At 72.4% G+C, this 115343-nt stretch carries 107 protein-coding genes and 2 tRNA genes (2 of these 109 only partly in view); 76 read left to right on the top strand and 33 right to left on the bottom strand.

What is annotated here, in order from left to right:
* Window positions 1-1138, top strand: the 3' portion of a protein-coding gene (locus K415_RS0120495; protein ID WP_155859539.1) for a PP2C family protein-serine/threonine phosphatase. Its footprint begins 8 nt before the window's first position; the window shows 1138 of its 1146 coding nt (coding positions 9-1146); its start codon lies off the left edge, out of view; its stop codon occupies window positions 1136-1138.
* A 10-nt stretch (window positions 1139-1148) separates the two neighbouring features.
* The gene (locus K415_RS0120490; RefSeq protein WP_024288893.1) at window positions 1149-1478 is read left to right on the top strand and encodes an MGMT family protein; all 330 of its coding nucleotides are present in this window, start codon (window positions 1149-1151) and stop codon (window positions 1476-1478) included.
* A gap of 43 nt (window positions 1479-1521) precedes the next feature.
* On the opposite strand, the gene epsC is transcribed toward K415_RS0120490, so the two are convergent.
* Together epsC and cysK are read right to left on the bottom strand one after the other, a co-directional pair.
* Window positions 1522-2106, bottom strand: coding sequence for a serine O-acetyltransferase EpsC (epsC, locus tag K415_RS0120485; RefSeq protein ID WP_024288892.1), 585 nt, complete (start codon window positions 2104-2106; stop codon window positions 1522-1524).
* Between the two features lie 3 nt (window positions 2107-2109).
* The gene (cysK, locus tag K415_RS0120480) at window positions 2110-3045 is read right to left on the bottom strand and encodes a cysteine synthase A (protein WP_024288891.1); all 936 of its coding nucleotides are present in this window, start codon (window positions 3043-3045) and stop codon (window positions 2110-2112) included.
* Window positions 3046-3515: 470 nt separating this feature from the next.
* Between cysK and K415_RS0120470 the strand changes: the two genes are divergently transcribed.
* Window positions 3516-3869, top strand: coding sequence for a hypothetical protein (locus K415_RS0120470; RefSeq protein ID WP_024288890.1), 354 nt, complete (start codon window positions 3516-3518; stop codon window positions 3867-3869).
* On the opposite strand, the gene K415_RS23670 is transcribed toward K415_RS0120470, so the two are convergent.
* A complete protein-coding gene (locus tag K415_RS23670) occupies window positions 3848-4552 on the bottom strand; it encodes a hypothetical protein (protein WP_024288889.1) in 705 nt (234 codons plus the stop codon). The genes K415_RS0120470 and K415_RS23670 overlap by 22 nt on opposite strands.
* Before the next feature lie 54 nt (window positions 4553-4606).
* Window positions 4607-4677 (bottom strand) — tRNA-Gly (locus K415_RS0120460).
* A gap of 132 nt (window positions 4678-4809) precedes the next feature.
* Between K415_RS0120460 and K415_RS0120455 the strand changes: the two genes are divergently transcribed.
* The 6 genes from K415_RS0120455 to K415_RS0120430 all read left to right on the top strand — a co-directional run bounded on the left by K415_RS0120455 (window position 4810) and on the right by K415_RS0120430 (window position 10987).
* A tRNA-Pro gene (locus K415_RS0120455) sits at window positions 4810-4883 on the top strand.
* Between the two features lie 201 nt (window positions 4884-5084).
* Window positions 5085-6518: a trigger factor gene (gene tig / locus K415_RS0120450; RefSeq protein WP_024288888.1), complete on the top strand. Its 1434-nt coding sequence runs from the start codon at window positions 5085-5087 to the stop codon at window positions 6516-6518.
* 244 nt (window positions 6519-6762) lie between these two features.
* Window positions 6763-7389 (top strand): ATP-dependent Clp protease proteolytic subunit, encoded by a 627-nt coding sequence (locus K415_RS0120445; RefSeq protein ID WP_029664271.1) that lies wholly within the window; start codon window positions 6763-6765, stop codon window positions 7387-7389.
* A 55-nt stretch (window positions 7390-7444) separates the two neighbouring features.
* Window positions 7445-8146, top strand: a complete 702-nt coding sequence (locus K415_RS0120440) for an ATP-dependent Clp protease proteolytic subunit (RefSeq protein ID WP_024288886.1) — start codon at window positions 7445-7447, stop codon at window positions 8144-8146.
* 157 nt (window positions 8147-8303) lie between these two features.
* Entirely contained in the window at window positions 8304-9578 is a 1275-nt protein-coding gene (gene clpX / locus K415_RS0120435; RefSeq protein WP_024288885.1) for an ATP-dependent Clp protease ATP-binding subunit ClpX, read from the top strand.
* A gap of 203 nt (window positions 9579-9781) precedes the next feature.
* Window positions 9782-10987 (top strand): Vms1/Ankzf1 family peptidyl-tRNA hydrolase, encoded by a 1206-nt coding sequence (locus tag K415_RS0120430; RefSeq protein WP_024288884.1) that lies wholly within the window; start codon window positions 9782-9784, stop codon window positions 10985-10987.
* Between the two features lie 70 nt (window positions 10988-11057).
* On the opposite strand, the gene K415_RS0120425 is transcribed toward K415_RS0120430, so the two are convergent.
* From K415_RS0120425 to valS, 5 genes are all read right to left on the bottom strand, one after another.
* Window positions 11058-12857, bottom strand: a complete 1800-nt coding sequence (locus tag K415_RS0120425; RefSeq protein ID WP_024288883.1) for a long-chain fatty acid--CoA ligase — start codon at window positions 12855-12857, stop codon at window positions 11058-11060.
* 81 nt (window positions 12858-12938) lie between these two features.
* On the bottom strand, window positions 12939-13736 hold the full coding sequence (locus K415_RS0120420; RefSeq protein ID WP_024288882.1) for an amino acid ABC transporter ATP-binding protein: 798 nt from the start codon (window positions 13734-13736) through the stop codon (window positions 12939-12941).
* Window positions 13733-14572 carry an amino acid ABC transporter permease gene (locus K415_RS0120415; protein WP_024288881.1) on the bottom strand — a complete coding sequence of 280 codons (840 nt, stop codon included), beginning with the start codon at window positions 14570-14572 and terminating at the stop codon, window positions 13733-13735. The genes K415_RS0120420 and K415_RS0120415 overlap by 4 nt, the downstream gene beginning before the upstream one ends.
* Window positions 14572-15363 carry an ABC transporter substrate-binding protein gene (locus K415_RS0120410; protein WP_029664269.1) on the bottom strand — a complete coding sequence of 264 codons (792 nt, stop codon included), beginning with the start codon at window positions 15361-15363 and terminating at the stop codon, window positions 14572-14574. Before K415_RS0120410 ends, K415_RS0120415 begins: the two co-directional genes overlap by 1 nt.
* A 109-nt stretch (window positions 15364-15472) precedes the next feature.
* Window positions 15473-18148, bottom strand: coding sequence for a valine--tRNA ligase (valS, locus tag K415_RS0120405; RefSeq protein WP_024288879.1), 2676 nt, complete (start codon window positions 18146-18148; stop codon window positions 15473-15475).
* A gap of 266 nt (window positions 18149-18414) precedes the next feature.
* Between valS and K415_RS0120400 the strand changes: the two genes are divergently transcribed.
* The 4 genes from K415_RS0120400 (at window position 18415) to cofE (ending at window position 23730) form a co-directional block, all read left to right on the top strand.
* Window positions 18415-19230 (top strand): ABC transporter ATP-binding protein, encoded by an 816-nt coding sequence (locus K415_RS0120400; protein WP_051480686.1) that lies wholly within the window; start codon window positions 18415-18417, stop codon window positions 19228-19230.
* Window positions 19230-21806, top strand: coding sequence for an ABC transporter permease (locus tag K415_RS0120395; protein WP_024288877.1), 2577 nt, complete (start codon window positions 19230-19232; stop codon window positions 21804-21806). The genes K415_RS0120400 and K415_RS0120395 overlap by 1 nt, the downstream gene beginning before the upstream one ends.
* Window positions 21807-21881: 75 nt before the next feature.
* Window positions 21882-22886, top strand: coding sequence for a TIGR03557 family F420-dependent LLM class oxidoreductase (locus K415_RS0120390; protein ID WP_024288876.1), 1005 nt, complete (start codon window positions 21882-21884; stop codon window positions 22884-22886).
* Window positions 22887-22899: 13 nt separating this feature from the next.
* On the top strand, window positions 22900-23730 hold the full coding sequence (gene cofE / locus K415_RS0120385) for a coenzyme F420-0:L-glutamate ligase (RefSeq protein ID WP_024288875.1): 831 nt from the start codon (window positions 22900-22902) through the stop codon (window positions 23728-23730).
* On the opposite strand, the gene K415_RS0120380 is transcribed toward cofE, so the two are convergent.
* The 6 genes from K415_RS0120380 to K415_RS0120355 all read right to left on the bottom strand — a co-directional run bounded on the left by K415_RS0120380 (window position 23702) and on the right by K415_RS0120355 (window position 29703).
* The gene (locus tag K415_RS0120380) at window positions 23702-24280 is read right to left on the bottom strand and encodes an HhH-GPD-type base excision DNA repair protein (protein ID WP_024288874.1); all 579 of its coding nucleotides are present in this window, start codon (window positions 24278-24280) and stop codon (window positions 23702-23704) included. The genes cofE and K415_RS0120380 overlap by 29 nt on opposite strands.
* Window positions 24281-24367: 87 nt before the next feature.
* Window positions 24368-25144, bottom strand: a complete 777-nt coding sequence (locus K415_RS0120375) for a putative F420-0 ABC transporter ATP-binding protein (RefSeq protein ID WP_024288873.1) — start codon at window positions 25142-25144, stop codon at window positions 24368-24370.
* The gene (locus tag K415_RS0120370; protein WP_024288872.1) at window positions 25141-26223 is read right to left on the bottom strand and encodes a putative F420-0 ABC transporter permease subunit; all 1083 of its coding nucleotides are present in this window, start codon (window positions 26221-26223) and stop codon (window positions 25141-25143) included. The genes K415_RS0120375 and K415_RS0120370 overlap by 4 nt, the downstream gene beginning before the upstream one ends.
* Window positions 26220-27284 (bottom strand): putative F420-0 ABC transporter substrate-binding protein, encoded by a 1065-nt coding sequence (locus K415_RS0120365; RefSeq protein WP_029664266.1) that lies wholly within the window; start codon window positions 27282-27284, stop codon window positions 26220-26222. Before K415_RS0120365 ends, K415_RS0120370 begins: the two co-directional genes overlap by 4 nt.
* A 208-nt stretch (window positions 27285-27492) precedes the next feature.
* Window positions 27493-27984, bottom strand: a complete 492-nt coding sequence (locus K415_RS0120360) for a YbjQ family protein (protein WP_024288870.1) — start codon at window positions 27982-27984, stop codon at window positions 27493-27495.
* A 69-nt stretch (window positions 27985-28053) separates the two neighbouring features.
* A complete protein-coding gene (locus tag K415_RS0120355) occupies window positions 28054-29703 on the bottom strand; it encodes a tetratricopeptide repeat-containing diguanylate cyclase (protein WP_024288869.1) in 1650 nt (549 codons plus the stop codon).
* A 179-nt stretch (window positions 29704-29882) separates the two neighbouring features.
* Here K415_RS0120355 and K415_RS0120350 point away from each other — a divergent pair, with 179 nt between their 5' ends.
* Window positions 29883-31211 (top strand): aspartate aminotransferase family protein, encoded by a 1329-nt coding sequence (locus K415_RS0120350; protein ID WP_024288868.1) that lies wholly within the window; start codon window positions 29883-29885, stop codon window positions 31209-31211.
* Window positions 31208-31957 carry an SDR family oxidoreductase gene (locus K415_RS0120345; RefSeq protein ID WP_024288867.1) on the top strand — a complete coding sequence of 250 codons (750 nt, stop codon included), beginning with the start codon at window positions 31208-31210 and terminating at the stop codon, window positions 31955-31957. The genes K415_RS0120350 and K415_RS0120345 overlap by 4 nt, the downstream gene beginning before the upstream one ends.
* Window positions 31958-32026: 69 nt before the next feature.
* Here the strand turns inward: K415_RS0120345 and K415_RS0120340 are convergent, their stop codons facing one another.
* Entirely contained in the window at window positions 32027-32740 is a 714-nt protein-coding gene (locus tag K415_RS0120340) for a TetR/AcrR family transcriptional regulator (RefSeq protein WP_081785128.1), read from the bottom strand.
* Between the two features lie 84 nt (window positions 32741-32824).
* Between K415_RS0120340 and K415_RS0120335 the strand changes: the two genes are divergently transcribed.
* From K415_RS0120335 to K415_RS0120310, 6 genes are all read left to right on the top strand, one after another.
* Window positions 32825-35323, top strand: coding sequence for a beta-glucosidase (locus tag K415_RS0120335; RefSeq protein WP_024288865.1), 2499 nt, complete (start codon window positions 32825-32827; stop codon window positions 35321-35323).
* 52 nt (window positions 35324-35375) lie between these two features.
* Window positions 35376-37052 carry an ABC transporter substrate-binding protein gene (locus K415_RS0120330; RefSeq protein WP_024288864.1) on the top strand — a complete coding sequence of 559 codons (1677 nt, stop codon included), beginning with the start codon at window positions 35376-35378 and terminating at the stop codon, window positions 37050-37052.
* Window positions 37053-37162: 110 nt separating this feature from the next.
* The gene (locus K415_RS0120325) at window positions 37163-38308 is read left to right on the top strand and encodes an ABC transporter ATP-binding protein (RefSeq protein WP_024288863.1); all 1146 of its coding nucleotides are present in this window, start codon (window positions 37163-37165) and stop codon (window positions 38306-38308) included.
* Window positions 38305-39285: an ABC transporter permease gene (locus K415_RS0120320; RefSeq protein ID WP_024288862.1), complete on the top strand. Its 981-nt coding sequence runs from the start codon at window positions 38305-38307 to the stop codon at window positions 39283-39285. The genes K415_RS0120325 and K415_RS0120320 overlap by 4 nt, the downstream gene beginning before the upstream one ends.
* A gap of 3 nt (window positions 39286-39288) precedes the next feature.
* Window positions 39289-40284 carry an ABC transporter permease gene (locus K415_RS0120315; RefSeq protein WP_024288861.1) on the top strand — a complete coding sequence of 332 codons (996 nt, stop codon included), beginning with the start codon at window positions 39289-39291 and terminating at the stop codon, window positions 40282-40284.
* Window positions 40281-41357: an ABC transporter ATP-binding protein gene (locus K415_RS0120310; RefSeq protein ID WP_024288860.1), complete on the top strand. Its 1077-nt coding sequence runs from the start codon at window positions 40281-40283 to the stop codon at window positions 41355-41357. Before K415_RS0120315 ends, K415_RS0120310 begins: the two co-directional genes overlap by 4 nt.
* A 34-nt stretch (window positions 41358-41391) precedes the next feature.
* Here K415_RS0120310 and K415_RS0120305 read toward each other — a convergent pair whose 3' ends face one another.
* The 4 genes from K415_RS0120305 to K415_RS0120295 are packed head-to-tail and all read right to left on the bottom strand — an operon-like array spanning window position 41392 to window position 43176.
* Window positions 41392-41631 (bottom strand): hypothetical protein, encoded by a 240-nt coding sequence (locus K415_RS0120305; protein WP_024288859.1) that lies wholly within the window; start codon window positions 41629-41631, stop codon window positions 41392-41394.
* On the bottom strand, window positions 41628-42446 hold the full coding sequence (locus tag K415_RS24125; RefSeq protein ID WP_024288858.1) for a hypothetical protein: 819 nt from the start codon (window positions 42444-42446) through the stop codon (window positions 41628-41630). The genes K415_RS0120305 and K415_RS24125 overlap by 4 nt, the downstream gene beginning before the upstream one ends.
* On the bottom strand, window positions 42439-42552 hold the full coding sequence (locus K415_RS25205) for a hypothetical protein (protein ID WP_369795284.1): 114 nt from the start codon (window positions 42550-42552) through the stop codon (window positions 42439-42441). The genes K415_RS24125 and K415_RS25205 overlap by 8 nt, the downstream gene beginning before the upstream one ends.
* A 24-nt stretch (window positions 42553-42576) precedes the next feature.
* Window positions 42577-43176 (bottom strand): sigma factor, encoded by a 600-nt coding sequence (locus K415_RS0120295; protein ID WP_024288857.1) that lies wholly within the window; start codon window positions 43174-43176, stop codon window positions 42577-42579.
* 240 nt (window positions 43177-43416) lie between these two features.
* Between K415_RS0120295 and K415_RS0120290 the strand changes: the two genes are divergently transcribed.
* Window positions 43417-44070, top strand: coding sequence for a phosphatase PAP2 family protein (locus K415_RS0120290; protein WP_024288856.1), 654 nt, complete (start codon window positions 43417-43419; stop codon window positions 44068-44070).
* The gene (locus K415_RS0120285) at window positions 44070-44765 is read left to right on the top strand and encodes a phosphatase PAP2 family protein (protein ID WP_029664260.1); all 696 of its coding nucleotides are present in this window, start codon (window positions 44070-44072) and stop codon (window positions 44763-44765) included. Before K415_RS0120290 ends, K415_RS0120285 begins: the two co-directional genes overlap by 1 nt.
* Here the strand turns inward: K415_RS0120285 and K415_RS0120280 are convergent.
* Window positions 44750-45520 (bottom strand): DUF1206 domain-containing protein, encoded by a 771-nt coding sequence (locus tag K415_RS0120280; RefSeq protein ID WP_029664259.1) that lies wholly within the window; start codon window positions 45518-45520, stop codon window positions 44750-44752. The genes K415_RS0120285 and K415_RS0120280 overlap by 16 nt on opposite strands.
* Before the next feature lie 420 nt (window positions 45521-45940).
* On the opposite strand from K415_RS0120280, the gene ileS reads away from it, so the two are divergent.
* From ileS to whiG, 29 genes are all read left to right on the top strand, one after another.
* Window positions 45941-49243 carry an isoleucine--tRNA ligase gene (ileS, locus tag K415_RS0120275; RefSeq protein WP_024288853.1) on the top strand — a complete coding sequence of 1101 codons (3303 nt, stop codon included), beginning with the start codon at window positions 45941-45943 and terminating at the stop codon, window positions 49241-49243.
* Window positions 49240-50625, top strand: coding sequence for a folylpolyglutamate synthase/dihydrofolate synthase family protein (locus K415_RS0120270; protein WP_024288852.1), 1386 nt, complete (start codon window positions 49240-49242; stop codon window positions 50623-50625). Before ileS ends, K415_RS0120270 begins: the two co-directional genes overlap by 4 nt.
* A 123-nt stretch (window positions 50626-50748) precedes the next feature.
* A complete protein-coding gene (gene dhaK / locus K415_RS0120265) occupies window positions 50749-51744 on the top strand; it encodes a dihydroxyacetone kinase subunit DhaK (protein ID WP_024288851.1) in 996 nt (331 codons plus the stop codon).
* Window positions 51745-51755: 11 nt separating this feature from the next.
* Complete coding sequence (dhaL, locus tag K415_RS0120260) at window positions 51756-52418, top strand: dihydroxyacetone kinase subunit DhaL (protein WP_024288850.1); 663 nt, start codon at window positions 51756-51758, stop codon at window positions 52416-52418.
* Window positions 52418-53182 (top strand): HPr family phosphocarrier protein, encoded by a 765-nt coding sequence (locus K415_RS0120255; RefSeq protein ID WP_024288849.1) that lies wholly within the window; start codon window positions 52418-52420, stop codon window positions 53180-53182. The genes dhaL and K415_RS0120255 overlap by 1 nt, the downstream gene beginning before the upstream one ends.
* A gap of 53 nt (window positions 53183-53235) precedes the next feature.
* Window positions 53236-53853, top strand: a complete 618-nt coding sequence (locus K415_RS0120250) for a TetR/AcrR family transcriptional regulator (protein ID WP_155859538.1) — start codon at window positions 53236-53238, stop codon at window positions 53851-53853.
* 82 nt (window positions 53854-53935) lie between these two features.
* Window positions 53936-55627, top strand: a complete 1692-nt coding sequence (locus tag K415_RS0120245) for an MDR family MFS transporter (protein ID WP_024288847.1) — start codon at window positions 53936-53938, stop codon at window positions 55625-55627.
* A 19-nt stretch (window positions 55628-55646) separates the two neighbouring features.
* Window positions 55647-56021, top strand: coding sequence for a DUF4233 domain-containing protein (locus tag K415_RS0120240; protein WP_034663749.1), 375 nt, complete (start codon window positions 55647-55649; stop codon window positions 56019-56021).
* Between the two features lie 20 nt (window positions 56022-56041).
* Entirely contained in the window at window positions 56042-56473 is a 432-nt protein-coding gene (gene ndk / locus K415_RS0120235) for a nucleoside-diphosphate kinase (protein ID WP_024288845.1), read from the top strand.
* Between the two features lie 46 nt (window positions 56474-56519).
* Window positions 56520-60089, top strand: coding sequence for a chromosome segregation protein SMC (gene smc / locus K415_RS0120230; protein ID WP_024288844.1), 3570 nt, complete (start codon window positions 56520-56522; stop codon window positions 60087-60089).
* Window positions 60090-60171: 82 nt separating this feature from the next.
* The gene (locus K415_RS0120225; RefSeq protein ID WP_024288843.1) at window positions 60172-60522 is read left to right on the top strand and encodes a hypothetical protein; all 351 of its coding nucleotides are present in this window, start codon (window positions 60172-60174) and stop codon (window positions 60520-60522) included.
* A gap of 44 nt (window positions 60523-60566) precedes the next feature.
* Window positions 60567-61757 (top strand): signal recognition particle-docking protein FtsY, encoded by a 1191-nt coding sequence (gene ftsY / locus K415_RS0120220; RefSeq protein ID WP_024288842.1) that lies wholly within the window; start codon window positions 60567-60569, stop codon window positions 61755-61757.
* Window positions 61758-61901: 144 nt separating this feature from the next.
* Window positions 61902-63218, top strand: a complete 1317-nt coding sequence (locus K415_RS0120215) for an ammonium transporter (protein ID WP_024288841.1) — start codon at window positions 61902-61904, stop codon at window positions 63216-63218.
* Window positions 63215-63553: a P-II family nitrogen regulator gene (locus K415_RS0120210; RefSeq protein ID WP_024288840.1), complete on the top strand. Its 339-nt coding sequence runs from the start codon at window positions 63215-63217 to the stop codon at window positions 63551-63553. Before K415_RS0120215 ends, K415_RS0120210 begins: the two co-directional genes overlap by 4 nt.
* A gap of 16 nt (window positions 63554-63569) precedes the next feature.
* Complete coding sequence (locus K415_RS0120205; RefSeq protein ID WP_024288839.1) at window positions 63570-65354, top strand: [protein-PII] uridylyltransferase; 1785 nt, start codon at window positions 63570-63572, stop codon at window positions 65352-65354.
* A 102-nt stretch (window positions 65355-65456) separates the two neighbouring features.
* Complete coding sequence (gene ffh / locus K415_RS0120200) at window positions 65457-67070, top strand: signal recognition particle protein (RefSeq protein WP_024288838.1); 1614 nt, start codon at window positions 65457-65459, stop codon at window positions 67068-67070.
* A 252-nt stretch (window positions 67071-67322) separates the two neighbouring features.
* Complete coding sequence (gene rpsP / locus K415_RS0120195; protein ID WP_024288837.1) at window positions 67323-67835, top strand: 30S ribosomal protein S16; 513 nt, start codon at window positions 67323-67325, stop codon at window positions 67833-67835.
* The gene (locus tag K415_RS0120190) at window positions 67835-68074 is read left to right on the top strand and encodes an RNA-binding protein (protein WP_024288836.1); all 240 of its coding nucleotides are present in this window, start codon (window positions 67835-67837) and stop codon (window positions 68072-68074) included. The genes rpsP and K415_RS0120190 overlap by 1 nt, the downstream gene beginning before the upstream one ends.
* A 109-nt stretch (window positions 68075-68183) precedes the next feature.
* Window positions 68184-68726: a ribosome maturation factor RimM gene (gene rimM / locus K415_RS0120185; protein WP_024288835.1), complete on the top strand. Its 543-nt coding sequence runs from the start codon at window positions 68184-68186 to the stop codon at window positions 68724-68726.
* 1 nt (window position 68727) lies between these two features.
* The gene (trmD, locus tag K415_RS0120180) at window positions 68728-69531 is read left to right on the top strand and encodes a tRNA (guanosine(37)-N1)-methyltransferase TrmD (RefSeq protein ID WP_024288834.1); all 804 of its coding nucleotides are present in this window, start codon (window positions 68728-68730) and stop codon (window positions 69529-69531) included.
* A gap of 165 nt (window positions 69532-69696) precedes the next feature.
* Window positions 69697-70056, top strand: coding sequence for a 50S ribosomal protein L19 (gene rplS / locus K415_RS0120175; protein WP_024288833.1), 360 nt, complete (start codon window positions 69697-69699; stop codon window positions 70054-70056).
* A gap of 140 nt (window positions 70057-70196) precedes the next feature.
* Window positions 70197-71078, top strand: coding sequence for a signal peptidase I (gene lepB, locus K415_RS0120170; protein WP_231494945.1), 882 nt, complete (start codon window positions 70197-70199; stop codon window positions 71076-71078).
* Window positions 71075-71818 (top strand): ribonuclease HII, encoded by a 744-nt coding sequence (locus K415_RS0120165; protein ID WP_024288831.1) that lies wholly within the window; start codon window positions 71075-71077, stop codon window positions 71816-71818. The genes lepB and K415_RS0120165 overlap by 4 nt, the downstream gene beginning before the upstream one ends.
* 7 nt (window positions 71819-71825) lie before the next feature.
* Complete coding sequence (locus K415_RS0120160; protein ID WP_024288830.1) at window positions 71826-72149, top strand: DUF2469 domain-containing protein; 324 nt, start codon at window positions 71826-71828, stop codon at window positions 72147-72149.
* A gap of 201 nt (window positions 72150-72350) precedes the next feature.
* On the top strand, window positions 72351-72707 hold the full coding sequence (locus tag K415_RS0120155; RefSeq protein ID WP_024288829.1) for a YraN family protein: 357 nt from the start codon (window positions 72351-72353) through the stop codon (window positions 72705-72707).
* Window positions 72707-74242 (top strand): YifB family Mg chelatase-like AAA ATPase, encoded by a 1536-nt coding sequence (locus K415_RS0120150; RefSeq protein WP_024288828.1) that lies wholly within the window; start codon window positions 72707-72709, stop codon window positions 74240-74242. Before K415_RS0120155 ends, K415_RS0120150 begins: the two co-directional genes overlap by 1 nt.
* Entirely contained in the window at window positions 74239-75510 is a 1272-nt protein-coding gene (gene dprA / locus K415_RS0120145) for a DNA-processing protein DprA (RefSeq protein ID WP_024288827.1), read from the top strand. The genes K415_RS0120150 and dprA overlap by 4 nt, the downstream gene beginning before the upstream one ends.
* A gap of 52 nt (window positions 75511-75562) precedes the next feature.
* On the top strand, window positions 75563-76492 hold the full coding sequence (locus K415_RS0120140) for a tyrosine recombinase XerC (protein WP_231494944.1): 930 nt from the start codon (window positions 75563-75565) through the stop codon (window positions 76490-76492).
* 10 nt (window positions 76493-76502) lie between these two features.
* Entirely contained in the window at window positions 76503-77366 is an 864-nt protein-coding gene (gene whiG / locus K415_RS0120135; protein WP_024288825.1) for an RNA polymerase sigma factor WhiG, read from the top strand.
* Between the two features lie 93 nt (window positions 77367-77459).
* On the opposite strand, the gene K415_RS0120130 is transcribed toward whiG, so the two are convergent.
* Complete coding sequence (locus tag K415_RS0120130; protein ID WP_024288824.1) at window positions 77460-78020, bottom strand: murein hydrolase activator EnvC; 561 nt, start codon at window positions 78018-78020, stop codon at window positions 77460-77462.
* 383 nt (window positions 78021-78403) lie between these two features.
* Between K415_RS0120130 and rpsB the strand changes: the two genes are divergently transcribed.
* The 7 genes from rpsB to K415_RS0120095 all read left to right on the top strand — a co-directional run bounded on the left by rpsB (window position 78404) and on the right by K415_RS0120095 (window position 84577).
* Window positions 78404-79444, top strand: a complete 1041-nt coding sequence (gene rpsB / locus K415_RS0120125; RefSeq protein WP_024288823.1) for a 30S ribosomal protein S2 — start codon at window positions 78404-78406, stop codon at window positions 79442-79444.
* Between the two features lie 72 nt (window positions 79445-79516).
* Complete coding sequence (tsf, locus tag K415_RS0120120) at window positions 79517-80356, top strand: translation elongation factor Ts (RefSeq protein ID WP_024288822.1); 840 nt, start codon at window positions 79517-79519, stop codon at window positions 80354-80356.
* Window positions 80357-80665: 309 nt separating this feature from the next.
* Window positions 80666-81358, top strand: coding sequence for a UMP kinase (gene pyrH / locus K415_RS0120115; RefSeq protein WP_034663735.1), 693 nt, complete (start codon window positions 80666-80668; stop codon window positions 81356-81358).
* 79 nt (window positions 81359-81437) lie between these two features.
* Window positions 81438-81995, top strand: a complete 558-nt coding sequence (frr, locus tag K415_RS0120110) for a ribosome recycling factor (protein WP_024288820.1) — start codon at window positions 81438-81440, stop codon at window positions 81993-81995.
* Entirely contained in the window at window positions 81996-82865 is an 870-nt protein-coding gene (locus tag K415_RS0120105) for a phosphatidate cytidylyltransferase (protein WP_024288819.1), read from the top strand.
* A 21-nt stretch (window positions 82866-82886) separates the two neighbouring features.
* A complete protein-coding gene (rlmN, locus tag K415_RS0120100; RefSeq protein ID WP_029664248.1) occupies window positions 82887-84029 on the top strand; it encodes a 23S rRNA (adenine(2503)-C(2))-methyltransferase RlmN in 1143 nt (380 codons plus the stop codon).
* Window positions 84026-84577 (top strand): DivIVA domain-containing protein, encoded by a 552-nt coding sequence (locus tag K415_RS0120095; protein WP_024288817.1) that lies wholly within the window; start codon window positions 84026-84028, stop codon window positions 84575-84577. The genes rlmN and K415_RS0120095 overlap by 4 nt, the downstream gene beginning before the upstream one ends.
* Window positions 84578-84589: 12 nt before the next feature.
* Here the strand turns inward: K415_RS0120095 and K415_RS0120090 are convergent, their stop codons facing one another.
* From K415_RS0120090 to K415_RS0120075, 4 genes are all read right to left on the bottom strand, one after another.
* On the bottom strand, window positions 84590-85411 hold the full coding sequence (locus tag K415_RS0120090; RefSeq protein WP_024288816.1) for an ABC transporter permease: 822 nt from the start codon (window positions 85409-85411) through the stop codon (window positions 84590-84592).
* Window positions 85408-86418, bottom strand: coding sequence for an ATP-binding cassette domain-containing protein (locus K415_RS0120085; RefSeq protein ID WP_024288815.1), 1011 nt, complete (start codon window positions 86416-86418; stop codon window positions 85408-85410). Before K415_RS0120085 ends, K415_RS0120090 begins: the two co-directional genes overlap by 4 nt.
* A gap of 172 nt (window positions 86419-86590) precedes the next feature.
* Entirely contained in the window at window positions 86591-87268 is a 678-nt protein-coding gene (locus K415_RS0120080; RefSeq protein WP_024288814.1) for a PadR family transcriptional regulator, read from the bottom strand.
* Window positions 87269-87306: 38 nt separating this feature from the next.
* Window positions 87307-87831: a PH domain-containing protein gene (locus tag K415_RS0120075; protein ID WP_197024763.1), complete on the bottom strand. Its 525-nt coding sequence runs from the start codon at window positions 87829-87831 to the stop codon at window positions 87307-87309.
* Between the two features lie 245 nt (window positions 87832-88076).
* On the opposite strand from K415_RS0120075, the gene dxr reads away from it, so the two are divergent.
* Complete coding sequence (gene dxr / locus K415_RS0120065) at window positions 88077-89294, top strand: 1-deoxy-D-xylulose-5-phosphate reductoisomerase (RefSeq protein WP_029664243.1); 1218 nt, start codon at window positions 88077-88079, stop codon at window positions 89292-89294.
* 34 nt (window positions 89295-89328) lie between these two features.
* On the opposite strand, the gene K415_RS0120060 is transcribed toward dxr, so the two are convergent.
* The 3 genes from K415_RS0120060 to K415_RS0120050 are packed head-to-tail and all read right to left on the bottom strand — an operon-like array spanning window position 89329 to window position 92656.
* Window positions 89329-90738, bottom strand: coding sequence for an FAD-binding oxidoreductase (locus K415_RS0120060; protein WP_024288811.1), 1410 nt, complete (start codon window positions 90736-90738; stop codon window positions 89329-89331).
* Window positions 90739-90764: 26 nt separating this feature from the next.
* Entirely contained in the window at window positions 90765-92147 is a 1383-nt protein-coding gene (locus tag K415_RS0120055; protein WP_034661463.1) for an aspartate aminotransferase family protein, read from the bottom strand.
* A gap of 35 nt (window positions 92148-92182) precedes the next feature.
* A complete protein-coding gene (locus K415_RS0120050; protein WP_029664241.1) occupies window positions 92183-92656 on the bottom strand; it encodes an Lrp/AsnC family transcriptional regulator in 474 nt (157 codons plus the stop codon).
* 157 nt (window positions 92657-92813) lie between these two features.
* On the opposite strand from K415_RS0120050, the gene K415_RS0120045 reads away from it, so the two are divergent.
* The 7 genes from K415_RS0120045 to K415_RS25050 all read left to right on the top strand — a co-directional run bounded on the left by K415_RS0120045 (window position 92814) and on the right by K415_RS25050 (window position 101097).
* Window positions 92814-94292, top strand: a complete 1479-nt coding sequence (locus tag K415_RS0120045; RefSeq protein ID WP_024288808.1) for an aminobutyraldehyde dehydrogenase — start codon at window positions 92814-92816, stop codon at window positions 94290-94292.
* Window positions 94293-94480: 188 nt separating this feature from the next.
* Window positions 94481-95698, top strand: a complete 1218-nt coding sequence (locus K415_RS0120040; protein ID WP_024288807.1) for a PotD/PotF family extracellular solute-binding protein — start codon at window positions 94481-94483, stop codon at window positions 95696-95698.
* A complete protein-coding gene (locus K415_RS0120035) occupies window positions 95698-96888 on the top strand; it encodes an ABC transporter ATP-binding protein (protein ID WP_024288806.1) in 1191 nt (396 codons plus the stop codon). The genes K415_RS0120040 and K415_RS0120035 overlap by 1 nt, the downstream gene beginning before the upstream one ends.
* Before the next feature lie 3 nt (window positions 96889-96891).
* Window positions 96892-97809, top strand: coding sequence for an ABC transporter permease (locus tag K415_RS0120030; protein WP_024288805.1), 918 nt, complete (start codon window positions 96892-96894; stop codon window positions 97807-97809).
* Window positions 97806-98606, top strand: a complete 801-nt coding sequence (locus tag K415_RS0120025) for an ABC transporter permease (RefSeq protein WP_024288804.1) — start codon at window positions 97806-97808, stop codon at window positions 98604-98606. The genes K415_RS0120030 and K415_RS0120025 overlap by 4 nt, the downstream gene beginning before the upstream one ends.
* A 59-nt stretch (window positions 98607-98665) precedes the next feature.
* Window positions 98666-99982 (top strand): saccharopine dehydrogenase family protein, encoded by a 1317-nt coding sequence (locus tag K415_RS0120020; protein ID WP_024288803.1) that lies wholly within the window; start codon window positions 98666-98668, stop codon window positions 99980-99982.
* A complete protein-coding gene (locus K415_RS25050) occupies window positions 99979-101097 on the top strand; it encodes a diguanylate cyclase (RefSeq protein WP_024288802.1) in 1119 nt (372 codons plus the stop codon). The genes K415_RS0120020 and K415_RS25050 overlap by 4 nt, the downstream gene beginning before the upstream one ends.
* Window positions 101098-101131: 34 nt before the next feature.
* On the opposite strand, the gene gabT is transcribed toward K415_RS25050, so the two are convergent.
* Window positions 101132-102499 carry a 4-aminobutyrate--2-oxoglutarate transaminase gene (gabT, locus tag K415_RS0120010; protein ID WP_051480682.1) on the bottom strand — a complete coding sequence of 456 codons (1368 nt, stop codon included), beginning with the start codon at window positions 102497-102499 and terminating at the stop codon, window positions 101132-101134.
* Window positions 102500-102777: 278 nt separating this feature from the next.
* Here gabT and K415_RS0120005 point away from each other — a divergent pair, with 278 nt between their 5' ends.
* The 4 genes from K415_RS0120005 (at window position 102778) to cofC (ending at window position 107091) form a co-directional block, all read left to right on the top strand.
* Complete coding sequence (locus tag K415_RS0120005; RefSeq protein ID WP_024288800.1) at window positions 102778-104100, top strand: RIP metalloprotease; 1323 nt, start codon at window positions 102778-102780, stop codon at window positions 104098-104100.
* A gap of 84 nt (window positions 104101-104184) precedes the next feature.
* On the top strand, window positions 104185-105339 hold the full coding sequence (ispG, locus tag K415_RS0120000) for a flavodoxin-dependent (E)-4-hydroxy-3-methylbut-2-enyl-diphosphate synthase (protein ID WP_024288799.1): 1155 nt from the start codon (window positions 104185-104187) through the stop codon (window positions 105337-105339).
* 40 nt (window positions 105340-105379) lie between these two features.
* Window positions 105380-106255 (top strand): DUF4081 domain-containing GNAT family N-acetyltransferase, encoded by an 876-nt coding sequence (locus tag K415_RS0119995; protein ID WP_024288798.1) that lies wholly within the window; start codon window positions 105380-105382, stop codon window positions 106253-106255.
* A gap of 95 nt (window positions 106256-106350) precedes the next feature.
* Entirely contained in the window at window positions 106351-107091 is a 741-nt protein-coding gene (cofC, locus tag K415_RS0119990; protein WP_024288797.1) for a 2-phospho-L-lactate guanylyltransferase, read from the top strand.
* On the opposite strand, the gene cofD is transcribed toward cofC, so the two are convergent.
* Window positions 107066-108052 (bottom strand): 2-phospho-L-lactate transferase, encoded by a 987-nt coding sequence (cofD, locus tag K415_RS0119985; protein WP_024288796.1) that lies wholly within the window; start codon window positions 108050-108052, stop codon window positions 107066-107068. The genes cofC and cofD overlap by 26 nt on opposite strands.
* Before the next feature lie 62 nt (window positions 108053-108114).
* Complete coding sequence (locus K415_RS0119980; RefSeq protein WP_024288795.1) at window positions 108115-108978, bottom strand: Fpg/Nei family DNA glycosylase; 864 nt, start codon at window positions 108976-108978, stop codon at window positions 108115-108117.
* A gap of 96 nt (window positions 108979-109074) precedes the next feature.
* Between K415_RS0119980 and K415_RS0119975 the strand changes: the two genes are divergently transcribed.
* The gene (locus tag K415_RS0119975; RefSeq protein ID WP_024288794.1) at window positions 109075-110886 is read left to right on the top strand and encodes a proline--tRNA ligase; all 1812 of its coding nucleotides are present in this window, start codon (window positions 109075-109077) and stop codon (window positions 110884-110886) included.
* A 40-nt stretch (window positions 110887-110926) separates the two neighbouring features.
* Here the strand turns inward: K415_RS0119975 and K415_RS0119970 are convergent, their stop codons facing one another.
* Complete coding sequence (locus tag K415_RS0119970) at window positions 110927-112081, bottom strand: DUF4439 domain-containing protein (RefSeq protein ID WP_155859537.1); 1155 nt, start codon at window positions 112079-112081, stop codon at window positions 110927-110929.
* A gap of 113 nt (window positions 112082-112194) precedes the next feature.
* Between K415_RS0119970 and rimP the strand changes: the two genes are divergently transcribed.
* The 4 genes from rimP to infB all read left to right on the top strand — a co-directional run.
* Window positions 112195-112713, top strand: a complete 519-nt coding sequence (rimP, locus tag K415_RS0119965) for a ribosome maturation factor RimP (protein WP_024288792.1) — start codon at window positions 112195-112197, stop codon at window positions 112711-112713.
* Window positions 112713-113828, top strand: coding sequence for a transcription termination factor NusA (gene nusA, locus K415_RS0119960; RefSeq protein WP_024288791.1), 1116 nt, complete (start codon window positions 112713-112715; stop codon window positions 113826-113828). Before rimP ends, nusA begins: the two co-directional genes overlap by 1 nt.
* Window positions 113825-114202: a YlxR family protein gene (locus tag K415_RS24825; protein WP_081785121.1), complete on the top strand. Its 378-nt coding sequence runs from the start codon at window positions 113825-113827 to the stop codon at window positions 114200-114202. Before nusA ends, K415_RS24825 begins: the two co-directional genes overlap by 4 nt.
* A 163-nt stretch (window positions 114203-114365) precedes the next feature.
* Window positions 114366-115343, top strand: partial view of a translation initiation factor IF-2 gene (gene infB, locus K415_RS0119950; protein ID WP_024288789.1) — the 5' end (the start) only. It continues 1848 nt past the right edge of the window; only the first 978 of its 2826 coding nucleotides appear in the window; its start codon is at window positions 114366-114368; its stop codon lies off the right edge, out of view.

The following is a 115343-nucleotide window of genomic DNA, read 5'->3' as shown; positions in this document are numbered from 1 at the left end:
CACTGCGCCCGTCCCGCGTCAGACGCGGCAGGCGCGCGCCGGCGCCCCGCGACGGGCGCGTCCGCCGCGCTCCGGCGGCGCGCGGGGGCGTCGGGGCCGCGGTGGGCGGGGACGCCCGCTGACCCGCCAGGTGACGGCGACGTCGGGCCTGGTGGGGCTGGCCCTGCTCGCCGGGTTCGGCATGGTCATGTCCCCGGAGTGGGTCTCGTCCGCGGCGATGCTCTTCCTCGTCCTGCTCGGTGTCTTCGTGCTCCGGCTGGCCGGCATGGTCGCGCTGAGCGTCGTCGTCCTGGGCCAGATGGTCACGCTCGAGCTCACCGGTCTGACCAGCGTCACTCCTGGGACCTTGGCCATCGAGGTGCTCGGAGTGGTCTGCGGCGTCCTGTTCGTCCGCAGCCGGGACCGTCTCGGGCTGCAGGGCGCGACCAGCGACCTGATGCTGGTCGACCTGCGGGACCGGCTGGTGGCGCACGGCCGGATCCCGCTGCTGCCCGAGGGGTGGCGGGTCGACAGCATCGTGCGCTCGGCCTATGCCGAGGCTTTCTCCGGCGACTTCGTCGTCGCGTCCCGGACCCAGGGCGGACGGTTGCTGGAGATCGTCCTCGTCGACGTCTCCGGCAAGGGGCAGGAGGCGGGCGTCCGCTCGTTGCTGCTCTCCGGTGCGTTCGGCGGCCTGCTCGGCGCGATGCCCCGGGAGGGGTTCCTGCCCGCGGCCAACACGTACCTGCTCGAACAGAACTGGCCGGAGGGTTTCGCCACGGCCGTCCACCTGGCGATCGACCTGGACTCGGGCCTCTTCTGGGTCTCGACGGCCGGGCACCCGCCGGCCGTGCACCTGCACGCAGGCTCCGGTCGCATCGACATCATCGACACGACCGGCGGCCCGGTGCTCGGCATCGTCACCGCTCCGACCTTCGTCGTGCACGCCGGCCGGATGGAGCGCGGCGACACCCTGATGTTCTACACCGACGGTCTGGTGGAGAGCCCTGGCGCCGACGTCGACCTGGGCATCGATCGGCTGATGGGTGAGGCCGAACGGGTGATTGCGACCCGCAGCGGCGGTGCCGACGCCGTCGTGGCCGGTGTGCGTGCCGGCGACGCCGACGACCGCGCACTGATCCTCGTCCACCGCGACTGAGCGGGGTCCGATGGACGACGACTACCTCGAGGCGGTGCTCGACCTGGTGGCCGCGATCCCGCCGGGGCGCGTGATGACCTACGGCACGATCGCGGAGGTGCTCCGCGACAGGTCGGGCGGCGGTGGCCCGCGCCAGGTCGGCCAGGTGATGGCCCGGGCCGGCTCCGGGGTGCCGTGGTGGCGCGTCGTGAACGCCTCGGGGCGTCCCCCTGCGAGGTACCGGACCGACGCCGTCGCCGCCCTGCGGGCCGAGGGCTGCCCCCTGACGGACGACGAGACGGCGGACGACACCGACGCCCGGGTCGTCCTGCGCACCGCGCTCTGGTGGCCCGAGCCCTGACGGCTGTCGCGCAGGCCGTAGCTCAGCTGGACCACGCCGTGGCTCAGATGTAGATGGCGGGGTCCTCGACGAGATCGACGGCGGGGGAGGCGACCGAGCGCGTGCGGATCACGGCCGGCACCCCGACGGCCACGGCGTGCGCCGGGACGTCCTTGACCACCACGGCGTTCGCGCCGATCTGTGCACCGTCACCGATCCACACCGGGCCGAGGATCTTGGCGCCGGCACCCACCACGACGTTGTCACCGAGGGTCGGGTGCCGCTTGCCCCGGCGCATCGACCTGCCGCCGAGGGTGGCACCGTGGAAGAGCACGACGTCGTCGCCGACCACTGCCGTCTCGCCGATGACGATGCCCATGCCGTGGTCGATGAACAGCCGACGCCCGATCTGAGCCCCCGGGTGGATCTCGATGCCGGTCGCGGCCCGGGTGGCCTGCGAGAGCAGGCGCGCCGCCAGGCGCAGGCCGGGCTCCCGCCACATCCGGTGGGTCACCCGGTAGGCCCACAGCGCGTGGACCCCCGGGTAGCCCAGGGCGACCTCGACCAGGCTGCGCGCCGCGGGGTCGCGACGTCGAGCCGCCTCGAGGTCCTCGCGCAGCACGACGAGGAAGCGCCACATGCGGTCCATCGCTCAGTCCATCAGGTCGGCGTAGAGGATCGTGGACAGGTAGCGCTCACCGAACGACGGCACGATCACGACGATCAGCTTGCCCGCGTTCTCCGGCCGCCGGGCGACCTGGACGGCCGCGTGGATCGCGGCGCCCGAGGAGATCCCGACCAGCAGGCCCTCGCGCCGGGCGGTGTCCCGGGCGACGCGCACGGCCGTCTCGGCGTCGACGTCGACGATCTCGTCGTAGACGGTCGTGTCGAGGATCTCCGGGACGAAGTTCGCACCGATGCCCTGGATCTTGTGCGGCCCGGGAGCGCCCCCGTGCAGGATCGGCGACTCGGCCGGCTCGACCCCGATGACCTGCAGGCCCGGCTTGCGTGCCTTGAGCACCTGGCCGATGCCGGTGATGGTGCCGCCGGTCCCGATGCCGGCCACGACGATGTCGACCTGGCCGTCGGTGTCGGCCCAGATCTCCTCGGCGGTGGTCGCGCGGTGGATGGCCGGGTTGGCCTCGTTGGCGAACTGACGCGCCAGGACGGCGCCCGGCCGCTCGGCGGCGATCACCTCGGCGCGGGCGACGGCGCCCTTCATGCCCTCGCTGCCCGGCGTCAGGACGAGCTCGGCACCGAACGCGCGCAGCAGCACCCGCCGCTCCTTGGATGCCGTCTCGGGCATCGTCAGCACGACCGTGTACCCGCGGGCCGCGCCGACCATGGCCAGTGCGATCCCGGTGTTGCCGCTGGTCGCCTCGACGACAGTGCCGCCGGGGGGGAGCTCGCCGGACGCCTCGGCGGCGTCGATGATGGCAACCCCGATCCGGTCCTTGACCGAGTTGGCGGGGTTGTAGAACTCGAGCTTGGCGACGACTGTCGCGCCGGCGCCCTCGGTCACCCGGTTGAGGCGGACCAGTGGGGTGTTGCCGACGAGCTGCGTGACGTCGTCGAAGATGCGGGCCATGGGGATTCCTCGTCTCAGGGGGCCGCGGCAGCGGCCGTTCGATCATGGGTCCAGTGGGGACAACTGGTTGAGGCTCGTCAGCATTCCGGGTGCCGGCAGCGAGGCGGCAAGGTCACGGGGGCAGGAGCACTGGCCGCCGTCGCGGGGCGACGTCTCAGGATCGCCGACGCGGGGCCGGGGTCCGGAGCGGGAGAGCCAGCGCTCTATCGACAGCTCGGCAGACAGCCGGCGTACGAGGTGACGGATGTGGTGACGGACGACGGTGCGGTGACGGTCATGGGCAGGAACCAGGCGATGCCCATCTCACGTCCCTTCGTCGTCGGTCGATCCGCTCGTGGCCTGCGACGCTACCGGCCCGGCCGGGGGTGCGCAATCGTCCGCGATGTCGACCGGACGCCGGCACCGGACGCTAGTCTCCGTCCCGGTACTTGTCCGCGTCCGGGTGAGCCACGGCCGACGGGGGTGCTCCGGTGCGATCCTCAGGTTCGGCCGTCCCGTGGCGCAGGCTGCTGGGTGCCGTGCTCGGGTCGAGGGCCGGCCGTGCCGGGACGACCGTCGTGGCGATCGGCTGCGTCGTGGTGGGGCTGACGGCCGCGACCGGCGGGCTTCGTGCCGCACCGGACACCGGACTGCCGGTCGTGGCGGTGGGCGACCCCGCGGACCTGGGACCGGTCCGGGTCACGGTGCTCGACGCCGTCGTGACCGACCAGGTCGAGACCGGCCTGCTCGAGGCGACCGACGGCGCGGACGCGTGGCTCGTCGTGCGGGTCGTGGTCGAGGCGACCGGGACCGACACCGTGCTCTACCACACGACCTCGCAGTAGCCGGCCGCCAGGCGCAGCGCGGACCGCAGGGCGTGCCGCTCGCCCGGGGTCCGGGTGACGAGCCGGCCCAGGACGAAGCGGGCCAGCAGCGCGACCGCGACGGTCGCCAGGACCGCCGCCGACGTCGCTGCGGGCAGCCGTGCGGTGACGTCGTCACCGCCGAAGACGTCGAGGTCCTCCACCAGCCCGATCCCGAGTGCGACGACGTCCTCGCGGAGGGTCCCGTAGTACTCGTAGATCACCAGGAAGGGGACCAGGACGGCGGCCGTCCCGGTCAGCAACGAGCGGAGCGCGCGCTGCCGGTCCGCGGGCCCGTCCGGTTCGCGCCGACGCAGCACCAGGAGCATGCCGACGATCGTCAGCACCTGCGCGAACGGTGCGAGCGCGAGCACGAGCTGGCTCAGGACGGCCGAGGTGCGCGAGGCGACAGCCGCGGCGGCCAGCAGCGGTTCGCGGACGACGACCCCGATCAGTGCGAGCAGGACGAGCGGCGGCCAGTGGGCCAGGAGCAGGCGCCCGGCATCGCGGACCACCTCGAAGCCCTCGCTCACGATGCCCGTGCCGACCGGCGTGCCTGCGAGGACCGGACCGTCGGGTGCCGGCGCTGCCGGGCCGCCGACGGTTCCGGGTTCGGCGAGGGCTGCTGCGGGCGGGGAGCCAGGGCCCTGGCCGAGATCGGGCATGGCGGTCAGGCTAGCGGTCACCGCCGGCGCCGACCGGCTCTGGCCCGGCGTCGGAGCGGGTGAGGAGAATCGAACTCCCGTAGCCAGTTTGGAAGACTGGGGCTCTACCATTGAGCTACACCCGCGCGGTTCCGGCTGCCGGGTGGCGGCCAGGACGGCGGCCCCAGGGTAGCCGGTCGTGGGCCCCCGGTTCGAATGCGACCTCGCACCCCCAGTAGGCTCGTGGCCGGGCGGGCAGCGGGTACGCACCGGTCCGACGGGATGTGGCGCAGGTTGGTAGCGCGTCCGCTTTGGGAGCGGAAGGTCGTGGGTTCGAATCCCGCCATCCCGACCGCTGGAGCATGAACCGCCGGGGCACGATCCGCCCGGAGCAGGATCCACCGCTCCGCCTCGTGCCGTAGGATCGTCGGGCCGTGTGCGGCTGAGGCATGCCCGCGCGCAGATCCATCCGTGGGTCGCCGTCGGGCGGCCCTGCACCGAACGCCCCCGGGTCACCCACCCGGAGCCATCCGAGCCGTTGGAGACCACTGCTGTGAAGAGCGCCGTCGAGACCCTGGACGCCACAACGGTCAAGCTGACCGTCGAGGTGTCGGCCGAGGAGCTGAAGCCGAGCATCGAGCACGCGTACCAGCACATCGGCTCCGAGGTCTCCGTCCCTGGCTTCCGCAAGGGCAAGGTCCCCGCCCGGATCATCGACCAGCGGGTCGGCCGGTCAGCCGTCATCGAGCACGCGGTCAACGACGGCATGGCGGCCTTCTACCGTCAGGCGATCACCGAGGCCGACCTCCGACCGCTCGGCCAGCCCGACATCCAGGTCACCGAGGTCGCCGCGCTGACCGAGGCCACCGGTGGCCTGAGCTTCACCGCCACCGTCGAGGTGCGTCCCGAGATCGCCGTCCCGGCACTCGCCGAGATCACCGTGACCGTCGACGACGTCACGGTCAGCGACGCGGACATCGACGAGCGCCTCGACACCCTGCGCGAGCGCTTCGGCACCCTGGTCGGCGTCGACCGCCCCGCGGCCGACGGCGACTTCGTCGTGCTGGACCTCAAGGCCGGCATCGGCGACGAGGAGGTCGACTCGGTCAGCGCAATCTCCTACCAGATCGGCTCGGGCAACATGCTCGAGGGCCTCGACGAGGCGCTGACCGGCCTGTCCGCCGGGGAGACCACGACCTTCGCCTCGGCGCTCGCCGGCGGCGAGCACGAGGGCGAGACCGCCCAGGTGACAGTCACCGCGACGACCGTCAAGGTGCGCGAGCTGCCGACCGCCGACGACGACTTCGCCCAGCTGGCGAGCGAGTTCGACACGCTCGCCGAGCTGCGTGACGACCTGCGCGCCCAGGCCGCCCGGGTCAAGGCGTCGAACCAGGCGGTGCAGGCCCGTGACCTGCTGCTCGAGCGGCTCAAGGACGGTCTCGAGATCCCCGTGCCGACCGGCGTCGTCGAGGCTGAGGTGCACCGTCACCTGGAGTCCGAGGGGCGCCTGGAGGACGCGGAGCACCGCGCCGAGGTCCAGGTCGAGGCGAGCGAGGCGCTGGCCAACCAGATCCTGCTCGACACGCTGGCCGAGCAGCTCAAGGTCAAGGTCGCGCAGAACGAGCTCCTCGACTACCTGGTCAACGCCTCCCGCCAGTACGGCATGGACCCCAACACCTTCATCAAGACCGTCGACGAGCAGGGTCAGATCCCGGCCATGGTCGCCGAGGTCGGTCGCTCGAAGGCGATCGCCGTCGCGCTGCGTCAGGTCAAGGTCGTCGACGCGTCGGGCAACGCCGTCGACCTGTCCGAGTACATCGGCTCGGACGACGACGAGGTCGACGCGGTCGCTGCGGCCCAGGCCGCGCTCGAGGAGGCCATGGCGGCCGGTGCTGTCGCCGACGCCGCCGGCGAGGCGTCCGAGGTGCAGGACGAGACGCAGGACGACGCGCCGGACCAGGCCGAGCCGGCCGACGGCAAGTCCTGACGACAGACGGATCATCGAGGCCCCGCACCGGATCCGGTGCGGGGCCTTCCCGTCGGACCTGCCGGACCACGATCCGTGCGGGCCGGTGCGCAGCGGATCCCGACCACACACCGGTGCGCCGACAGCGAAAACCCGCTCGCAAGGGAGCATCCGGCGCCTGGGATCGCGTTAGGGTCACTGCACACGATTCGGGACCCGGGGCAGCTCCCTGGGACCGCGCAGGACGAGGAGAGCCGTGAACGAGATGAGCCAGGTACAGGCCGGACCGACCGCTGCGCGCAGCGAGGGACCCAACATGGGCCTCAACGACCACATCTACAACCGGCTGCTGCGCGAGCGGATCATCTGGCTCGGCTCGGAGGTCCGCGACGACAACGCGAACGCCATCTGCGGCCAGCTGATGCTCCTTGCTGCGGAGGACCCGGAGAAGGACATCTACCTCTACATCAACTCTCCGGGCGGCTCGATCACCGCGGGCATGGCGATCTACGACACCATGCAGTTCATCCAGCCCGACGTCGCCACCGTCGCGGTCGGTCTGGCCGCCTCGATGGGCCAGTTCCTGCTCTCCTCGGGCGCCAAGGGCAAGCGGTACGCGACCCCGCACACGCGCGTCCTGATGCACCAGCCGTCCGGCGGCATCGGTGGGACCGCGACCGACGTCCGGATCAATGCCGAGCTGATCCTGCACATGAAGAAGGTGCTCGCCGAGCTCGTCGCCGAGCAGACCGGCAAGACGCCCGAGCAGATCAACGAGGACTCCGACCACGACCGCTGGTTCACAGCGGATGAGGCGCTCGAGTACGGCTTCATCGACCACGTGGTCACGCATGCACACTCGGTCAGCGGGGGTGGCGGGACCGGCGCCTGAGCCGACCCGCCTGTCCAGCTCGATCCCGTCGTCCGCCACACCTCGAGGAGTACCCGTGAGCACCGAGTTCCAGCACCTGTCCCGCGCGGCCGTCCTGGCCGGCAGCTACGGCGGGGTCGCCCAGCCCTACGGCGCACCCTCGTCGCGGTACGTCCTGCCGCAGTTCGAGGAGCGCACGGCCTACGGCTTCAAGCGCCAGGACCCGTACACCAAGCTCTTCGAGGACCGGATCATCTTCCTCGGCGTCCAGGTGGACGACGCCTCCGCCGATGACGTCATGGCCCAGCTCCTCGTGCTCGAGAGCCAGGACCCGGACCGCGACATCATCCTGTACATCAACTCGCCCGGTGGCTCGTTCACGGCCATGACGGCGATCTACGACACCATGCAGTACATCAAGCCGCAGATCCAGACCGTGTGCCTCGGTCAGGCCGCCTCGGCCGCAGCAGTGCTGCTCGCCGCCGGGACGCCGGGCAAGCGCCTGGCGCTGCCGAACGCCCGCGTGCTGATCCACCAGCCCTCGATGGAGGGCGGCGGCTACGCCCAGGCGTCGGACATCGAGATCCACGCCAACGAGCTGATCCGGATGCGGGAGTGGCTCGAGGAGACCATCGCCAAGCACACCGGTCGTTCGGTCGAGACCGTCCGCAAGGACATCGAGCGGGACAAGATCCTCTCCTCGCAGCAGGCGCTCGAGTACGGTCTGGTCGACCAGGTCCTGGCGAGCCGCAAGGCGGAGATCCCGCCCCCGCACTGACCGTCGTCGGCCGCCTGCCCGGGCCACGGGCGGGTGGCTCTTCGGGTGAAGGACACGCCGGGCAGGGGCTCCGGGCTGACACGGGGCCCGGCGTGGTGTGCAATGGTCGTAGATGGTGACGTGCGCCCTCCGGGCGTCCACCGGGGAGGAGATCGCAGTGGCACGCATCGGGGACGGCGCCGACCTGCTCAAGTGCTCCTTCTGTGGCAAGAGCCAGAAGCAGGTCAAGAAGCTGATCGCCGGTCCTGGCGTCTACATCTGCGACGAGTGCATCGACCTGTGCAACGAGATCATCGAGGAAGAGCTCGCCGAAGCGACCGAGGTCGGCATGGTCGAGCTGCCCAAGCCGCGCGAGATCTTCGACTTCCTCGAGCAGTACATCGTCGGCCAGGAGCCGGCCAAGCGGTCCCTCGCGGTGGCGGTCTACAACCACTACAAGCGGATCCAGGCCGGTGAGGCCGTGCGGGTCGACGGCGACGAGGTCGAGCTCGCCAAGTCCAACATCCTGCTGATCGGGCCGACGGGCTGCGGCAAGACGTATCTGGCCCAGACCCTGGCGAAGATGCTCAACGTGCCGTTCGCGATCGCCGACGCCACCGCGTTGACCGAGGCCGGGTACGTCGGCGAGGACGTCGAGAACATCCTGCTCAAGCTCATCCAGGCTGCTGACTACGACGTCAAGAAGGCCGAGACCGGGATCATCTACATCGACGAGGTCGACAAGATCGCCCGCAAGAGCGAGAACCCGTCGATCACGCGTGACGTCTCCGGTGAGGGTGTCCAGCAGGCCCTGCTCAAGATCCTCGAAGGCACGACGGCGTCCGTCCCACCCCAGGGCGGGCGCAAGCACCCGCACCAGGAGTTCATCCAGATCGACACGACGAACGTGCTGTTCATCGTCGCGGGCGCCTTCGCGGGGCTCGACGAGATCATCACCTCGCGTGCCGGCCGGCGCGGGATCGGTTTCGGTGCCCCGCTGCACTCGGCCGACGACACGGATGTGTTCGGCGAGGTCATGCCGGAGGACCTGCTCAAGTTCGGGCTGATCCCCGAGTTCATCGGTCGCGTGCCGGTGATCACCACCGTCTCGCCGCTGGACCAGTCGGCCCTCGTGCGCATCCTGACCGAGCCCCGCAACGCGCTGGTCAAGCAGTACCAGCGGATGTTCGAGATCGACGGTGTCGAGCTCGAGTTCACGCCGGGTGCGGTCCAGGCGATCGCGGATCAGGCCCTCCTGCGCGGCACGGGCGCCCGCGGGCTGCGCGCGATCCTCGAAGAGGTCCTCCAGCAGGTGATGTTCGACGTCCCCAGCCGCGACGACGTCGCCCGCGTGGTCATCACGCGCGAGGTCGTGCTCGAGAACGTCAACCCCACGATCGTCCCGCGCGAGACCCCGGTGGCCAAGCGCACCCCGCGGGAGAAGTCGGCCTGAGACCGACGCCGGCCTGAGACCTTACCGGCCGTCCCAGCGCCGGCCGAACGGCCCAGCCGTCCCGCGTCCGGCACCACCGGCCCGGTGTCTGTGGGGGAATTCCGCCGCCGGGACTGGCGCCGCGCCCCAAGGTGCAGGAGGGTGGGAAGGGATCGACCAGCCGGCGACAGCTGCCTGCCGGATCGCCCGACGAGAGGTGCTCGATGAAGCTCGACTCGCTCAAGCCGCTCCTCGACCACGACGGCCCGCTCACCACTGTGTGCTTGGACGTCACCCGTGCAGACGAGGCCGGGGACCGAGAGATCCGAAGCCGCTGGAACGGCTTGCGAAGGTCCTTGGAGCAGGCAGGAGCGCCGCCGAGCACGCTCGAGCTGATGGCCGCGGCCGTGCTCCGTCCGACGCACGTGCCGGGCCCGCACGGGCGGTTCGTGGTCGCGGCGGGCGAGCAGATCCTCTTCGACCGGGTGCTCGCCGAGGCGCCGGCACGTGAGGAGGCGTTCCACGACGGGGTGCCCGCGCTGATGCCCGCGGCCCAGGCCGCCGGCGAGGCCGTGCGGTACCTGCTGGTCGAGGTCGACCGCTCGGGCGCGGATCTCAGCTGGTCCGGCACCGAGGTGCCCGACACCAGCACCGAGCACGTCGAGGGCGGGCACGACGTGCTGCACAAGGCCCACGCCGGTGGGTGGTCCGGGTGGTCGAGCCGCCGGATGCAGGCCCGGGTCGAGGACTCCTGGGAGCGCAACGCCGAGGCGGTGGCGGCCGAGCTGAACCGCGCGGTCATCGAGCACCGTCCGGAGCTCGTCATGATCACCGGCGACCTTCGCGCGGTGGCCCTGATCCGTGAGGAGGTGAGCCGGCCCACCGCCGAGCTCATCGTCGAGGTCCCGGGCGGCTCACGTGCGGAGGGGATCAAGGAGGAGGTCTTCGCGGGGCACGTGCACGCCGCCCTCGAGGACTTCCGTGCCCAGCGCCGGGAGAAGGTCGTGGACCGCCTGCGCGAAGGTCTGGGCCGCGGTGGCGGTGGCGTGACCGGGTTGGGGGACGTGGTCGAGGTGCTGCGCCGCGGCCAGGTGGCCGAGCTCATCATCGAGCAGGACGCCGCGGGCGTCCCGGTCGCCCTGCACCAGCGGCGGCTGTGGGTCGGCCCCGGTCCGCTCGAGATCGCCGTGCGGCGCAGCGAGCTGACGTCGCTGGGCGTCGACGTCGCCTCGGCGCAGGAACGCCGTGCGGACATCGCCCTGCTCCGGGCCGCGGTGGCCCAGGACGCAGGGGTCACTTTCGCGCTCGAGGGCGGTGTCGAGCTCGTCGACGGCCTCGGTGCCGTCCTGCGCTGGACCGATGCGGCGACCCCGCACGAGGTGTCGCCGAGCTACACCGCTGACAGCAACCGGCGGCGCGGGCACAGCTGAGGACCTCCGAGCGGGCCGATGGCCGGCGGGCGTGAGCCGCTCGCCGGCCATCGGTCCGCTCGGGCGGGCGTCACGGGGCGTAGATCGCCTCGATCTCGGCGGCGAAGTCCTTGAGCACGTCGGTCCGCTTGACCTTGAGCGATGGCGTCAGGTAGCCGTTCGCCTCGGTGAAGTCGATGCTCAGGACCGAGACCTTGCGGATCGACTCCGCCCGGGAGACCGCTGCGCTCGCCCGGACCACTGCGCGATCGAGCGCGGCGAGCACCGCGTGGCTCTTGGCTGCCGTCGCGACGTCCATCGGCGGCAGGTCGTGCGTCGCGAGCCATCCGGGCAGCATCTCGGCGTCAAGGGTCACCAGGGCCGCGATGAAGGGCTTCTGGTCGCCGACGACGACGACCTGGCTGACCAGGGGGTGGCCACGCAGCCGGTCCTCGAGGAGGGCCGGAGCGACGTTCTTGCCGCTGGCGGTGACGATGATCTCCTTCTTGCGGCCGGTGATCGTCAGGTACCCGTCCTCGTCGAGCGAGCCGAGGTCACCGGTGCTGAACCAGCCGTCGTGCAGGGCGTCAGCCGTCGCCGCGGCGTTGTTGTGGTAGCCGCGGAAGACGTGTGCTCCCTTGACCTCGATCTCGCCGTCCGCTGCGAGCCGGATGGAGGCGCCGGGGAACGGCGGGCCGACTGTCCCGATCTTGGTCCTCTCCGGCATGGTGACGGCGGTCGGGGCGGTGGTCTCGGTCAGTCCGTACCCCTCGAGGACCCGGAGCCCGAGCCCGCGGTAGAAGTGCCCGAGCCGTTCGCCGAGGGGCGCACCGCCGGAGACCGCGTACTCGGCGGCGCCGCCGAGGGCCGCGCGCAGCTTGTGCAACACGAGGCGGTCCGCCAGGGCGTGCTGGGCCTTGAGGGCCGGGCTCGGGCCGCCGGCGGAGTCCAGGGCCCGTGAGTAGACGATCGAGGTCTTGGCCGCCCAGCGGAAGAGCTTGAGCTTGACGCCGTCCGCGGCCTTCTGCTCGGCGGAGTTGTAGACCTTCTCGAACACCCTCGGCACGGACAGGATGAAGGTCGGCTTGAAGGTGCCGAGGTCCGCGAGCAGGTTCTTGGTGTCCGGCGTGTGGCCGAGGACGGCGCCGGACGGGATGCACAGCACCTGGATGTACCGCGCGAAGACGTGCGCGAGCGGCATGAACAGCAGGGTGCGCGAGTAGGGCTTGGCGACGACGTCGGCGAGGCCGGCGACCCCCTCGAGGGTGAGGCTGACGAAGTTGCCGTGGGTGAGCTCGACGCCCTTGGGGTTCCCGGTGGTCCCGGACGTGTAGATGATCGTCGCGAGGTCGTCCATCCCGGCCAGGGCGCTGCGTCGCTCGATCTCGGCGTCCGGCACGGCCCGGCCCTCGTGGGCGAGGACCTCCAGGGCGCCGTCGTCGATCACCAGGACGTCGATCAGCTCGGGCAGCTCGGGCCGCACCGACCCGGTCACTGCGGCGTGCGCCGTCGTCTCGACGAGGGCCAGCCGCACCCCGGCGTCGGACAGGATCCAGCGGACCTGCTCGGCGGCGGACGTCTCGTAGACCGGGACCGGGACGGCGCCGGCCGCCCAGGCGGCGAAGTCGAGCACCGTCCACTCGTAGCGGGTCCGGCTCATGATCGAGATCCGGTCGCCGGGCTCGATCCCGCGCGCCACGAGACCCTTGGCGATCGAGGTGACCTCGTCGACGAAGCTCCGGGTGCTGACCGGCGTCCAGGACCCGCCGAGGCCGGTCTTGCGCTCGATCAGGGTCCCGTCGGGGGATCGCTCCAGACGGGCGGCCAGCAGGCCGGGGATCGACATCGAGCTGTCGACGGCGATCAGGCTGGGGGATGAGATCTCGTGCACGACGACTCCAGTCAGGCGGGTGCGACCCGGTCCGGGCCTGCGCTGTGACGATATCGCGGGTGCGGCGGTCGCGGTCGGGCCTCAGCTCGTGGGGGCGCCCGGCACCTGGAGATGGGTCGGGTCGAGCACGCGCCGCAGGAAGGACTGGGTGCGCTCCTGCGTCGGTGCGCCGATGACCTGTGCCGGGGTGCCCTGCTCGACGAGCATGCCGTCATCCATGAACACGACGCGGTCGGCCACCTCGCGGGCGAAGGCCATCTCGTGCGTGACGACGAGCATGGTCATGCCGTCGGCCGCCAGGTCCCGCATGACGGCGAGCACGTCGCCGACGAGCTCGGGGTCCAGGGCCGACGTCGGCTCGTCGAAGAGCATCAGCGCGGGGTCCATGCTCAGGGCACGGGCGATGGCCACCCGCTGCTGCTGGCCGCCGGAGAGCTGGGCCGGCATCGAGTCCGCGCGGTCCGCCAGGCCCACGTGCTCGAGGTTCTTCATCGCCACCGCACGGGCCTCGTCGGCCGAGCGGCCGAGCACGTTGCGCTGGGCGATCGTGCAGTTGGACAGCACCGAGCGGTGCGGGAAGAGGTTGAACTGCTGGAAGACCATCCCGACGCGCGTCCGCACCCGGTCGATGTCGACGTCGCGGTGGGTCACCTCGTTGCCGAGGACGCGGATGGTCCCCGCGGTGGGCTGCTCGAGCAGGTTGACGCAGCGCAGCAGCGTGGACTTGCCCGAGCCGGAGGGTCCGATGACGCAGACCACGTCGCCCTGCACGACGGTCAGGTCGATGCCCTTGAGCACCTCGCGCTCGCCGAAGGACTTGCGCAGGCCGGTGATCTCGACGACGACGTCGCCGGTGGTGTCCGTCGGTGCGGTGCTCACACGTGCCCCTTGTAGCCGGTGGTGCGCTCGAGCCAGCGGGTCAGGCTGCTCAGCGGGATGGTCAGCAGCAGGTAGGTGATGCCGACGGCCAGCAGCGAGGTCATCCCGCCGTCGGCCTCGCTCAGGGCGGCGCGGCCCACCTTGGTCAGCTCGAAGTCGGTCACGAAGAGTCCGAGCCCGAAGACCAGCGAGGTGTCCTTGAGCAGCAGCACGATCTCGTTGGTCAGCGGCGGCAGGACGATCCGGAACGCCTGCGGGATGACGACGTGCACGAGCGTCGCGCCGGAGGACATGCCCAGGGACCGGGCCGCCTCGACCTGGCCCTTCGGGACGGCCTGGATGCCGGCCCGCAGGGTCTCGGCGATGTACGCCGCGGAGACCACGCCGAGGGCGAGACCGATCTGCAGGACGACCGAGTCGAACCGCACCTCGAACGCCGCGGGCAGCGCATAGCCGAACGCGAAGACGACCAGCAACGCGGGGATGCCGCGGAAGAACTCGATGTACCCGGTCGCGATGACCCGGTAGACCTTGACCGCCGACAGGCGCATCAGCGCCAGGACGAGCCCGAGCGCCAGGCCGATGCTGAAGGCCGCCAGCGTGTAGATCACGGTGTTGAACGCCGCGTGGGGCAGCTTGGGCAGGATCTGCCCCAGCGAGTCGGGGTTGAAGAAGACGTCCCCGATGCGTGCCCAGTCCGTGACGGCGACGAGAACGACGGCAAGCACCAGCAGGACGGCGTACTGCACCCGGCGGGTGACCAGTGCCCGCCGGCGAGGGCTCATCCGGACCCGGCCCGCGCGTGCGGGCCGGGTCGCGGACGGAGCGGTGACCATCAGCCCTCGGCCGGAGCGGTGCCGATGAACTCGGTGTAGATGTCGGCGTAGGTGCCGTCGTCGGCGATCCGGGTCAGCGTGGCGTTGACCGCGTCACGGAGCGCGGTGTTGCCGGTCTTGACGCCGAGGCCGTACTGCTCACCGGTCGGGAAGGTCGTGCCGACCTCGAGGGCGTCGTCGACGAACGGGCCGAGGACAGCGATGTCGTTGATGATCGCGTCGACCTGGCCGGCCTTGAGCGCCTCGACCTGGAGGCCGAGGTCCTCGAACTGGACCGGGGTCAGACCGTTGTCGGTGGCCCAGGTCTCGCCGGTCGTCGCGGCCTGCACGCCGACCTTGAGACCCTCGAGCGCCTCGATCGAGTCGATCCCGGAGCCGGCGGCGACCAGCAGCCCCTGGTCGGCGTCGAAGTACGGGTCGGAGAAGTCCATCTTCGCCTCGCGGTCCTCGGTGATGGTGATGCCCGAGGCGACGAGGTCGCAGTTGCCGGACTCGAGGTCCGCACCGGACTGGATGCCCTCGAACGGCGTGATGAGGGTTGCGAGCTCGACGCCGAGGTCGTCCGCGACCTCCTGCACGATCGCGATGTCCAGGCCGACGATCTCGCCGTCCTCCTCGTACTCGAAGGGCTCGTACGGCGGGTTGGTGCAGACGGTCAGGGTCCCCTCCTCGATCAGGGAGACGTCGCCACCGTCGGCGGAGCCGTCCGAGGCGGTCGAGCTGCAGCCGGCCAGGGCAAGGGCGGCGACGGCGGCCAGGGGGAGGGCGAGGCGCAGTGCGCGGGTGGACATGGGGGTTTCCTCTCGGCGCGACACAAGGACAGTGCAAGAATATACGCAGGCAACGATAGGTATGCACGTTCGTGCGGGCGACAGACCAAGGTCCCCTGACGCGTCGTGCTCAGACGGGCGGCTCGAGCTCGGCGCCGCGCACCAGGGCGCCCTCGATGCCGTCGTCGGCCACCAGGGTCAGGTCCGCCGCGCGACCGGCGGCCAGCACGTCGCCGAGGGTTGCGGTGACCAGCGCCAGGTGCGCGCTCGGCACGACGAGCTCGCCCCGGGTGATCACGGTGCGCATCGAGACCTTGGCCTCGGACTTGACCTTGCGCAGGGCGGCGAGGGCGCGACCCGCGGCGGCCAGGTGCGCGGGGTCCACGCCGTCGGCCGCGGTCAGCAGCGGAGCGGCGTCCGGCCAGGGCGCGCGGTGCACGGAACCCTCGCGCCACCACGACCACACCTCCTCGGTCGCGAACGGGAGCACCGGCGCCAGCAGCCGCAGCAGCGTGTCGAGCGCGAGGGCGAGGGCGGTGCGCGCGGACACGGTCGCCGGGGTGGCGACGGCGTCGCCCGAGCCGTACGCGCGGTCCTTGACGAGCTCGAGGTAGTCGTCGCAGAACGTCCAGAAGAACGTCTCGGTGACCTCCAGCGCCCGGGTGTGGTCGTAGGACTCGAGGGCAGCCGTCGCCTTCTCGACGACGTCGGCGAGCCCGGCGAGCATCGCCCGGTCGATGGTCTCGGTGATGGCCGCGGGATCCGGGTCCCCGGCGTCGGCCGCGCCGAAGCCCAGAGCGAACTTGCTCGCGTTGAGCACCTTGATCGCCAGACGCCGACCGATCTTCATCTGGCCGACCTCGAAGGCGGCGTCCGTGCCGAGCCGCGCCGAGGCCGCCCAGTACCGGACGGCGTCCGAGCCGTGCTCCTGCAGCAGGCCCATCGGCGTGACGACGTTGCCCTTGGACTTCGACATCTTCTTGCGGTCCGGGTCGAGGATCCAGCCGGAGATCGCCGCGTGCGCCCAGGGCAGCGAGCCATGCTCGAGGTGCGCGCGGACCACCGTGGAGAACAGCCAGGTGCGGATGATGTCCTGCCCCTGGGGGCGCAGGTCCATCGGGAACACCCGCGCGAACAGGTCGGGGTCGGACTCCCAGCCGCCGGCGATCTGCGGGGTCAGCGACGACGTCGCCCAGGTGTCCATCACGTCGGCCTCGCCGACGAACCCGCCGGGCACGCCGCGCTGGTCGGCCGTGTAGCCGGGTGCGACGTCGCTGCTCGGGTCGACCGGGAGGCTCGCCTCGTCCGGCACGATGCGGCGGGTGTAGTCGACCTCGCCGTCGGCGTCGAGCGGGTACCACAGCGGGATGGACACGCCGAAGAAGCGCTGGCGGGAGATCAGCCAGTCGCCGTTGAGGCCACCGACCCAGTTCTCGTAGCGCACGCGCATGAACTCCGGGTGGAAGGCGAGCTCGTCGCCCCGGGCGAGCAGCGCCTCGCGCAGTCCCGCGCCCGCACCGTCGGCCCGGCCGCCGTTGCGGATGTACCACTGACGGGAGGTGACGATCTCGAGCGGCTTGTCGCCCTTCTCGTAGAAGTTCGCCATCCGCTGGGTCGGCGTGGGCTCACCGTCGAGGTCGCCCGTGGCGCGCAGGGCGTCGACCACCGCCGCCCGTGCCGAGAACGTCGTCCTGCCGGCGAGCTCGCCGAACAGCGCGCGGCCGGCGTCGTCGGCGATCCAGTCGGGGATCTCGCGCAGCAGGCGGCCGTCGCGGCTGATCACCGAGTGGGTGGGCAGCTGCAGCTCGCGCCACCACTGCACGTCGGTGAGGTCGCCGAAGGTGCAGCACATCGCGATGCCGGCGCCCTTGTCCATCTCGGCCCCGGTGTGGGCCAGCACGGGGATCTCGATGTCGAACAGCGGTGCGCGGACGGTCGTGCCGAACAGGTGCTGGTACCGCACGTCGTCGGGGTGCGCGATGAGCGCGACGACGGCCGGGATCAGCTCGGGCCGGGTGGTCTCGATGTGCACCGGACCGGAGCCGTCGGTCGCGTGGAAGGCGACCCGGTGGAAGTGGCCCGGGTAGTCGCGCGCCTCGAGCTCGGCCTGCGCGACGGCGGTCTGGAAGGTCACGTCCCACAGGCCGGGGGCCTCGGCCTGGTAGGCCTCGCCGCGGGCCAGGTTGCGCAGGAACGCCTTCTGCGCGACCACGCGGGACGGCACGCCGATGGTCTGGTAGTGGTGGCGCCAGTCGACCGACAGGCCCAGCCGCCGCCACAGCGCCTCGAACTGCCGCTCGTCCTCGACCGTCAGCCGCTCGCACAGCTCGACGAAGTTGCGGCGCGAGATCGGGACCTGGTCGGCGGCCTTGATGCTCTTGCCCTCGCCGCCCTCGTGCGGCACGGCGAAGTCGGTCTCGTACGGCAGCGTGGGGTCGCAGCGCACGCCGTAGTAGTTCTGCACCCGGCGCTCGGTCGGCAGGCCGTTGTCGTCCCAGCCCATCGGGTAGAAGACCTCGCGCCCGCGCATCCGCTGGTACCGGGCGACGACGTCGGTGTGGGTGTAGCTGAAGACGTGGCCGACGTGCAGCGAGCCCGAGACCGTCGGCGGCGGCGTGTCGATCGAGTACACCTGGTCGCGCGTCCTGGTCCGGTCGAACGCGTAGGTCCCGGCCTCGGACCAGGTGGCGTCCCAGCGGTCCTCGAGGCCGTCCAGGCTGACCTTGTCCGGTACCCGCGACGAGGTCGAGGCCGTCGCCGGGACAGTGCTCGTAGAGACAGTGACCGAGGCATGCGTGTCGCTCATGGTCGCCGATTCTCCCAGACCCGGCCGGGACCCACGTACGCCGGGGCGGATGCGCCGGATCGGACGGGTGTCGAACCGGATCGGACCGGTGCCGAGCCGGATCGGACCGGTGCGCCGAGCTGAACCGGGCGAAGCCGGGCATTCAGGGGACATTCAGGGTGACCCGGTCCGGATCTCAGGGGACCCTGAGGGGGTTCCCCGATCCGCCGAGCACCTGTGGGCCGAGATCATGGGGATCACTCATCGACGACACGAACGGAAGAACCATGCGCGCACTGGCAACCGACCCCGAGGCGAACGGACAGATCGCCTCGGCACGGCACCTGGTCAAGACCTACGGCAAGGGGGAGGCGTCGGTCCGGGCGCTCGACGGTGTGAGCGTCGACTTCGCCCGCGGCGAGCTCACTGCGATCATGGGCCCGTCCGGATCGGGCAAGTCCACCCTGATGCACTGCATGGCGGGCCTGGACACACCGACGGCCGGCACCGTCGTGGTGGACGGCGAGGACGTCGGGTCGATGAACCAGCGTCGCCTGACCCGCCTGCGCCGCACCCGGCTCGGCTTCGTCTTCCAGGCGTTCAACCTCATCCCCACGTTGACGGCCGAGGAGAACATCACCCTGCCGCTCGACATCGCGCGCACCCCGGTGGACCGCGCCTGGTTCGACCTGGTCGTGGACGCCGTCGGGCTGCGTGACCGGCTCGACCACCGCCCGAACGAGCTCTCCGGCGGCCAGCAGCAGCGGGTCGCCTGCGCGCGTGCGCTGGTCTCCCGCCCGGCGGTCGTGTTCGCCGACGAGCCCACCGGCAACCTCGACTCGCACTCGTCCGGCGAGGTGCTCGGCTTCCTGCGCCGCTCGGTCGACGAGCTCGGGCAGTCGGTCGTCATGGTCACGCACGACCCGACGGCCGCCTCGTACGCGCACCGGGTGCTCTTCCTCGCCGACGGCCGTCTGGTCGGGGAGCTCGAGAACCCGACGCCGACCACCGTGCTCGACGCGTTGGCCACCCTGACCCCGGCCCGGTCCGAGGCGCTCCTCGCCGGCCGGTTCGCCTCCTCGACGGTCGAGGTGCGGGTCTGATGGGACGCGTCGCCCTGCGCGGCATCCGGGCCCACCTGGTCCGGTTCGCGCTCTCCCTGCTCGCTGTCGCCCTCGGGGTCTCGTTCGTCGCCGGCACCTTCTCGCTGCGGACGATGCTCTCGTCCACCTTCTCCGACATCGTCGAGTCCACGATGCTCGGCGACGCCTATGTCCGCGGTCTGCCCGAGACGGCGGACGGCGCCGACCAGATGTCCGAGGACTTCAGCCTCGCCGGGGCCCGCGCCCGGGTCCCGTTGGCCCTCGCCGACGAGATCGCGGCGGTCGACGGCGTCGACAAGGTCGTGCCCGACATCAGCGGCTCGGTCATCCTCGTCGGCGCGGACGGCACGGCCGTGATCAACGCCGGGGCGCCCAGCTTCGGCATGGGCTTCGACCCGGCCGATCCGTCGATGGCCCTCTCGGCGGGCCGCGCGCCCGAGCAGCCCGGCGAGGTCGCGCTCGAGGCGGGAACCCTGGAGACCGCCGGGCTCGCCCTCGGTGACACCACGACAGTCATCGTGGGCGGGGAGCTCACGCAGGTCGAGGTGGTCGGCGTCGTGTCCGGGCTGGTGCCGTTCGCCGGGGCCACGATGACCTTTTTCGACCTGGACACGGCGACGGCGGTCTTCGCCCCCGACGGACGGACCACGACGATCGCGGTCTACGCCCAGGACGGCGTCACCGACGCCCATCTGGCGGCGAACCTCGCGCCGGTCGTCGACGGTGGCCAGGTGGAGGTCGTCGAGGGCGAGGTCATGCGCGAGGAGTCGCAGGCCGCCATCGAGGACGCACTCGGCTTCATCAACACCTTCCTGCTGGTCTTCGCGGCGATCTCGCTGTTCGTCGGCGGGTTCATCATCGCCAACACCTTCGCGATGTCGGTCCGCCAGCGCATGCGTGAGCTCGCCCTGCTGCGCGCCGTCGGAGCCTCGCCGCTGCAGGTCTTCGCCTCGGTGATGATCCAGGCGGCCGCCGTCGGGGTGATCGGCTCGCTGCTCGGCGTCGCCGGTGGCCTCGGCCTGGTCTCGATCCTCCGGGTGGTCTTCGAGCAGATGGGGATGGACCTGGGGTCCACGATCCCGCTCGAGACGCAGACGGTTGTCGTCTCGGTCCTGATCGGCACGGTGGTCTCGGTGGTCTCGGCCGCGATGCCCGCCCGGCGCGCAGCCCTCGTCCCACCGGTCGAGGCCATGCGTGACGACGCGCCGGAGGTCGAGCAGTCGCTGCGGACCCGAGCCGTCGTCGGACTGCTCCTGCTCGTCGGTGGCGCCGCCGCGGTGGCCTTCGCCGCCCTCGCGCCGGACACCGTCACCTGGGCCCAGGACAACGGTGGGACGCTGCTCGGGGTCGGTGCGGCGGCCGTGATCATCGGCATGCTGGCGGTCTCACCGCTCGTCGCCAGGGCGACCCTCGGGATCGTGGCTGCGCCGTTCGTCCGGGGGCTCAAGCCGATCGGCACCCTGGCCCGCGGCAACGTGACGCGCAACCCGCGGCGCACCGCGAGCACGGCGGGGGCCCTGATGATCGGGATGGCGCTGGTCGGCGCAGCATCCGTGCTCGCCGCCTCGACCCAGGCCTCGACGGCCTCGATCGTCGCCGACGAGTTCACCGGTGACCTGATCGTCCAGTCGGCCACCTTCGACGTGCCGCGGGAGGCCGTGGACGCCATGGCGGAGGTCGACGGTGTCGCGACGGTGGACGCCCTGACCTACGCCCAGGTGCAGGTCGCCACGGGCGACGGCGCGGCCGAGCGGACCTCGGTCGTCGGTGTCGACCCGGTGGCCTTCGACCGGGTGATGGACGTCGTCGTGGTGAGCGGTGACCTCGACTCCTTGGGGGCCGGTGACCTGGCCGTCCAGAAGTCCGCGGCGCAGGACAACGACTGGGCGGTCGGTGACGAGCTCACGGTCAGCTCCGACGGGGCGAGCGTGACTGCCCGGATCGGTGCGGTCATCGACGCCAGGGCCATCGGGACTGCCGTGGTCCTGCCGTCGACGGTCTACGACCAGGTCGTCCCGCCGACCGGCGGGGTGATCGACACCGTGATGATCAACGGCGCCGACGGCGTCGACCTCGAGGTCGTGCGCGCCGACCTGCTCGAGGTCGTCAAGCCCTACGTCGTCCTGTCGGTGCTCGACGCGGCGGACTTCGCCTCGCAGCTCGCCGACCAGGTCAACCAGGTCCTGACGATCCTGTACGCGCTGCTCGGCCTGTCGATCGTCATCGCGGTCCTCGGCATCGTCAACACCCTGGCGCTGTCGGTGATCGAGCGGACCCGGGAGATCGGGCTGCTGCGGGCCGTCGGCCTGGGGCGGCTCCAGCTGGCCGGGACGGTGACCATCGAGTCGGTGCTCACGGCTGTCTTCGGCACGGTGCTCGGGATCGCGGTCGGCGTCGGGCTCGCCTCGGCGATGCCTGCGGTCTTCGCCGACGAGGGGCTGAGCATCCTGGCGATCCCGTGGACCAGCCTCGGCGTGATGCTCGCGCTCGCGGTCGTCGTCGGTGTGCTGGCTGCCGTGTGGCCCGCGATCCGCGCGGCGCGGCTCCCGGTGCTGGACGCCGTCTCCTACGAGTGAGGTCCGCCGCGTAGGGTCGTCACCGGGTCCGGGAACGTCCGGACCCGGTGACGGCGCGCGACGACGGAGGAGCACATGGGCGACGGCCTGACCATCGGGTACGCGGCGATGCTCGAGCAGTTCCACCCGACCGAGGTGATCGAGCTCTCGGTGCTCGCCGAGGCCAACGGCTTCTCCGGTGTGATGGCTGCCGACCACTTCCAGCCGTGGGTCCCGCAGCAGGGTCAGTCGGCCTTCGTGTGGAACGTCCTGGCGGCGCTGGGCGAGCGCACGACGGGCGACATCGGGCCGGGCGTCACAGCGCCCACCTTCCGCTGGCACCCCGCGATGGTCGCGCAGGCCTCGGCGACCCTCGCGGCGATGTACCCCGGTCGGCACTGGCTCGGGCTCGGCTCGGGCGAGGCGCTCAACGAGCACGTCGTGGCCGGCTACTGGCCCGAGGCCCCGGAGCGGATCAACCGGATGTTCGAGGCCATCGACATCATCACCAAGCTGTTCCAGTCCGGCCTGACCGGCAAGGACGTCAAGCACTCGGGCACCTTCTACAAGATGGAGTCGACCCGGCTGTGGACCATGCCGCCGGTCGCCCCCGAGATCCTGGTGGCCACGGCCGGCCCGGTCACCGCCAAGCGCGCCGGTCGGCATGCGGACGGCCTGATCACGGTGGGGGCGCCGCTGGAGAAGATCTCCGGGCTGTTCGCCAGGTTCGAGGAGGGCGCTCGTGAGGCGGGCAAGGACCCGTCGACGATGCCCAAGGTGCTCCAGGTGCACATGTCCTGGGCCGACACCGACGAGCAGGCCATGGTCAACGCGATGACCGAGTGGCCCAACGGCGGCATGCGGTTCCCCAAGGCCGACATCCGTTCGCCCTACGACTTCGAGCAGATGGCCAAGCTCGTCCGGCCGGAGGACTTCGCGGGCCGCATGGTCGTCTCCGCCGACCCGGACGCCCACCGGGCGGCGATCCAGAAGTACCTCGACCTCGGGTTCGACCGGGTCTACCTGCACAACGTCGGGCGCAACCAGCGCGAGTGGATCGAGGTCTTCGGCCGCGACGTGCTGCCTGCGCTGCACCGATGAGCCGGTCCGCCCGATGACCGAGGCGATCGAGCCCCTGGTCGTCATCGGTCTGGACGGCCTGCCGGAGGTCCGGCCCGGCGACGACCTGGTCGCCCTGGTGGGAGCGGCGGTGCAGGGCCTGGCCTGGCCGGACGGCAGCGGTGGCCTGGCCGACGGCGACGTCGTGGTCGTGACGAGCAAGGTCGTGTCGAAGGCCGAGGGGCGCGTGCTGACCGCCGCCGACCGCGAGCAGGCGATCACTCAGGAGACCGTGCGGGTCGTGGCGACCCGTATCCACCCGGCAGGGGTGCTCCGGATCGTGGAGAACCGCCAGGGCCTGGTGATGGCGGCGGCCGGCGTCGACGCCTCGAACACACCGGAGGGCACCGTGCTGCTGCTCCCGGCGGACCCTGACTCCTCGGCCCGTGGGCTCCGCCGCGGTCTGCAGGCCTCGTCCGGGGTGCGCATCGGCGTCCTGGTGACGGACACCGCCGGTCGGGCCTGGCGGCAGGGGCTGACCGACCTTGCGATCGGTGCTGCCGGCGTCGTCGTGCTGGAGGACCTGCGGGGTCGCAGCGACAGCCACGGGCGGCGGCTGGACTCGACGATCACGGCCGTGGCCGACGAGATCGCGGCGGCGACCGAGCTGGTCACCGGCAAGATGACGGGCCGGCCGGTCGCCGTCGTGCGGGGGATGCGTCGGTACGTGCTGGCCCTCGACGACGACGGCGACGGCGCACGCAGCGTGGTCCGGCCGGCCGACGAGGACCTGTTCGCCGAGGGCACCGCCGAGGCCTACGCCCGCGGTCTGGCCGACGGGCGGGGCGCCGGACCGATCAGTGGCCGGCCTTCGCCGCTGCCTTGAGGGCCTTCTTGGTCTCGCGGACCTGCGCGAGGGAGTCGGCGTCCGTGACATCGGCGATCGAGCGTCGGGCGCCGTCCGCCCCGTAGTCACCGGCGGCCTCGCGCCAGCCCGCCGGCGCCACCCCGCGCTGCTTGCCGAGCAGGGCGAGGAAGATCCTGGCCTTCTGGGCCCCGAAGCCGGGCAGGGCCTCGAGCCGGCGCAGGACCTCCGGACCGTCCGGTCCGCCGTCGGTCCACAGCCGGGCGGCGTCACCGCCGTACGTCTGGACGACGGCGCGGGCGACGGCCTGGATGCGCTCCGCCATCGATCCCGGGTACCGGTGCACGGCCGGTGGCGTGGCGCACAGCGCGGCGAAGGCGTGCGGGTCGGCGTCGGCGATGCGCCGCGGGTCGAGCCCGCCCATCCGTTCGGCGATCTTGCGCGGGCCGGCGAAGGCGGTCTCCATGGGTACCTGCTGGTCCAGGAGCATGCCGACGAGGAGGGCGAAGGGGTCCGACTCGAGCAGCCGGTCGGCCGCCGGGTCCCCGGTGAGCCACAGGGCGGGTGTCATCGCTCCATGGTGCCAGCGTTGTCCGACGACCTCGCGGTGAGGTCCGGTCAGGCCCGTGCCGCGACGGTCAGGCCCGTGCCGCGACGGTCAGGCCCGTGGCGCGAAGGTCAGCACGGGCCGGCCGGTCTCCGGGTGCGTCATGACGAGGCAGCGCACGCGGTAGACCGGTTCGAGGACCTCCGGGCGCAGCACCTCGGCGACCGGGCCGGTCGCCACCACGCGCCCGGCGTCGAGCAGCACCAGGTGGTCGCAGGCGGCGGCGGCGAGGTTCAGGTCGTGCAGCGCGGCGAGCACCGTGACGCCCCGTGCGGTCAGCCCGCGCACGACGTCCAGGGTGTCGAGCTGGGCGTGCACGTCCAGGTGGTTGGTCGGCTCGTCGAGGAGCAGCAGGTCCGGGTCCTGTGCCAGGGCGCGGGCCAGGTGGACGCGTTGCCGCTCGCCGCCGGACAGCGTCCCGAGCAGTCGGTCGGCGAATTCCACGACCCCCGCCTCGGCGAGCGCCGCGTCGGCCACTGCCTCGTCGTGCGCGGTCAGCCCGCCCCACCGCGACCCGTGCGGCGTGCGTCCGAGCAGCACGGCGTCGCGGACGGTGAGCGGCACCTGCGAGGCGGAGTCCTGCTCGACCAGGGCGACCCGACGGGCGCGCTCGCGGCGCGGCAGTGCGAGGAGGTCGTCGCCGTCGAGCAGCGCGCGCCCGGCGTCGGGGCGCAGGACGCCTGCGATCAGCCGCAGCAGGGTCGACTTGCCTGCGCCGTTGGGGCCGAGCAGTCCGGTCAGCCCGCGACGCGGCGGGGTGCAGTCGACGCCGCCGAGGATGACGCGTCCCTCGACCGACCAGGCCAGGTGGTCGAGCCGGAGGCTCATGCCAGGCCCTCGCTCGCGCTGCGCCGCCGCCACAGGATCAGCGCGAACACCGGCGCGCCGAGGAACGCCGTGACGATCCCGACGGGCAGCTCGCGAGGCTCGAACAGCGTGCGTGCCGCGGCGTCCGCCCACACCAGGAAGCTCGCGCCGGCCAGCGCGGCGATCGGCAGCAGACGGCGGTGCGCCGCACCGACGACCAGCCGGACGGCGTGCGGCAGGATCAGGCCGACGAACCCGATCGACCCGCTGACTGCGACGAGCGCGCCGGTGAGCAGGGCCACCACAGTCAGCAGGGTCCAGCGGGTCCGCGGCACGTCGATGCCGAGGGTCGCGGCTGCGGTGTCCCCGAAGGCGAACGCGTCGAGCGTGCGCCCGGTCATGGTCAGCAGCGTGCCGAGAACGAGCACCGCACCGCCGGCGATCGCCACCGCCGTCCAGCCCGCACCGGCGAGCGAGCCCATCAGCCACGCGAGGATCTCGCGGTAGGAGTCGCCGGTCGCCGACCAGAAGATCACGAACGACGTCCCTGCGGCGCACAGCTGGGCGACGGCGAGGCCGGCCAGGACGGTGCGGGCGGGGGTGATCGTGCCGAGCGACCCGGCGAGGCCGAGCGCCGCGGCGAGGGCCAGCACGGCGCCGGCGAACGCGGCGACCGGGAGCAGGACCGTGACACCGAGCACGAGGACCGCGACCGCGCCGAGCGATGCGCCCGACGACAGGCCGAGCAGGTACGGGTCGGCCAACGGGTTCCGGGTCAGGCTCTGCATCACCGCGCCGGCCACGGCCAGGCCGGCCCCGACGGCCGCGGCGGTCAGCACGCGCGGCAGCCGGAGATCCCACACGATGCCGTCGAGCAGCAACCCGAGGGGCGGGGCGTCGGTGCGCCCCGTGAGGAGCCCATCGAGGTGGTGGCCGACCGACTGCCACACGTCCACCGCGGCGATCCCGGCCGGACCGACAGTGACCGCGAACGTCACCGACGCGACCAGGACGGCGGTCGCCACGACGAGCGCGGCCGACGTGGTCACGGGCCGCTGCGCGCGGCCGGTGCCGGCCTCCTCGGACGCGCGACCTGTCATCCGGTCACGTCGAGCGCTGCGAGCTGCTCGGCGAGGTCGAGCGCAGCGGGCACGTTCCGGACGCCTGCCTCGGACGCCGCGAACGGCACCACGAGGTAGCGCTCCGCGCGGACGGCAGTGAGGTTCGCTGTCGCCGGGTTCGTCGCGAGGAGCTCCTTCTTCTGCTCGGCCGTGTTCCACGCGGCGTCGACGAGCACGATCACGTCCGGGTCGTCCTGGGCGACCTGCTCCCAGCTGAAGGACGCCCAGGTGTCGGCGACACCTTCGGCGATGTTGGTCAGCCCGACGGCCGACATGATCATCTGCGGCGCCCCGATGCCGGCGCCGACGTACGGGACGTCCGTGCCGGAGGAGTACCACAGAGCCGTCCGACCGCTGTCGTCCGGGGCCAGCGCGTCGAGGGCGGCCTGCTGCTCGGCCACCAGCTCCGTCGCGGCCTCGGGTACGCCGAGCAGGGCTGCGACCTCACCGATCTCGTCGAAGACCTCGTCGAAGGTCAGGTGGTCCGGCTGGTAGGCCGGGTCCTTGCAGGCCGACGGGGCGACGTACGTCGCGACGCCGAGCCCGGCGAGGGTCGCACGGTCACCGGCGCCCTCGGCCGTGAGGTTCGACTCCCACCCGGCGTAGACCAGGTCCGGCTCGGCCTGCAGAACGACCTCCGCGGCCGGGACGCGGTCGGACAGCAGCGGGAGGTCCGCGGCCGCGTCGGCGTACTCCTCGGGCACGGGCCCGTCGGGGAAGCCGGTGCCGACGATGCGGTCACCCACGCCGAGGGCAAGGAGCATCTCGGTCGCGCTCGACTTGATGGTCACGACCCGCTGCGGCGCGGCGTCGACAGTCACCGGCACGCCGCAGTTGTCGATGGTGAGCGGGAACGCAGCGGGTTCGGGTGACGGCTCCGCCGCGGCCGTCGCCTGGTCCGCCGCACCGGTCGCGTCGTCCTGCGCCGGTGCGGCCACGGCGGTGCACCCGCTGAGCAGCAGGGCGAGACCGAGTCCCGGCACGGCGAGCCGAACGGGTCGACGGCGGACGGTGCGAGGGGGCTGACGGTGCTGGGACATGGGGACTCCGGAAGGCAGCGACGAGTGGGGTGCGGTGCGGTGCACGGCCGGCCCAGCTGCCGACCACGGATCGCGGCCCAGATCGAGGCCGGTCGACCGGGCCATCGTGGGCCCAGGATCCGTCCGCAAGCCTACGCGAGGACGCAGGGCCCCGGCGTCGGCCGGGTGCACCCGGTGGCGGGACGCGCCACCGGTCGGACGGCCCGTCTCAGCGGTGCATGCCCGGGGTGATCGGCGGCATCGGCGGCATCGGCGGGGACAACGGTACGGAGGGCAGCGGCGGCGTCGCACCACCGGCCGGCTGGGCATAGGGCGTGTCGTCCGCTGCGCCGACGCGGGCGAAGTGCGCCGACTGGTCGGTCGCGCCGGGCTCGCCCGCCGGGATCGGCTCGACGATCGCCGCCGTCCCGTACGCGCACACCTCGGTGAAGGCGCTGCCGATCGAGCCGTTGTCGAAGCGCATCGCGATGATCGCGTTGGCCCCCCGTGCCGCGGCGTCGGCCACCATCCGGTGCATGACCTCCTGGCGGCTCTGGTGGACGACCTGCGTGTACTCGGTGATCTCGCCGCCCGCCATGGCGCGGAACCCGGCGGTGAAGTTCGCCCCCATGTTCGCCGAGCGGACGGTCAGTCCCATCACCTCGCCGAGGATGGCTTCGACGCGGTATCCCGGAATGTCATTGGTGGTCACGACGATCATGCGCTGATGCTCGCACACGCATCGGCCACGGATGACGGGACGGCCCGTCGCCGGGCGACCACGCCCGGGTCAGAGGTTCAGACGCACCTGGTCGCGGCCCTGGGCCTTGGCCTCGTACAGCGCCCTGTCCGCCCGTCCGAGGAGCGCGTCGACCGAGCAGCCCGAGGCGCCCATCGTCAGGCCGATGCTGACGGTCAGGCCCGAGCCGGGGATCAGGTCCGCCCAGTCGAGCGCAGCGACCGCCGCGCGGATCCGCTCGCAGGTGTCGTGCGCCACGGTCGCGTCGGGTGCGTCGAGGAGCAGGCCGAACTCCTCGCCGCCGTACCGCGCTGCGAGGTCGCTCGACCGCACGGCCTCGCCCAGCAGCGAGCCCAGCCGGGTCAGCACGTGATCGCCCACCTGGTGCGACCAGTGGTCGTTGACGTGCTTGAAGTGGTCGATGTCGACGAGGGCGAAGGCGAACGGTCCGGGATGATCGCCGACCCACTGCGCCAGGGCGGTGTCGAGGGCACGGCGGTTCGGCAGCCCGGTCAGGGCGTCGTGCGTCGCCTCGTGCGTGAGCCGGGTGTTGTGCTGCTCGAGGGCGAGGGAGCGGCGCCGTTCGGCCGCGGCGATCCGCTCGGCGCGCTCGACCTCGAGCCGCGAGCTGAGCAGCACCGCACGGCGTTCCGCGACGGCCCGGCTCTGCTGGATCGTCAGGTCGTACACCTCGTGCAGGGTGCGCAGCGCCGCGATCGGGTCGCCGCACCCCTCGTGGGCCGCGACGAGGGTCCGCAGCAGCTCGAGCCGCTCGCCCGGTCGGGCGAGCTCCTCGCACAGGTCGAGCCCGTCGCACACCTCGAGCACGGCCTCGTCGTGCCGGCCGGTCCGCACGAGCCAGCCCGCCCGGACCCGGTGCAGTGTGAGCTGCTGGCGGGCCGTGGGGAACCTCGCGAGCATCGCGCGGGTGGCCTCCAGGACCGTCCCGGCGGCGTCGAGGTCGTTGGCGACGAGGTGCGCTCCGACGACGGCGAGACGGGCGTCGACCCCGGTCCGGCTCAGGCCTGCGGCATCGGACTCCTCGACCGCTTGCTGCGCGATGCCGAGCGCGTGCCGTGCCGCAGTCAGCGCACCTCTGGGGTTGGTCTCCGCGAGGTAGCCGCTCGTCGCCACGTAGGCCTTCGCCAGTCCGGTCAGGGCGATCGACGCATGGTCGGTGTCGCCCGCGGTAAGCCACAGGCGACGGGCGTCGGTGAGCACCCGAGCAGCCTGCGGGGCGAACTGCCTCATCCCGGTGTAGACGGTCCCCAGGTTGTTGAGGATCTCGGCGGTGCCGAGCACGTCGCCGGCCTCCTGGCGCAGGTCGAGCGCGCGAACCAGGAGGTCGACGGCATCCTCGATGTCGCCGACCTCATGGTGGACCAGGCCGCGGCAGGCGAGCGCGCGGGACTGCCAGACGAGCTCTCCGCGCTCGCGGGCGAGGTGCTCGGTGCGGCCTGCGGCCTCGAGGGCAGGGCCGTCCTCGCCGAGGAGGTGGTGCGCGAAGGCGGCGAAGTACGACAGGCGCATCTCGGCGTCCTCGTCGGCGAGGGCGCGCGCGAGGGTGATCGCCTCGACCGAGCGTCGCACGCACGCGCGCGCGTCGGAGTCCCGGAGGAACTCCATCTCTTCGACGAGTGCATCCCAGTCGGGCGCGACGGTGCTCACGGCAGGCAGGGTGTGCTCGACGACTGCGGACACCCAGATCCACCTCCCTGCCGCGGTGCGCCCACGGCGGCGCGTCAGCACCGTCGCTCTGCCCATCGGCTCCCGAGCGACGGAGATGAGCCGCGGCGGTCGCGCCGATGCTCGCACACGCACCGGCCTAGGGTGGTGGGATCGCCCACCGCGACCGTGGGCACGACGAGAAGGGTGTCCCGATGCCCTCGGAACCGAACGCGCAGGATCTCCTGGCCCTCCGGCTGGACCGTGCCCACGTCTTCCACTCCTGGTCCGCGCAGGGCTCGCTCGCCCCCCTCGTCCTGGCCGGCGGTCTCGGCAGCGAGGTGTGGGACGACGCGGGGCGCCGGTACCTGGACTTCTCCAGCCAGCTGGTCAACGTCAACATCGGGCACCAGCACCCGCGGGTCGTCGAGGCGATCCGCGCTCAGGCCGAGGCGATGACGACTGTCGCGCCAGGCCACGCCCACCTGGTCCGCGGTCAGGCCGCCCGGGCGATCGCGGCGCTCGCGCCGGACGGGATGCGCAAGGTCTTCTTCACCAACGGCGGGGCCGACGCCAACGAGAACGCGATGCGGATGGCGCGGCTGCACACCGGCCGGGACAAGGTCCTGTCCACCTACCGGTCGTACCACGGCAACACCGGCGCGGCGATCGTCGCGACGGGGGACTGGCGGCGGGTGCCCAACGAGTTCGCCCGCGGCCACGTGCACTTCTTCGGGCCCTACCTGTACCGCACCGAGTTCTGGGCGACCTCGCCCGAGCAGGAGACCGAGCGTGCGCTCTACCACCTGCACCGGGTGATCGAGGCGGAGGGGCCGGCGTCGATCGCTGCGATCCTGCTCGAGACGGTCGTCGGCACCGGCGGCGTCCTCGTCCCGCCACCCGGCTACCTGCCCGGCGTCCGGGCGCTGGCCGACCGGTACGGGATCGTGCTGATCCTGGACGAGGTGATGGCCGGCTTCGGCCGGACGGGCTCCTGGTTCGCGTTCGACCAGTTCGACGTCGTGCCGGACCTGGTCACGTTCGCCAAGGGGGTCAACTCGGGCTACGTGCCGACCGGCGGCGTGCTGATCTCGGACGAGATCGCCGCGACGTTCGACGAGCGGGTGTTCCCGGGCGGGCTGACCTACTCCGGGCACCCGTTGGCGATGGCGTCGATCGTCGCGACGCTGGACGCGATGGACAGCGAGGGCATCGTCGAGAACGCGGCCCGGATCGGTGCGACGGTGCTCGGTCCCGGACTCGCCGAGCTGGCCGAGCGGCACCCGGTCGTGGGGGAGGTCCGTGGTCTCGGCGTGTTCTGGGCGCTCGAGCTCGTCGCCGACGCCACGACCCGTGAGCCGGTCTCCGCGGCGGTGATGGGTCGTCTGAAGTCCGACCTGCTCGGCCGTGGCCTCCTGCCGTTCCTCGCGGACAACCGGATCCACGTGGTCCCGCCGTGCGTCGTGACCCAGGACGAGGTCCAGCGGGCCCTGCACATCTACGACGAGGCACTGACGACGCTCGACAAGGAGATCTCGACGTGACAGGACCGCTGCGCGCCGTCGTGACCGGTGCATCCTCGGGTATCGGTGCGGCGACCGTGCGACTGCTGCGCGCTCGGGGCTGGGACGTCGTCGCGGTCGCCCGCCGGGCCGACCGTCTGGCACGGCTCGCGGCCGAGACCGGCGCCGTGCCGCTGGTCGCGGACGTGACGTCCGGCGACGACGTCGCCCTCCTCGCGCACGAGGTCACGGCCGGCGGTCCCGTGCACGCCCTGGTCAACAACGCCGGTGGTGCCGTCGGCGCCGACCCGGTCGCCTCGGGCAGCGTGGCGCGCTGGCGGTCCATGTTCGAGGTCAACGTCCTGGGCACGTTGCGCGTCACCCAGGCCCTGCTGCCGGCGCTGACGGCCTCGGGTCGAGGTGACATCGTCGTGCTCACCTCGACCGCGGCGCACGGCACCTATCCCGGCGGCGGCGGGTACGTCGCCGCCAAGCACGCCGAGCGGACGATCGCGAGCACGCTGCGGCTCGAGCTCGTCGGGCAGCCGGTCCGGGTGATCGAGATCGCCCCCGGCATGGTGCGCACCGAGGAGTTCTCGGTGCGGCGGTTCGACGGCGACCAGGCGAAGGCGGACGCCGTGTATGCCGGGGTCGCCGAGCCGCTGGTCGCCGAGGACGTCGCCGATGCGATCGTCTGGTGCCTGACCCGACCGCACCATGTGAACATCGACTCGATGGTCATCCGGCCACGCGCCCAGGTGTCGAACACCCAGGTGGCCCGCGGCTGACGGCCGACCCGGGCGAAGCCCTCCCAGCCGGTCGGGTGGTGCTCCTTCCGTCAGGTGCTGCTCGGTCCGTCAGGCCTCGGCCGGCGAGCGCAGCACCGGTGTGCGACGACGCCCGCTCACGGCCGCGGCCAGGATCGCCTCGATCGCGAAGGCCGTGTGCCGGGCGAGGTCGACGTTGTCACGGTCGAGCAGCCACTGGACCTGAAGGCCGTCCATCACGGCGAGCACGGAGGCGGCCGCGGCGTCGAGGTCGCCGCTGCTGGGCGGGTCGGCGGGGTCGCACACCTCGGTCAGGGCGGTCCTGACCTGGTCGCGCAGCACGGTGTACCGCATCCGGAACCAGGCCTGGCCGGGGTGGTTCTCGGTCACTGCCTCGGCTGAGAGAACGGCGTAGGTCGCCACGATCCCCGGGCGCTCGGCGTTGAGGCGGGCCGTCTTGACCAGGTGCTCGAAGAGCCCGAGCCCGCCGGGCACCTGCTGGCCCTCGAGGTGCTCGACGTCGGTGCGGTCGCGGTACTCGAGGACCTCGAGCAGCAGCTGGTCCTTGCTGCCGAAGTGGTGCAGGACGCCGGCGTGCGTGATGCCCACCTGGTCGGCGACCTCGGTGAGCGAGCCGTTGTAGTAGCCCTTGGCCCCGAACGTGGTCATCGCCGCCTGCAGGATCGCCTCGCGGCGGGCCGCGGTCTCGGCGCGCGGCTTGCGGCTTCGGCGGTGGGTGGGCGGCTCCGGGCTCGGTCGGACGTCGGCTGTGCCCTCGCGGTGCGTCGTCACATCCGTAACCATACTGTGATCTTAGACCTTACTGACCTGTAAGTAACGTTGTGCTTCACTGGTGGCTTCCGCACCGGAGCGCAAGGAGAAGCCACAGTGACGTCGCTCAGCCTGGGGACCCACCCGCCGGACCAGACGGGTGCCACCGAGGCCGACCTGGTCCGCCGCGTCGCGCGGCTCGACCTGCCGGCCAAGGTCCGGCTGCTGACCGGTGCCACGTCGTGGCGGCTGCACCCGCTCCCGGAGATCGGTCTCCGGTCGCTCGTCGTGTCGGACGGTCCGGCCGGCGTCCGCGGCACCGGTGAGATCGAGGGGGAGACCTCGGCATCGTTCCCGGCCCCGAGCGCGCTCGCCGCGACCTGGGACGTCGACCTGGCAGCCCGGGCCGGCCGGCTGTTCGCTGCCGAGGCGCGTCGGCACGGCGTCGACGTCGTGCTCGCGCCGGTCGTCAACCTGCAGCGCACACCTGTCGGCGGTCGGCACTTCGAGTGCTTCGCCGAGGACCCGCTGCTCACGGCGCAGATCGCCGGCAGCCTCGTCGAGCACATGCAGGCCTGCGGCGTGGCGGCCTGCGTCAAGCACTTCGTGGCCAACGACTCCGAGACCGCGCGGACGAGCTACCTCGCCAGGATGAGCGAGCGCACCCTGCGTGAGGTCTACCTCGCCCCGTTCGAGCACCTCGTCGATCGCGGCGCCTGGACCGTCATGGCCGCCTACAACGGGCTCGACGACGGCCAGGAGGCCGCCACGGCGACCGAGCACCACGGCCTGCTCCGGGGGATCCTCAAGTCCGAGTGGGGCTTCGACGGAGTCGTGATGAGCGACTGGCTCGCGACCCGCTCCGCAGCCGCCGCTGCGAACGCCGGCCTCGACCTCGTGATGCCGGGGCCCGGCGGACCGTGGGTCGACGGCCTGCTCGACGCCGTCCTGGCCGGCGAGGTCAGCGAGGCGACCGTCGACGACAAGGTGCTGCGGATCCTGCGGCTCGCCGGCCGGGTCGACGCGCTGGACGGCCTGCCGACCGGACCGGCCGCGGAGGCGCTCGCCGGTGACCGTGCCCTGCTGCGCGAGCTCGCCGCGCGATCGACCGTCGTGCTGCGGGACGAGGGTTGCCAGCTCCCGCTCGAGCTGCCCGCCACCGCCCGGGTCGCCCTGATCGGCCCGAACGCCGTCGACGCCTTCATCCAGGGCGGCGGCAGCGCGAGCGTGCGGCCGTGGCACGTCGTGACCCCGCACGAGGGGCTCCGGGCGGCCCTGCCGGATGCGGACGTCGTCGTCCTGCGCGGTGGGGACGCCCGACGGCACGCACCCGACCTGGACGTGACCGCGCGCGCCGTCGACCCGGTGTCGGGTGCGGCCGGGCTGCGGATCGACCTGCTCGACGCCGCCGGGGCGGTGCTGCGTACCGAACGGCACACCGGGCCGTGGTCCGGCTGGCTCCGCGACGCGGGGCCGCTGACCGCCGCCGTCCGCATCCGCACGACAGTGGCGCTCGCCGGGCGCGGCGCGCACTGGGTCGGCGTCGGCACCGTCGGGCGCTGCACGGTGCGGGTCGACGGTCGGCTGGTCGCCCACGACGAGGTCGTCGTCGGTTCCGAGGTCGTCCTCGACTCGAGCGTCAACAGCCCGGACGACCGCGGGCTGCTCATCGAGGTCGACGAGCCGCGCTCGGTCCTGCTCGAGGCGACGGTGCAGAACGTCGTCACCGACGGCTACGGCAGCTTCGCCCGCGCCGCCCTGCGTCACCGGCCGCCGGGGCCGTCGATCAGCCAGGAGATCGACGAGGCCGTCGCGGCCGCCGTGGGCGCTGACGCCGTCGTGGTGGTCGTCGGCACCAACGACGAGGTCGAGTCGGAGGGCTGGGACCGGACCTCGCTGCGACTGCCGGGCCGGCAGGACGAGCTCGTCGAGCGGCTCCTCGACGTCGCACCGGACGCCGTCGTCGTGGTCAACGCCGGGGCGCCGCTCGTGCTCCCGTGGTTCGAGCGCGCCCGGACCGTCATCTGGACCTGGTTCCCGGGCCAGGAGGGTGGGCACGCGCTCGCCGACGTCTTGCTCGGCGTCACGGAGCCCGCCGGCCGGCTGCCCTGGACCTTGCCGGCCACCGAGGCCGACGTCCCGGTCCCCGGCGCCGTTCCGGGGATCGACGACCGGGTCGACTACCACGAGGGCCTGCACGTCGGATACCGGTCCTGGGACCTCCTGGGCCGGACCCCGGCTGCGCCGTTCGGGCACGGCCTGGGCTGGACGACGTGGGAGTACGACGCACTGACCTGCTGGGACACCGCCGACGGCGGACTCGGGCTCGAGGTCGAGCTGCGCAACACCGGGCCCCGGGCGGGTCACGAGGTGGTCCAGGCCTACCTCGAGGGCCCGGCGGACGGCCCGGAGCGTCCGGTCCGCTGGCTCGCCGGCTTCGCCGTCGCCCGCGCCGAGCCCGGCGACCCGGCCACCGCCCGGATCGACGTCCCGGTGCGTGCCCTGCAGGTCTGGGACGTCGCGGCGCACGGCTGGACGCTCCCGGCCGGCCCCTATCGCCTGCGCGTGGGCCGCTCGGTCCGCGATCTGCGACTCGAACAGGAGGTCAACCGCTGACCTGACGGAGCTCGACCCCGCATCACCATCCATCAGTGCAAGGAGGCACACAGTGAGAAGGACAAGGATCGCAGGGATCGCCGCGGGTATCGCCGCCGTGGCGCTGCTCGCCGCCGGGTGCGGCTCGGCCGACGACGGCGAGCAGGGCCCCGACGCCGGGGGTGACGTGCTCACCATCGGCATGCCGAACGGCACCCAGACCGAGAACCACTCCCCGTTCACGGCCGTCGCCGGTTCGTCCGGCAACTCCCTGGGCTACACGTGGGCGATGTACGAGCCCCTGGTGCAGATCAACCTCATCCGCCCCTCGGACGAGCCCGAGCCGTGGCTCGCGGAGTCCTATGCCTGGAACGACGACTTCACCGAGGTCACCTTCACCGCCCGTGAAGGCGTGACCTGGTCCGACGGCGAGCCCTTCACCGCCGAGGACATCGCGTTCACGTTCTCGCTGCTCAAGGACTTCCCGGCGCTGAACAACAACGCCCTGCCGTTCGGTGACATCAGCGTCGACGGCAACACGGCCACGATCGGCTTCACGGCCGGTCAGTACGTGAACTACCTCAAGCCGCTGCAGCAGATCATCGTGCCGCAGCACATCTGGAAGGACATCGCCGACCCGACGACGGACGTCAACGCCGACCCGATCGGCACCGGTCCGTACGTGCTGGACACCTGGACCCCGCAGGCCGCCACCCTGGTGCCGAACCCGGACTACTGGGGCGGCGAGCCGAAGGTGGCCGAGCTGCGCTACTCGTCCTTCAACGACAACAACGCGCTCACCACCGCCCTGTCCACAGGTGAGGTGCAGTGGGGCTGGACGTTCATCGCCGACTACGAGAACGTCTACATCGCCAACGACCCCGAGAACTTCCACCAGTGGGCACCGGCCGGCCTGGGCATCGACACCCTCTTCCTCAACAACGAGACCAAGCCGTTCAACAACAAGGCCTTCCGTCAGGCGCTCAACATGGTCGTCGACCGCCAGCAGATCAGTGAGGTCGCGACCTCGGGCGTCTTCCCGCCGCTCGACAACATCACCGGCCTTCCGCAGCCGGCCGGCGCCGAGTTCCTCGCCTCGGAGTTCGACGGCAAGGGCTTCGACGTCGACGTCGACGGCGCACGCGCGCTGCTCGAGGACGCCGGCTACACCTGGGACGGCAGCGATGCGCTGATCGACCCCGACGGTGAGGCCGTCACGTTCACCCTGACCAACCCGGCCGGGTGGAACGACTACCTGACATCGCTGCAGCTCGTCGCCGACGCGGCCGCCGAGCTCGGGGCGGCGGCGGACGTCCAGCCGGCGAACGTCGACGCATGGTTCGGTCAGATCATCCCGAACGGCGACTTCCAGGCCTCGCTGCACTGGACCGACACCGGGGCCACCCCGTGGGACATCTACTCGGACATCATGGACGGCGCCAAGTACGGCCCGCTCGGCGAGTCGGTGACCTGGAACTTCGGTCGCTACAACAACGACGAGGCCACCGAGGCACTGGCCACGTTCGCCTCGACCACCGATGCGGACGAGCGGCAGGCCGCGATCGAGACCGTTCAGCGGATCTTCGTCGAGGACGTCCCGGCGCTGGCGATGGTGACGCGTCCGTACGCGGCGCAGTACTCCACCCAGAGCTACGTCGGCTGGCCCTCCGAGGAGGACCCGTACAACCAGCCGCAGCCGACCGGACCGCAGGCTTCTCAGATCCTGATGCACCTGGAGTCTGCGGGCTGAGCGGGCCCGACGCTCCGATGAGCGCATGACCCGCAGGTGCGGTGGGCGCCCCCCGCCGCCGACCGCACCTGCGGCCGCCCGCCACCGACGCCCCGACGACGAGGTGCCCCATGCGAACCCGACCGAACGAACCGATCCCGCCGGGCGCAGCCCTGCGCACCCCGCCGGCTGCCGACGAGCAACCGGTCCTGGTCGCCCGGGCGATCCGCAAGCACTTCCCGGTGCGCGGCCTGCGCTCGCGTGCCGTGGTGCACGCGGTCGACGACGTCGACCTCGAGCTGCGCCGCGGGCAGGTCGTCGCGCTGGTCGGGGAGTCCGGGTCGGGGAAGTCGACCATCGCCCGGCTGCTCGCCCAGCTGATGCCCGTCACGAGCGGCCAGATCCTGCTGCACGGCACCGACGCCACGGCGCACAACCGGCGGGCGTTCCGGCGGTACGTGCACCAGGTCCAGATGATCTTCCAGGACCCGTTCGGTTCGCTGAACCCGGTGCACACCGTCCGGTACATCCTGACCCGCAGCCTGCGGATCCATCGCGGTCGGCTGCGCGGGACCGAGCTGGAGGGCGCCCTGGTCGAGCTGCTCGAGCGCGTCCAGCTGACGCCGGCCGAGCGGTACGTCGACAAGTTCCCGCACGAGCTGTCCGGCGGTCAGCGGCAACGCGTCGCCATCGCCAGGGCCCTTGCCGCCGACCCCGAGGTGCTGCTCGCCGACGAGCCGATCTCGATGCTCGACGTCTCGATCCGCCTCGGCATCCTCAACCTGCTGCGCGACCTCCGGGACCGCCTGCACATCGCGATCCTCTACATCACCCACGACATCGCCTCGGCACGGTACTTCGCGGACCGGACAGTGGTCCTGTACGCCGGGCGCGTGGTCGAGTCCGGGGACAGCGAGTCGGTGACCCAGGACCCCCGGCACCCCTACACCCAGCTGCTGGTCCGCTCGGCGCCCGACCCCGACGACCTCGACGCCCGTGCCCGCGGCGCCCGTGGCGAGGCGCCGAGCCTGGTCACCCCACCGCCCGGCTGCCGCTTCAACCCCCGGTGCCCGTTCGCTGTGGACCTGTGCACCGCCGAGGTGCCCCCGCTGGTCGAGGTCGGTCCTGGTCGGCTGGCCGCGTGCTGGGGCTACTCCGAACGGCTCGACCGCCCGGTCCTGGGCTCGGTTCTCGATGCCTACTGCGCCCGCCCGGCGATCGACGTGACAGTCCTGGCCGCCGTCGGCCACGAGCCTGCGAAGGAGGACCGGCGATGAGGTTCTTCGTCCGTCGCGCCGTCTTCTACCTGATCACCGCCTGGGCGGCGATCACCCTCAACTTCTTCATCCCGCGCTTCATGCCGGGCGACCCGGTCACGGCCCTGCTCAACCGCTTCCAGGGCCGGCTCGACTCGAACGCCCGGCATGCCCTGGAGGTGCTCTTCGGGGTCGACTCGACGCAGTCGACCTGGGACCAGTACCTGGCCTACTGGCGGCTTCTGCTCTCCGGTGACCTCGGGGTGTCGTTCACCTTCTTCCCGACGCCGGTCATCGAGATCGTCCAGCAGTCGCTGCCCTGGACCATCGGGCTCGTCGGCATCGCGACAGTCATCAGCTTCCTCATCGGGACGCTCATCGGCACGTTCATCGGGTGGCGTCGCGGCACGTGGGCCGACGGCCTGCTGCCGGTCTCGACGTTCTTCTCGGCCGTGCCGTACTTCTGGCTAGGGCTGATCGCGATCGCACTGCTCTCCGTCGCGCTCGGCTGGTTCCCCAGCAGCGGCAACTACGACCGGTCGATGGTGCCGAACCTGAGCTGGGAGTTCGCCGGCTCGGTGATCGAGCACGGCGCGCTCCCGGCCCTGACGGTCGTCCTGTCCTCGGTCTCCGGCTGGATCCTCGGCATGCGCAACATGATGGTCACCGTCTCGTCGGAGGACTACGTCACGGTCGCCCAGGCCAAGGGGCTGCCGGAGCGCTCGGTGGTCTTCGGCTACGCCGCGCGGAACGCGATCCTGCCCCAGATGTCGAGCTTCGCCCTGTCCCTCGGCTTCATCGTCGGCGGCACCCTGATCATGGAGATGGTCTTCTCCTACCAGGGCATCGGCTACGTGCTCTACCAGGCTGTCTCGACGCACGACTACCCGCTCATGCAGGGGTGCTTCCTGGTCATCACCCTGTCCGTGCTCGTCGCGAACGTGTTCGCGGACGTCGTCTACGCCGCGCTCGACCCGCGGACCCGTCAGGAAGGCTGAGACATGGCCGTCGACACCACGATCCTGTCCGGCACGCCCGACGTCGCCCCCGGGCCCGGCGCCCGGACGCGCAAGCCGCAGAAGCTGCTCTTCCTGCGCAACGCCAAGGCGCTGACCGGGATCGCGATCCTCGGGTTCTTCACGTTGCTGGCCTTCCTCGGGCCGTGGCTCGCGCCCTACGACCCCTCCATGATCAGCGCCGACGTGCTGCAGGGGCCGTCCCTCCGGCACCTGTTCGGCACGACCCACCTCGGCGAGGACATCCTGTCCCAGATCCTGGTCGGCACCAGGGGAGTGATGATCGTCGGCTTCACCGCCGGGATCGCAGCGACGGTCGTCGGCGTCCTGATCGGTGTGACCGCAGGGTTCGTCGGGGGAGTCGGCGACGAGACGCTCTCGGCCCTGTCCAACGTGTTCCTCGTCATCCCGCAGCTGCCGCTGATCATCATCATCGCGGGCCAGCTGCCGTCGGCCGGCGGGCTGACCGTCGCGCTGGTCATCGCGGCGACCGGGTGGGCCTGGGGGGCCCGGGTGCTGCGCGCCCAGACCCTCTCGCTGCGCAGACGCGACTTCATCGAGGCCGCCCGAGCGAACGGCGAGCGGACCTGGCGGATCATCACGGCCGAGATCCTGCCGAACCTGACTGCGATCATCGCCGCGGGCTTCGTCGGCACGGTCAACTTCGCCGTGCTCTCCCAGATCACGCTGGCCTTCATCGGCATCACGTCGGTCAGCGACTGGAACTGGGGCACGATCCTCTTCTGGGCGCAGAACAACCTGGCCCTGCAGCGGGGTGCGTGGTGGTGGTTCGTGCCGGCCGGGCTGTGCATCGCGCTGCTCGGGATGGGACTGACCCTGATCAACTTCGGGATCGACGAGTTCGTCAACCCGCGTCTGCGCAGCACGGGGCTGCACGCACGTGCCTTGCGTCGCCGCGGCATCCGGCCGCGCATCGGCTTCACGCCGGTCGTCCATGAGGCCACGGAGGACCGGTCATGACCGCCCTGACGTCGCAGCGGTTGCCGCTGCCTGCGGCGAGCCCGCAGCCCGCGCTCGAGATCCGCAACCTGTCGGTCGACTACGGCTACGACGACACGCCGACGCACGTGCTGCGTCAGGTCTCGCTGACCCTGCACCGTGGCGAGCTGCTCGGCCTGGCCGGGGAGTCCGGGTGCGGCAAGTCGACGCTGGCCTATGCAGCGACCCGGCTGCTGCCGCCACCCGGTCTGATCACCGGCGGCGAGGTGATCTTCCACGACCGCGACGGGTCGAGCACCGACGTGCTCTCGATGTCCGACGCCGCGCTGCGCGCCGCACGCTGGCAGGACATGGCGATCGTGTTCCAGGGTGCGATGAACAGCCTCAACCCGGTGTTCCGGGTCGGCCGCCAGATCGCCGACGGCATCCGGGCGCACCGTCCGGGTGTGTCGCAACGCGAGGCGCTGGAGCGCTCGGCCGATCTGCTCGAGATGGTCGGCATCTCCGCGGACCGGCTGCGCTCGTACCCTCATCAGCTGTCCGGGGGCATGCGCCAGCGGGTCATGATCGCGATGGCGCTCGCCCTCGACCCGCAGGTGCTGATCATGGACGAGCCGACGACCGCGCTCGACGTCGTCATGCAGCGCCAGATCATCGAGCAGATCGCCGAGCTCCGCGACCGCCTCGGGTTCTCCGTCATCTTCATCACGCACGACGTGTCGCTGCTGATCGAGATCGCCGACCGGATCGCGATCATGTACGCCGGTGAGATCGTCGAGGACGCGCCCGCCCAGGACATCTACCGGCGTCCGAGGCACCCCTACGCGCGCGACCTGCTGCACTCCTTCCCGCCGCTGCGCGGCCCGCGCCGTGAGCTCGGCGGGATCCCCGGCTCGCCGCCCGACCTGATGGCGCGGCCGCCCGGCTGCCCGTTCGCGCCGCGCTGCAGCGCCGTGGCCGACGTGTGCACCGTCGAGCACCCGACCATCGGCCCGACGGCGTTCGCAGGCCTCGAGCCCCGGCGTTCCGTCGCGTGCCTGCGGCACGGCCCCCTCGGAGGTCTGCCGAGTGACCTGACGGTGCTCCCGGACTGATCTGCGCGCCGCCCCGGCGCGGGCGCCTGACCGCTCAGACCGGGCAGTACCGGACGCGGACCGTGACCTGCGCCGCGGCCGACGCACCGGCCGCATCGACGGCGGTCACCGTCACCGCGACGTCGGTGTAGGTCGAGGTCGGCACGTCGGCATTGGTGAACCCGCCGAAGGTCCCGCTCCACGTCCAGGCGACCGAGGACATCGGGACGGTGGTGCCCGACCAGCTCATCGTGACGCCCGCGACCCCCGCGTCGTCCGTGGCGTCGGCGCTCACCTGCGTGCTGGTCGGCCCACAGGTCCCCGCACTGTCGGAGGTCCAGATCTCGGCGTCGGCCGCGGCGACCTGGACCAGGTGCGGCGCGGCGTTGGTCGGCGGCCCCGGTGTGGTCGGGCTGGGGTCCGGTACGGGGTCGGTCGTCGGGGCCGGTGCCGGGGCCGGCTCAGGGGCGTCGCCGTCGGCCCGACGGTCGGCGCGGCGGTGATCCCGGCGGCCGCTCCGGTCTCGGCGACCACCGGGCGGCAGCCGTCGCGGGCCCGGCCGGCGGAGTCGTCCCGGTAGTCCGCGACGAGCGACCCGAAGGCATCGGCGCCGGGGCACGCGTCGGCGGTGGCGGAGGTGCGCGGGGCGTCGTCGGCCGTGACGGCCACGTTGTTGCCGTCGACGACGCCGAGGCCCGGCCGGTCGAGCACACCGGAGAACACCAGTCCCGCGCCGATGACGATCATCGCCGCCGCGGCGCCGGCGATCCACCGGACCCGCACGCCTGGGCCACCGAGCCGTCCGCTCACCGGCTCCGACGCGACCCACCCGCCTGCCGTGCGTCCGCCGGGCGGGTCGGCCCCGGCAGCGGACCGACGGGCGGTGGGGACGCCGGGTGCGGTGCCGACGGCCCCTGGGCCGCCGCTGCGACTGCCGGGACTGCCGGGACTGCCGGGACTGCCGGGACTGCCGTGACCGGGCAGGTGCGGATCGTTCACCAGGCGCGCACGGACCAGCTCGGCGACCCCCGTCGGGTCGCCGGGCTGCGCCGCATCGTGCAGCGCGCGGCGCACGATCGCGTCCAGGGAGGTGCGCTCGGGCTCAGGCACCGGGCTCCTCCTCGACGGTCGCGCCGAGGGCGACGGCGAGCGCGACGCGTGCCCGGTAGAGCTGGGTCGTGACGGTCGCCTCGGTGACACCGAGGCCCGCCGCGATGTCCGCGACCGAGGCGTCGCGGTACTAGTGCATCACGCACACCTGGCGCTGCCCGAGCGGGAGGCGTCCGATCGCGTCGCGCACCGCCACCTGCTGAGCGAGTCGGTCGGCCGCGTCGTCGTCCTGGATCTCGTCGTCCTGGATCGCGGTGGACTCGATGCCGGTGGACTCGATCTCGGTGGACGCAGTGCCGGTGGATGCCGTGCCGGTGGATGCCGTGCCGGTCGACGCCGGCCCGGTGGCTCCGCCGACCCGGTCGAGCGGGCGTTGCTCGAGACCCGTCCGGCGGTAGTGCGACCGGGCGGCGTTGGAGGCGACGACGGTGACCCAGGCACTGGCGGAGCGGAGCGGCTCGGCCGGCGGCCGGGACACCAGGGCCACGAGGGCGTCCTGGACGGCCTCCTCGGCCCGGCTCCGGTCGCCCGAGATGAGACGGACCGCTGCGACGACGTCGGCGTAGTCGCGCGCCATGGACCGGTCGAGGTCCACCGGCGGCGGCGCCGGAGCGGGTGCGGCTGTCGCGCCCGATCCTCGCGCGGCGGAGGGCCGGCGGTCGAGGATCGCACGCGACAGCCCGTCCGCAGCGTCCGGACCCGTGCCGGCGCGCGCTGCGTCGCCCGCCATGCGTCACCTCCTGCCGCTGGACGGATGCCTGATATGTCCGTATCCAACCAGTACCGGGATGGTCCCGTCTGCCCGTCGAGCCGGATCGGGGACTGACGGGCTCGAGCGGGACGCTCCGACGCGCGCCGACGCCAGCCTCGTCCTAGCCTTTCCGAATGATCGGGCAGCGAGCCCCGCGCCGACCCTTGCGGCGGTCCGGTGGTTGACCACGGGCCGATCCACGTCCCGCGGTGGCGCCGGATGGGACGTGCGGTCGGCTTCGCACTCGGCTTCGGTCTCCCGGTGGCTGCTCTGGCCTTCCTGATCCGCGCCCAGGTCTCGCCCGTCGTCCACGTCGACGAGCTGGCGATCGCGGCAGCCACCGACGTCACGCGGGCGAACCCCGCGCTGCGCAGTGTGCTGCTGATCTGGCAGGCTGCGTTCGAAGCGCGGTGGGTCAACCTCGTCGTGACGGGGGCGTGCGTGTGGGTCTGGCGCCGGCACGGCCTGGCCTCGCGCGCCCTGTGGGCGTTCATCACGTTGATGGTCTCGTGGAACCTCGGGCTGCTGGTCAAGCTCCTCGTGCGACGGGCACGTCCGGTCGTCGAGGACGCGGTCGCCCACGCCCCCGGCTACAGCTTCCCGTCCGGGCACGCGACCAACACCGCGTCCGCCGGCCTCATCTTCGTCCTGCTCGTCTGGCCGCTGCTCGGCCCGCGCGGTCGGATCGCGGTCCCGGGGGCTGTGGCCGCGGCGGTGGTCGTGACCGGACTGGACCGCGTGTACCTCGGCGCCCACTACCCGTCCGACGTCGTTGCGGGTGTCGCCCTGGGCTGCGCGATGGCGGGGGCCTCCTACCTCGGTTTCGTCGGCCGGCGCCCGTCCACCACCGTCCACGACCTTGAGGGGAACTGATGGCCTTCCTGCACCGCTTCGGGCTCGACCCGTCCCAGCCGACGTTCGCCCAAGCCTGGAACGACCTCGTGCGCCGCACCCTGATCCCCGCACTCGGCCTCTGGCTCGCGATCGTGTCGATCGGGTTGCTGATCGTCGGACCGCTCGACGGGTTGCCGGGCGAGGTCGCGGTGAACGAGGCGTTGGCCGCCTCGCGGACACCGGCTCTCGACGCGTTCACCGCCGCGTGGTCCGCCATCGGCGGGACGCTGCTCATCATCGCGGTGTGCGCCGTCGTGATGGCGGTGGTCTGGTGGCGCACGCGCCAGTGGTGGCTCGCGGTCGTCCCGGCCATCGCGATCTCGGTGCAGTCGGCGGTCTTCGTGACCTCGGCGGCGGCCGTCGGCCGTGGCCGGCCGGGGGTGGAGCCGCTCGACGTCTCCCCGCCGACGTCGGGCTTCCCCAGCGGCCACGTCGGGGCGTCGACGGCGTTCTACGTGACCCTGGCCCTGCTGTGCCAGCGGATCAGCCATCCCGTGCTGCGCTGGGCGGCCACCGCGGCGTGTCTGGCGGTCCCGCTCCTGGTGGCGTACTCCCGGCTCTACCGGGGCATGCACCACCCGTCGGACGTGCTCGTCGGGATGGCCACCGGTCTGGTCTGCGCGTGGCTGGCCTGGCGCTACCTCCGACGAGACGCCGGTCAGACCCGGGCGTAGCGCGCGCGCGCGAACGAGTACAGGCCGTAGGCGGCGAAGCCGATGGCGACGAGCGTCAGCAGGACCTTGCCCAGCGGCGCCTCCAGGACCGACCGGAGCGCACCGTCGAGGTCCTTGGCGCGTTCCGACTCGCCCGTCGCCCCCGCACCGACGAGGAAGGCGCCGACCAGGGCCAGCGCCACCCCCTTGGCGACGTAGCCGATGCGTCCCGTAGTCACCGTCCAGGTCCCGGGGTGCTCACGGAGGTCGGCCAGGAAGCTCGCGCGCCACCCCTTGACGACGTGGTAGACCGCGATCCCGAGAACGGTCAGGCCGACAGCCGCGAGCAGAGCCCTGCCGTATGGCTTGGCCATCAGCGACGCGGTCATCCCGGACGTGTCCGAGCTGCCACCCGAACCCTGGACGACCGACGCGGCCGTCCAGGCGAGCGCGACGTACACCGCGGCCTTGCCTGCGGACTTGAGCCAGGTACCGAGGTCGCGCCGGGCGATGGCCTCGATGACCTGCCAGACGGCGAGCAGCGCGAAACCGGCCGCTGTCGCCCACAGCAGGATCGAGCCGACGGCGCTCCCCGCGAGGGTGCCGAGCGCGCCGGACTGGTCCGCCTCGCCGCCGTACGAGGTCCAGGCCATCTGGACGGTGACCCACGCCAGCAGGAGATGGAGCAGGCCGCCGGCGGCGTAGCCGAGGCGCGCACCATGCTCGACGACGGGAGTGTTGCCGGCCGCTGCGGCCGCTGCGCGAACGGTGCTCATGGGCAACACCCTGGCACCTCGGCCCTGATTCCGCCCGCGATGGCAGGGCTGTGGCGACCGGGTCGTCCAGGGCCATGCGGGCGTGGCCGTGTGGCGGCGCCGACCTCGGTGAGCCGGCCGCCGGGCGGGCCGGGTAGCATCAGCGGCACAGGCGTCGACCCGGCCATCACCGGCGAGCCTCCGGAAGAACCGGGCGCGGTCCCCGCACGGGACGGCGTCCGCAGTAGAACCGGACGGGTGGGCCCGTCACAGCCTCGACGAGCGGTCCCGCCCTGTCGTCCCCGGTCTCCGGGGCCGACGAGTCGGGGCAAGCGAGGTGGCACCGCGGTGGGCACGGCGTCCGATGACGCCGGACCGTCGTCCTCGCACGATGTGGCAGCACGACGACCAGCCAGCACCGTGACGTACAGGAGCACCTCGATGGCCTACCCGATGCACCGGCCCGCGCGCGACGACGGCCCCGCCGTCCCCGCCTCACCCCACCTGCCGGCGATGGAGCGGGACGTGCTGTCCTACTGGCACGCCGACGGGACCTTCCAGGCGTCCATCGACCAGCGTCCGGCGGGGGAGCAGGGTGCCAACGAGTTCGTCTTCTACGACGGCCCGCCCTTCGCCAACGGCCTGCCGCACTACGGGCACCTGCTGACCGGCTACGCCAAGGACGTCGTCGGGCGGTACCAGACCCAGCGGGGGCGCCGGGTCGAGCGCCGCTTCGGCTGGGACACCCACGGTCTGCCGGCCGAGCTCGAGGCCGAGCGCGTGCTGGGGATCACGGACAAGGCCCAGATCGACGAGATGGGCATCGCCGCGTTCAACGAGGTGTGCCGCACGTCGGTGCTGCGCTACACCGACGAGTGGCAGGAGTACGTGACGCGCCAGGCCCGCTGGGTCGACTTCGACAACGACTACAAGACCCTCGACCTGACGTACATGGAGTCGGTCGTCTGGGCCTTCAAGCAGCTCCACGACAAGGGTCTGGTCTACGAGGGCTACCGCGTCCTGCCCTACTGCTGGCGCGACGAGACCCCGCTGTCGAACCACGAGCTGCGGATGGACGACGACGTCTACGCCAACCGTCAGGACCCGGCCCTGACCGTCGGCGTCCGCCTGGAGACCGGCGAGCTCGCGCTCCTGTGGACCACGACGCCGTGGACCCTGCCGTCGAACCTCGCGCTCGCCGTCGGGCCCGAGATCGAGTACGTCTCGGTCGTCCCGGGGCCGGGATCCGCGTTCGCCGACGAGGTCGTCCTGCTGGCCGCATCCCGGCTCGCCTCCTACGCGCGCGAGCTCGGCGAGGATGCGCGCGAGGTCGGCCGGGTGACCGGTGCCGAGCTCGCCGGTCGGCGCTACACCCCGCCGTTCGGCTACTTCGAGGGTCACCCCAACGCCCACCAGGTGCTCGTCGCCGACTTCGTGAGCACCGAGGACGGCACCGGCCTCGTGCACCTCGCGCCGGCCTTCGGCGAGGACGACATGGCCGTGTGCGACGCCGCGGGCATCACCCCGGTCGTGCCGGTCGACAGCAAGGGCCGGTTCACCGTCGAGGTCCGCGACTACGCGGGTCAGCTGGTCTTCGACGCCAACGCTCCGATCATCGCCGACCTCAAGGCCGGCACCGGACCGCTCGCCGATGTGGCGCAGCCGCAGCGTGCCGTCGTCGTGCGGCACGAGACGTACGACCACTCCTACCCGCACTGCTGGCGCTGCCGGAACCCGTTGATCTACAAGGCGGTCTCGAGCTGGTTCGTCCGCGTCACCGCGTTCCGCGACCGGATGGTCGAGCTCAACGAGCAGATCACCTGGGTGCCCGACCACATCCGCGACGGCCAGTTCGGCAAATGGCTGGCCGGAGCCCGCGACTGGTCGATCTCCCGCAACCGCTACTGGGGCACGCCCATCCCGGTCTGGGAGAGCGACGACCCGGCCTACCCCCGGATCGACGTGTACGGCTCGGTCGCCGACCTCGAGGCCGACTTCGGGGTGCCCGTCACCGACCTGCACCGGCCGTTCATCGACGAGCTGACCAGGCCGAACCCGGACGACCCGACCGGCCGCTCGACGATGCGGCGGATCCCGGACGTGCTCGACGTGTGGTTCGACTCCGGGTCGATGCCCTATGCCCAGGTGCACTACCCGTTCGAGAGCTCCGACTGGTTCGAGAACCACTACCCGGGCGACTTCATCACCGAGTACATCGGGCAGACCCGCGGCTGGTTCTACACGCTGCACGTGCTCGCGACGGCACTGTTCGACCGGCCGGCCTTCCGGACGTCGGTCTCGCACGGCATCGTGCTCGGCTCGGACGGCCGCAAGATGAGCAAGTCGCTGCGCAACTACCCCGACGTCAACGAGGTGTTCGACCGCGACGGCTCGGATGCGATGCGCTGGTTCCTGATGGCCTCGCCGATCCTGCGCGGCGGCAACCTGGTCGTCACGGAGGAGGGCATCCGCAGCGAGGTGCGCCAGGTGCTGCTCCCGCTGTGGAGCACCTGGTACTTCTTCACGCTCTACGCCGGTGCGGCCGACGGCGGTGCCGGGCTCGTCGCCGAGCCGCTGCGGGCCGAGCAGGTCGCGGACCTACCCGTCATGGACCGGTACCTGCTGGCGCGTACCCGGGCGCTCGTCACGACGACGACGGCCCAGCTCGACGCCTACGACGTGCCCGGTGCGTGCGAGACCGTGCGGGTGCACCTCGACGTGCTCACCAACTGGTACGTGCGGACCGCGCGTCAGCGGTTCTGGGACGAGGACCCGGCGGCGTTCGCGACCCTCGCGACGGCGCTCGAGGTGCTCACCCGGGTGATGGCGCCGCTCGCGCCGCTGCTGACCGAGGAGGTCTGGCGCGGGCTCACCGGCGGGCGCAGCGTGCACCTGACCGACTGGCCGGTGCTCGTCGACGCCGAGGGCGCGCCGACCGCGCTCGGCCAGGTGCTCGTCGCCGACGACGCGCTGGTCGCAGCCGTCGACGAGGTCCGCGAGATCGTCTCGGTCGCCCTCGGGCTGCGCAAGGCCAACGGGCTGCGCGTGCGCCAGCCCCTGCGTGAGCTCGGGGTGGCGCTCAGCGACCCTGCGGCCGTCGAGCCGTACAGCGCGCTGATCGCGGCCGAGCTCAACGTCAAGCACCTGACTCTCGTCGACATCGCCGAGGTCGGGCCGGCGGAGCTCGGTGTGACCTCGCGCCTGGCGGTCAACGCCCGGGTGGCCGGACCGCGGCTCGGCCGAGGCGTCCAGGAGGTCATCCGCGCAGCGAAGGCGGGCGACTGGACGAGGCTGGACGACGTCGTGGTGGTGCAGACCGCCGCCGGCCCGGTGCCGCTCGAGCCCGCCGAGTACGAGCTGACGACAGTGGTGGCCGAGGGGGCCGGCGAGGACCAGGTGGCCGCTGTCCTGTCCGGCGGCGGGGTCGTGCTGCTGGACACCGGACTCGACGACGCCCTGGTCGCCGAGGGCTACGCGCGGGATGTCGTCCGGGTGGTCCAGGACGAGCGCAAGGCCGCCGGTCTTCAGGTCTCCGACCGGATCCGGCTCACGCTGACGGTGCCGGTCGAGCAGGTCGCCGCGGTCGAGGCGCACCAGGAGATGATCGGTCGCGAGACCCTCGCGACCACGGTCGTGGTCGAGGCGGGTGCGGTGGCCGACGGCGTCGTCGCGGTCGCTCGCGTCGACCTCGCCGTCCCGGACGAGGGGTCGGACGAGGGAGCAGCCGAGGGAGCAGAGTCATGAGCGGTTCGGGTACTGACGCGTCCGGCCCGGGTCGGACGGAGGCTGAGGCCGCCCTGCGTGAGGTCTACGCCGGCATCCTCGACCGCGCGCCCGAGCACGACTTCGATCCCACCCTCGACCGGGTGCGCGACGTGTGCGACCTGCTCGGCGAGCCGCAGCACGCGTACCGCGTCGTGCACGTCACCGGCACGAACGGCAAGACGTCGACCAGCCGGATGATCGAGCGGCTGCTGCGCGAGCACGGTCTGCGCACCGGCCGGTTCACCAGTCCGCACCTGACCAGCGTGACCGAGCGGATCGCGATCGACGGCGAGCCGGTCAGCGCCGAGCGGTTCGTCGAGCTGTGGCAGGACGTCGCGCCGTACGTGCACCTGGTCGACCAGCGCTCGCTGGCCGCCGGCGGGCCGCGACTGAGCTTCTTCGAGGTGCTGACGGTGATGGCGTTCGCGGCCTTCGCCGACGCTCCCGTCGATGTGGCCGTCGTGGAGGTCGGGCTCGGCGGCACCTGGGACGCGACCAACGTCGTGCTGCCCGATGTCGCGGTGATCACCCCGATCTCGCACGACCACGAGAAGTGGCTCGGGCACGAGCTGGTCGACATCGCGGGGGAGAAGGCCGGGATCATCAAGGACGGCACGACTGTCGTGATCGCCCAGCAGCGCGAGGAGGTCGACGGCGTGCTGCTCACCGCGGCCGCGACCCACGGTGCCCGCGTGCTGCGGCAGGGTGTCGACCTGGAGGTCGTCGAGCGTCAGCCCGGGGTAGGCGGACAGCTGCTCAGCCTGCGCACGACCGGCGGGCTGTACACCGAGGTCTTCCTCCCGCTGCTCGGGGCCCACCAGGCGCAGAACTCCCTGCTCGCCCTCGCGGCGACCGAGGCGCTGCTGCGCGACAGCGGAGCGCTCGCTGCGGATGCCGTCGAGCGGGGCTTCGCCGGGATGGACTCACCTGGCCGGCTCGAGGTGGTCCGGATGTCGCCGACCGTTCTGGTCGATGCCGCGCACAACCCCGCCGGGGCGCTCGCGCTCGCCGCCGGGATCGAGGAGGCGTTCACCTTCGACCGGCTGGTGGGCGTCGTCGGCATCCTGCAGGACAAGGACGCCGAGGCGATCCTCGGTGTGCTCGAGCCCGTCCTGGACGAGGTGGTGATCACGCGGTCGACGTCGGTGCGCGCGCACGACGTCGACGACCTGGCAGCGATCGCCGTCGAGGTCTTCGGCGAGGACCGGGTGCACGTCGTCGAGCGGCTGGACGCGGCGATCGCACGAGCGGTCGAGCTCAGCGAGGGCGGCACCGAGGGCACACCGACGGGGGCCGGCGTCCTGGTGACGGGCTCGGTGACGATGGCGGCCGAGGCGCGGATCCTGTTCGGCCGCGCCTGAACGGGGCGTCGTCCGTCCCCGCGCCCCGCGACGCGCCGCCGTCCCCTTGACGGCCGTGACGCGGCCCTCGGATGCTGGCCACGTCCGGCGATGCCGGACGTGGCGAACCGAGGGGTGCACGTCGTGAAGAAGCTGATCAACGATCCGTCCCGTGTCGTCGAGGAGTCCCTGCAGGGCTTCGGCTGGGCGCACGACGATCTCGTCGTGGTGCACACCGACCCGGCCTATGTGCTGCGGCTCGGCGGGACGGTGCCCGGCAAGGTGGGCCTGGTCAGCGGTGGTGGCAGCGGTCATGAGCCGCTGCACACCGGCTTCGTCGGGCTGGGGATGCTCGACGCGGCGGTGCCGGGAGCGGTGTTCACGTCGCCGACCCCGGACGCCATCGCCGCGGCGACCGCGGCGGTCGACAGCGGCGCGGGTGTGCTGCACATCGTGAAGAACTACACCGGCGACCTGCTCAACTTCGAGACCGGTACCGAGCTGGCAGAGGCCGACGGGACGATCGTGCGCACCGTCGTGGTCGACGACGACGTCGCGGTCGAGGACTCGTCGTTCACCGCGGGGCGACGGGGCGTGGCCGGGACCCTCGTCGTGGAGAAGATCGCCGGCGCGGCAGCCGAACGCGGCGACGACCTGGCGTCGGTCGCGGCGATCGCCGAGCGGGTCGTGGCGAACGTGCGCTCGATGGGCGCCGCCCTAGCCGCCGGCACCGTCCCGCATGCGGGCGTGCCGGGCTTCGACCTGACGGCCGACGAGATCGAGATCGGCATCGGCATCCACGGCGAGCCCGGTCGCCGTCGCATCCCGATGGCCCCGGCGGACCAGATCACCGAGCTGCTGACCACGCCGGTCCTGGACGACCTCGGTCCGCTCGGTGGCGAGCAGGTCCTGCTGCTCGTCAACGGGATGGGTGGGACCCCGGTCGCCGAGCTCTACATCGTCTACCGCAAGGCCCGGCACCTGATCGAGGCCCGCGGGGCACTGGTCGCACGTTCGCTGGTCGGCAGCTACGTGACCTCGCTGGAGATGCAGGGCGCATCGATCACGGTGCTGCGCCTCGATCCCGAGCTCATGGCGCTCTGGGACGCTCCGGTGCACACCGCGGCGCTGCGCTGGTGAGACCCCCGGAGATGGTGCGGGACGCGGCTCGTCACGGGGCGCTCGACGTCGCATGGGCGGAGCGCTGGGTGCGCCTGACGGCCGAGGTGGTCACCGAGCACCGCGCCGAGCTGATCGAGCTGGACCGGCAGATCGGTGACGGTGACCACGGCGAGAACATGGACCGGGGCTTCACGGCGGTGCTCGCGCGGCTGGACGAGCTCGCCGAGCCGCGCGCGCAGGTCGGCGATGTGCTCAGGCTCGTCGCGACGACCCTGATGTCCACGGTCGGGGGCGCGGCGGGCCCGCTGTACGGCACGGCGTACCTGCGCGCCGCGAAGGTGACCGGCCTGCCGGCGCTCGACCCGGCCGCCGTCGTCGCCATGATCGAAGCCGGCCTCGAGGGCATCGTGGCGAGGGGCAAGGCCGGCCCCGGCGAGAAGACGATGGTCGACGCCTGGACGCCGGCCGCGACGGCGGCACAGCGGGCTGCCGGGGCCGGGTGCACCGCGCAGGAGGTCCTCGCGGCCGCTGCCACCGCTGCGGAGCTCGGCGCCGTCGCCACCGACCCGATGGTCGCCACCAAGGGACGTGCGAGCTACCTCGGTGAGCGGAGCGCCGGCCATCGCGACCCGGGTGCGGCCTCGTCGGCACTCGTGCTGCGAGCGGCAGCGGACGCCGCGGTGGCCGTGTGATGGCGCACGTGGCGCTCGTGCTCGTCTCGCACTCGGCCGCGGCCGCTGAGGGGGCCGCGGAGATCGCGAGCCAGATGGCGCCCGACGTCACGATCCTGCCCGCGGGCGGCACGGCGGAGGGCATCGGCACCAGCATCGACCGGGTCGGCGCAGCGATCGTGACCGCGCTGGCCGTGACGGCCGACGCGGGCGACCCGGGCGGCGGTGTGGTCGTGCTCACCGACCTCGGCTCGGCCGTGCTGACCGCGGAGGCCGTCGTGGAGCTTCTCGACGCGCAGGAGGCCGCGCGTGTGCGGGTACCTGACGCGCCGCTGATCGAGGGAGCGGTGGCCGCCGCCGTCACGGCGCAGCAGGGCGGCGACCTCGTGGCGGTCGAGGCGTCCGCTGTCGCCGCGGGTGCCCGGCACCCGCTCGTGGCCGGGTTCGCCGACGTCGCCCGGGGTGACGTGGCGCCGGACGGGGGACCGGGAACGGCGCCCGACGGTAGGCCGGGTGCGGTGCCGTACGGCGCGCTGACAGCCGTCGTGGTGGTGCGGAACCCGCTCGGGCTGCATGCCCGGCCGGCGGCTGTGCTCGCGCGGGCGGTGGCCGACTCCGGGGCGACGGTGCGGGTGGACGGGGTGGACGGGACGAGCGTCCTGCAGCTGATGCGCCTGGGTGCCGTCGGGGGCCGCGCGCTGACCGTCGTGGCGTCCGGTCCGGGGGCCCGGGCCGCGCTCGACGCCGTCGTCGCGCTGGTCGACGGCGGATTCGGCGAGGCGTAGTTCACCCTCATTACACTGGATGCATAATTACAGCTGGTGTAAAGTTACCTCCCGTGCAGGAAACTTTGGACCAGGTTGAGCCGATCGGGCTGCGTGAGCGCAAGAAGCGCGCTCGCCGCGTGGCGCTCATCGATGCCGCGCACGCCCTGGTCGAGCAGCACGGCCTCGACGCCGTGACGGTCGAGGGCATCTGCGGTGCGGCCGGTGTGTCGACCCGCACCTTCTTCAACTACTTCGAGTCCAAGGACGACGCCGTGCTCGGCATCGAGCCGTTGGTCCTCGACGGGCAGGTCGCAGGCGTGTTCGCCGCCGGCGGGCCCACCGGGCGGCTCGGCGCCGACCTCGAGGTGCTGGTCACCCGACTGGTCGACCGGCCGGGTATCGGCCGGGACCGGATCGCCTGCGCGATGGGGCTGGCCAGGCGCGAGCCGAGGCTGCTCGGCAGGCAGGTCGTCGCCTTCGAGCGACACCACAGCGAGATCGCCGGGCTGCTCGCGCGCCGCCTCGGGCTCGACGCCACGGCGGCGCGGATCGAGCTGCTCACCCTGCTCGTGATGTCCGTGACCCGTGCGTCCTACGTGCAGTGGGACGCCGGCGATCAGCAGGGCGAGGTGCGCGACGCCGTCCCGGTCGTCCTCCGCGAGCTGCGTGAGCTGCTGCGGGACGACTGACCGGCACCCGCTGCCCGACCATCTCCGCTGTCCTTCTCGGACAGCCTCGAACCACCGAACGCACCGACCGAAGAGGACTCCGATGACTTCTGCACCCCCCGCGCCGTACGAGGCGCCGCCGATCGACAAGCCCCTGATCGTGCTCACCCCGCGCACGGTCTGGATCATCTTCGGTGCGCTCATGGCGAGCATGTTCCTGTCGTCGCTCGACCAGTCGATCCTCGGCACCGCGATGCCGACGATCGTCGGTGAGCTCGACGGCGTCGAGCACCAGGGCTGGCTGATGACCGCCTACATCCTGGCGATCGCGATCGTGATGCCGCTGTACGGCAAGTTCGGCGACCTGTGGGGTCGCCGCTGGCCGTTCCTCGTCGCGATCGGGCTGTTCACCCTCGCGTCGATCGGCGGCGCGACGGCCCAGGACTTCGGCCACCTCGTGTTCTGGCGCGCCGTGCAGGGTCTGGGCGGCGGCGGTCTGATGATCCTGTCGCAGGCGATCATCGCCGACATCGTCTCGGCCAAGGACCGCGGCAAGTACATGGGGCCGATGGGCGCCCTGTTCGGCGTCGCCGCGGTCATCGGACCGCTGCTGGGCGGCTTCTTCACCGACCAGCTCACGTGGCGCTGGGCGTTCTGGATCAACGTGCCGATCGGCATCGGCGCGTTCACCGTCGCGTGGTTCGCACTGCGCCTGCCGAGCCATCGCTCCGGCCGCAAGCTCGACGTGATGGGCATCGTCCTGATGGTCATCGCGACCTCCGGCCTCGTCCTGACCACGAGCTGGCGGAGCGTGTCCGGCGACGCCGGCTACGACTGGTCCGACCCGCGCCTGGCCGGTCTGGTGCTCGCGACCCTCCTTGCCGCCGTCGGGTTCGTCCTGGTCGAGCGGCAGGCGGAGGAGCCGCTGCTGCCGCTGCACCTGTTCCGCAACCCGACCTTCGCGATCGCGACCGCCGTCGGTCTGATCATCGGGATGGGCATGTTCGCCGCCCTGACCTTCCTGCCGACCTTCCTGCAGATGGCCACGGGAGCCGGCGTCACCGAGTCCGGCTTCCTCATGCTGCCGATGATGGCCGGTGTCATGCTCACCGCGATCCTGTCCGGCTTCGCGATCTCCAAGACCGGTCGCTACCGGGTCTACCCGATCGCCGGCATGGGGCTCGCGACCCTCGGGCTGATCTGGCTGACCCGGCTCACCGGGGACATCTCGATGCTCCTGTTCGGCACCATGATCTTCGTGCTCGGTGCCGGGCTCGGGCTCGTGATGCAGACGATCGTGCTCGCGGTGCAGAACTCGGTCGACCCGCACGAGCTCGGCACGGCGACGAGCGCGAACAACTTCTTCCGCGAGATCGGTGCCGCGGTCGGCGTCGCGCTCTTCTCCACGATCTTCACCGGACGTCTGACCGACCGCCTCGAGCCGCTGTTCGCCGGGGCGCCCGCCGCCGCGGCCGGGGACGGCGCGTCCTCGCTCACGCCCGCACTGGTCCAGCAGCTCCCGGACCAGCTCAGGCTCGGGGTCGTCGACGCGTTCGCCGACGCCCTCGCCCCGGCGTTCTGGTACCTGGTCCCGCTGGTCGCCGTCGGCTTCGTCCTGACGTTGTTCCTCCGCGAGGTCAAGCTCTCGGACATGGCCGGCATGGTGGCGCGCGGCGAGGCCCTCGCCGCTCCCGCGCACGGGCACGGTCCGGACCCTGCCGACCAGGTGTTGGTCGCAGCTGCCTCGTCGTCAGCAGCGCAGGGGAGCGCCCGGCCCGACGGGCGTGCCGAGTGACCTCGGTAGCCTGGGCGGCATGAGCCCCGCGCCGCCCCGATCGACGAAGCGCCAGTTCGCGGCGACGATCCTGGTCCTGGAGGCCTTCGTCGCCCTGTTCGCGGCGCTCGTCGCCTTCGGGCTGCGCGCTGCACCCTCGCCGGTGGTCTGGGGTGTCGGCGGCTCGCTCGCCGTCGCCCTGGTGCTCGTCGCCGGCATGCTGCGCGGGCCCGGCGGCTACGTCGCCGGGTCGGCGCTGCAGGTGCCGGTCCTGGCCGCCGGGGCCGTGGTGCCGCTGATGCTCGTCGTCGGCGGGGTGTTCGCGGTGCTGTGGGTGGTGGCCCTGCGGCTCGGCGGTCGGATCGACAACGAGCGGCTCGAGCGGGAGCGACCGGCGGACGCGACGGTCGTGTGACGGCCGATAGGGTGGCGGCCATGAACGCGCCCGCCGTCGAACGCACCCTGGTCCTGGTCAAGCCCGATGCCGTCCGCCGCGGTCTGGTGGGGGAGGTCCTGCGCCGGATCGAGGCCAAGGGATACGCCTTGGTCGCCGCCGAGCTGCGGACCGCCGACACCGCCCTGCTGCACGACCACTACGCCGAGCACGCGGGCAAGCCGTTCTTCGGCCCGCTGGTCGAGTTCATGAGCTCCGGCCCGGTGCTCGCCGTCGTCGTGCAGGGCGAACGCGTCATCGAGGGCTTCCGGTCCCTGGCCGGCAGCACCGACCCGACCACGGCGGCACCCGGCACGATCCGCGGCGACCTCGGTCGCGACTGGGGCCGTGCGGTGACCGAGAACCTGGTGCACGGCTCGGACGCGGCCGGTTCGGCGGAGCGCGAGATCGGGCTGTGGTTCCCGGCCCTGTGACGCAGCCTCCACCGCCCACGCCGCATGACCTCCTAGGCTCCTAGCTGTGCACCTCAAGACGCTGACCCTGCGTGGGTTCAAGTCGTTCGCCTCGGCGACGACCCTGAACTTCGAACCCGGTGTCACCTGCGTCGTCGGGCCCAACGGGTCGGGCAAGTCCAACGTCGTCGACGCCCTCGCCTGGGTGATGGGCGAGCAGGGGGCCAAGTCGCTGCGCGGCGGCAAGATGGAGGACGTCATCTTCGCCGGCACCGCCGGCCGCCCCCCGCTGGGCCGGGCCGAGGTCAGCCTGACGATCGACAACGTCGACGGCGCGCTGCCGATCGACTACTCCGAGGTCACGATCTCCCGGACGCTGTTCCGCAGCGGTGGTTCGGAGTACGCCATCAACGGCGCACCGTGCCGGCTGCTGGACATCCAGGACCTCTTGTCGGACTCGGGCCTCGGCCGAGAGATGCACGTCATCGTCGGGCAGGGGCAGCTCGACGCCGTCCTGCGCGCCACGCCCGAGGAGCGTCGGGGCTTCATCGAGGAGGCGGCCGGCGTCCTCAAGCACCGCAAGCGCAAGGAGAAGGCACTCCGCAAGCTCGACTCGATGCAGGCGAACCTGACCAGGCTGAACGACCTGACCAGCGAGATCCGCCGCCAGCTCGGGCCGCTCGGCCGGCAGGCCGAGGTGGCCCGCCGGGCCCAGACCGTCCAGGCCGACCTGCGCGATGCCAAGGCGCGCCTGCTCGCGGACGACCTCGCCCAGCTCACCGCAACCCTCGAGCAGGAGATCGCCGACGAGACAGCCCTGCGCGACCGGCGCGCGGAGGTCGACGCCGCGCTGACCGCGGCGCGCAGCCGGCTGGCCTCCCTCGAGGCGGCCGCCGCTGCGGCCGCCCCCGAGCTGTCCGAGGCGAGCGAGGTCTGGTACCGCCTCTCCTCCGCGCGCGAACGGTTGCGCGGGACGGCGACGCTCGCCGGTGAGCGGTTGCGGCTGCTCGGGTCGGCCGATCAGGACGCCGAGCAGTCCGGCCGTGATCCCGAGGACCTCGAGGCCCAGGCACAGCGCGCCCGCGCGGCCGAGGCCGAGCTGAGCGCCGAGGTCGACCTCGCCCGGATCGCGGTCGAGGCCGCCGTCGTCGCCCGGCAGCAGCTCGAGGAGCAGGCGCACGGCGCCGAGCGTCACCTCGCGACGCTCCAGCGGGCCGTCGCCGACCGGCGGGAGGGCCTGGCGCGCCTCGCCGGGCAGGTCGCGGCCCGCCGTAGCCGGCTCGAGGCCACCGAGGCGGAGATCGGCCGCCTGCGTGAGTCGCTCGCGGCCGCGGAGCACCGCGGGCACGAGGCCACCGTGGAGTTCGCGGCCCTCGAGTCGAAGGTCGCGGGCGCCGAGGAGGGCGAGGAGGGACTCGATGCCGAGCACGAGGCCGCAGTCGAGGCCCTCGAGCAGGCGATCGCCACGCTGGCCGCCCTGCGCGAGGCCGAGCAGGCCGCTGACCGCGACCGCGCCACCTGGACGGCGCGCGTCGAGGCGCTGGAGATGAGCCTGGTCCGCAAGGACGGAGCCGGTGCCCTCCTGGCGGCGGACGACCTGCCCGGGACGCTCGGGTCGGTCGCCGCGCTGCTGAGCGTCCGGCCCGGCTACGAGGACGCCATCACCGCGGCGCTCGGGGCCGCAGCGGACGCCGTGGCCGTCGAGTCCGTCGACGTCGCCGTCGACGCCCTGCGCTGGCTGCGCTCGGACGACGCCGGACGAGCCACGCTGCTCATCGGGCCCGGTGGCCGGCCACCGGCGGGGATCGCCGACCTGCCGGACGGCGCGACCCCGGCGACGGACCTGGTCCAGGCCGCCCCGGCGGTCCGCGCGGCCGTGCAGGCGCTGCTGGCCGGCATCGTCGTCGTCGAGGACCTCGCCCGCGCGCGGGCCCTGGTCGCCGCGCGGCCGGAGCTCACCGCCGTGACCCGTGCCGGCGACCTGCTCGGTGCGGTCCATGCCTCAGGTGGTTCGGCGAGCGCTCCCGGGGCGCTCGAGCTGCAGGGCGCGCTCGACGACGCCCGGACCCGGGCGGCGGAGGCCGTCGCACGCGGCGAGCGCACGCGCTTCGAGCTCGCAGCGGCCCAGCGGGTCGAGGCCGAGGCGCGCGCCCGGCACGAGGCGACCCTCGAGCGTCTGCACGAGTCCGATGCCGCCCTGGCCGCCGTCGCCGAGCAGCTCGGTCACCTCGGGTCGGCGGCTCGGGCGGCGCGCGCCGAGGCCGAGCGGGCGCAGACGTCCCTCGCTGCCGCCGACCAGCGGCTCTCGACCGACCAGATCGAGCTCACCGAGCTCGCCGAGCGTCTCGCGCACGCGGAGGCCGACCCGGCCGAGTCCGACGAGCAGATCGAGGCGGCGGGCCTGGTCCGCGACGAGCAGGCTGCCCAGGCGGCCGCGGGTCGGGCCCGGGAGACCGAGGCGCGGCTGACCCTGCGCACGAGCGAGGAGCGGTCCCGGGCGCTGGCGGGACGCGCGCAGTCGCTCGAACGTGCTGCCGCCACCGAGCGTCAGGCCCGCGAGCGGGCAGCCGAGCGGGCCCGGCAGCGCGCCGAGCAGGCACGCCGGGCCGAGGCCGTCCGGGCGGGTGCCGCCGTGGCGCTGTCCGCCATCGAGGACTCGTTGCGCCGGGCGACGGAGGCACGTGAGGCAGCCGAGGCCGCCCGGTCCGAGCGTGACGGCCAGCTCGTCGTCGTGCGGGCCGAGGTCGGGCGATGGGCGGGGCAGCTCGCCGAGCTGACCGACGTGGCGCACCGCGACGAGGTCGCACGGGCGCAGCAGGCGCTGCGGGTCGAGCAGCTGCAGACCCGCGCGGTGGAGGACCTCGGCATCGACCCGCAGGTGCTCCTGGACGAGTTCGGTCCCGACCGACCGGTCCCCGTCGCGGCCCCGCCCGGTGCGGAGCCGGACCCGGACGCCGCCACCGACGTGCCGTACGTGCGGGCCGAGCAGGAGAAGCGGCTGCGCGCCGCCGAGCGGGCGCTGTCGCTGCTCGGCCGGGTCAACCCGCTCGCGCTCGAGGAGTTCGCAGCTCTCGAAGAGCGCCACACCTTCCTGTCGACCCAGCTCGCGGACCTGAAGCGGTCCCGTGCCGACCTCATGCAGATCGTGCGGGAGATCGACGAGCGGGTCGAGCAGGTCTTCACCGAGGCGTTCCACGACACCGCCGCCCAGTTCGACATCGTCTTCCCGCGGCTGTTCCCCGGCGGCGAGGGCAAGCTCGTCCTGACCGATCCGCAGAACATGCTCACCACGGGCATCGAGGTCGAGGCGCGCCCGGCGGGCAAGAAGGTCAAGCGGCTCTCGCTGCTGTCCGGCGGTGAGCGGTCACTGACGGCCGTCGCGCTGCTCGTCGCGATCTTCAAGGCGCGTCCGAGCCCGTTCTACGTGATGGACGAGGTCGAGGCGGCGCTCGACGACGTGAACCTGGGCCGCCTGCTGGAGATCTTCCGCGAGCTCCGCACGGACAGCCAGCTCATCGTGGTCACGCACCAGAAGCGCACCATGGAGATCGCCGACGCCCTGTACGGCGTGACCATGCGAGGTGACGGCGTGACCACGGTGATCAGTCAGCGCATGCGTGAGGACGCGCCTGCCTGACGCGTGTGGAGATCGTGTGGTGATCATGGGCGATCACCGCGGACGGTGTGACGGGTCCCGTGCACCGGGGTGTACTGGCCCTATGGCACCCGTGGTTCTGTGGATCGTTGTCGCCCTCGTCGTCGCCGCGCTCGTCATGCTCGTCGCCAGCCTCGCCGGCGCTGCGGCAAGTCGCTCGCGTGGTGCCGGTGAGTTCCTGACGGACGTGCGCAGCGGCTTGCGCCGGGACCGTGGGCGCCGCGGCGGCCTCCTGGCCGATGCCCGCAAGGACCTGGTCGAAGCGGCTGAGGCGGAGACTGGCAGCGTCGACGAGCTCTTCTCGCTCGGCGAGCCGGCGGAGACCGACTACGTCCGCCCGGGCGAGCTCGTCGGGACGTTCGGTCGCGCCACGTCCCGGGCCCTGCGGACCGCGCCCCGGCCCGGCCGCCGCTGACCTCCCCGGACGCCTGCGCGCCCGGCTCCTGAGAGACTGCTCCGGTGAACCAGCTCAGCGACTTCCTGATCATCGCCCTGCCGGTCCTTGCCGTGCTCGGCATCGGCATCGGCGTCGTCGTCGTGCCGCGGCGACGCGCCGCGCGCCGCGAGCAGATCCCGGGCACGCCGCCGGCGGCACCCGCTCCGAGCCCGGCCGGGGCCGATGTCCTGGTGGAGCCGGCGCCGGTCGGGGTGCAGGTCCCCGCCATCCCCGCCACCCCCGTCCTCGACGTTCCCGAGCCGGTCGCGGGACGTCTGACCCGGCTGCGCGAGCGCCTGGCCCGCTCCGGCTCGCCGCTGGGCACCCGGCTGCTCGCCGTGCTGTCCCGCGACCACCTCACGGAGGACGACTGGGACGAGATCGAGGAGACCCTGCTGCTGGCCGACGTCGGCGCCGGGCCGAGCCGCGAGCTGGTCGACGGGCTGCGCGAGCGCGTCCGGGTGCTCGGCGTGCGGGAGCCGGTCGCGGTGCGCGCGCTGCTGCGCGAACAGCTCCTCGAGCTCCTCGACCCGCGCGCCGACCGTGCGCTGCACACCGAACCCGTGACGATCCCGCCGGTCGACGGCCAGGTGGCCGTCCGGCACCCCGCCGTCGTGCTGGTGGTCGGCGTCAACGGCACGGGCAAGACGACGACGGTCGGCAAGCTCGCCCGGGTGCTCGTCGCCGAGGACCGATCGGTCCTGCTGGGTGCCGCCGACACCTTCCGCGCGGCGGCCGCCGACCAGCTCCAGACCTGGGGCTCGCGCGTCGGGGTGGCCACGGTCCGCTCGGACCGTGAGGGCGCCGACCCGGCGGCCGTCGCCTTCGACACCGTGCGCCGCGGGCTCCAGGACGAGGTCGACGTGGTGCTGGTCGACACCGCCGGACGCCTGCAGAACAAGGCCGGGCTGATGGACGAGCTCGGCAAGATCGTCCGGATCCTGTCGCGGCAGGCCCCGATCGCCGAGGTGCTGCTCGTCCTGGACGCCACGACCGGCCAGAACGGCATGAACCAGGCGCGGGTCTTCGCCGAGGTCGCCGGGGTGACCGGCATCGTGCTGACCAAGCTGGACGGCACGGCCAAGGGTGGCATCGTCATCGCCGTGCAGCGCGAGCTCGGCGTCCCGGTCAAGCTGGTCGGGCTCGGCGAGGGGCCGGACGACCTGGCCCCGTTCGACCCCGAGGTCTTCGTCGACGGTCTCCTGCAGGGCTGAGGACCGAGCGCTCACGAAACGTGACGTTCACCTGGCGCGGCTTCTTGTCACCCAGCCGTAACCGGCCAGGAGCCATACCGAAACAGCACTCCCCGAAGGTTGTCACGACCAGCCACCCGGCTGGCGTGGGGAGAGGCGATCTCTATGGAATTCTCGCTGGACAGCGGAAACACGGCGTGGATACTCACCGCGTCCTCGCTCGTGCTGCTCATGACGCCGGGTCTGGCGTTCTTCTACGGCGGCATGGTGCGTGGCAAGTCGGTGCTCAACATGATGATGATGAGCTTCGGGGCGATGGGCCTCGTCGGCATCATCTGGCTGCTGTACGGGTACTCCGGGGCCTTCGGCAGCGACATGCTCGGCGGACTCGTCGGGGACCCGTTCGAGTTCTTCGGGGTCAACACGATCACCGACGAGCAGAGCCTGATGGCGGCGGCCGGCGTCCCGGCGCTCGTCGCCGTGGCCTTCCAGGCGACGTTCGCGATCATCACCGTCGCCCTCATCTCGGGCGCGGTGGCCGACCGGATCAAGTTCAGCGCGTGGATGGTGTTCGCCGGCATCTGGGCGACGCTCGTCTACGTCCCGATGGCCCACATGGTCTGGGGCGGCGGCCTGCTCGGCGCCGACGGCATCACCTCGGGGATCTCGGTCCCGATCGACTTCGCCGGTGGGACTGTCGTCCACATCAACGCCGGTATCGCGGGGCTGGTCCTGGCGATCGTCCTCGGCAGGCGCAGAGGCTTCGGCAAGGAGCCGATGCGCCCGCACAACCTGCCGTTCGTCATGCTCGGTGCCGCGCTCCTGTGGTTCGGCTGGTTCGGCTTCAATGCCGGCTCCGAGTTCGCAGCGGACGGCACGGCCGGTCGGGCCTGGCTCAACACCATGGTCGCGACCTGCATCGCGATGCTCGCCTGGCTCGCGACGGAGAAGGTCCGCGACGGGCACGCCACGTCCCTCGGCGCCGCCTCCGGCGTCGTGGCGGGTCTGGTCGCGATCACCCCGGCAGCGGCCGCGGTGGACACCTTCGGTGCCCTCGCGATCGGTGCGGTCGCGGGTGTGCTGTGCGCGCTGGCGGTCGGTCTGAAGTACAAGTTCGGCTACGACGACTCCCTCGACGTCGTCGGTGTCCACCTCGTCGGCGGGCTCACCGGGACGATCCTCATCGGTCTGTTCGCCAACGTCGGTGAGGGCGTCAACGGCACCTGGTACCTGGACGGCTCCACGAACGGCCTCTTCTACGGCGGCGGCGTCGACCAGCTGATCACGCAGGTGATCGCCGCACTCTTCGCGGTGGTGTTCAGTGGGGTCATGACGGCGATCATCGCGCTCGCGATCAAGCGCACCATGGGTCTGCGGGTCTCCGAGGAGGCCGAGGTCAGCGGATCTGACCTGGCACTGCACGGCGAGACGGCCTACGAGACCCTCGGTGGGGCTCGTGTGACTCAGGAGGTAAGGGCATGAAGCTCGTCACCGGAGTGATCCAGCCGCACCGGCTGGACGACGTGAAGTCCGCGCTCGAGGCTGCGGGTGTCCGCGGCATGACGGTCAGCGAGGCGAGCGGCTACGGCCGGCAGCGCGGGCACACCGAGGTCTACCGCGGTGCGGAGTACACCGTCGACCTGATCCCCAAGGTCCGCATCGAGGTCCTCGTCGACGACGCGGACGCCGCGAGCGTCACCGACGTGATCGTCGGCGCGGCCCAGACCGGCAAGATCGGTGACGGCAAGGTGTGGACCGTGCCGGTCGACGACGTGGCCCGGGTACGCACCGGCGAGCACGGCGTGGACGCACTGTGACGGCCCAGGTCCGCTGATGCCCGACCGACCGCTGGGGGATGCGGTCGGCGGCCTTTCTCCCGAGGTCCCGCACCCCCGCACGGGGGTGCGGGACCTCAAGGCTGACCGGCTGGACCTCGCCGCACGGATGACCGGCCCGGGGGCCGACGGATCGGTGCGCCGAGCGGCGGTGGCCGGTCTGGTCACCGGGCGCCTGGTCGAGCTCTGGGACGAGGTCGTCGCCGACCAGCCCTCGACCGACGGCATCGCGCTCGGTGCGGTGGGCAGTCTCGGGCGCAGTGACGCGAGCCCGTCGAGCGACCTCGACCTGCTGCTCGTGCACGACGGGCGCAGCCGGTCGTCCGCGCAGGTCGCCGCGGTCGCCGAGCGTCTGTGGTACCCGATCTGGGATGCCGGCCTCGATCTCGACCACTCGGTGCGCTCGCTCGCGCAGTGCCGTCAGGTCGCCAGCGCGGACCTGCCGGCCGCGGTGGGGCTGCTCGACCTGCGGGTCGTGGCCGGGGACCGCACGGTGGTCAACCGCGCGCGGACCGCCCTGCTCGAGGACTGGCGCTCGGCCGCGCGCAGGAGGTTGCCTGAGCTGCTCGCGACCACCAAGGCGCGCGCCGAGCGCGCCGGGGAGCTCGCCTACCTCGTCGAGCCGGACCTCAAGGAGGCGCGCGGCGGGCTCCGGGACGCGGTCGTCGTCTTCGCGTTGGCCGCGACCTGGTTGACGGACCGGCCGCACGGGGCGGTCGACGACGCCTACGCCCATCTGCTCGACGTGCGGGACGCGCTGCACGTGACGACCCGTCGTGCGACGAACCGCCTGCTGCGCGCCGACCAGGACGAGGTCGCCGCGCTGCTCGGGGCCGGGGACGCCGACGACCTGCTGGCCGGCATCGCCGAGGCCGGGCGGACGATCTCCCATGCCCTGGACACCACGGTGCGGCACGCGCGGCAGGCGTTGGCCCGGCCGTCCCTGCGTCGGCCCGTCATCGTGCGGGGTCAGCGGCTCGCGCCGAGGCTCCGCTCGGTCGGTGACGGGCTGGTGGAGCACGACGGCGAGCTCGTCCTCGCCGCTGGCGTCCAGCCGCAGGACGATCCCATCCTGAGCCTGCGGGCGGCCGCGACGGCGGCCCGCACCGGGCTGCCGCTGTCCCCGGTGACGGTGGCCAGCCTGGCGCGCACCCCAGCCCTCCCGGAGCCGTGGCCCGCGGTGGCCCGCGCGCACCTGCTGGCCCTGCTGGCGGCCGGTCCGGCGCAGACACCGGTGTGGGAGACCCTCGACCTCGCCGGTGTCGTGACGCGCTGGATCCCGGAGTGGGAGCAGGTGCGCAACCGGCCGCAGCGTTCGCCGATCCACCGGCACACCGTCGACCGGCACCTCGTCGAGACCGTCGCCCGCGCCGGCCGCGCGCGCCATGCGGTGCGGCGGGGTGACGAGCTGCTGCTCGCCGCCCTCCTGCACGACATCGGCAAGCGCCCCGGGGCGACCGACCACAGCATCGAGGGTGCCGCGCTGGTCCCGACGATCATGGCGAGGATGGGCTTCGCCCGGGCGGAGTCCGACGACGTCGCTCTTCTGGTGCGACACCACCTGACCCTCGCGACGCTCGCCACGGCGCGTGACCCGGACGATCCGGCGACCGTCGCGGAGCTGTGTGCCGCCGTCGACCAGCGGGCGGACCTCCTGGAGGTGCTCCGAGCGCTGACCGAGGCCGACGCGTCCGCCGCCGGCCCGACGGCGTGGACGCCGTGGCGGGCCAGGCTGGTGGACGACCTGACCCGGCGTGCGGCCGAGCACCTCGCCGGGCCGTGACCCCGAGCCGGACGAGCCGACCGGGCGGCGCAGCACCGGGCAGGTACCCTGGGACCTCCGCACCCCCGTCCCGCACATGTGCCACCTGGTGAGGTTCCTTACGTGTTCGCCACGCTGTCCGACCGCCTGACCTCGACGTTCAAGAACCTGCGCAGCAAGGGCCGGCTCTCCGAGGCGGACATCGACGCCACCGTCCGCGAGATCCGGCGCGCCCTGCTCGACGCCGACGTGGCCGTCCCGGTGGTCCGCGAGTTCACCGGCAAGGTGCGCGAGCGCGCGCTGTCGGCCGAGGTCTCCGGAGCGCTCAACCCGGCGCAGCAGGTCGTCAAGATCGTCAACGACGAGCTCGTCGCCGTGCTCGGTGGCGAGCAGCGTCCGCTGACGTTCGCCAAGAACCCGCCGACCGTGATCATGCTCGCCGGCCTGCAGGGCTCCGGCAAGACGACGCTCGCAGGCAAGCTCGCCGTACACCTCAAGGGCCTCGGGCACACCCCCTTGCTCGTCGCGGCGGACCTGCAGCGGCCGAACGCCGTGACCCAGCTCCAGGTGGTGGGCGAGCGCGCCGGGGTGCCGGTGTTCGCGCCGCACCCGGGCGCCCAGGAGGACACCGGCGGTACCGGCACCGTCGTCCCACCCGGTGACCCGGTCGATGTGGCACGGCAGGGCCTCGCGACGGCGGTCGGCCGCCAGCACGACGTGCTCATCGTCGACACCGCCGGCCGGCTCGGCATCGACGCCGAGATGATGCAGCAGGCAGCCGACATCCGGGACGCCTTGCGGCCGGACGAGATCCTCTTCGTGATCGACGCGATGATCGGCCAGGACGCGGTGACCACCGCGCAGGCCTTCGCCGAGGGCGTCGGGTTCACCGGCGTCGTGCTGTCCAAGCTCGACGGCGACGCGCGCGGCGGCGCGGCCCTGTCGGTCGCGAGCGTCACCGGCCGGCCGATCATCTTCGCGTCGACCGGCGAGAAGCTCACCGACTTCGAGGTCTTCCACCCGGACCGGATGGCCTCGCGCATCCTCGACATGGGCGACGTGATGTCGCTGATCGAGCAGGCCGAGAAGGCCTTCGACGTCGAGCAGTCCGAGGCGATGGCCGGCAAGCTCGCCGCCGGCGAGGACTTCACGCTCGAGGACTTCCTGGCGCAGATGCAGGGCCTGAAGCAGATGGGCTCGATGAAGAAGATGCTCGGCATGCTGCCGGGCATGGGGCAGATGCGTGAGGCGATCGAGAACTTCGACGAGCGCGAGGTGGACCGGATCGAGGCGATCGTCCGGTCCATGACTCCCGCCGAGCGTCGCACACCCAAGATCATCAATGGCTCGCGCCGAGCTCGCATCGCACGCGGTTCCGGCTCGACGACGACGGACGTCAACCAGCTCCTCGAGCGGTTCGCCGGCGCCCAGAAGATGATGAAGCAGATGGCGCGTGGTGGCGGCATGGGGATGCCCGGGATGGGCAACCTTCCCGGCATGGGCGGCAAGAAGGCCCGTGGCCGGATGGCGCCGCAGGCCCAGGCGCGCGGCAAGGCGAAGTCGGGCAACCCGGCCAAGCGGGCCCTGCAGGAACGTGAGGCGGTGCAGCGAGCCGCCGGTGAGCTGCCCAAGGCGCCGGCGGGCTCGGCCTTCGGTCTCGGCACCCCGGCGAAGCCGGAGCCAGACCCGGCACAGCTCGAGCTGCCGCCGGGCCTCGAGAGGTTCCTCGGCCGCTGACCCCGGCCCCGCTCCGGGCTCGGCCCACCGACGCCGCAGCGGCCCCGCCGGAGCGGCGCGGACGGGTCCTGGCGGAGTGAGCGGCGGGCCGGTGCACCAGGTACCCGCCGGATCTGGCAGAATGACCCGCTGTACCCGGTGCGTTCGGACCCTCTACCCGCACGTCACCGCGTCCTTGAGGTCGTCGCAGCTACCCACCCCACGGGCCGGCATGCGCTGACCATCCCAGCAGAACCAGGAGAGACCACCACAGTGGCCACCAAGATCCGTCTGAAGCGCTTCGGCAAGATCCGCGCGCCGTACTACCGCATCGTCGTCGCCGACTCGCGCACCAAGCGCGACGGCCGCGTCATCGAAGAGATCGGCAAGTACCACCCCACCGAGGAGCCCTCGCTCATCGAGATCATCTCGGAGCGGGCGCAGTACTGGCTCGGCGTCGGCGCACAGCCGACCGAGCAGGTCCTCGCACTGCTCAAGGTCACCGGTGACTGGCAGAAGTTCAAGGGCCTGCCGGGTGCCGAGGGCACGCTGCGCGTCAAGGCTCCCAAGCTCGACGAGCGCGCCGAGGCAGCCGTGGCAGTCGCCGCAGCTGCTGACGCCGCCGAGAAGGCCAAGGCGAAGGCTTCGGAGGCCAGGGCCAAGGCCGCCGAGGCCAAGGCCGCCGCCGAGAAGGCCGCCGCAGCGCCGGCCGTCGAGGAGCCCACCGAGGTCGAGGCTGTCGCAGCTGACGAGGCGACCGTCGAGGGCGCACAGGAGCAGGTCTGATGCTCGACGACGCACTGGAGCACCTCGTCCGCGGGATCGTCGACCACCCGGACGACGTCCGGGTGAGCGCCCGGTCGCTGCGCCGCGGGGAGCTCCTCGAGGTCAGGGTCCATCCTGAGGACCTCGGTCGGGTGATCGGTCGCAGCGGGCGTACGGCCCGGGCCTTGCGCACGGTCGTCGGTGCCCTGTCGACCGACGGCTCGGTGCGGGTCGACGTCGTGGACGTCGACCGCCGCTGACCGGCACGTACCACCGGCGCAGGCCCGGCCCCCGTACCCTGGGGACCGGGCCTGCGCTGCGTCGTGGCACGCACCGTGCCCGTTCCCGCCCGTCTCGAGAGGACGCCCCATGCAGCTGACCGTTGCCACCGTCGGCCGCGCGCACGGCCTGCGCGGTGAGGTCGGCCTCGACGTGCGGACCGACGCTCCGGCGGACCGGTTCGTCGTCGGCGAGGTGCTCCGGACCGTCCCGGCATCGGCCGGTCCGCTGACCGTCACCCAGGTCCGCAGCCTGGCCGATCGTTGGTACGTGACCTTCGCCGAGGCGACCGACCGCACCGCGGCCGAGGCGCTGCGCGGCGTCGAGCTCGTCATCGAGGCAGGCGACTCCGACGAGGAGGACGCGTGGTACCCGTACGAGCTCGCCGGGCTGCGGGTCGAGCGCCCGGACGGGACAGTCGTCGGCGAGGTGATCGCACTCGAGCACCTGCCGGCCCAGGACGCGCTCGTCGTCCGGGAGACGGGCGGCGAGCGCACGCTCATCCCGTTCGTCCGGGCGATCGTCCCGGTGGTCGACGTGGCAGGTGGGCGGGTGGTCGTCGACGGGCCGCTGGGTCTGCTCGCGGCCGACGGTCCGGTGGCCGATGTCGACGAGTCGGATCCCGGGGCCTGACGTGCGGATCGACGTCGTCACGATCTTCCCGGAGTACTTCAGCCCGCTCGACCTGTCGCTCGTCGGCAAGGCCCGCACGACGGGCCTGCTCGACCTGCGGGTGCACGACCTGCGCGACTGGGCGACCGACCGTCACCGGACGGTGGACGACTCACCGCTCGGCGGAGGCGCCGGCATGGTCATGCGGCCCGACGTGTGGGGGCAGGCCCTCGACGCGATCCTCGGCAGCCCGACCGCACCGGGAACCGAGCTGATCATCCCGACACCGTCCGGCAGCCCGTTCACGCAGCGCACCGCCGAGCGGCTCGCCGCCGTGCCGCACCTGGTCGTGGCCTGCGGCCGGTACGAGGGCATCGATGCGCGCGTCGCGGAGCACTACCGGGCGCAGGGCGTCGCCGTGACGGAGCTGTCCCTCGGGGACTACGTCCTGAACGGGGGAGAGGTCGCAGCGCTCGTCGTCGTCGAGGCGGTCGCGCGGCTCCTGCCGGGGGTCGTCGGGAACCCGGAGTCGCTCGTCGAGGAGTCGCACGGCGCCGCCGGCCTGCTCGAGTACCCGGTCTACACGCGACCACCGCAGTGGCGCGAGCACACCGTTCCGCCCGTGCTGCTCTCCGGGCACCACGGCCGGATCGCACGGTGGCGCCGCGACCAGGCGTTCGAGCGGACCGCCGCGCTCCGGCCCGACCTGATGCGCCGGCTCGTGCCGGGTGACCTCGACGAGCACGACCGGAACCTCCTTGCCGTGCTGGGCTGGTCGGTCACGGACGCCGGAGTCGTGCCGGGCAGCGAGACTGTGGCAGACTGACCTGTTGGTGTGCGTCGGCTGCGCCTCTGCCACAGGGGAGGCGGTCACAGCCTTGTCGGTGGTCACAGCCCCGGCAGGACAGACGCACCCGCTCCAGATCCGACGAGGCAGCCTGGCTGCCCGCCATGACACGCCTGACCTGTGGCAGACGAGGAAGCGACCACGATGAACACTCTCGACTCCGTCGACGCAGCATCGCTGCGGTCCGACATCCCGGACTTCCGCCCGGGCGACACCCTCAAGGTCAACGTCAAGGTTGTCGAGGGCACCCGCTCTCGCATCCAGGCGTTCCAGGGCATCGTCATCAGCCGTCACGGTGGTGGCATCCGCGAGACCTTCACCATCCGCAAGGTGAGCTTCGGCGTCGGTGTCGAGCGCACCTTCCCGGTGCACTCGCCGTCGCTCGAGTCCGTCGAGGTCATCACCCGTGGTGATGTGCGTCGCGCGAAGCTGTACTACCTGCGCAAGCTCCGCGGCAAGAAGGCCAAGATCAAGGAGAAGCGCGAGACGCCGTCGCACAAGTAGGCGTCGGCTCCACGAGCTCACGACGGGCGGTCACCTCCGGGTGGCCGCCCGTCGTCGTCCGCACCGACGGGTGGTGCCCCAGGGCGTGCCGCTCCGGACGCGACCCGATGACGGCCGCCGGACATGGCACAGTGGAGGGTGTGACCTCCCGCCCGACCGAATCCCTCCCGCCTCGTCGAAGCGACGACGCCGCAGCCGTCGGGCCTGGCGAGGACGGCGCGTCGTCGGCCCCGTCCGGCCCCGGCGCCGCCGGGTCGTTCGCGCAGACCACCGGAACCGATGACGTGCGACCCGACGAGCCGGTCAGCGAGCCGGTCCCGGTCCCCGGGCACCGCGTCCGGCGCAGCCGGTTCGCGGCCTGGGTCAGAGAGACCGTGATCATCGTCGCCAGCGCCCTGGTGCTCTCCCTGCTGATCAAGACCTTCCTGGTGCAGGCGTTCTTCATCCCCAGTGCGTCGATGCAGACCACCCTCATGGTCGGTGACCGGGTGCTCGTGACCAAGCTCGCTCCCGGGCCACTCGACGTGCACCGTGGCGACATCGTCGTCTTCAAGGATCCCGGCGGCTGGCTGCCGAGCGAGCCGCAGGAGTCCCAGCCCGCCTGGCGTGCCGCGGTGACGTCTGCGCTGACCTACGTCGGTCTCCTGCCTCAGGACTCCGGCGAGCACCTGATCAAGCGGGTCATCGGCCTGGCGGGGGACATCGTCGAGTGCTGCGACGAGCAGGGCAGGCTCACGGTCAACGGTCAGCCGCTCGACGAGCCCTACATCGCACCAGGGGCGATCCCGAGCGAGCTCGAGTTCTCTGTGGTCGTGCCGGCAGGTGGGCTGTGGGTGATGGGGGACAACCGGCAGAACTCCCAGGACTCGCGGTACAAGCAGGGCGGGCCGGGCGGTGGGAGCATCCCGCTCGAGAACGTGGTCGGCGTCGCCTTCGTGACGGTGTGGCCGATCGATCGCTGGCAGGTCCTGCGCAATCCCGGTCCGACGTTCTCGGAGGTCCCGAGCGGGGCCGCACCGTGAGTCCGTCGATCCGCCCGGACCTGCGCCACGAGCGTGCGCTCCTGCGGTCCGGAGCGCAGGTCGTCGTCGGCATGGACGAGGTGGGCCGCGGCGCGCTCGCCGGGCCGGTCAGCGTCGGTGCGGTGGCCGTCGATCTGTTCACCAGGACCTGCCCGCGAGGTGTCGCCGACTCGAAGCTGCTGTCTGCGGCCGCCCGGGAACGCCTGCTGCCGGCGCTGGGTCGGTGGGGGACGGCGCGCGCCGTCGGGCACGCCAGCCCGGCCGAGATCGACGAGCTGGGCATCATCGCCGCACTGCGGCTCGCCGGACGCCGGGCCCTTGCCCAGCTGGCCGTCCCGGTCGACCTCGTCCTGCTCGACGGGTCGCACGACTGGCTCAGCGCACCGGCTCAGGGTGGGCTGTTCGACGAGCCCGCACCCGCGTCGGCTCTCGACCAGCCGGGCCACCGCGAACCGGCCGTGCGCACCCGGGTGAAGGCTGACCAGACGTGCGCCTCGGTCGCTGCGGCGAGCGTCCTGGCCAAGTGCGAGCGGGATGCGCTGATGGTCGGGCTGGCCGAGGGACACCCCGCGTACGGGTGGCACGAGAACAAGGGCTACGGCGCGCCCGAGCACCTCGCAGCCCTGCGTCTGCTGGGTCCGTGCGACCTGCATCGGCGCACGTGGCGGCTACCGCTCGGCGGTACCGGCACCCTCGCCCCGGTCCGCGCCGACGCGTCCGCGTCGTTCGATGGTCCATGATGGACACGTGAGCGCGGAAGACCTTGAGAACTACGAGACCGACATGGAGCTCGCGCTCTATCGCGAGTACCGGGACGTGGTGGGGCTCTTCGCCTACGTCGTGGAGACCGAGCGACGGTTCTACCTCGCCAACCAGGTCGACCTCCAGGTGCGCTCGGCGGCCGGCGAGGTCTACTTCGAGGTCAGCCTGAACGACGCCTGGGTCTGGGACGTCTACCGTTCCGCACGGTTCGTCAAGTCCGTCCGGGTCGTCACGTTCAAGGACGTCAACGTCGAGGAGCTGGCCAAGGCCGAGCTCGACCTGCCGGACAGCGGGACCTTCCGCCGCTGAGCGGGTCTGCGGCCGGTTCGGCCGTGCGTCCGGCCGCCTGTCCGGTGCCTCCAGCGCCCTGCGCCGTGGGCCCGGTGGACCGTGTGGTGTCGATCCGGTCCGCCCCAGGCCCCGTCGACGACCTGTGCGTCCACAGCCCGGTGAGTCCCGGTCGGTACCGACGGACGCGCACGCGCCACCGTGGTGACCGGAGGTGGTCGCATGAGAGCCAAGGACGCCGTCGGGCGGTACGGGGAGAACGTCGCTGCGTCGTACCTGACCCGTTGCGGCTGGCAGGTGGTCGACCGCAACTGGCGGGGGCCGGCCGGTGAGCTGGACATCGTCGCGCTGCAGGGCACCGAGCTCGTGGTCGTCGAGGTTAAGACCCGCAGCGGGGACGGCTTCGGTCATCCGGCCGAGGCGGTCACGCCCGCGAAGATGGCGCGGCTGCGACGGCTCACCGGTCAGTGGCTCGACGCGCACGACCTGCATCCCACGAGCGTGCGGATCGACGTGATCGCCGTGCGGACCTCTCGCCGCGGCGCGGCGACGGTCGAGCACCTGGCCGGGGTCTGCTGATGGGGCTCGGGCGGACTCGCTCGGTCTCGCTGGTCGGGCTCACCGGCCACATGATCGAGGTGGAGTCGCACCTCGCGGCCTCCGTGCCCGGGTTCACCCTCGTCGGGCTGCCGGACGCGTCCCTGGCCGAGGCACGTGACCGCGTGCGGGCTGCCGTCACCTCCTCGGGCATCCGGTGGCCGCAGCGCCGGATCACGGTGAATCTGTCACCTGCGTCCCTGCCCAAGGCCGGGGCGGGCTTCGACCTGGCGATCGCGGTGGCGACGCTCGCCGGGGCGGGGGAGTGCGACCCGGTCGGCGTCGCCGGTGCCGTGCACCTCGGTGAGCTGGGGCTCGACGGGCGGCTGCGCCCCGTGCGAGGGATCCTTCCCGCTGTGGCGGCGGCAGTCGCCGCCGGGTACGACCGGGTGGTCGTCCCGGTCGGCAACGCAGCCGAGGCGAGGCTCGTGCCCGGCGCCCGGGTCGTTGCCGCGGCCAGCCTCGCGGAGGTCGCGGCAGGGTACGGCGCGGATCTCGGCCCGGTGCCGGAGGTCGAGCCCGTGCTGCCGGGACCGACGCACTGCGACGTCCCCTCGACGCTCGACCTCACCGACGTGCTGGGGCAGGGCGCGGCCCGATGGGCGCTCGAGGTCGCCGCGGCAGGTGGCCACCACCTGCTCATGGTCGGACCGCCCGGCGCCGGGAAGACGATGCTTGCCGCCCGGCTGCCCGGCCTGCTGCCCGATCTCGACGAGCGCGCCGCGGTCGAGGTCACGGCCGTGCACTCGGTCGCGGGGACCTTCCGGCCGTCCGGCGGTCTGCTGCGCCGGCCGCCCTTCGAGGACCCGCACCACACGGCGACGCCCGCGGCGGTGATCGGTGGCGGGTCGGGGCTGCCCCGGCCCGGGGCGGCGTCGCGTGCCCACCGCGGGGTGCTCTTCATGGACGAGGCGCCGGAGTTCTCGCCACGGGTGCTGCAGACCCTGCGCCAGCCGCTCGAGCACGGTGAGCTCGTCATCCATCGGTCCGGCGGCATCGCGCGGTACCCGGCCCGGTTCCAGCTCGTGCTCGCGGCGAACCCGTGCCCGTGCGGCCGGTCGGTCGGCAAGGGACTCGAGTGCAGCTGCACCCCGATGGCGCGTCGGCGGTACTTCTCCCGGCTGTCGGGCCCGCTGCTGGACCGGGTCGACGTCCAGCTCGAGGTGCTGCCGGTCAGCCGGGTGGATCGGTCGCTCGCGGCGACGCCTGAGTCCTCGGCGGTGGTGGCCGCCCGGGTCGCCGCGGCCCGCGCCGTGGCACGCCGCCGACTGGCTGGAACTCCCTGGGTGACGAACGCCGAGGTCCCCGGGTCCTGGTTGCGGGCCAACAGCGGCGACGCGGCGACGGATCGGGATCTCGAGCGTGCGCTCGACACGGGGCTCCTGAGCCTGCGCGGTGTCGACCGGGTGCTCCGGATCGCCTGGACGCTCGCGGACCTCGCCGGCCGTGACCGGCCGGGCTCGGCCGAGATCGGCCAGGCGCTGCTCCTGCGCACCCGTGGTCAGGTGGGTTCATGATCTCCGACGACGAGCTCGCCGCTGTCGTGCTCGCCAGGGCCGCCTGGAGCCGACTGGCAGAGCCGGGGGACCTCGTGGCAGGTGCTGTCGTCGCGGCCCTCGGGCCCCGTGACGCGCTGGCCTGGCTGCGTGCTGTGGCGCCGGCCATCGAGGCGAACGGGTCGGGCCCGGCTGCTGGTCCGCGGACCGGTCTCCCGGGACTCGGCCCTGACGTGGCGCGCCGGCTCGGCAGCGCCGCGAGCCGTTGGCTGCCGCGCCTCTCAACGCTCGATCCCCGCCGCGAGCTCGACGCCCTGGCACGGCTCGGCGGGGTCGTCGTCGTGCCCGAGGGTCCGGGCTGGCCCGCTGGTCTCGACGACCTCGGTGCCGCGGCTCCGCCGTGCCTGTGGGTGCGCGGCGTGCCCGATCTCGACCGGCAGCTCGACCGCTCGGTCGCGATCATCGGTGCGCGTGCCTGCACGTCCTACGGGGAGCACGTCGCGGCGGAGCTCGCTGCGGGGATGGCGACGGCCGACTGGTCGGTGGTCTCCGGAGGCGCCTACGGGATCGACGCCGTGGCCCACCGGGCGGCGCTGGCGACCACCGGGACGACTGTCGCCTTCCTGGCGGGCGGCGTGGACCGGCCGTACCCGGCCGGCAACTCCCGACTCCTCGCGGCGATCTGCGACGCGGGGGGTGCGTTGGTCAGCGAGGTCCCGCCGGGCTGTGTACCGAGCCGGTCCCGCTTCCTGCAGCGCAACCGGCTGATCGCAGCGTCCGCCAGAGGGACGGTCGTCGTGGAGGCCGCCTGGCGGTCCGGAGCACTCAACACCGCGGGTCACGCGGCGGCCCTGCTCCGGCCGGTCGGTGCCGTGCCCGGTCCGGTGACCTCCGCGGCCTCCGCCGGCTGCCACCGGCTCCTGCGTGACGGCGCGGCCGTCTGTGTCACCGACACGGCCGAGGTCCTCGACCTCGTCGGCGGTGTCGGTACGGACCTGGCTCCTCGACGAGACGCGCCACCGGCGGTCGGAGAAGATCTCGGCCCCGAGGCCCGTCGAACCCTCGACGCCCTACCCCTGCGCCGCGGGGCCGCAGCCGAGTCCGTCGCCCGCGCTGCGGGCCTCGCCATCGGGGAGGTTCGCGCCGCCCTGGGCTCGCTCGAGCTCGCCGGCCTCGCCGTTCAGGAGGCCGGCCGTTGGAGCAGACGGGTGATCAAGGGCGGTATGCAATCCGGACAGAACGGGATGACTCAGGCAACCGAACAAAGTCATCCGCCCCGGAGCGGGTGAAGTCTGCACGCCCCGTCTTGTTACCGCGCGAAAGGCACGACACGGTAGACACATGCACCCGAAGCCGGGCACTACCGCTGCCATGACCGATGAGGAGGTCGTGGCGGCGTTCGAGGTGCATCTGGAGGCCGAGCGGGGCATGTCGAGCCATACCGTGCGCGCCTACTGCGGCGACGTCCGGCACGTGCTCGGCTTCGCACGACGGCGAGGCCTGACCTGGGACCAGGTCGAGCTCCCGCTGCTGCGCGGCTGGCTCGCCTCGATGATCAGCGGCGGACTGGCCCGTGCCACGATCGCCCGCCGTGGTGCCGCTGTCCGCGCCTTCTACGCCTGGGCGGCCCGCGAGGGTGCGATCGCTGCCGATCCCGCGGTACGGCTCATCACGGCGCAGCCCGGCGCCACGCTCCCTGTTGCCCTCGGCGTCCCGTCGGCGGCCGCGATGCTCGACGCCGCACGCGAGACGGCATCGGACGACGACCCCCTTGCCCTGCGCGACTGGGCGGCCGTCGAGCTGCTGTACGCGACCGGGGTGCGAGTCGGAGAGCTCGTCGGTGCCGATGTCGGCGACGTGGACCATGCGTCACGTCTCCTGCGGGTCATGGGCAAGGGGGCCAAGGAGAGGGTGGTCCCGTTCGGGGTTCCCGCTGCCAGGGCCGTCACCCGGTGGCTCGAGGTCGGCCGCCCACGGCTCGCCACGGCGACCTCCGGTCCCGCCCTCCTGCTCGGGACCCGCGGTCAGCGGATCGACCAGCGGCAGGTCAGGACGCTCGTCCACCGTGCGGCCCGCCGAGCCGGCGTCGAGGACATCGCGCCGCACGGACTGCGTCACACGGCCGCGACCCACCTCCTTCAGGGCGGGTCGGACCTTCGTAGCGTTCAGGAGGTCCTCGGGCATGCGACGCTTGCGACGACTCAGCGATACACCCACGTGAGTGCCGACCGGCTCCGCCAGTCGTACCTCCAAGCCCATCCCCGAGCCTGAGAGAGAAGCCATGGCAACCCAGGTCCGGGCCAAGACCCCGGTCGCGACGCCTGCCCACTCGTCGGGCAGGGTCGTGCCGCGGCCGTACAGCGAAGGCGCCATGGCCGACGCCGTCGACGTCGTGTCCATTTGGGCCGTCTTCAAGGAGTCGGGGGATCGCGCCGCGCGCGAACGGCTGATCCTGCACTACGCCCCCCTGGTGACGATGGTCGCGGGACGCGTCGGAGCCGGGCTGCCCAGCAGCGTGGAGCAGGCGGACCTTGTGTCCTACGGCATGTTCGGGCTGATCGACGCGATCGAGAAGTACGAGACCGATCGCGCCGTGAAGTTCGAGACCTACGCGAGCTCGAGGATCCGGGGCGCGATCATCGACGAGCTGCGGGCGATCGACTGGATCCCGCGCTCGGTGCGGACCAAGGCCCGGGCGGTCGACCGCGCGTTCGCCGACCTCGAGGGCGAGCTGCGCAGGGCGCCATCGGAGAGCGAGGTCGCCGATCGCCTCGAGATCGGTGTCGGTGAGCTGCGCGCGGTCTTCACCCAGCTCTCGACGGTCAACGTCGCGGCGCTCGACGAGCTGCTGGGTGCAGGGTCCGAGCGCGGGGACTCGCTGTCCTTGCTCGACACCCTCGAGGACCCAGGCGCCGTCGACCCCGCGGGGAACGTCGAGGCCCAGGAGACCAAGATCCTCCTGGCCCGGGCGATCGAGCGTCTCGGGGAGCGCGAGAAGATCGTGCTCGTCCTGTACTACTACGAGGGCATGACCCTTGCCGAGATCGGCCGAGTGCTCGGCGTCACCGAGTCCCGGATCTCGCAGATGCACACCGCCGCGATGCTCCGCCTGCGGGCGAGCCTCCAGGAGAGTGAGCGGGGCTGAGGCCCCAGGAACGCATCCTGGTATGACGGCAGGTCACGGTGCCGGCGTTCACGGTGCCGGCGGTGACGGTGCCGGCGTTCACTGTGCCGGCGTTCACGGTGCCGACACGGGGAGCAGGACGACCGGTCCGGCGCCGGCGAGCAGGTCCAGCGGGTCGAGGTAGACCTCGCCCCGGCGGACTCCCCAGTGCAGGCAGGCGTCGGGCCGGCAGTGCGTGACGACGTCCTGGACGCTGCCGACCGTGTCACCCGCGCCGACCGGCTGGCCGACGTCCACCGACGGCACGACCGGCTCGAGGCTCGAGCGGAGTCCGTCCGGGTGGTTGATCGTCAGCACGTCGCGATCGACGACGGTGCCGGCGAAGGCCACCACACCGGCCGCAGGGGCGCGGACCAGGTCTCCCGGACCGGCCGACAGGTCCACGCCACGATGACCGCGGCCCCACACCGTCGACGGCGCGGCGTACAACCTCAGGACCACCCCCTCGCCGACGGGAAGGCCGTACGACCCGTCGGCCGCGGTCGTCGGCAGTTCGGCCGGACCTCTCGCGGCGACCGCCGTGGGGTCGGGGCGAGCGGTCGGCGACGGTGTGGCCGTCAGGGCGAACAGGGCGGCGGCGAGGCCTGCGGCGACCAGGGCGTGGCGGGCTGACATGAGCTGAGCCTGATCCGACCGCGCGGGCCACGGGCGACGGTCCCGTCCGGGCGGTGGATGGCACGCCCCCCGACGGGTGCTGTGGAGGACCGACGGTCGCGCCGTGCGGGCGACGCGTGCGGGTCCGGTACGATCGTCGGTGCACCCGGTCCGCCGGGTGACATCGCGCGCCGACTTCCCGCCGGTCCCGGAGCAGTCCGGGGGTGGGAGCGCGTGCCGACGACGGTCCTGACCGTGCCTCTCGCACGGTCGGGTGTCGGCACCGCACGACGCCAGGGGCGACCGGTCACCCGACCGACGCCGACAACCGGACAGCGGGTCCACCTCAGACGTGGCCCGCCTGCAGATGCGCGGTCCCACGGACCGCGCCGGAAGGACGTGCCATGGCCGTCGTGACCATGCGCCAGCTGCTCGAGAGTGGTGTCCACTTCGGGCACCAGACCCGCCGTTGGAACCCGAAGATGAAGCGCTTCATCTTCACCGAGCGCAACGGCATCTACATCGTCGACCTTCAGCAGTCGCTGGGGTACATCGACCGCGCGTACGAGTTCGTCAAGGAGACCGTCGCGCACGGTGGCACGATCCTCTTCGTCGGGACCAAGAAGCAGGCCCAGGAGCCCGTCGCCGATCAGGCCGTGCGGGTCGGGATGCCGTACGTCAACCAGCGGTGGCTCGGCGGCATGCTCACGAACTTCCAGACGGTCAACAAGCGTCTCCAGCGGCTCAAGGAGCTCGAGGAGATCGACTTCGACGACGTCGCCGGCAGTGCCTTCACGAAGAAGGAGCTGCTCATCATGCGTCGCGAGCGGGACAAGCTCGCCAAGACCCTCGGCGGCATCCGCGACATGGCCAAGGTGCCGTCCGCGGTCTGGATCGTCGACACCAACAAGGAGCACCTCGCCGTCGACGAGGCCCGCAAGCTGGGCATCCCGGTCGTCGCGATCCTCGACACCAACTGCGACCCGGACATGGTCGACTACCAGATCCCGGGCAACGACGACGCGATCCGCGCTGTCGCCCTGCTGACGCGCGTGATCGCCGACGCCGTCGCGGAGGGCCTCATCGCCCGTCACGCCGGCCGCACGGCGGCGCCCGAGGGCACCGACGCCGCCGCGTCCGAGCCGCTCGCCGAGTGGGAGCGCGAGCTCCTCGCCGGAGCCGAGGCCCCGGCCGTCGCTGACGCCGCGGTCGCCGACGTCGTCGTCCCAGAGGCCGAGCCGGTCGCTGCAGCGCCGGCCGCCGCGGTGGCCGTCGAGGCACCGGTGGCTGAGGTTGTCGAGGCTCCTGTTGTCGAGGTGGCTGAGGTTGTCGAGGCTCCTGTTGTCGAGGTGGCTGAGGTTGTCGAGGCTCCTGTTGTCGAGGTGGCTGAGGTCGTCGAGGCCCCCGTCGCCGACGAGCCCGCCGCCGACGAGACGTCGAACTGACCCAGATCCTGAAGGGTCGGTCGTCGGCCACCGGCTGACGACCGACCCACGGAACAGACGTAAGGACACACGATGGCGAACTACACCGCCGCTGACATCAAGGCCCTGCGTGAGCGCACGGGCGCGGGAATGCTCGACGTCAAGAAGGCCCTCGACGAGGCCGACGGCGACGCCGAGAAGGCGCTGGAGATCATCCGCGTCAAGGGCCTCAAGGGCGTGAGCAAGCGTGAGGGTCGTGCGACGTCCGACGGCCTGGTCGCCGCGAACATCGCCGACGTCGCGGCCGGCCAGACCGGTGTGCTCGTCGAGCTCAACTCGGAGACCGACTTCGTCGCCAAGAGCCCCAACTTCATCGCGCTCGCGGACAAGGTGCTGGCCAGCGCTGTCGCGGCCGGCACCGACGACGTCGCGGCGATCCTTGCCTCCGAGGTCGACGGTCGGACAGTCGCCCAGATGATCGACGAGACGGCTGCGACCCTCGGCGAGAAGCTGGTCCTGCGCCGGGTCGCCCGGATCACTGCGCCGAAGGTCACCGTCTACCTGCACAAGGTCAACAAGGACCTGCCGCCGCAGGTCGGGGTGCTGATCGGGACCGACGCAGCGGGTGCCGAGGTGGCCAAGGACATCGCGATGCACACGGCCGCGTACTCCCCGATCTACCTGACCCGCGACGACGTCCCGGCCGAGACGGTCGAGTCGGAGCGCCGGATCGCCGAGGAGACCTCGCGCAACGAGGGCAAGCCGGAGGCCGCGATGGCGAAGATCGTCGAAGGACGGCTCAACGGCTTCTTCAAGGAGACCGTGCTCGTCGAGCAGGCGTTCGCCAAGGACCAGAAGAAGTCGGTCAGCCAGGTCCTCGCCGAGGTCAGCGGCACCGTGACGGGCTTCGCGCGGTTCCGCGTGGGAGCCTGAGCACACGAACCGACGTCGCGACGGCGGCCCAGTGCCCGGCCCGAGGCCGGTCGACGGGCCGCCGTCGCGCACGTGCCAGGCTTGACCCGGGCGCCTGCAGGGGGACCCGGTCCCGGACGCGAGGGTGGAGGAGCTGTGGTGCAGGACGTGACCGCAACGAAGGACCACGACGACCACACCGACGGCCGGCACGACTGCCACAGCGACGGACGGACCGACGGCCGGCACGACTGCCACAGCGACGGACGGACCGACCGCAAGACCGACCGCCAGACCGAGCGGCGCAGCGGTGAGCCGGCACGCCGTGTCCTGCTCAAGCTCTCCGGCGAGACCTTCGGTGGCGGTGGCATCGGCCTGGCGCCCGACGTCGTCCGGCGGGTGGCGGTGGAGATCGCCGAGGCCGTCCGCTCGGGGGTCCAGGTCGCGATCGTCGTCGGCGGCGGCAACTTCTTCCGTGGCGCCGAGCTGTCCCAGAGCGGGCTCGACCGCGCTCGGGCCGACTACATGGGGATGCTCGGCACCGTCCTCAACTGCCTGGCACTGCAGGACTTCCTCGAGCAGGCAGGCGTGAGCACCCGCGTGCAGACCGCGATCACGATGGGACAGGTCGCCGAGCCGTACATCCCGCTCCGCGCCATCCGACACCTGGAGAAGGGCCGCGTGGTGATCTTCGGCGCCGGCGCAGGCATGCCCTACTTCTCCACCGACACGGTCTCTGTGCAGCGTGCTCTCGAGACGCACTGCCAGGAGGTCCTGATGGGCAAGAACGGCGTCGACGGTGTCTACACCGCCGACCCGCGGACCAGCCCCGATGCCGTCAAGTACGAGGCACTGACCTACACCGAGGCCCTGGTCAGCGGCCTCGAGGTGATGGACGCGACAGCCCTGAGCCTGTGCCGTGACAACGACGTGCGGATGCGCGTCTTCGGGATGGGCGAACCGGGCAACGTCACGCGAGCCCTGCAGGGTGAGAAGATCGGGACGTTGCTCACCGCGGGCTGAGCGCCCACCGGCGGACGACGAGCACGACGAGCGCACCCACGAGCGCGCAGCGGGACACGACGAGAACGAAGGAGCACCGGTGATCGACGACACCCTCCTCGGGGCCGAGGAGAAGATGGACAAGGCGATCGAGGTCGCCAAGGAGGACTTCTCCACGATCCGGACCGGACGGGCCAATGCGGCCATGTTCTCGAAGGTGGTCGTCGACTACTACGGCTCGCCGACACCGCTGCAGCAGCTCGCGTCCTTCACGACACCTGAGGCGCGCACCCTGCTCGTCACGCCGTTCGACGCAAGCTCCCTGAGCAACATCGAGCGCGCCCTGCGCGACTCGGACCTCGGCGTGAACCCGAGCAACGACGGCAAGATCATCCGGATCGTCCTGCCGCAGCTCACCGAGGAGCGGCGTCGGGACTACGTCAGGCTCGCCCGGCACAAGGCCGAGGACGCGCGCGTGTCGCTGCGCAACATCCGACGCCGGGCCAAGGACGAGCTCGACCGGATCGCCAAGGACGGCGAGGCCGGCGAGGACGAGGTCGCCAGGGCGGAGAAGGAGCTCGAGGCACTGACCAAGCGGCACGTCGAGCTGGTCGACCAGGTGCTGGCCCACAAGGAGAGCGAGCTGCTCGAGGTCTGAATGGGAGACTCGGCCGAGGTGGAGACCGCGTCACGCGGCTCGTCGGCGACCCCGCGCGCGGGCCGTGACCTGCCCATCGCGATCGGTGTGGGCCTGGGGCTCCTCGCGGCCGTCGGCGCCTCGCTCTACTTCCGCAAGGAGGGCTTCATCGCGTTCGCGGTGCTCGCCTGCGGCGCCGGCCTGTGGGAGCTCGCGCAGGCCTTCACCCGGCGCGGGATCCAGGTCCCCCTGCTGCCGCTGCTGGTGGGGACCGTGGGGATCCTGGTCTCCTCCTACACCTCCGGCCCAGAGGCCCTGCTCGTCGCCTTCATGCTCACGGCCGGCGGTGTCGTCGTCTGGCGGGTGCTGGACGGCAGCGGGCCGGCCGCCCTGCGGGACGCGGCCGCTGCGACGTTCGCCACGGCCTACATCCCGTTCATGGCCGGCTTCGTCATGCTCATGCTCGCCGCGCCGGACGGCGATCGGCGGGTGGCCCTGTTCGTCCTGCTCGCCGTGGCGAGCGACACCGGCGGCTATGTGGCAGGCGTCCTGACGGGGCGGCACCCGCTCGCACCGTCGGTGAGCCCGAAGAAGTCGTGGGAGGGCCTCGTCGGCTCGCTCGCCCTGGCGGGCACCGTCGGGGCGGTCGGGATGTCCTGGGCGTTCGGCACCTCGTCCCTCGTCGGGATCGGTCTGGGCGTCGCGTCCGTCCTCACCTCGACGCTCGGCGACCTTGCCGAGTCCCTGCTCAAGCGGGACCTGGCGCTCAAGGACATGGGCACGCTGCTGCCCGGTCACGGTGGTGTGCTCGACCGGTTGGACTCGCTGCTGCTGACGGCCCCGCTGGTCTACCTCCTGCTGGTCGTGGCACTGCCCGGGGCCGCGGGATGAACGTGACAGACTGCCGGTGCCATGGTTGAGGTCACCCCCGCCGCCGAAGGTCGAGCGCCCCTCGCGCTGACCATGTCGGCCCCCCGACGCGGCAAGCCGCCGCGGCACTTCGCCGACCTCGGCGCTGCCGAGCGAACCGCCGCGCTGACCGAGCTGGGCGAGAAGCCCTTCCGTGGCAAGCAGCTCGCGACGCACTACTTCACGCACCTGACCAGCGACCCGGCCGAGATGACCGATCTGCCGCAGGAGGGGCGCACGGCCCTCGTCGAGGCGCTCTTCCCGCCGCTGCTCACCCCCGTGCGGACGTTGACGGCCGACGCGGGCACGACTGTCAAGACGCTGTGGCGGCTCTACGACGGGGTCAAGGTCGAGTCGGTGCTCATGCGCTATCCGGGTCGGGCGACGCTGTGCGTCTCGAGCCAGGTCGGCTGCGGGATGGCCTGCCCGTTCTGTGCGACCGGGCAGCTCGGACTCACCCGCAACATGTCCACCGCGGAGATCCTCGAGCAGGTGCGCCTGGCCGCACAGGCCCTCGCACGCGGCGAGGTCGCCGGTGGCCCCGGCCGGCTCTCGAACCTCGTGTTCATGGGGATGGGCGAGCCCCTGGCCAACTACCGCGCCGTGATCGAGGCCGTCCGCCGGTTCATCGCACCGGCGCCGGAGGGCTTCGGGATGTCGGCCCGCAACGTGACGGTCTCGACCGTCGGCCTCGTCCCGGCGATCGACAAGCTCGCGAACGAGGGCATCCCGGTGACGCTCGCGCTCTCGCTGCACGCGCCGGACGACGCCCTGCGGACCGAGCTCGTCCCGATCAACACCCGCTGGACCGTCGACGAGGCCCTCGACGCCGCGTATCGGTACTTCGAGGCCACCGGGCGCCGGGTCAGCATCGAGTACGCCCTGATCAAGGACATGAACGACCACGCCTGGCGCGCCGACCTGCTCGGTCAGAAGCTGACCGACCGCGGCCGTGGCTGGGTGCACGTCAACCCGATCCCGCTCAACCCGACGCCCGGCTCGATCTGGACGGCCAGCGAACGATCGGTCGAGGCCGAGTTCGTCAGCCGGCTGAGGTCGTACGGGATCCCCACGACGGTCCGCGACACCCGAGGCAGCGACATCGACGGTGCCTGCGGTCAGCTTGCTGCAGAGGAAGGCCCATGACCCGAATGTTCCGTAGCGCCGGACGCCTGCGAACCGGCTACGACCCCGCTCAGGTCGACGAGTTCTTCACGCAGGCGCGCCGGGTGTACGAGGGGCAGAGCACCGAGCCGCTGACCGGTCGCGACGTCCGGCATGCCGCGTTCGACCTCGTCCGGGGCGGCTACGCGGCGGGCGCGGTGGACGCCGCGCTCGATCGGCTCGAGCGTGCCTTCGTCCTGCGCGAGCGTCAGGCCTACGTCGCGACCCGTGGCCAGCAGGCCTGGATGGAGCACCTGGCCGCCCAGGCCCGGACGCTGTACGGCCGGCTGACCCGTCCCGACGGCGAGCGGTTCGCCCGGGCCCACCGGGGCGAGCACGGCTACCACCCGGACGACGTCGACGACCTGTGCCAGCGGCTCGTGGACTACTTCGACCACGGCCAGACCCTGACCTCCGACGAGGTGCGTCATGCGACCTTCGGTCGGGCGAAGGGCCACGAGGCCTACCGGGAGGCTCCGGTCGACGCCTTCTGCGACCGGGCGATCGAGGTGCTGCTCGGCGTGGAGTGACGCCCGGGAGCCTCAGCCGTCCTCGCGCCGGAACCTGCTGGTGCCGAACCACAGCCCGAGGCCGAGGAGCGCGACCGTCAGGACGTAGCCGAGCACCGCTGTGCCGCTCGTCACGTCGCCGGCGAACTCCGCACGGATGCCGCTGACGATGTGCTTGATCGGGTTCGCGTCCGAGACCCGGTCCAGCCAGACCGGCGCCGATGCGGCGGTGATCGGCAGCAGGATCCCGGAGAGCAGCAGCAGCGGCAGGGCGATCCCGTTGAGCAGGGGCGCCAGCGCGTCCTCGCTCTTGAGGGTCAGGGCGATGGCGTAGGAGATCGAGGCGAACGCTGCTCCCAGGAGTGCCGCGGAGGCCACCCCGAGGACGATCCCGCCGAACGGTGCGTCGAGGCCGAACAGGTACGCCACCGCGACGAGCACGATGCCCTGGACGACGATCACGAGCACATCGCGCAGCACGCGGCCCAGGACGAGGGCCGAGCGGGGCGCAGGCGTGACCCGCTCCGCCTCGATGACGCCGTCGCGCCACTCGGCGATCAGGCCGAAGCCGACGAACAGGGCACCGAACATGCCGAGCTGCACGAGCAGGCCGGGGACGAAGAGCTGGTACGCGTTCGCCGCGCCGAGCGCCGGTGCCAGCGGCTCGAGCAGCGGGCCGAACAGGCTCAGGTACAGGATCGGCTGGAGCAGGCCCATGACGCTCCACACCGGGTTACGCAACGAGATGCGCATCGCCCGGCGGAAGACGACGAGCGTGTCGTGGACGACTGTGCTGCGCGGACGCGTCGTCCCGCGCCGACCCGCCGCGAGGCCGGTGTTGGTGATGGCGGTCATGCTGCTGCTCCGTCCATGCTGGTGGGACCGTCGGGTCCCGGCGTCGCGGTGCCGCTCTCGCCGTCACGCAACGAGCGGCCGGTCAGGGTGAGGAAGACGTCGTCGAGGGTCGGCCGCCGCAGCTCGACCCCGGCGAGGGCGACCCCCTCGGCGTCGAGGGAGCGGAGCAGGCCGGGCAGCAGGGTGCTGCCCTGCGGGACCCGCACCTCGACCATGAGCCGGTCGACGACCGGCTCGGTGGCACCGGGCAGCGCGCCGGCGATGATCACGATCCGGCCGACCTCGCCCGGGTGGGATGCCGTCAGCACGACGGCGTCACCGCTCACCTGCTGCTTGAGCGCCTCCGGCGTACCCTGCGCGACGATCGAGCCGTGATCGATCACCAGGATCCGGTCGCACAGTGCGTCGGCCTCGTCCAGGTAGTGGGTGGTCAGGAACACGGTGCTGCCGCGGTCGTCACGCAGCGCGCGCACGTGGGTCCAGAGGTTGGCCCGGGCCTGCGGGTCGAGACCGGTCGTCGGCTCGTCGAGGAAGACCAGGGCGGGGACGTGCACCAGGCCGAGCGCGATGTCGAGGCGCCGACGCTGGCCACCGGAGAGGGACGAGCACGTGCGGTCCCACAGACCGTCGAGCTCGAGCTGCGTGAACAGCTCGCGGGCCCGGGCCTCGGCCGGACCGCGCCGGACGCCGTACAGCAGGGCGTGGTCGATGACCTCCTCGCCGGCTCGGGCCGCACCGGAGGTCGATCCGGACTGTGCCACGTAGCCGATCCGGCGTCGGACGCCGCTCGGGTCCCGCCGGAGGTCGACGCCCGCGACGGTGGCCTCGCCCCGGGTCGGCCGGAGCAGGGTCGTGAGCATGCGCAGGGTCGTGGTCTTCCCGGCGCCGTTGGGGCCGAGGAAGCCGACGATCTCGCCGGCATCGACGTCCAGGTCGACTCCGCGCACGGCGTCGACGTCCCCCCGGCGGTTCCTGTAGGTGCGGGCCAGCCCGCGGGCGTGGATCATGCGCAGCTCCTCGTCGTGGTCCGGCGCCGGGTGGCACCGTTGCTCGAAGCGCGGAGCGGGTCCGCACGGAGCCATCATTCACGATGGACTATTACTCGTCAAGATTGACTATTACGCGAACGTGGAACGCCGAACGCGGCGGACATGGGAGCGGTGGGCCGACGGTCGGAGCTCAGGCGTGCTGCTGCGTGCCCCGGGGATCGAGGTGGGCGCCCGCTGCGATGGCTTCGGTGATCTGCGCCTCGGTCGGGTACCAGTCCGGCTCCTCACCCACGAACGAGTAGGCGCCGCCCCGGATCCGGTCCAGGTAGTCCCGCGCCCAGGCCGCCTCACCACCGAGGCGGGCCGCGAGGATGCGCATCACCTCGGTCGCGGTGTCAGGCTTCTCGGGCGAGGCGAGCATCTCCTCGATCGTGAGCCGGGTCCGGGCGATCTCCGCCTCGAGCCCGCGGAGGTGGACGCCGACCGCGTCGAGGACCTCGGCCCGCGGCAGTGCGTAGCCGAAGTTGACGGCCACCATGAACGCGGTCGGGTCGTCGACCCCGCGCAGCGCTGCCCGGAGCAGCTCGAGGAACTCCGCCTGACCGGCATCCGTGAGCCGGAAGGTTGTCCGGGCCGGCCGGGCCCCCCGGGCCTCGGTGGCGGCCTCCTCCAGCAGACCGCGCTCGGAGAGCGATCTCAGCGCGTTGTAGATGCTGCCCGGGTGGATGCTGGCCCAGTCGCCGACCTGCCAGGACGTGAGCTCACGCCGGAGGAAGTAGCCGTGCACCGGCTGGAAGATCATCACGGCACCGAGGACGAGCAGCCGCGTCGCAGCGCCGAGCGCCGAACCTGCGGAGCGGGGTGACATGGCGCGAGTCTGGCACGCCGGGCGGGCCGGTACGGTCCTCAGACCCCGGTGCTGTCGTCCGATCCCTCGGCCGGGATCTGCTCGTCGAGGATGATCTCCTGGACCTGCATCAGCCGCCGCTCGAGGTGGGCGACGTCGTAGAGCTCGATGTCGCTGTCGTTCCCGGCCGTCTCCACGACGAGCGTGCCGCAGCCGAGCATCCGGTCGAGCAGCGAGCGTCGGTAGCTCACCGAGTGCACCCGGTCGATCGGGATGTCCTTGCCCTCGCGGGAGAGGATGCCGCGGCGGCTGATCAGCCGCCGCGTGGTCAGGACGTCGGTCGAGGTCAGCCAGCCGAGGAACGGCCAGAACCCGAAGGCCAGGACGAGCACGGCGGCCACGGCGAGCACGGCCCACCGCTGCCAGGCGTCGTCCTGGACGCTCGGGAAGAGCTCGAGCAGCGCGTAGGTCGCGGCGGCCGCAGCGGCAGCCGTGACGAGCACCGGAACGACGAGGTTCTTCCAGTGCGAGTGGGCGCTGAAGACGACCTTCTCGCCAGCGGCGAGCAACGAGTCCTTGACCATGGCCGAGATCATCCCACCGAGCGCGGTGCGTTGTCCCCGTCCTCGCCGAGGAACCTGTGGTCGATCCGCACCACCTCGGGTCGAGCGATCTCGATCGCCCCGCGCGACGGCGTCGGCACAACCCGGGAGGTCCCAGGTCGGTGACGAGGGCCCAGGTCGGTGACAATGGCCCGGTGACCCAGTCAACGAGCTCGCCGACGAGCCGGCCGACCGACCCGACGAGCTCCCGCGGCCCCCGGCGAACCGTGGCCCTGCTCGGGTCGACCGGTTCCATCGGGACCCAGGCGATCGACGTCGTACGCCGCCACCCCGAGCGATTCGAGGTCGTCGGGATCAGCGCCGGCGGGGCGAACCCGCGGCTGATCGCCGAGCAGGCGGTTCTGCTCGGCGTCGGGACGGTGGCGGTGGCCGACGCCGCGGCGGGGCCCGCGGTGCTCGAACAGGTCACCCGGGTGACGGCCGAACGGGGGATCCCGTCGATCGGCATCGAGCTGCTCACCGGCCCTGGGGCCGCGGCCACGCTTGCCGGTCGCGGCGCGGACGTCGTGCTCAACGGCATCACCGGTTCGGTCGGCCTCGGGCCGACCCTCGCGGCGCTCGAGGCCGGGAGCACCCTCGCGCTGGCGAACAAGGAGTCGCTCGTCGTCGGCGGCGCGCTGGTCAAGGCCGCCCGGCGCCGGCCGGACCAGATCGTCCCGGTGGACTCCGAGCACTCCGCGATCGCGCAGTGCCTGCGCGGCGGACGTCGGGGCGAGGTGCGCCGGCTGATCCTCACCGCGTCGGGCGGACCCTTCCGGGGACGCACGCGCGACGACCTCGAGCACGTCTCCGCGGAGCGCGCGCTGGCGCACCCGACCTGGTCGATGGGGCCGGTCGTGACGATCAACTCGGCGACGCTGATGAACAAGGGCCTCGAGCTCATCGAGGCGCACCTGCTGTTCGACGTCCCGGTCCGGGACATCACCGTCGTGGTGCACCCGCAGTCGGTCGTGCACTCGATGGTGGAGTTCGTCGACGGCTCGACGATCGCCCAGGCCTCGCCGCCGGACATGCGCCTGCCGATCGCGCTGGGGCTGTCCTGGCCGGACCGGCTCGACCCCGTTGCTGAGCCCTGCGACTGGACGGCCGCGACGGCCTGGACCTTCGAGCCGCTCGACGAGGTGGTCTTCGGTGCCGTGCGACTCGCGCGGGAGGCGGTCGCGGCGTCGGCGACCCACCCGGCGGTCTACAACGCCGCCAACGAGGTGTGCGTTGCGGCATTCCTCGAGGGGCGGATCGGCTTCCTCGACATCGTCGACACGGTCGAGCGCGTGCTCACCGAGCACTCCGAGCACCCTGAGGGCTCCGAGCGCCTGGGGGAGACGCCGGCGGAGCGGCCAGGTCGCGATCTCACCCTCGAGGACGTGCTCGCAGCGGAGACCTGGGCTCGACGGCGTGCCGCCGAGCTGCTCGCACCTCGCTGACCGTCGCCGGCAGCCGAGCGGGTCCCGGTGGCGGCTAGTGCCCGATCAGCGGCCCCATCAGGCGCGCGACCGCGCTCTGCCGACCGGTGACGGACTCCTCGACGTCCGCGAGCGACATGGCTCGCAGCCCGGCGTTGACGCCCAGCCACCGCAGCGGCTCCGGCTCCCAGCCCGGTGAGCGGTGCCCGACCCACGGCAGGCGGGTGAGGGCCGAGTCCTGACCCGTGACGAGGTCGGCGAGGGTGCGACCGGCCAGGTTGGTGGTCGACACCCCGTCGCCCACGTAGCCGCCGGCCCAGCCGAGCCCGGTGCTGGGGTCGAGCCCGACCGCAGCGTGCCAGTCGCGCGCGACGCCGAGCGGTCCGCCCCAACGGTGCGTCACGGGCACGTCGCGCAGCACCGGGAACAGCTCGTGCAGGGTTCGTTCGAGCGCCGCGAAGACCCGCGGCTCGCGATCGTGCTCCGGGCGGACGGTCGAGGCCCAGTGGTACGGCGCGCCGCGACCGCCGAAGGCCAACCGGTCGTCGGTCGTCCGCTGCCCGTAGACGATCAGGTGACGGTGGTCGGTGAACGTCTCACCACGCTGCAGCCCGATCGCATCCCACACCGCTGCCGGCAGCGGGGCGGTCGCGATCATCAGGGAGTAGACCGGCGCGACGGCGCGTGCGGTGCCGGGCAACGTCGCCGTCCACGCCTCCGTCGCCCGGATCACGTGCCGTGCGCGCACGGTCGCCGGGCGGCCGTCGTCGACCCGCCGGGTCCGTACCCGACCCGGCTCGAGGCTCGTCGCGGCCGTGCCCTCGACCACCCGGACGCCGCGGCCCGCAACGACCCGCGCGAGACCTCGCACCAGGCGCGCCGGCTGGATCCGGGCGCAGTCCCCGGTGAACGTCGCGCCCCGCACCCCGGTCGCGGCGAGCCGCTGCCGGGCCGCAGCGACGTCCAGGAGCTCGACCTCGTCACCCCAGCGGCCCGACGCCGCTGCCTCGGCCCGGGCCCTGGTCACCTGGGGGCCGGTGCGGGCCACGGCGATCGTCCCGCCGTAGGCGAAACCGCAGTCGATGCCCTCGGCTGCCGCGACCCCGCCGACCTCCACGACGGTGTCCCGCATCGCCGCCCGCATCGCCAGCGCGGCCGGTGCGCTGTGCCGCCGCGCCAGGGCCTCCGCGCTCAGCGGGAACAGGGCCGAGCACCAGCCGCCGTTGCGTCCGCTGGCACCGAAGCCGGCGATCTCCTGCTCGAGGACCAGGACGTCGAGGTCCGGATCCGCCTCGGTCAGGTAGTAGGCCGCCCACAGCCCGGTCAGGCCACCGCCGACGATGACGACGTCTGCGTCCGTCGACCCGTCTAGCGCTGGTCGCGGGCTCAGGTCATCGGGCTCGCCGAGACCGTCCGTGCCGCCCGCGGCCTGGTCGAGCCACAGCGACAGGTCGCGGTACGGCACGCGGTCGGGGTCCGCCGGGACGGGTCTCAGAGCTGGGCCCACGCCTCGGTCAGGACCCCGCGCAGGATCTGCTCGATCTCGTCGAACTCGGCCGGGCCGCAGGTCAGCGGCGGGGCGAGCTGGATGACCGGGTCGCCCCGGTCGTCGGCCCGGCAGTACAGGCCCGCGTCGAGCAGGGCATGGGACAGGAAGCCGCGCAGCAGCCGCTCGCTCTCGTCGTCGTCGAACGTCTCGCGGGTGGCGGCGTCCTTGACGAGCTCGATCCCGTAGAAGTAGCCGTCGCCCCGGACGTCGCCGACGATCGGCAGGTCGAGCAGCTTCTCGAGGGTCTTCCGGAAGACCGGTGCGTTCGTGCGCACCCGGGCGTTGAGGCCCTCACGCTCGAAGATGTCGAGGTTCGCCATCGCGACGGCCGCCGAGACCGGGTGCCCGCCGAACGTGTAGCCGTGGTAGAAGGTCGTCGTGCCGTGGCGGAACGGCTCGAAGATCCGGTCCGAGGCGATCAGGGCGCCGATCGGGGAGTACCCGGAGGTCATCCCCTTCGCGCAGGTGATCATGTCGGGGACGTACCCGTAGTCGTTGCACGCGAACATGTCGCCGATCCGGCCGAAGGCGCAGATCACCTCGTCGGAGACGAGCAGGACGTCGTGCTCGTCGCAGATCTGCCGGACCCGCTCGAAGTACCCGGGCGGCGGCGGGAAGCAGCCGCCGGAGTTCTGCACGGGTTCGAGGAACACCGCGGCGACGGTCTCGGCACCCTCGAAGAGGATGGCCTCCTCGATCCGGTCCGCAGCCCACCGTCCGAAGGCCTTGGGGTCGTTGCGCAGCTCCTCGGGGCCACGGTAGATGTTCGTGTTCGGCACCTTGTGAGCGCCGGGGACCAGGGGCTCGAACGGCGCCTTCATCGGCGGGATCCCGGTGATCGACAGGGCGCCCTGGGACGTGCCGTGATAGGCGACGGCCCGCGAGATGACCTTGTACTTCGTCGGCTTGCCCTGCAGCTTCCAGTACTGCTTGGCGAGCTTCCAGGCCGTCTCGACGGCCTCGCCGCCGCCGGTGGTGAAGAAGACCCGGTTGAGGTCACCGGGCGCGTGGGAGGCGAGGCGCTCGGCCAGGTCGATGGCCTGCGGGTGCGCGTACGACCAGAGCGGGAAGAAGGCCAGCTCGGAGGCCTGACGGCGGGCGGCCTCGGCGAGCTCCTCGCGCCCGTGGCCGACCTGGACCACGAAGAGGCCGGACAGCCCGTCGATGTACCGGCGGCCGTCGGCGTCCCACACGTGGTGTCCCTCGCCGCGCACGATCACCGGCACCGGGCCGTTCTCCCAGGTGGACTGCCGCGTGAAGTGGCCCCACAGGTGGCGGCGGGCCGCCTGCGCGCGGTCGGTCCCGGCGGGAGTCGTCGTGGTCACGACGGCGGACGGGCCATGTGGCCCAGATGCCTCGGTCATCGGGTTCCCCAGTCGTAGAGCTGCTTGCGGAGCTTGAGATAGACGAAGGTCTCGGTGGTCCGGACCCCCGGGAGCGTGCGGATCTGCTGGTTCAGGACCTCGAGCAGGTGCTCGTCGTCCTCGCACACCACCTCGACCAGCACGTCGAACGCGCCGGCGGTGATCACGACGTAGTCGACCTCGGACAGCGCGGCCAGGGCGTCGGCGAGCTTCTCCAGGTCCCCTTCGGCCTTGATCCCGATCATCGCCTGCCGGGTGAAGCCCACCTGGAGCGGGTCGGTGACCGCGACGATCTGCACGACACCCGACTCGACCAGCCGCTGGACGCGCTGACGAACGGCTGCCTCGGACAGCCCGACGGCCTTGCCGATCGCCGCATACGGTCGCCGGCCGTCGGCCTGGAGCTGCTCGATGATGGCCTTGGACGTCGCATCGAGGGTCATCGGAGTGGGCTTGCCGGGAGCTGCCATGCTGCGATGGTCTCCCGTCGGACACCCGCTGTGCAAGCGAATCCGTGGATCTGGGGCCCAGGAAGCGCCGAATCCGGCGATCGGCGTCCTTTGAGCGGCGGATATCGGTGCGATTCGAGCAGGGCTGCGCTACCGTCGTCCCAGGGTCCACGTCGTGGTGGCCGAGCCACCGATCAACCAGGAGGCTGCCGTGTCCGATCCCACCGAAGGTCCTGTCGAGCTCCGCAACATCGTCGGCGGAGAGTCGACGCCGACGGTCGAGGGCCGCACGAGCGACGTCATCGACCCGACGACCGGCGAACGCTACGCCACCGCCCCGGTCTCCGGAGCAGCCGACGTCGACGCCGCGCTGCGCACCGCGGCAGCGGCGTTCGAGACCTGGCGCGACACGACGCCGGCCGAGCGCCAGCGGGCCCTGCTGCGCATCGCGGACGCGATCGAGGCCCGCGCTGCGGACTTCGTCCGGGTCGAGTCGCGCAACACCGGCAAGCCGCTCGCCCTCACCGCTGCCGACGAGGTGCCGCCGTGCGTCGACGAGCTCCGCTTCTTCGCCGGTGCCGCGCGGATCCTCGAGGGCGTCAGCGCGGGGGAGTACCTCGCGGGGCACACCTCCTGGGTGCGGCGCGAGCCGATCGGTGTGATCGGGCAGGTCACACCGTGGAACTACCCGTTGATGATGGCGGTCTGGAAGATCGCACCGGCGCTCGCCGCCGGCAACACGGTTGTGCTCAAGCCGTCCGACACGACCCCGGCGAGCACGCTCCTGCTCGCGGAGGTCGTCAACGAGTTCCTGCCGCCCGGCGTGCTGAACGTGGTGTGCGGCGACCGGGACACCGGTCGAGCGCTCGTCGAGCACCCGATCCCGTCGATGGTGTCGATCACCGGCTCGGTCCGGGCCGGGATGGAGGTCGCCGGCTCGGCCGCCCGCGACGTCAAGCGGGTGCACCTCGAGCTCGGCGGCAAGGCACCGGTCGTGGTCTTCGCCGACGCGGACCTCGACGCGGCCGCCGAGGGCATCGCCGGTGCGGGCTTCTACAACGCGGGCCAGGACTGCACCGCGGCGACCAGGGTCCTGGTGCACGAGTCGGTGCACGACGACTTCGTGGCGGCGCTGGGCCAGCACGCCCGCTCGACCCGGACGGGTCGGCCGGACCAGGACGTCGCCTTCGGCCCGGTGAACAACGCAGGCCAGCTCGACCGGGTGATGGGCTTCCTGGACCGGCTGCCCGACCACGCGACGATCGTGGCCGGTGGTCGTCGCCAGGGCGACGTCGGGTACTTCCACCAGGCCACGGTCGTCGACGGCCTGCGTCAGGACGACGAGGCGATCCAGCAGGAGATCTTCGGTCCGGTGATCACCGTGCAGACGTTCCGGGACGAGACCGAGGCGCTGGCGCTGGCGAACGGGGTCCGGTACGGCCTGGCGAGCTCGGTGTGGACGGCGGACCACGGCACGGCGCTGCGCATGTCACGGTCGCTCGACTTCGGGGTCGTCTGGATCAACACCCACATCCCGTTCGTCGCCGAGATGCCGCACGGCGGGTTCAAGCACTCGGGCTACGGCAAGGACCTGTCCATGTACGGGTTCGAGGACTACACCAGGATCAAGCACGTGATGAGTGCCTTCGGAGCGTGAGCTCGGGGACGGCTGGACGGAGGGATACGTCGCTCATGTTGCCGTCGGGTGACATTTTCGTTGCACATGTGCCCGTAGACGATGGAATCGCTTGTGAAGTGCGCGTGCGCCTGCGACCATCCGGTGATCGGCGAACGGTTGCCCACTGACCCGCGGACGCACGGATCCCCCGACGACAGGAGCCAACGGTGACGCACCGCCCCCTTCCCACCGACCCGATCGTCCGCGCCCTGGTCCGGGCGCAGAGCGCCGCGGTCTCCCGCCGCTCGGTGCTCGCCGGTGGCGCCGGCCTCGCGGGTGCCGGTGCCCTGCTCGCCGCCTGCGGTACGGGTGGCACGAGCGGGCCGTCGGCCTCCGGTGGTCCGGCCGAGGACCGGTCGGCGAGCGACAAGGTCGTCAGCTGGGCCAACTGGACGCTCTACCTGGACTACGACGGCGAGTCCTACCCGACCCTCGAGCGGTTCAGCGAGGAGACCGGGATCGAGGCCACCTACGCCGAGGACATCGACGACAACGACGCCTACTTCGGCAAGATCCAGGGCCAGCTGGCCAACGGTCAGGACATCGGCCAGGACATCGTGACCCTGACCGACTGGATGGCCGGGCGGATGATCCGGCTGGGCTACACCCAGGAGCTGGACAAGACGAAGATCCCCAACGCGAAGAACCTGCTCGCGAGCCTGCAGGACGTCTCCTTCGATCCCGGCCGCGCGCACTCACTGACCTGGCAGTCGGGGTTCGGTGGCGTCGCCTGGAGCAAGGCCGCCGTGCCGAACGGCGTGCACACGATCTCCGACCTGTGGGCACCCGAGCTCGCCGGGCGGATCGAGGTCCTCTCCGAGATGCGCGACACGGTCGGCCTGATCATGCTCGACCAGGGCGTCGACGTCGCAGGCGAGTGGGGTGACGACGAGTTCTTCGCCGCACTGGAGGTGCTCGACCAGCAGATCGGCTCCGGGCAGATCCGTCAGGTCAAGGGCAACTCCTATGCCGAGGACCTGGTCTCGGGTGACGCGCTCGCGGTCATCGGCTGGTCGGGTGACATCACTGTGCTCAACTTCGAGAACGGCGAGAACTGGGAGTTCGCCCTGCCCGAGGCAGGCGGCACGCTGTGGAGCGACAACCTCATGATCCCGATCGGCAGCCCGCACAAGGCCAACGCCGAGGCGCTCATGAACTACTACTACGACCCCGTGGTGGCCGCCGAGGTCGCGGCCTACGTCAACTACATCTGCCCGGTCGAGGGCGCCCGTGAGGCCATGGCGGAGTTCGACCCGTCCCTCGTCGAGAACCAGCTGATCTTCCCGGACGACGCGACGCTGTCCCGGGCGCACGTGTTCCGCGCACTGACCGCGGACGAGGAGACCAGGTACAACGAGGAGTTCCAGGCGGTGATCGGGAACTGATGGGACCGACGTCGGGTGTGGCGGTCGCTGAGCCAGGGTCCGGCCCGCGGGCGGCAACGAGCTCTGGTGCGGACCTGACCCTCGAGCGGGTCAGCAAGGAGTTCGGCGCGTTCACGGCGGTCGACGACCTGACCCTGACCATCCCGTCGGGGTCCTTCTTCGCCCTGCTGGGACCGTCCGGCTGCGGCAAGACGACCACCCTGCGCATGGTCGCGGGTCTGGAGCAGCCGACCAGCGGTCGCATCCTGATCGGCGGGCAGGACGTCACGTCGACCAGGGCTCACCAGCGGCCGGTCAACACCGTCTTCCAGTCCTACGCGCTGTTCCCGCACCTGAGCGTCCTGGAGAACGTCGCCTTCGGCCTGCGTCGCAAGCGCGCGTCGGACCCGCTCGGCAAGGCAGGGGTCGCCCTCGACCTGGTCGAGCTCCGGCACCTGTCCGAGCGCCGACCGGCCCAGCTCTCCGGCGGCCAGCAGCAGCGGGTCGCGCTGGCCCGCGCGATCGTCAACAACCCCGCCGTGCTGCTGCTCGACGAGCCGCTCGGCGCGCTCGACCTCAAGCTGCGGCGCCAGATGCAGGTCGAGCTCAAGCGGATCCAGACCGAGGTCGGGCTGACCTTCGTGCACGTCACGCACGACCAGGAGGAGGCCATGACGATGGCCGACACCGTCGCGGTGATGAACGCCGGTCGGATCGAGCAGATGGGCTCACCGGCGGACCTGTACGAGCTGCCCCGCACCGCCTTCGTCGCCAACTTCCTGGGTCAGTCGAACCTGCTGCGCGGCACCGTCGTCGAGCACGGCTCGTCGATCCTGGGCGTCGACGTCCTGGGCCAGCGCCTGCAGGTGCCCACCGTGCGGGCCGTGACGACCAGCGGCGACGTCCTGCTCGGCGTCCGCTCCGAGAAGCTGCGCATCCTGCGGGACGGCGAGGAGCCACCGGCGGACGCCAACGTCATCGGACCGGGGCGGGTGACCGACGTCTCCTTCACCGGCGTGAGCACCCAGTACCAGGTCGAGGTGCCGGGCCTGGGGACGATGGCTGTCTTCGTCCAGAACCTGCTCGGCGGTGCGACGACGTCGCTCGGCGAGCAGGTCAGGCTGGCGTGCGCGATCAAGCACACATTCGCCCTCGACGGGGCCGACGACGTGACGTCCGGCGCGGTCGGCCTCGACGACGCGGGCGTCTGAGCCATGAGCATCGTCACGGCGATCGGGCACGGCCCGGGCAACGGTCCGGCCGTGCGGCCGCTGCGCCGGGCGCGCGGCGGCGCCTACCTGCTGCTGGCGCCCGGGCTGGCGTACCTCGGCCTGTTCTTCGTCGTGCCGGTGGTGGCACTGCTCGTGACGTCCCTGTACGTGCCGGTGCCCGGCGGCGAGGTCGGCCAGTTCCAGCCGGCCTTCGAGTGGGGCAACTACGTCGACGCGCTGTCCACCTACTGGCCGCAGCTGATGCGCTCGTTCCTCTACGCCGTGATCGCCACCGTCGCCGCCCTGCTCATCGGCTACCCGATGGCGTACGCGATCGCCGTCCGGGCCCGGGGCAAGCCGTTCCTGCAGGGGATGCTCCTCGTCCTGGTCATCGCCCCCTTCTTCACGAGCTTCATCCTGCGGACCATCGCCTGGAAGCAGATCCTGGCCGACGAGTCCTTCGTCGTGGCCGCGCTCAGGGCCCTGGCGCTCCTGCCCCCGGACGGTCGGCTCACCGCGACCGCGATCGCCGTCGTGTCCGGTCTGACGTACAACTTCCTGCCGTTCATGACCCTGCCCATCTACGCCAGCCTCGAACGCCTGGACGTGCGCATGATCGAGGCCGGTCAGGACCTGTACGCGAGCGGCCCGACGACGTTCCGGCGGGTCACCCTGCCGCTGTCGATGCCCGGGGTCGTCTCCGGGACGCTCCTGACGTTCATCCCGGCATCCGGCGACTTCGTCAACTCGGTGCTGCTCGGCAACACGACCACCACGATGATCGGCCAGGTCATCGACTCGCGCTTCTTCAAGGTCAGCGACTACCCGACGGCCGCGGCGCTGTCGGTCGTCCTGATGGTCGCGATCCTGGCCCTCGTCACCGCCTACGTGCGACGCTCCGGGACCGAGGAGCTGCTGTGAACGGCACCGGTCGGCTGCGCATCGGGGACGCGTTGATCCCGGTGTTCGCCGCACTGGCCTTCCTCTACCTGCTGGTCCCGATCGCGTACACGGTCGCGTTCTCGTTCAACGACGCGGGTCGCACGAACCTGATCTGGCGCGGGTTCACCCTCGACAACTGGGCCGACCCGTGCGGTGCACCCCAGGTCTGCGCGGCGCTGGTGAACTCGCTCAAGGTCGGCAGCATCGCGACAGTGGTCTCGACGATCCTCGGCACGCTCATCGCCCTGGCCCTCGTGCGCTACCGGTTCCGCGGGCGGGCGCTGGCGAACCTGCTGATCTTCCTGCCGATGTCGACGCCGGAGGTCGTCCTCGGTGCTGCCCTGCTCGCGCAGTTCCTGAGCCTGCGGATCAACCCCGGCTTCGGCACCGTCGTCATCGCGCACATCATGTTCTGCATCAGCTTCGTCGTGGTCACCGTCAAGGCCCGGGTCGCCGGCCTGGACCCGAAGCTCGAGGAGGCGGCCGCCGACCTGTACGCGTCGTCGTGGCAGGCCTTCTGGCGGGTGACGTTCCCGCTCCTGGTGCCCGGGATCCTGGCCGCCGCGCTGCTCGCCTTCTCGCTGAGCTTCGACGACTTCATCATCACGAACTTCAACTCCGGCAACTTCACGACCTTCCCGAAGTTCGTCTACGTCTCGGCCACCCGAGGTATCCCGCCGCAGGCCAACGTGATCGGCTCGGCGATGTTCGCCATCGCCCTGCTGCTGGTCGTCGGCGTCCAGGTCTTCACCGCGGCCCGACGCCGCCGTCGGTGACCGTGGCCGGGCCGTCGCCCTGCCACCCCCACCCCGCACGCCCCACCAAGGGAGTCCTCATGCGCATCCTCGTCATCGGCAGCGGCGGGGTGGGCGATGCGGTCGCCCGGATCGCCGCGGACCGTGACTTCTTCGAGCTCCTGGTCATGGCGGACTTCGATCCCGCACGGTCCGAGCGCTCGGTCGTCGCAGCACGTGCGCGCGCAGGGACGTCGCGAGCGGACCGGTTCGTCGCCGAGCGGGTGGACGCGTCCGACGCCGGGGCGGTGGCCGATCTCGCACGCCGATACGAGATCACCCACGTGCTCAACGCGGTGGACCCGCGCTTCGTCCTGCCGGTCTTCGAGGGTGCGTTCGCGGCAGGTGCCGACTACCTCGACATGGCGATGTCGCTGTCCCGGCCGCACCCGACCGACCCGCACAGCCGTCCCGGGGTCAAGCTCGGGGACGAGCAGTTCGCCGCAGGTGAGCGCTGGGCCGCAGCCGGCCGGCTCGCCCTGGTCGGGATGGGGGTCGAGCCCGGCCTCTCGGACGTCTTCGCGCGGTACGCGTCCGACCACCTCTTCTCCTCGATCGACGAGCTGGGCACGCGTGACGGGTCCAACCTGGTGGTCCTGGGGGACGACGGCGAGCCGATCTTCGCGCCGTCCTTCTCGATCTGGACGACGATCGAGGAGTGCCTCAACCCGCCGGTGATCTGGGAGCGGGACCGAGCGGTCGAGGCCGGCAGCCCCGAGGGTGGCTGGTACACGGTGCCGCCCTTCCACGAGCCGGAGGTCTTCGACTTCCCCGGTGGCATCGGACCGGTCGAGTGCGTCCACGTCGAGCACGAGGAGGTCCTCCTCATGCCGCGGTTCCTCGACGCCCGGAAGGTGACCTTCAAGTACGGCCTCGGTGCCGAGTTCATCGGGGTGCTGCGCACCCTGCACACCCTCGGCCTCGACAGCACCGCACCGGTCGGCGTGCGCTCGGCGGACCGGGACCACCCCGGCGCCGTCTCGGTGAGCCCGCGCGACGTGGTCGCGGCGTGCCTGCCCGACCCGGCCACCCTCGGGCAGCGCATGAGGGGTGCGACCTGTGCGGGCCTCCTGGTGACCGGTCTGGGTGTCGACGGTGGGCCGCGGGAGGTCTACCTGCACCACGTGGTGGACAACGCGTGGTCCATGGCAGAGTACGGAGCGCAGTGCGTCGTGTGGCAGACAGCCGTCAACCCCGTGATCGCTCTGGAGCTGCTCGCGCGAGGGGTCTGGTCCGGCACGGGTGTGCTCGGTCCCGAGGCCTTCGACGCAGTCCCCTTCCTCGACCTGCTGCAGGCGGACCGGCCCGTTGGCCTCGGATCGCCCTGGGCGATTGAGGAGAGGCCTGCATCACCATGAACGACCGACGACGACATGAGCGGCTCGAGGGGATCTACCGGGACAACCTCAACGCGCTGCTCCGCCGCGTGCTGGTGATCGCCCTGGCCGCCGGCTTCCCCACGATCGTCGTGATGATCGTCCTGCTCGGCCCGACGGACCCGGTCGTCGCCTGGGGCTTCCCGCCGCTGCTGGTGTTCCTGGCCGTGTACGCGTGGGTGCTGCTGCGTCGTCCCGACCGCGCGGTCGACTTCTCGCGGGTGAGCGTGGTGGTGGCCGAGGTGGCCTGGGTCGCCGGCATGCTCTACCGCCTGCTGACCGCCGACGACATCCACGACGGGTGGCACTCGCTGTTCCCGACCACGTTCATGGGCATGATCATCTTCACCGTGGTCGGCTTCCTGGTGTGCAGCACGCGACTGGCGCTGCTCAACTCGTTGGGCTCGGTCGCGGCCATCCTCGGTGCCGGTCTGTTCGGGCTGCTGCGGGTCGAGGGCGGCTCCGAGCACGTCCTGGACCTGGTCAGGTACACGTTCTACCTCGGCTTCGTCGCGCTGCTCCTGCACGTGCTGTCCCGCGCCAAGAGCCGGCTCGCGGTCGCGATCGCCGCCGCGCAGCAGGCCAACGACGAGGCGCTGCAGATGCGCGACATGGCCTACCTGGACGCGCTGACCGGCATCGCCAACCGGCGGCGGCTGTTCGAGGAGCTCACCTACCAGTCCGACCGGGTGGCCGAGCACGGTCCGGTGGCGGTGCTGTACTTCGACCTGGACGGCTTCAAGGCGATCAACGACGAGCACGGGCACAGCGTCGGCGACGAGGTGCTGTGCCGGGTCGCCGAGCTGGCCGGTCGGCTGGTCCGCAAGGGCGACCTGGTCGCGCGCCTCGGCGGCGAGGAGTTCGTCATCGTCGCCCCGGGCACCGGGCGCGAGCGGGCCGTGCAGCTCGCCGAGCGGCTGCGCACCGTGCTCCCGGCCGAGCTGACCTCGACGGTCGGCGTGCGCGTCACCGCCAGCTTCGGGGTGGCCGAGCTGCACGCGGGCGAGGCCGCGTCGGACGTCCTCGGGCGGGTCGACGCCCTGATGTACAGCGCGAAGAGCGGTGGCCGCGACCGGGTGGTCTCGGCCGCGTCGTGACGAGCGCTCGGCCGCGTCGTGACGAGCGCACCGGCTACGCCGCGGGCCCGATCATGACCGCTGCCAGGACGTCGAGCGCGTCCTCGAGCAGCTCGGTGCCGATCACCAGCGGCGGCAGGAAGCGCAGCACGTTCCCGTAGGTCCCGCAGGTCAGGACCAGCACGCCCTGCTGGGCACACCCGCGGGCGACCCGGGCCGCCTCGGTGGCGTCCGGTTCGAGCGTCCCGGGTCGCACGAGCTCGATCGCGAGCATCGCGCCCCGACCGCGGACCTCGGCGATCTGCGGGCACCGCTCGGCGAGCGCCGTCAGGCGCGGGACCATGAGCGCCTCGATCCGCCGCGCGGCGGCCGGCAGGTCGTCCTGCTCGTACATGTCGATCGCCGCGAGCGCGGCGGCGCAGGCCACCGGGTTGCCGCCGAAGGTGCCGCCGAGGCCGCCGAGGTGGACCGCGTCCATGAGCTCGGCGCGGCCGGTGACCGCGGCGAGCGGCAGCCCACCGGCGATCCCCTTGGCCGTCGCGATCAGGTCGGGCACCACGCCGTCGTGCTCGCAGGCGAACATCGAGCCGGTCCGGGCGAACCCGGTCTGGATCTCGTCGGCGACGAGCAGCACGCCGGTGCTCGCGCACCAGTCAGCCAGCGCCCGCAGGAACCCGGGCGCCGGGACGATGAACCCGCCCTCGCCGAGGATCGGCTCGATGACGAGGCACGCGACCTGGTCGGCGCCCACCTGCTTCTCGATCAGCGCGATCGCGCGCGCGGCTGCCTGCTCGCCGGTGATCGGTACCGGCTCGCGCAGCGGGTAGGACGCCGGCACCCGGTACACCTCGCCGGCGAACGGGCCGAAGCCGGTCTTGTACGGCATCGCCTTGGCCGTCATGGCCATCGTGAGGTTGGTCCGTCCGTGGTAGGCGTGGTCGAGCACGACCACGGCGTCCCGGCCGGTCGCCCGACGCGCCACCTTCACCGCGTTCTCGACGGCCTCGGCCCCGGAGTTGACCAGGACGCTGCGCTTGTCGTGGTCACCCGGGGTCAGGCGCGCGAGGGCCTCGCAGACCGCGACGTACTCCTCGTACGGCGCGACCATGAAGCACGTGTGGGTGAAGTCGGCCGCCTGCGCCGCGACTGCCCGCGTGACGGCCGGTGCGGCGTTCCCGACGGACGTGACAGCGATCCCGGCGGCCAGGTCGATGAACGAGTTGCCGTCCACGTCGACGATCACACCGCCGCCGGCGCGCTCGACGTAGACCGGGAGGGTGCTCGCCACGCCTGCGGCGACGACGGCGCGCCGGCGCTCGGCGAGGGCGACCGAGCGCGGGCCGGGGACGGCTGTCACGAGGCGCCTGCGCTGCTCGACACGCTCGGCGGTCACGGGGCTGGGGTCTGCGGATCCAGGTGCCATGACGTGATGCTAGTGCGCAGATCAGCCGCAGGTCCGGTTCCGCACCGAGGTATTTCGTCGCTCGGGGCTGTTCAGGCAGTACCCGGCGACGAACCGGTGACGTCCCGGCGCCGGCCGGATCCGGCCCCCACCGTCGGTCGGTCGGGGTGTCGGAGCGAGGCCGTGCGCCGGGCCGTGCGCGACGGTTGCGCGGTCGAGGGATGATGGTGGGGCGAGGCATGATGGTGCGCGCGGTGGCGGGTGCCTCGGCGGGGACGGCGGATCGGGACGGAGATCTCATGGCGTACGCGGTCGGACTGCTCGTGCTGCTGGTCGGGCTGCTGGCGTCGATCGCGCTGCACGAGGTCGGGCACATGGTGCCGGCCAAGCGCTTCGGGGTCCGGGTCAGCAAGTACATGGTCGGCTTCGGTCCCACCCTGTGGTCGCGGACCCGGGGCGAGACGGAGTACGGCGTCAAGGCGATCCCGCTGGGCGGCTACGTGCGGCTCGTCGGGATGTACCCGTCCGCCGAGGTCGTCGGCGCCGAGCCACGGGCCGGGCGGTTCGGCGAGGTGGTCCAGGCGGCGCGGGACGCGAGCTCCGAGGAGATCCTGCCGGGCGAGGAGCACCGGGCGTTCTACCGGCTGAGCACGCCGAAGAAGGTCGTCGTGATGCTCGGTGGCCCTGTGATGAACCTGCTGATCGCGTTCGTCCTGCTCGGCATCGTCCTGGTCGGCTTCGGCATCCCCGGCGGGGCGACGACGACCGTCTCCTTCGTCGGCGAGTGCGTGCCGGCGACCGACGCGCCGGCCGACGCACCGTGCACCGCGAGCGACCCGCCGACCCCGGCCGCGGCCGCCGGGCTCGAGCCCGGCGACGTCCTGCTGTCCTACGGCGGTGTGCAGATCGCGCAGTGGGCGGACTTCCAGGATGCGATCCGCGACACCGCCGGTACGGACATCCCGCTCGTCGTCGAGCGCGCGGGTGAGCAGCTGACCCTGGCGATCACGCCGGTCGTCACGCAGCGGCCGGTCGTGGACGCGGACGGCGAGGCGGTCGTGGACGCGGACGGCCAGGTGCGGACCGAGCCCGGCCGGTACCTGGGGGTCGGACCGACGGAGGCTCTCGAGCGGCAGCCGCTCTCGGCGGTCGTGACCACGACGGCCTCCGGCGTGTGGGAGACCGCCAAGATCGTCGTGACCCTCCCTGCGCAGCTCGTCGACGTCGTGCAGGCCACCCTCGGACTCGAGGACCGCAACCAGTCCTCGGTCGTCGGTGTGGTCGGTGTCGGTCGGTTCGCCGGCGAGATCGCCTCGGTCGACGCCCCGGGGTTCGGCACGGCCGAGCGGGTCGTGAGCATGCTCGGCCTGCTGGCCTCGCTGAACATCGCGCTCTTCGTGTTCAACCTCATCCCGCTCCTGCCGCTGGACGGCGGCCATGTCGCCGGCGCGCTCTGGGAGGGCGCCAAGCGGCAGGTCGCCCGGGTGCGCGGCCTGGCCCTGCCCGCACCGGCTGACGTCGCGCGGATGATGCCGCTGGCCTACGGGGTGTTCCTCGTCCTGGCGTTCATGGGCATCCTGCTGATCTACGCGGACATCGTCCGGCCGGTCACGATCGGCTGAGCCTCGTGGGCAGGTTCGGTGGTGATCCTGTGCCGAGGGCAGCCGCGCGCGGGCGGGTGTGCCGTGCTGGGGGATACTGAGCCCGTGAGCATCCCCATCAGCCTCGGCATGCCGCAGGCCCCGCCGCCGGTCCTCGCCGCACGCCGCCCGACGCGCAAGATCAAGGTCGGGTCGCTCGAGGTCGGCGGTGACGCCCCCGTGTCGGTCCAGTCGATGACCACGACGAAGACGACGGACATCAACGGGACGCTCCAGCAGATCGCCGAGCTGACGGCGTCGGGGTGCGACATCGTGCGGGTCGCCTGCCCGACGGAGGAGGACGCGCTCGCCCTGCCGATCATCGCGCGCAAGTCCCAGATCCCGGTCATCGCGGACATCCACTTCCAGCCGAAGTACGTCTTCGCCGCGATCGACGCGGGCTGTGCTGCGGTCCGCGTCAACCCCGGGAACATCCGGAAGTTCGACGACCAGGTCGGGGCGATCGCGAAGGCGGCTGCCGACGCCGGGGTCTCGCTGCGGATCGGGGTCAATGCGGGCTCCCTGGACAGGCGGCTGCTCGAGAAGTACGGCAAGGCCACCCCGGAGGCCCTCGTCGAGTCCGCCGTCTGGGAGGCCTCGCTGTTCGAGGAGCACGACTTCCACGACTTCAAGATCTCGGTCAAGCACAACGACCCGGTGATCATGGTGCGCGCCTACGAGATGCTCTCCGAGCGCGGCGACTGGCCGCTGCACCTGGGTGTCACGGAGGCCGGACCGGCGTTCCAGGGCACCATCAAGTCCGCGACGGCCTTCGGCGCACTGCTGAGCCGGGGCATCGGGGACACGATCCGGGTGTCCCTGTCGGCCCCGCCGGTCGAAGAGGTCAAGGTCGGCATCCAGATCCTGCAGTCGCTCAACCTGCGGCCCCGCAAGCTCGAGATCGTCTCGTGCCCGTCGTGCGGACGCGCCCAGGTCGACGTCTACTCGCTCGCGGAGCGCGTCACCGCGGGCCTCGAGGGCCTCGAGGTGCCGCTGCGGGTCGCTGTCATGGGCTGCGTCGTCAACGGTCCGGGTGAGGCGCGGGAAGCCGACCTCGGCGTCGCCTCCGGGAACGGCAAGGGCCAGATCTTCGTCAAGGGCGAGATCGTCAAGACCGTCCCCGAGTCCGAGATCGTCGAGACCCTGATCGCCGAGGCGCTGCGGATCGCCGAGACCATGACCCCGGTGGAGGGTGGCGCGCCGGTCGTCTCGATCTCCTGACTCCACCGGTCGGCGGGCCGCCATGGTGCACAATCCCCTCATGGGACGCTGGCGTGCCGAGGTCGGCACAGCGCGATCGGTGACGACCGACGTGGATCTTCGCGACGCCGCGCGGCTGTGCGCGATCGACCCGGTGGCCTCGGTGCTCGCCGCAGCGCGCATCGAGTCCAGCCTCGCCTCGGGTGCCGTCCGTGCCGGCTCGACGATCTGGGGGTACGAGCGGGACGGCCAGCTCGGCGCGTTGTGCTGGGCCGGCGCCAACCTGGTGCCGGTCTGCGCCCCGGACGACGACGCCGCTCTCGACGCCTTCGCCGAGACCGCCCTGCGCCAGGGTCGCCGCTGCTCGTCGATCGTCGGGGGTGCCGAGCAGGTGCTCGGGCTGTGGGAGCGGCTGGAGCCGTCCTGGGGACCGGCCCGGGACGTCCGGCCCGACCAGCACTCGCTCATGACGGACCGGCTGTCTGCCGTGTCGCCGGACCCTGCGGTGCGGCTCGCCGAGCCGGCTGAGCTCGGCGTGATCCTGCCGGCCTGCGTGCAGATGTTCGTCGAAGAGGTCGGGTACTCACCGCTCCAGGGCGCGCCCGGCGCCTACGAGGCGCGGGTCAAGACCCTGATCGGCGAGCGGCGCTCCTTCGTCCGGATCGACCGCGGCGCGTCGGGGCCGGAGGTGGTCTTCAAGGCCGAGCTCGGAGCGGTCGGTGCCGGCGTCGCGCAGGTCCAGGGGGTGTGGGTCGAGCCGGGTCGTCGCGGTCGCGGGCTGTCCGTCCAGGGGATGGCTGCCGTCGTCGCGCTGACCCTGGGCACCGTCGCGCCGGTCGTCTCGCTGTACGTCAACGGCTACAACACCCGCGCACTGGCCGCCTACGCCCGGGTCGGCTTCCGCCGGGTGGGCACGTACGCCACCGTCCTGTTCTGACCGGAGCGACGCCGCAGGCGTCGGTCGAGGACCTCGTCGACCTGATCTCGCAGTGAGCTGCGCGGCCCCTCGGGAGACGACCGTAGGGTGGGTGGGTGCTCAGGCTGTGGTCGGTGGTCGTCCCGGTGAAGGACGCCGCGGTGGGCAAGACCAGGCTGGGTGGCGTGCTCGACGAGCGCGCTCGAGCGGCGCTCGTGCGGGCGATGGCCCTGGACACGATCTCTGCGGCGACGGCTTGCGCGGTGGTCGCCCAGGTCGTGGTCGTCACGGCCGACGAGGTCGTGGCACGGCAAGCGCCCACCATCGGCCGGACTCCGGGGCGGGTGGCGCGGCGGGCACCGGGGTCCGCGAGCGTCGCGGCGGTGCAGGTCGTCGACGAGCCCTCGCGCGCGGGGGCGCCGTCGGGGCTGGACGCGGCAGCGGCGGCGGGTGTGGCGGTGGCCCGTTCGAGCGCCCTGGCGGCACCCGTCGGCGTGCTGCTCGGCGACCTGCCGGCCCTGCGTCCCGACGACCTGATGGCGGCGCTGGACGCCGCCTGGCCGCACGCGCGGGCCATGGTCGCCGACGCCGACGGCACGGGCACCACCGTGCTCACCGTCGGCGGCGGGGTACCGTTCGCCTCCCGGTTCGGCACCGGCTCGGCGGCGGCACACGCGGCGCTCGGGTACGTCCGGCTCGACGTCGCGGTGGAGTCGACACTGCGTCACGACGTCGACGTGCCCGCCGACCTCGACGCGCTGCGGGCGCTCCGTCCGGGTCCGCGCACCGCCCGGGTGCTCGATCGCCTGTTCGCCGGCGGCGACGGACCGGTCAGGGCAGCCGGTCGACGAGCCTGAGGGCCTCGGCGGCGATCGCCGCGGTGGTCGGCACGTCCGACATCAGCGTCGGCGCCGCCCCCGCCGTCCAGCCGTCGGCGCGCAGGTCGGCCACGGCGGCGGCGTCGACGGTGTCGACCAGCCATGCGTCGAGCACCCCGCCGTCGGCCCGCCGGCCGTAGTGCCTGGCCACGGCTTCCGCGCTGGTCTCGACGCCGATCGCTGCCAGGCAGGCGTCGGCCATACCTCGCACCGGCGCGCCGCCGAGGATCGGGCTGACGCCGACCACCGGCGCCGAGGTCTCCCGCAGCGCGTCGCGCACACCGGGGACCGCGAGGATCGTGCCGACCGAGACGACCGGGTTGGACGGAGGCATCACGACGACGTCGGTGTTCCGCAGCGCATCGAGCACGCCCGGCGCGGGCTCGGCGGCCTCGAGCCCGACCTGCACGAAGCGCCGCGCCGGAGAGGCCGCGTGCTCGCGCACCCACCACTCCTCGAAGTGGACCCGCCGGCCGTCGGCGAGCTCGACGTGGGTCTCGACCTCCTCGTCGGACATCGGCAGCAGCCGCACGCCGGGACGCCACCGCTGCGCGAGCCGGGCCGTCACCGCCGACAGCGGCAGCCCGCGGCGCAGCAGCTCCGTGCGGGCCAGGTGCGTCGCGAGGTCGAGATCGCCGAGCGTGAACCACTCCCACCCCAGTCCGTAGCCGGCCAGGTCCGCGCTGACCCTGCTCGTCTCGTCGCGCCGCCCCCAGCCCTGCCCTTCGTGCACCGCGCCGCCGAGCGTGTACATCAGGGTGTCGAGGTCCGGGCAGACCCGCACACCGTGCAGCCACATGTCGTCGCCGGTGTTGGCGACCACCGTCACCTCGGCAGACGTGCCGCCTGCGCCGTCGGGCAGGCGCTCGGCCAGCAGGGCGAGGAGCCCGCGGGTGAACCGAGCGCCGCCGACGCCGCCGGACAGGACCGTGATCTTCATCCGAGCTCCGAGGACTGATCCGAGGGCACGGCGACTCCCGCACACGCGTTCGACAATGGGCGCTACTTCAGGAACTTGGACGTCCGGCGGTCGGCCAGGATCCGTCCGCCGGTCTGGCAGGTCGGGCAGTACTGGAGCGCCGAGTCGGCGAACGACACCTCGCGCACCGTGTCCGAGCACACCGGGCACGGCAGGCCGGCGCGCCCGTGCACCTGCAGGGTGCGTCGCTTCGTGTCCTTGAGCTCGGCGGCAGGACGTCCGCTCGAGACGGCCAGCGCCTGGCGCAGCGTCTCGCGGGTCGTCGCGTGCAGACGGGCGACGTCGGCGGGCAGCAGGGACCGGGTCTGCGCGTACGGGCTCATCCGGGCTGCGTGCAGGATCTCGTCGGAGTAGGCGTTGCCGATGCCCGCGATCTGCCGCTGGTCGCGGAGCAGCCCCTTGACCTGCTGGTTGCGGGCTGCCGCGAGCTCACCGAGCCGCTCGACGGTGAACTCCGGTGCGAGCGGGTCGACGCCGAGCGACGCGACCATCGCGACGTCCCGCGGGTCGGCCACCACGTGCACGGCGAGCCGTTTGCGGGTGCCGGCCTCGGTGAGGTCGAAGCCCGAGCCGTCGTCGAGCAGGACGCGCAGCGCGAGCGGGGAACGGCCCGGGCGCACGGGCGTCGTCGGTGCCTGCTCGTACCAGCGGAGCCAGCCCGCGCGGGCGAGGTGGACCACCAGGTGCGGCCCCGGATCGGTGGCGAGATCGATCCACTTGCCGTGCCGCTGCGTGCCGGTCACGGTCCGGCCGACCAGGTCGGACGCGGCGGGGGAGAAGGTCTTGAGGGCGCTGATCGCCCCGATCGAGACCTGCGCGATGACATGGCCGGTCGCCCGCTCGCCCAGGAACTGGACGAGCGCCTCGACCTCCGGCAGCTCGGGCACCGATCCATGGTGGCCCACGATCGCCCGCAGCGGCAGGCCGGCCGGCAGATCGGGCGTGCTCCGACCGGGTGCGCACCCGCCACTAGGCTGGCCCGCATGCTGCTGAGGATGTCCACCCTGTTCCTGCGGACCCTGCGCGAGGACCCCGTCGACGCCGAGGTGCCGAGCCACCGGCTCCTGGTTCGCGCGGGGTACATCCGCCGCGCCGCCCCGGGGATCTACACCTGGCTGCCGCTCGGTCTGCGGGTCCTGGCCAAGGTCGAGCGCGTGGTCCGCGAGGAGATGGACGCCATCGGCGCCCAGGAGGTGCACTTCCCGGCGCTGCTGCCCCGTGAGCCCTATGAGGCGACCGGTCGCTGGACCGAGTACGGGCCGAACGTGTTCCGGGTCAAGGATCGCCGGGAGGCGGAGTACCTGCTCGCGCCGACCCACGAGGAGGTGTTCACCCTCCTGGTCAAGGACCTGTACTCCTCGTACAAGGACCTGCCGCTCGCGCTGTACCAGATCCAGACGAAGTACCGCGACGAGGCCCGCCCGCGGGCCGGGCTCCTGCGCGGCCGTGAGTTCATCATGAAGGACGCGTACTCCTTCGACGTCGACGACGCCGGGCTCGAGGCTGCCTACCTGCGGCAGCGCGAGGCCTACCAGCGGATCTTCACCCGGCTCGGGATGGACTTCGTCGTGGTCTCGGCCGTGTCCGGGGCGATGGGCGGCTCGCGCAGCGAGGAGTTCCTCATGCCGACCCCGATCGGCGAGGACACCTTCGTCCGGTCGGCCGGCGGGTACGCCGCCAACGTCGAGGCGGTCACCACCCAGGTCCCGGCCGCGGTCCCGTACGGCGAAGCCCCGGCGGCGCACGTGGAGGACACGCCCGACACCCCGACGATCAGCACGCTCGTCGCGCGGGCCAACGAGCAGTTCGCCCGTCCGGACCGGCCGTGGACGGCCGCGGACACGCTCAAGAACGTCGTCGTCGCGCTCGACCACCCGGACGGTGAGCGCGAGCTGGTCGCCATCGGCCTGCCGGGGGACCGCGAGGTGGACCTCAAGCGCCTCGAGGCCGCCCTCGCCCCTGCCGCCGTCGAGGCGGCCGGTGACGCCGACTTCGCCCGGCACCCCGAGCTCGTCAAGGGGTACATCGGCCCCGGTGCCCTCGGCCGGGCCAACACCGGTCGGCCCGACGCCGTCCGGTACCTGCTCGACCCGCGCATCGTGGACGGCACCCGCTGGATCACAGGTGCCGACGCCCCGGGCCGGCACGTCTTCGACCTCGTCGCCGGTCGGGACTTCGTCGGGGACGACACCGTCGAGGCCGCCGAGGTCCGGGCGGGGGACCCGGCGCCCGACGGCTCCGGTCCGCTCGAGCTCGCCCGTGGCATCGAGATCGGCCACATCTTCGCGCTCGGCCGCAAGTACGCCGAGGCGCTCGGGCTCAAGGTGCTGAACGAGAACGGCAAGGCCGTGACCGTCACGATGGGCTCCTACGGCATCGGCGTGTCGCGTGCGGTCGCGGCCCTCGCGGAGACCAACCACGACGACGCCGGGCTGGCCTGGCCGATCGGGGTGGCGCCCGCCCAGGTGCACATCGTGGCGACCGGGAAGGACGCCGCGGTCTTCGCGGCCTGCGAGGAGCTCGCGGCCGACCTGCACGGCCAGCGCGTCGAGGTGCTCTACGACGACCGCTTCAAGGTCTCGCCCGGCGTGAAGTTCGCCGATGCCGAGCTGCTGGGCGTCCCGGTGATCGTCGTCGTCGGGCGCGGGCTGGCCGAGGGTGTGGTCGAGGTGCGGCTGCGCCGGCCTGCGGACGCCGGGCTGCCCGCGGGGGAGCGGCCGGCCGCCGAGCAGGTGCCGGTCGCCGATGCGGCCGCCCGGATCGGCGGCATCGTCGCCGAGCTGCTCGAGGCCTGACGGAGCCGCCCGGCGCCCGGCAGGGGCGGCGGGCGGCTGGTCAGGCCGCGTGCTCGGGCAGCCCGGGGAAGGCCGGGATCACCCCGGTCAACCGGGTCGAGGCCCGGGATGCGTCGCGCAGCGCGTCGACCAGGGCCGAGCGCCCGTCCGGGTCCGCCGCGGCGACGAGCGATGCGTAGCTCTGCGCGAGCTGGACCTCGAGGTCGGCCAGGGCCGTGGTGACGGCTGCCGGATCGGATGCCGTGGCCGTGAGCGCGGCCGGCAGTGCGTAGCTGCTGCGTCGTGGGTCGAGGCCGGTGCCCTGCACCGCACCCAGCTCGGCCCAGTGCTGCGCCCGCTCGCGGTGCTGCTCGGCGCGCTGCTCGGCGTACGCCCGGGGGTCGTCCGCCGTCCGGGCTGCGGCGATCTCCCACGCCATCCCGATGGCGTCCTCGGACTGCACGAGGGTCACCAGGGCGGTCGCCGGGACGCCGGGGACGGTGTCCGGGACCTCGAAGGGTGCGGTGAGGGCCGGGTCGAGCCCGTCGAGCGGTAGCCCGGCAGCGACGCGCAGGGCGTCGGCGACGAGCATCCGGGCGGTCGCGACCGACGCGAGCAGGCGGGCCAGCGGACCGTCGGGAACGGCGGCGGCGTCGGCCTGGGCGCTCGCTGCCGTCTCGACGAGCAGGGCCACCACGGCCGCGGGGTCGACGGCGTCGGCCTGGGCTGGGCTCGGGCTCGGGTCGGGGGTGGGAGCCGCACCGGGCACCGTGTCGTCCGTCACTGCGTCTTCGGGCACCGTGCCGTCGGGTGCGTCTTCGGGCACCGTGCCGTCGGGTGCGGCAGTGGCCGGTGCGGTAGCGGCGGTGGCCTCCGGCGTCGGCTCGTAGATGCCGCCGAGGGCCACGAGGTGCTGCTCGCAGACGTCGGTGACCGTGCCGAGCAGTGCCGCGACCGTCGCATCGGTCGTGTGACCTGCGGCGGACGTGGCCAGCACCTCGAGCGCGACAGCGTCCGCCGTCGCGCGCTGCCGCACGACCTCCACCTCGTCGGGCACGAGCGGGGCGGGTGGCGGGGTCTGCAGGCGCAGCCCGCAGCCGGTGGCCGTGGCCGCGACGACGAGCGCGAGCAGCACGACGAGGCCACGGTGGCGGCTGCCGTGCACCGTGGTGCGCCCGGTGCGGGGGTCGGGTCGGGGAGCGCGTGAAAGGGTCATCGCGGGCGATCCTGCCACGCCGCACCCGCGCCGAGTCGTTAGGCTGGGCCGCGACAAGTCCAGAGGGTCGATTCCACGTCGGGTGGCCCGCCACGACCCCACGGGAGGCGAACATGGTCACGCCCGCGAGCACAGACCCCGCGCAGCGCGTACGTGAAGTTGTCCAGCCCGTCGCCGAGGCAGCCGGTCTGGTCCTCGAGGACGTCCACGTCAGCCCGGCCGGGCGGCGGTCCGTGGTCCGGATCGTGCTCGACCTGGGCGACGACGCCATCGGCAGCCTCGACCTCGACACCCTCGGCGCGGCCTCACGGGACATCTCCGCAGCCCTCGACGCGGCGGACCCGGTGCACGGCCAGTACGTCCTGGAGGTCTCCACCCCCGGCACCGACCGGCCGCTGACCGAGCTCCGCCACTTCCGCCGCGCCCGGACCCGGCTGGTCCAGCTGACGCTCCGGGACGGCTCGACCGTCCACGGCCGGCTGGTCGCGGCCGAGGCCGACGGGTACGACGTCGAGACGGCGCCCGGCACCGTGGTGCAGGTCGACCCCGCCCAGGTCGCGCGCGCCGCAGTCGAGGTCGAGCTCAAGCACGTGCACGACGAGGGGCCCCACGACGAGGAGGACCTGGACTGATGGACATCGACATGACGGCTCTGCGGCTCGTGGAGCACGAGCGGGACATCAGCATCGACACCCTCGTCTCCGCGATCGAGCAGGCCCTGCTGTCCGCCTACCACCGCACCCCGGGTGCGCACGAGGACGCCCGCGTCGAGGTGGACCGCAGGTCCGGGCACGTGACCGTGTGGGCCCGGGAGAAGATCGAGGGCGAGGCCGCCGAGCGGGTCCCGCAGGTGCCGGGCGAGCCGGCACCTGCGCCGGTCCTGGCCCCGACCACGCTCGGTCCCGAGTTCGACGACACCCCGGCGGGGTTCGGCCGGGTGGCGACCGCGACCGCGCGCCAGGTGATCGTCCAGCGACTGCGGGACGCCGAGGACGAGCAGGTGCTCGGGAGCTTCCGCGGGACCGAGGGGGAGGTCCTGGCCGGCGTCATCCAGCAGGGCCGCGACCCACGCACCGTGCTCGTCGCCGTCCGCGGGACGGAGGCGGTGCTGCCGGCGCACGAGCAGGTGCCGACCGAGCACTACGTGCACGGTGAGCGCCTGCGGGCGTACGTCCTCGACGTCTCGCGCGGGGCCAAGGGGCCGTCGATCACGTTGTCGCGCACCCACCCGGGGCTCGTCAAGAAGCTGTTCGCGCTCGAGGTGCCGGAGGTCGCCGACGGTTCGGTGGAGATCACGGCCATCGCCCGGGAGGCCGGGCACCGCACCAAGATCGCGGTGCGGACCTCGGTGGCGGGACTCAACGCCAAGGGTGCCTGCATCGGTCCGATGGGTGCGCGCGTGCGGGCCGTGATGGCCGAGCTGCACGGCGAGAAGATCGACATCATCGACCACAGCGACGACCCGGCCCAGCTGGTGGCGAACGCGCTGTCCCCGGCCCGGGTGAGCTCGGTGACCATCGTGGACGCCGAGGCGCGGTCGGCCCGCGTCGTCGTGCCCGACTACCAGCTGTCGCTCGCCATCGGCAAGGAGGGGCAGAACGCCCGGCTCGCCGCCAAGCTGACCGGCTGGCGGATCGACATCCGGTCCGACGAGGGCGGGACACCGGGCGGGGCCACCGGCGGCCGGGACGGCGACCCGGCCGGCAGCCCTGAGACGCCGGAGGATCCCTCGGGTCACGTTTCGTGAGCCGGGGCGGTAGACTGCCCGAGGCTGGGCCACGGGTCCGGCTCCCCGAACGTGCTGCAGACGGCGCCGACCACGCCGTGAGTTTCGCTGTGGCCCCGCTCGCAGGTCCCCTGCGAACGTGTGTGGGGTGCCGGGAACGAGGCCTTCGGTCCGTCCTGCTGCGAGTGGTCCAGGTCGGTGGTGACCAGGGTTCGTCCTCGGTCGTCGTCGACACGGAGCGCTCCAGACCCGGTCGGGGTGCGTGGTTGCACGCCGACCTGCGGTGCCTCGAGCTCGCCGAACGGCGTCGAGCGTTCCCCCGTGCCCTGCGCACAGGGCCGCTGGACGTGACACCCGTCCGGGCGTTCCTCGAGTCCGCGCAGGTCGCAGGATGACCGGTGCCGGTCGACCAGGTCGACCAGCACACGCTGTACGTCCGTCGTTCATCGAGCAGGAAAGCGGGTTGGAAGCCGATGGAAACCCGATGAGTACCCAGCGATGAGTACCCAGCACTAACGACGGTCCGACCCTGTCCGGGCGGACCGAGACAGGAGAGTTGTGGCAAAGGTCCGCGTCTACGAGCTCGCTAAGGAGCTCGGCGTCGAGAGCAAGGCCATCATGGCCAAGCTTGGTGAGCTCGGAGAGTTCGTCCGGTCGGCTTCGTCGACCATCGAACCCCCCGTCGTCCGCAAGCTGCGCGACGCCTATCCCGTCGGGCAGGCCCAGGCACCCGAGGCGTCAGCGCCTCGCACGCCGGCCGCCCGCAAGCCCGCGGCACCCGCCGCCCCGAGCGCAGCCGAACCGGCTGCTCCCGCTCCGGCTGTCCAGCCGAGCGTCCCCAGCACACCGGCCCCGCAGGTCGCCGCCGTCGAGGCTCCTGCCGCGCGCACCGAGGCCCCCTCGGAGGCCGCAGCGCCCGCAGCCCCGTCGCCGGGTCCGCGTCCGGTGCAGAGCGCGCCTGCTGCGCCCGCAGCGCCGGCCGCTCCGGCCGCCGGTCCCCGTCCGGGTGGACCGCGTCCGGGCAACAACCCGTTCGCGCCCAGCCAGGGCATGCCCCGTCAGGGCGGCCGTGGGGGTGCCCCGCGTCCGGGCAACAACCCGTTCGCGCCCAGCCAGGGCATGCCGCGTCCCGGCAGCACCCGCGGTGAGACCACCGCAGCCGGTGAGCGTCCGGGCGGTCCTCGTCCGCCCGCTGCCGGTCCCGGTGGTCCCCGTCCGAACCCCGGCATGATGCCGGGCCGCAGTGCGGTGAGCCGTCCCGGTGCAGGTGCCGGCGCGGGCGCCGGTCGCGCCGGTGGTGGCGGTCGTCCCGGTGGAGGTGGCGGCGGCTACGCCGGCCGTCCCGGTGGCGGTGCCGGTGGTGGCGCCCCAGGGGGTCCCGGCGGTGCCGGTGGTGGCGGCTTCGCCGGTCGTCCCGGTGGTGGCGGTCGCGGCGCAGGTCGCGGCAGCACCCAGGGTGCCTTCGGGCGCGCCGGTGGCCGGCCCGTACGCGGACGGAAGTCGAAGCGTGCGAAGCGGCAGGAGTTCGAGCAGATG

Origin of the sequence: Cellulomonas sp. KRMCY2 (genome assembly GCF_000526515.1) — a bacterium.
GTDB lineage: Bacteria > Actinomycetota > Actinomycetes > Actinomycetales > Cellulomonadaceae > Actinotalea.
This window is presented reverse-complemented; position numbering and strand designations above follow the sequence as displayed.

Bases quoted from the DNA above. Each gene is read 5' to 3' on its own strand.
- K415_RS0120490 (WP_024288893.1), top strand. From the start codon at position 1,149: ATGGACGACGACTACCTCGAGGCGGTGCTCGACCTGGTGGCCGCGATC.
- epsC (WP_024288892.1), bottom strand. From the start codon at position 2,106: ATGGACCGCATGTGGCGCTTCCTCGTCGTGCTGCGCGAGGACCTCGAG.
- cysK (WP_024288891.1), bottom strand. From the start codon at position 3,045: ATGGCCCGCATCTTCGACGACGTCACGCAGCTCGTCGGCAACACCCCA.
- K415_RS23670 (WP_024288889.1), bottom strand. From the start codon at position 4,552: ATGCCCGATCTCGGCCAGGGCCCTGGCTCCCCGCCCGCAGCAGCCCTC.
- K415_RS0120445 (WP_029664271.1), top strand. From the start codon at position 6,763: ATGAGCCAGGTACAGGCCGGACCGACCGCTGCGCGCAGCGAGGGACCC.
- K415_RS0120430 (WP_024288884.1), top strand. From the start codon at position 9,782: ATGAAGCTCGACTCGCTCAAGCCGCTCCTCGACCACGACGGCCCGCTC.
- K415_RS0120415 (WP_024288881.1), bottom strand. From the start codon at position 14,572: ATGGTCACCGCTCCGTCCGCGACCCGGCCCGCACGCGCGGGCCGGGTC.
- K415_RS0120410 (WP_029664269.1), bottom strand. From the start codon at position 15,363: ATGTCCACCCGCGCACTGCGCCTCGCCCTCCCCCTGGCCGCCGTCGCC.
- valS (WP_024288879.1), bottom strand. From the start codon at position 18,148: ATGAGCGACACGCATGCCTCGGTCACTGTCTCTACGAGCACTGTCCCG.
- K415_RS0120400 (WP_051480686.1), top strand. From the start codon at position 18,415: ATGCGCGCACTGGCAACCGACCCCGAGGCGAACGGACAGATCGCCTCG.
- K415_RS0120395 (WP_024288877.1), top strand. From the start codon at position 19,230: ATGGGACGCGTCGCCCTGCGCGGCATCCGGGCCCACCTGGTCCGGTTC.
- K415_RS0120390 (WP_024288876.1), top strand. From the start codon at position 21,882: ATGGGCGACGGCCTGACCATCGGGTACGCGGCGATGCTCGAGCAGTTC.
- cofE (WP_024288875.1), top strand. From the start codon at position 22,900: ATGACCGAGGCGATCGAGCCCCTGGTCGTCATCGGTCTGGACGGCCTG.
- K415_RS0120380 (WP_024288874.1), bottom strand. From the start codon at position 24,280: ATGACACCCGCCCTGTGGCTCACCGGGGACCCGGCGGCCGACCGGCTG.
- K415_RS0120375 (WP_024288873.1), bottom strand. From the start codon at position 25,144: ATGAGCCTCCGGCTCGACCACCTGGCCTGGTCGGTCGAGGGACGCGTC.
- K415_RS0120370 (WP_024288872.1), bottom strand. From the start codon at position 26,223: ATGACAGGTCGCGCGTCCGAGGAGGCCGGCACCGGCCGCGCGCAGCGG.
- K415_RS0120365 (WP_029664266.1), bottom strand. From the start codon at position 27,284: ATGTCCCAGCACCGTCAGCCCCCTCGCACCGTCCGCCGTCGACCCGTT.
- K415_RS0120360 (WP_024288870.1), bottom strand. From the start codon at position 27,984: ATGATCGTCGTGACCACCAATGACATTCCGGGATACCGCGTCGAAGCC.
- K415_RS0120350 (WP_024288868.1), top strand. From the start codon at position 29,883: ATGCCCTCGGAACCGAACGCGCAGGATCTCCTGGCCCTCCGGCTGGAC.
- K415_RS0120340 (WP_081785128.1), bottom strand. From the start codon at position 32,740: ATGGTTACGGATGTGACGACGCACCGCGAGGGCACAGCCGACGTCCGA.
- K415_RS0120325 (WP_024288863.1), top strand. From the start codon at position 37,163: ATGCGAACCCGACCGAACGAACCGATCCCGCCGGGCGCAGCCCTGCGC.
- K415_RS0120320 (WP_024288862.1), top strand. From the start codon at position 38,305: ATGAGGTTCTTCGTCCGTCGCGCCGTCTTCTACCTGATCACCGCCTGG.
- K415_RS0120315 (WP_024288861.1), top strand. From the start codon at position 39,289: ATGGCCGTCGACACCACGATCCTGTCCGGCACGCCCGACGTCGCCCCC.
- K415_RS0120310 (WP_024288860.1), top strand. From the start codon at position 40,281: ATGACCGCCCTGACGTCGCAGCGGTTGCCGCTGCCTGCGGCGAGCCCG.
- K415_RS0120295 (WP_024288857.1), bottom strand. From the start codon at position 43,176: ATGGCGGGCGACGCAGCGCGCGCCGGCACGGGTCCGGACGCTGCGGAC.
- K415_RS0120290 (WP_024288856.1), top strand. From the start codon at position 43,417: ATGGGACGTGCGGTCGGCTTCGCACTCGGCTTCGGTCTCCCGGTGGCT.
- K415_RS0120285 (WP_029664260.1), top strand. From the start codon at position 44,070: ATGGCCTTCCTGCACCGCTTCGGGCTCGACCCGTCCCAGCCGACGTTC.
- K415_RS0120280 (WP_029664259.1), bottom strand. From the start codon at position 45,520: ATGAGCACCGTTCGCGCAGCGGCCGCAGCGGCCGGCAACACTCCCGTC.
- ileS (WP_024288853.1), top strand. From the start codon at position 45,941: ATGGCCTACCCGATGCACCGGCCCGCGCGCGACGACGGCCCCGCCGTC.
- K415_RS0120270 (WP_024288852.1), top strand. From the start codon at position 49,240: ATGAGCGGTTCGGGTACTGACGCGTCCGGCCCGGGTCGGACGGAGGCT.
- dhaL (WP_024288850.1), top strand. From the start codon at position 51,756: ATGGTGCGGGACGCGGCTCGTCACGGGGCGCTCGACGTCGCATGGGCG.
- K415_RS0120255 (WP_024288849.1), top strand. From the start codon at position 52,418: ATGGCGCACGTGGCGCTCGTGCTCGTCTCGCACTCGGCCGCGGCCGCT.
- K415_RS0120245 (WP_024288847.1), top strand. From the start codon at position 53,936: ATGACTTCTGCACCCCCCGCGCCGTACGAGGCGCCGCCGATCGACAAG.
- K415_RS0120240 (WP_034663749.1), top strand. From the start codon at position 55,647: ATGAGCCCCGCGCCGCCCCGATCGACGAAGCGCCAGTTCGCGGCGACG.
- ndk (WP_024288845.1), top strand. From the start codon at position 56,042: ATGAACGCGCCCGCCGTCGAACGCACCCTGGTCCTGGTCAAGCCCGAT.
- K415_RS0120225 (WP_024288843.1), top strand. From the start codon at position 60,172: ATGGCACCCGTGGTTCTGTGGATCGTTGTCGCCCTCGTCGTCGCCGCG.
- K415_RS0120215 (WP_024288841.1), top strand. From the start codon at position 61,902: ATGGAATTCTCGCTGGACAGCGGAAACACGGCGTGGATACTCACCGCG.
- K415_RS0120210 (WP_024288840.1), top strand. From the start codon at position 63,215: ATGAAGCTCGTCACCGGAGTGATCCAGCCGCACCGGCTGGACGACGTG.
- K415_RS0120205 (WP_024288839.1), top strand. From the start codon at position 63,570: ATGCCCGACCGACCGCTGGGGGATGCGGTCGGCGGCCTTTCTCCCGAG.
- K415_RS0120190 (WP_024288836.1), top strand. From the start codon at position 67,835: ATGCTCGACGACGCACTGGAGCACCTCGTCCGCGGGATCGTCGACCAC.
- rimM (WP_024288835.1), top strand. From the start codon at position 68,184: ATGCAGCTGACCGTTGCCACCGTCGGCCGCGCGCACGGCCTGCGCGGT.
- rplS (WP_024288833.1), top strand. From the start codon at position 69,697: ATGAACACTCTCGACTCCGTCGACGCAGCATCGCTGCGGTCCGACATC.
- K415_RS0120155 (WP_024288829.1), top strand. From the start codon at position 72,351: ATGAGAGCCAAGGACGCCGTCGGGCGGTACGGGGAGAACGTCGCTGCG.
- K415_RS0120150 (WP_024288828.1), top strand. From the start codon at position 72,707: ATGGGGCTCGGGCGGACTCGCTCGGTCTCGCTGGTCGGGCTCACCGGC.
- dprA (WP_024288827.1), top strand. From the start codon at position 74,239: ATGATCTCCGACGACGAGCTCGCCGCTGTCGTGCTCGCCAGGGCCGCC.
- K415_RS0120140 (WP_231494944.1), top strand. From the start codon at position 75,563: ATGCACCCGAAGCCGGGCACTACCGCTGCCATGACCGATGAGGAGGTC.
- whiG (WP_024288825.1), top strand. From the start codon at position 76,503: ATGGCAACCCAGGTCCGGGCCAAGACCCCGGTCGCGACGCCTGCCCAC.
- K415_RS0120130 (WP_024288824.1), bottom strand. From the start codon at position 78,020: ATGTCAGCCCGCCACGCCCTGGTCGCCGCAGGCCTCGCCGCCGCCCTG.
- rpsB (WP_024288823.1), top strand. From the start codon at position 78,404: ATGGCCGTCGTGACCATGCGCCAGCTGCTCGAGAGTGGTGTCCACTTC.
- tsf (WP_024288822.1), top strand. From the start codon at position 79,517: ATGGCGAACTACACCGCCGCTGACATCAAGGCCCTGCGTGAGCGCACG.
- K415_RS0120105 (WP_024288819.1), top strand. From the start codon at position 81,996: ATGGGAGACTCGGCCGAGGTGGAGACCGCGTCACGCGGCTCGTCGGCG.
- rlmN (WP_029664248.1), top strand. From the start codon at position 82,887: ATGGTTGAGGTCACCCCCGCCGCCGAAGGTCGAGCGCCCCTCGCGCTG.
- K415_RS0120095 (WP_024288817.1), top strand. From the start codon at position 84,026: ATGACCCGAATGTTCCGTAGCGCCGGACGCCTGCGAACCGGCTACGAC.
- K415_RS0120090 (WP_024288816.1), bottom strand. From the start codon at position 85,411: ATGACCGCCATCACCAACACCGGCCTCGCGGCGGGTCGGCGCGGGACG.
- K415_RS0120085 (WP_024288815.1), bottom strand. From the start codon at position 86,418: ATGATCCACGCCCGCGGGCTGGCCCGCACCTACAGGAACCGCCGGGGG.
- K415_RS0120080 (WP_024288814.1), bottom strand. From the start codon at position 87,268: ATGTCACCCCGCTCCGCAGGTTCGGCGCTCGGCGCTGCGACGCGGCTG.
- K415_RS0120075 (WP_197024763.1), bottom strand. From the start codon at position 87,831: ATGGTCAAGGACTCGTTGCTCGCCGCTGGCGAGAAGGTCGTCTTCAGC.
- K415_RS0120050 (WP_029664241.1), bottom strand. From the start codon at position 92,656: ATGGCAGCTCCCGGCAAGCCCACTCCGATGACCCTCGATGCGACGTCC.
- K415_RS0120035 (WP_024288806.1), top strand. From the start codon at position 95,698: ATGGGACCGACGTCGGGTGTGGCGGTCGCTGAGCCAGGGTCCGGCCCG.
- K415_RS0120030 (WP_024288805.1), top strand. From the start codon at position 96,892: ATGAGCATCGTCACGGCGATCGGGCACGGCCCGGGCAACGGTCCGGCC.
- K415_RS0120020 (WP_024288803.1), top strand. From the start codon at position 98,666: ATGCGCATCCTCGTCATCGGCAGCGGCGGGGTGGGCGATGCGGTCGCC.
- K415_RS25050 (WP_024288802.1), top strand. From the start codon at position 99,979: ATGAACGACCGACGACGACATGAGCGGCTCGAGGGGATCTACCGGGAC.
- gabT (WP_051480682.1), bottom strand. From the start codon at position 102,499: ATGGCACCTGGATCCGCAGACCCCAGCCCCGTGACCGCCGAGCGTGTC.
- K415_RS0120005 (WP_024288800.1), top strand. From the start codon at position 102,778: ATGGCGTACGCGGTCGGACTGCTCGTGCTGCTGGTCGGGCTGCTGGCG.
- K415_RS0119995 (WP_024288798.1), top strand. From the start codon at position 105,380: ATGGGACGCTGGCGTGCCGAGGTCGGCACAGCGCGATCGGTGACGACC.
- cofD (WP_024288796.1), bottom strand. From the start codon at position 108,052: ATGAAGATCACGGTCCTGTCCGGCGGCGTCGGCGGCGCTCGGTTCACC.
- K415_RS0119975 (WP_024288794.1), top strand. From the start codon at position 109,075: ATGCTGCTGAGGATGTCCACCCTGTTCCTGCGGACCCTGCGCGAGGAC.
- K415_RS0119970 (WP_155859537.1), bottom strand. From the start codon at position 112,081: ATGACCCTTTCACGCGCTCCCCGACCCGACCCCCGCACCGGGCGCACC.
- rimP (WP_024288792.1), top strand. From the start codon at position 112,195: ATGGTCACGCCCGCGAGCACAGACCCCGCGCAGCGCGTACGTGAAGTT.
- nusA (WP_024288791.1), top strand. From the start codon at position 112,713: ATGGACATCGACATGACGGCTCTGCGGCTCGTGGAGCACGAGCGGGAC.